General features: G+C 65.7%; 104 protein-coding genes (2 of these 104 running past the window's edge). 54 read left to right on the top strand and 50 right to left on the bottom strand.

The genetic code is table 11. The features are described from left to right. A protein-coding gene (locus tag AC1C2O_RS07685) for a lipopolysaccharide biosynthesis protein (RefSeq protein WP_495429839.1) crosses the window boundary here: on the bottom strand, nt 1-939 show its 5' portion. It extends 357 nt beyond the left edge of the window; 939 of the gene's 1,296 nt are visible here — the first part of the coding sequence; it begins with the start codon at nt 937-939; the stop codon falls past the left edge of the window. 342 nt (nt 940-1,281) lie between these two features. On the opposite strand from AC1C2O_RS07685, the gene AC1C2O_RS07680 reads away from it, so the two are divergent. Beyond that, nucleotides 1,282-2,757, top strand: coding sequence for a GmrSD restriction endonuclease domain-containing protein (locus AC1C2O_RS07680; RefSeq protein ID WP_495429838.1), 1,476 nt, complete (start codon nt 1,282-1,284; stop codon nt 2,755-2,757). A gap of 43 nt (nt 2,758-2,800) precedes the next feature. On the opposite strand, the gene AC1C2O_RS07675 is transcribed toward AC1C2O_RS07680, so the two are convergent. Next, nucleotides 2,801-3,742, bottom strand: coding sequence for a Ppx/GppA phosphatase family protein (locus tag AC1C2O_RS07675; protein ID WP_495429837.1), 942 nt, complete (start codon nt 3,740-3,742; stop codon nt 2,801-2,803). Nucleotides 3,743-3,859: 117 nt separating this feature from the next. Here AC1C2O_RS07675 and AC1C2O_RS07670 point away from each other — a divergent pair, with 117 nt between their 5' ends. The 6 genes from AC1C2O_RS07670 to coaA all read left to right on the top strand — a co-directional run bounded on the left by AC1C2O_RS07670 (nt 3,860) and on the right by coaA (nt 10,274). After that, nucleotides 3,860-4,690 (top strand): MurR/RpiR family transcriptional regulator, encoded by an 831-nt coding sequence (locus AC1C2O_RS07670; RefSeq protein WP_495429836.1) that lies wholly within the window; start codon nt 3,860-3,862, stop codon nt 4,688-4,690. Between the two features lie 46 nt (nt 4,691-4,736). After that, entirely contained in the window at nt 4,737-5,912 is a 1,176-nt protein-coding gene (locus tag AC1C2O_RS07665; RefSeq protein ID WP_495429835.1) for an ABC transporter substrate-binding protein, read from the top strand. After that, entirely contained in the window at nt 5,909-7,654 is a 1,746-nt protein-coding gene (locus AC1C2O_RS07660) for an ABC transporter permease (protein WP_495429834.1), read from the top strand. The genes AC1C2O_RS07665 and AC1C2O_RS07660 overlap by 4 nt, the downstream gene beginning before the upstream one ends. Further along, complete coding sequence (locus AC1C2O_RS07655; protein WP_495429833.1) at nt 7,651-8,688, top strand: ABC transporter ATP-binding protein; 1,038 nt, start codon at nt 7,651-7,653, stop codon at nt 8,686-8,688. Before AC1C2O_RS07660 ends, AC1C2O_RS07655 begins: the two co-directional genes overlap by 4 nt. Next, the gene (locus AC1C2O_RS07650; RefSeq protein ID WP_495429832.1) at nt 8,685-9,242 is read left to right on the top strand and encodes a histidine phosphatase family protein; all 558 of its coding nucleotides are present in this window, start codon (nt 8,685-8,687) and stop codon (nt 9,240-9,242) included. The genes AC1C2O_RS07655 and AC1C2O_RS07650 overlap by 4 nt, the downstream gene beginning before the upstream one ends. 78 nt (nt 9,243-9,320) lie before the next feature. Then, complete coding sequence (gene coaA, locus AC1C2O_RS07645) at nt 9,321-10,274, top strand: type I pantothenate kinase (RefSeq protein WP_495429831.1); 954 nt, start codon at nt 9,321-9,323, stop codon at nt 10,272-10,274. Between the two features lie 41 nt (nt 10,275-10,315). Here coaA and AC1C2O_RS07640 read toward each other — a convergent pair whose 3' ends face one another. The 3 genes from AC1C2O_RS07640 to AC1C2O_RS07630 form a co-directional block, all read right to left on the bottom strand. Then, a complete protein-coding gene (locus AC1C2O_RS07640; protein WP_495429830.1) occupies nt 10,316-10,903 on the bottom strand; it encodes a signal peptidase I in 588 nt (195 codons plus the stop codon). A 222-nt stretch (nt 10,904-11,125) separates the two neighbouring features. Next, a complete protein-coding gene (locus tag AC1C2O_RS07635; RefSeq protein ID WP_495429829.1) occupies nt 11,126-13,336 on the bottom strand; it encodes a sensor histidine kinase in 2,211 nt (736 codons plus the stop codon). 70 nt (nt 13,337-13,406) lie between these two features. After that, on the bottom strand, nt 13,407-14,051 hold the full coding sequence (locus tag AC1C2O_RS07630; protein WP_495429828.1) for a LuxR C-terminal-related transcriptional regulator: 645 nt from the start codon (nt 14,049-14,051) through the stop codon (nt 13,407-13,409). 342 nt (nt 14,052-14,393) lie between these two features. Between AC1C2O_RS07630 and glmS the strand changes: the two genes are divergently transcribed. The 5 genes from glmS (at nt 14,394) to AC1C2O_RS07605 (ending at nt 19,294) form a co-directional block, all read left to right on the top strand. Further along, nucleotides 14,394-16,238 (top strand): glutamine--fructose-6-phosphate transaminase (isomerizing), encoded by a 1,845-nt coding sequence (gene glmS, locus AC1C2O_RS07625; RefSeq protein WP_495429827.1) that lies wholly within the window; start codon nt 14,394-14,396, stop codon nt 16,236-16,238. 23 nt (nt 16,239-16,261) lie between these two features. Further along, on the top strand, nt 16,262-16,639 hold the full coding sequence (locus AC1C2O_RS07620) for a holo-ACP synthase (protein ID WP_495429826.1): 378 nt from the start codon (nt 16,262-16,264) through the stop codon (nt 16,637-16,639). After that, a complete protein-coding gene (alr, locus tag AC1C2O_RS07615; protein ID WP_495429825.1) occupies nt 16,636-17,742 on the top strand; it encodes an alanine racemase in 1,107 nt (368 codons plus the stop codon). The genes AC1C2O_RS07620 and alr overlap by 4 nt, the downstream gene beginning before the upstream one ends. Continuing rightward, a complete protein-coding gene (gene tsaE / locus AC1C2O_RS07610) occupies nt 17,739-18,224 on the top strand; it encodes a tRNA (adenosine(37)-N6)-threonylcarbamoyltransferase complex ATPase subunit type 1 TsaE (RefSeq protein WP_495429824.1) in 486 nt (161 codons plus the stop codon). Before alr ends, tsaE begins: the two co-directional genes overlap by 4 nt. Nucleotides 18,225-18,457: 233 nt before the next feature. Further along, nucleotides 18,458-19,294: a response regulator transcription factor gene (locus AC1C2O_RS07605; RefSeq protein ID WP_495429823.1), complete on the top strand. Its 837-nt coding sequence runs from the start codon at nt 18,458-18,460 to the stop codon at nt 19,292-19,294. Nucleotides 19,295-19,301: 7 nt separating this feature from the next. Here AC1C2O_RS07605 and AC1C2O_RS07600 read toward each other — a convergent pair whose 3' ends face one another. Together AC1C2O_RS07600 and AC1C2O_RS07595 are read right to left on the bottom strand one after the other, a co-directional pair. Continuing rightward, nucleotides 19,302-20,834 (bottom strand): chitinase, encoded by a 1,533-nt coding sequence (locus AC1C2O_RS07600; protein WP_495429822.1) that lies wholly within the window; start codon nt 20,832-20,834, stop codon nt 19,302-19,304. Continuing rightward, on the bottom strand, nt 20,831-23,239 hold the full coding sequence (locus tag AC1C2O_RS07595) for a glycosyltransferase family 2 protein (RefSeq protein WP_495429821.1): 2,409 nt from the start codon (nt 23,237-23,239) through the stop codon (nt 20,831-20,833). The genes AC1C2O_RS07600 and AC1C2O_RS07595 overlap by 4 nt, the downstream gene beginning before the upstream one ends. A gap of 234 nt (nt 23,240-23,473) precedes the next feature. Between AC1C2O_RS07595 and AC1C2O_RS07590 the strand changes: the two genes are divergently transcribed. Both AC1C2O_RS07590 and AC1C2O_RS07585 read left to right on the top strand, forming a co-directional pair. Next, on the top strand, nt 23,474-25,072 hold the full coding sequence (locus tag AC1C2O_RS07590) for a sensor histidine kinase (RefSeq protein WP_495429820.1): 1,599 nt from the start codon (nt 23,474-23,476) through the stop codon (nt 25,070-25,072). Further along, the gene (locus tag AC1C2O_RS07585) at nt 25,069-26,208 is read left to right on the top strand and encodes a hypothetical protein (RefSeq protein ID WP_495429819.1); all 1,140 of its coding nucleotides are present in this window, start codon (nt 25,069-25,071) and stop codon (nt 26,206-26,208) included. Before AC1C2O_RS07590 ends, AC1C2O_RS07585 begins: the two co-directional genes overlap by 4 nt. A gap of 66 nt (nt 26,209-26,274) precedes the next feature. On the opposite strand, the gene csrA is transcribed toward AC1C2O_RS07585, so the two are convergent. From csrA to AC1C2O_RS07445, 28 genes are all read right to left on the bottom strand, one after another. Next, a complete protein-coding gene (gene csrA, locus AC1C2O_RS07580) occupies nt 26,275-26,529 on the bottom strand; it encodes a carbon storage regulator CsrA (protein ID WP_495429818.1) in 255 nt (84 codons plus the stop codon). Between the two features lie 9 nt (nt 26,530-26,538). Beyond that, entirely contained in the window at nt 26,539-28,641 is a 2,103-nt protein-coding gene (locus AC1C2O_RS07575; protein ID WP_495429817.1) for a flagellar biosynthesis protein FlhA, read from the bottom strand. After that, entirely contained in the window at nt 28,638-29,735 is a 1,098-nt protein-coding gene (locus AC1C2O_RS07570; protein ID WP_495429816.1) for an EscU/YscU/HrcU family type III secretion system export apparatus switch protein, read from the bottom strand. Before AC1C2O_RS07570 ends, AC1C2O_RS07575 begins: the two co-directional genes overlap by 4 nt. After that, nucleotides 29,732-30,493, bottom strand: a complete 762-nt coding sequence (locus AC1C2O_RS07565) for a flagellar biosynthetic protein FliR (RefSeq protein WP_495429815.1) — start codon at nt 30,491-30,493, stop codon at nt 29,732-29,734. Before AC1C2O_RS07565 ends, AC1C2O_RS07570 begins: the two co-directional genes overlap by 4 nt. A gap of 1 nt (nt 30,494) precedes the next feature. Next, on the bottom strand, nt 30,495-30,770 hold the full coding sequence (gene fliQ / locus AC1C2O_RS07560) for a flagellar biosynthesis protein FliQ (protein ID WP_495429814.1): 276 nt from the start codon (nt 30,768-30,770) through the stop codon (nt 30,495-30,497). Further along, complete coding sequence (gene fliP / locus AC1C2O_RS07555) at nt 30,767-31,618, bottom strand: flagellar type III secretion system pore protein FliP (protein ID WP_495429813.1); 852 nt, start codon at nt 31,616-31,618, stop codon at nt 30,767-30,769. The genes fliQ and fliP overlap by 4 nt, the downstream gene beginning before the upstream one ends. Next, on the bottom strand, nt 31,615-32,091 hold the full coding sequence (locus AC1C2O_RS07550; protein ID WP_495429812.1) for a FliO/MopB family protein: 477 nt from the start codon (nt 32,089-32,091) through the stop codon (nt 31,615-31,617). Before AC1C2O_RS07550 ends, fliP begins: the two co-directional genes overlap by 4 nt. 29 nt (nt 32,092-32,120) lie before the next feature. After that, the gene (gene fliN / locus AC1C2O_RS07545; protein ID WP_495429811.1) at nt 32,121-32,780 is read right to left on the bottom strand and encodes a flagellar motor switch protein FliN; all 660 of its coding nucleotides are present in this window, start codon (nt 32,778-32,780) and stop codon (nt 32,121-32,123) included. After that, nucleotides 32,777-33,706, bottom strand: a complete 930-nt coding sequence (locus AC1C2O_RS07540) for a flagellar motor switch protein FliM (protein ID WP_495429810.1) — start codon at nt 33,704-33,706, stop codon at nt 32,777-32,779. Before AC1C2O_RS07540 ends, fliN begins: the two co-directional genes overlap by 4 nt. Before the next feature lie 45 nt (nt 33,707-33,751). Continuing rightward, entirely contained in the window at nt 33,752-34,561 is an 810-nt protein-coding gene (locus AC1C2O_RS07535; protein WP_495429809.1) for an OmpA/MotB family protein, read from the bottom strand. Next, a complete protein-coding gene (locus AC1C2O_RS07530; RefSeq protein WP_495429808.1) occupies nt 34,558-35,367 on the bottom strand; it encodes a motility protein A in 810 nt (269 codons plus the stop codon). Before AC1C2O_RS07530 ends, AC1C2O_RS07535 begins: the two co-directional genes overlap by 4 nt. Continuing rightward, entirely contained in the window at nt 35,367-35,609 is a 243-nt protein-coding gene (locus AC1C2O_RS07525; protein WP_495429807.1) for a flagellar FlbD family protein, read from the bottom strand. Before AC1C2O_RS07525 ends, AC1C2O_RS07530 begins: the two co-directional genes overlap by 1 nt. Before the next feature lie 132 nt (nt 35,610-35,741). Further along, nucleotides 35,742-36,908 (bottom strand): flagellar hook protein FlgE, encoded by a 1,167-nt coding sequence (locus AC1C2O_RS07520; protein ID WP_495429806.1) that lies wholly within the window; start codon nt 36,906-36,908, stop codon nt 35,742-35,744. Between the two features lie 21 nt (nt 36,909-36,929). Then, nucleotides 36,930-37,349: a flagellar hook assembly protein FlgD gene (locus AC1C2O_RS07515; protein WP_495429805.1), complete on the bottom strand. Its 420-nt coding sequence runs from the start codon at nt 37,347-37,349 to the stop codon at nt 36,930-36,932. Between the two features lie 17 nt (nt 37,350-37,366). Next, nucleotides 37,367-38,857 (bottom strand): flagellar hook-length control protein FliK, encoded by a 1,491-nt coding sequence (locus tag AC1C2O_RS07510; protein ID WP_495429804.1) that lies wholly within the window; start codon nt 38,855-38,857, stop codon nt 37,367-37,369. Next, nucleotides 38,854-39,276, bottom strand: coding sequence for a flagellar FliJ family protein (locus AC1C2O_RS07505; protein ID WP_495429803.1), 423 nt, complete (start codon nt 39,274-39,276; stop codon nt 38,854-38,856). Before AC1C2O_RS07505 ends, AC1C2O_RS07510 begins: the two co-directional genes overlap by 4 nt. Next, a complete protein-coding gene (locus tag AC1C2O_RS07500) occupies nt 39,273-40,568 on the bottom strand; it encodes a FliI/YscN family ATPase (protein WP_495429802.1) in 1,296 nt (431 codons plus the stop codon). Before AC1C2O_RS07500 ends, AC1C2O_RS07505 begins: the two co-directional genes overlap by 4 nt. Next, on the bottom strand, nt 40,565-41,170 hold the full coding sequence (locus AC1C2O_RS07495) for a FliH/SctL family protein (RefSeq protein ID WP_495429801.1): 606 nt from the start codon (nt 41,168-41,170) through the stop codon (nt 40,565-40,567). The genes AC1C2O_RS07500 and AC1C2O_RS07495 overlap by 4 nt, the downstream gene beginning before the upstream one ends. Continuing rightward, nucleotides 41,160-42,164: a flagellar motor switch protein FliG gene (gene fliG / locus AC1C2O_RS07490; RefSeq protein ID WP_495429800.1), complete on the bottom strand. Its 1,005-nt coding sequence runs from the start codon at nt 42,162-42,164 to the stop codon at nt 41,160-41,162. The genes AC1C2O_RS07495 and fliG overlap by 11 nt, the downstream gene beginning before the upstream one ends. Next, on the bottom strand, nt 42,161-43,798 hold the full coding sequence (fliF, locus tag AC1C2O_RS07485) for a flagellar basal-body MS-ring/collar protein FliF (protein WP_495429799.1): 1,638 nt from the start codon (nt 43,796-43,798) through the stop codon (nt 42,161-42,163). The genes fliG and fliF overlap by 4 nt, the downstream gene beginning before the upstream one ends. Beyond that, nucleotides 43,798-44,115 (bottom strand): flagellar hook-basal body complex protein FliE, encoded by a 318-nt coding sequence (gene fliE / locus AC1C2O_RS07480; protein ID WP_495429798.1) that lies wholly within the window; start codon nt 44,113-44,115, stop codon nt 43,798-43,800. The genes fliF and fliE overlap by 1 nt, the downstream gene beginning before the upstream one ends. After that, nucleotides 44,115-44,507: a flagellar basal body rod protein FlgC gene (locus AC1C2O_RS07475; RefSeq protein WP_495429797.1), complete on the bottom strand. Its 393-nt coding sequence runs from the start codon at nt 44,505-44,507 to the stop codon at nt 44,115-44,117. The genes fliE and AC1C2O_RS07475 overlap by 1 nt, the downstream gene beginning before the upstream one ends. Next, entirely contained in the window at nt 44,504-44,848 is a 345-nt protein-coding gene (locus AC1C2O_RS07470; RefSeq protein ID WP_495429796.1) for a flagellar basal body rod protein FlgB, read from the bottom strand. Before AC1C2O_RS07470 ends, AC1C2O_RS07475 begins: the two co-directional genes overlap by 4 nt. Before the next feature lie 111 nt (nt 44,849-44,959). Beyond that, nucleotides 44,960-45,259 carry a hypothetical protein gene (locus AC1C2O_RS07465; RefSeq protein ID WP_495429795.1) on the bottom strand — a complete coding sequence of 100 codons (300 nt, stop codon included), beginning with the start codon at nt 45,257-45,259 and terminating at the stop codon, nt 44,960-44,962. Then, the gene (gene fliS, locus AC1C2O_RS07460; RefSeq protein WP_495429794.1) at nt 45,256-45,642 is read right to left on the bottom strand and encodes a flagellar export chaperone FliS; all 387 of its coding nucleotides are present in this window, start codon (nt 45,640-45,642) and stop codon (nt 45,256-45,258) included. The genes AC1C2O_RS07465 and fliS overlap by 4 nt, the downstream gene beginning before the upstream one ends. Before the next feature lie 2 nt (nt 45,643-45,644). Beyond that, nucleotides 45,645-47,027 carry a flagellar filament capping protein FliD gene (gene fliD / locus AC1C2O_RS07455; protein ID WP_495429793.1) on the bottom strand — a complete coding sequence of 461 codons (1,383 nt, stop codon included), beginning with the start codon at nt 47,025-47,027 and terminating at the stop codon, nt 45,645-45,647. A gap of 68 nt (nt 47,028-47,095) precedes the next feature. Then, complete coding sequence (locus AC1C2O_RS07450; RefSeq protein ID WP_495429792.1) at nt 47,096-47,944, bottom strand: flagellin N-terminal helical domain-containing protein; 849 nt, start codon at nt 47,942-47,944, stop codon at nt 47,096-47,098. Nucleotides 47,945-48,057: 113 nt separating this feature from the next. Beyond that, nucleotides 48,058-48,885, bottom strand: a complete 828-nt coding sequence (locus AC1C2O_RS07445) for a sigma-70 family RNA polymerase sigma factor (protein ID WP_495431706.1) — start codon at nt 48,883-48,885, stop codon at nt 48,058-48,060. Nucleotides 48,886-49,092: 207 nt separating this feature from the next. On the opposite strand from AC1C2O_RS07445, the gene flgN reads away from it, so the two are divergent. The 10 genes from flgN to AC1C2O_RS07395 are packed head-to-tail and all read left to right on the top strand — an operon-like array spanning nt 49,093 to nt 56,849. Then, the gene (gene flgN, locus AC1C2O_RS07440; protein WP_495429791.1) at nt 49,093-49,575 is read left to right on the top strand and encodes a flagellar export chaperone FlgN; all 483 of its coding nucleotides are present in this window, start codon (nt 49,093-49,095) and stop codon (nt 49,573-49,575) included. A gap of 13 nt (nt 49,576-49,588) precedes the next feature. After that, nucleotides 49,589-50,995 (top strand): flagellar hook-associated protein FlgK, encoded by a 1,407-nt coding sequence (gene flgK, locus AC1C2O_RS07435; protein WP_495429790.1) that lies wholly within the window; start codon nt 49,589-49,591, stop codon nt 50,993-50,995. A 26-nt stretch (nt 50,996-51,021) separates the two neighbouring features. Then, entirely contained in the window at nt 51,022-51,891 is an 870-nt protein-coding gene (gene flgL, locus AC1C2O_RS07430) for a flagellar hook-associated protein FlgL (RefSeq protein WP_495429789.1), read from the top strand. Then, nucleotides 51,888-52,259, top strand: a complete 372-nt coding sequence (fliW, locus tag AC1C2O_RS07425) for a flagellar assembly protein FliW (RefSeq protein ID WP_495429788.1) — start codon at nt 51,888-51,890, stop codon at nt 52,257-52,259. Before flgL ends, fliW begins: the two co-directional genes overlap by 4 nt. A gap of 23 nt (nt 52,260-52,282) precedes the next feature. Then, on the top strand, nt 52,283-52,906 hold the full coding sequence (gene tsaB, locus AC1C2O_RS07420; protein WP_495429787.1) for a tRNA (adenosine(37)-N6)-threonylcarbamoyltransferase complex dimerization subunit type 1 TsaB: 624 nt from the start codon (nt 52,283-52,285) through the stop codon (nt 52,904-52,906). Then, nucleotides 52,903-53,496: a ribosomal protein S18-alanine N-acetyltransferase gene (gene rimI / locus AC1C2O_RS07415; RefSeq protein ID WP_495429786.1), complete on the top strand. Its 594-nt coding sequence runs from the start codon at nt 52,903-52,905 to the stop codon at nt 53,494-53,496. The genes tsaB and rimI overlap by 4 nt, the downstream gene beginning before the upstream one ends. Further along, complete coding sequence (tsaD, locus tag AC1C2O_RS07410; protein WP_495429785.1) at nt 53,493-54,563, top strand: tRNA (adenosine(37)-N6)-threonylcarbamoyltransferase complex transferase subunit TsaD; 1,071 nt, start codon at nt 53,493-53,495, stop codon at nt 54,561-54,563. The genes rimI and tsaD overlap by 4 nt, the downstream gene beginning before the upstream one ends. Next, the gene (locus AC1C2O_RS07405) at nt 54,560-55,045 is read left to right on the top strand and encodes a hypothetical protein (RefSeq protein WP_495429784.1); all 486 of its coding nucleotides are present in this window, start codon (nt 54,560-54,562) and stop codon (nt 55,043-55,045) included. The genes tsaD and AC1C2O_RS07405 overlap by 4 nt, the downstream gene beginning before the upstream one ends. 3 nt (nt 55,046-55,048) lie before the next feature. Then, nucleotides 55,049-55,729 carry a hypothetical protein gene (locus tag AC1C2O_RS07400; RefSeq protein ID WP_495429783.1) on the top strand — a complete coding sequence of 227 codons (681 nt, stop codon included), beginning with the start codon at nt 55,049-55,051 and terminating at the stop codon, nt 55,727-55,729. A gap of 1 nt (nt 55,730) precedes the next feature. Then, complete coding sequence (locus AC1C2O_RS07395) at nt 55,731-56,849, top strand: hypothetical protein (RefSeq protein ID WP_495429782.1); 1,119 nt, start codon at nt 55,731-55,733, stop codon at nt 56,847-56,849. A gap of 103 nt (nt 56,850-56,952) precedes the next feature. Here AC1C2O_RS07395 and AC1C2O_RS07390 read toward each other — a convergent pair whose 3' ends face one another. Beyond that, nucleotides 56,953-58,242, bottom strand: coding sequence for a THUMP-like domain-containing protein (locus AC1C2O_RS07390; protein ID WP_495429781.1), 1,290 nt, complete (start codon nt 58,240-58,242; stop codon nt 56,953-56,955). A 184-nt stretch (nt 58,243-58,426) separates the two neighbouring features. Here AC1C2O_RS07390 and groES point away from each other — a divergent pair, with 184 nt between their 5' ends. The 3 genes from groES (at nt 58,427) to AC1C2O_RS07375 (ending at nt 61,240) form a co-directional block, all read left to right on the top strand. Further along, complete coding sequence (groES, locus tag AC1C2O_RS07385) at nt 58,427-58,723, top strand: co-chaperone GroES (RefSeq protein WP_028502311.1); 297 nt, start codon at nt 58,427-58,429, stop codon at nt 58,721-58,723. Nucleotides 58,724-58,865: 142 nt separating this feature from the next. Continuing rightward, on the top strand, nt 58,866-59,789 hold the full coding sequence (rarD, locus tag AC1C2O_RS07380; protein WP_495429780.1) for an EamA family transporter RarD: 924 nt from the start codon (nt 58,866-58,868) through the stop codon (nt 59,787-59,789). Nucleotides 59,790-59,971: 182 nt separating this feature from the next. After that, nucleotides 59,972-61,240, top strand: a complete 1,269-nt coding sequence (locus AC1C2O_RS07375; RefSeq protein ID WP_495429779.1) for an ABC transporter substrate-binding protein — start codon at nt 59,972-59,974, stop codon at nt 61,238-61,240. A 304-nt stretch (nt 61,241-61,544) separates the two neighbouring features. Here AC1C2O_RS07375 and AC1C2O_RS07370 read toward each other — a convergent pair whose 3' ends face one another. From AC1C2O_RS07370 to AC1C2O_RS07355, 4 genes are all read right to left on the bottom strand, one after another. Continuing rightward, nucleotides 61,545-62,312 carry an ABC transporter ATP-binding protein gene (locus AC1C2O_RS07370; RefSeq protein WP_495429778.1) on the bottom strand — a complete coding sequence of 256 codons (768 nt, stop codon included), beginning with the start codon at nt 62,310-62,312 and terminating at the stop codon, nt 61,545-61,547. Further along, a complete protein-coding gene (locus AC1C2O_RS07365; protein WP_495431705.1) occupies nt 62,309-63,247 on the bottom strand; it encodes an ABC transporter ATP-binding protein in 939 nt (312 codons plus the stop codon). The genes AC1C2O_RS07370 and AC1C2O_RS07365 overlap by 4 nt, the downstream gene beginning before the upstream one ends. Nucleotides 63,248-63,314: 67 nt before the next feature. After that, entirely contained in the window at nt 63,315-64,292 is a 978-nt protein-coding gene (locus AC1C2O_RS07360) for a branched-chain amino acid ABC transporter permease (RefSeq protein ID WP_495429777.1), read from the bottom strand. A 2-nt stretch (nt 64,293-64,294) separates the two neighbouring features. Beyond that, nucleotides 64,295-65,653 (bottom strand): ABC transporter permease subunit, encoded by a 1,359-nt coding sequence (locus AC1C2O_RS07355; protein ID WP_495429776.1) that lies wholly within the window; start codon nt 65,651-65,653, stop codon nt 64,295-64,297. A gap of 206 nt (nt 65,654-65,859) precedes the next feature. Between AC1C2O_RS07355 and guaB the strand changes: the two genes are divergently transcribed. From guaB to AC1C2O_RS07340, 3 genes are all read left to right on the top strand, one after another. Next, complete coding sequence (gene guaB, locus AC1C2O_RS07350; protein ID WP_495429775.1) at nt 65,860-67,362, top strand: IMP dehydrogenase; 1,503 nt, start codon at nt 65,860-65,862, stop codon at nt 67,360-67,362. 252 nt (nt 67,363-67,614) lie between these two features. Next, a complete protein-coding gene (locus AC1C2O_RS07345) occupies nt 67,615-67,890 on the top strand; it encodes a DUF2277 domain-containing protein (protein WP_495429774.1) in 276 nt (91 codons plus the stop codon). 116 nt (nt 67,891-68,006) lie between these two features. Continuing rightward, nucleotides 68,007-69,695 (top strand): ABC-F family ATP-binding cassette domain-containing protein, encoded by a 1,689-nt coding sequence (locus tag AC1C2O_RS07340; RefSeq protein ID WP_495429773.1) that lies wholly within the window; start codon nt 68,007-68,009, stop codon nt 69,693-69,695. A 55-nt stretch (nt 69,696-69,750) separates the two neighbouring features. Here AC1C2O_RS07340 and AC1C2O_RS07335 read toward each other — a convergent pair whose 3' ends face one another. Continuing rightward, complete coding sequence (locus tag AC1C2O_RS07335; RefSeq protein WP_495429772.1) at nt 69,751-70,839, bottom strand: FAD-dependent oxidoreductase; 1,089 nt, start codon at nt 70,837-70,839, stop codon at nt 69,751-69,753. A 155-nt stretch (nt 70,840-70,994) separates the two neighbouring features. Between AC1C2O_RS07335 and AC1C2O_RS07330 the strand changes: the two genes are divergently transcribed. From AC1C2O_RS07330 to AC1C2O_RS07315, 4 genes are all read left to right on the top strand, one after another. Next, nucleotides 70,995-72,113: a GuaB3 family IMP dehydrogenase-related protein gene (locus tag AC1C2O_RS07330; RefSeq protein WP_495431704.1), complete on the top strand. Its 1,119-nt coding sequence runs from the start codon at nt 70,995-70,997 to the stop codon at nt 72,111-72,113. A gap of 58 nt (nt 72,114-72,171) precedes the next feature. Next, nucleotides 72,172-72,924 (top strand): SURF1 family protein, encoded by a 753-nt coding sequence (locus AC1C2O_RS07325; protein WP_495431703.1) that lies wholly within the window; start codon nt 72,172-72,174, stop codon nt 72,922-72,924. A gap of 153 nt (nt 72,925-73,077) precedes the next feature. After that, nucleotides 73,078-77,724, top strand: a complete 4,647-nt coding sequence (locus AC1C2O_RS07320) for an ExeM/NucH family extracellular endonuclease (RefSeq protein ID WP_495429771.1) — start codon at nt 73,078-73,080, stop codon at nt 77,722-77,724. Nucleotides 77,725-77,943: 219 nt separating this feature from the next. Further along, nucleotides 77,944-82,047 carry an ExeM/NucH family extracellular endonuclease gene (locus tag AC1C2O_RS07315; protein ID WP_495429770.1) on the top strand — a complete coding sequence of 1,368 codons (4,104 nt, stop codon included), beginning with the start codon at nt 77,944-77,946 and terminating at the stop codon, nt 82,045-82,047. A 194-nt stretch (nt 82,048-82,241) separates the two neighbouring features. Here the strand turns inward: AC1C2O_RS07315 and AC1C2O_RS07310 are convergent, their stop codons facing one another. From AC1C2O_RS07310 to AC1C2O_RS07300, 3 genes are read right to left on the bottom strand one after another with little or no spacing between them, the layout of a single operon-like run. Beyond that, on the bottom strand, nt 82,242-83,681 hold the full coding sequence (locus tag AC1C2O_RS07310) for a sulfatase family protein (RefSeq protein WP_495429769.1): 1,440 nt from the start codon (nt 83,679-83,681) through the stop codon (nt 82,242-82,244). Next, complete coding sequence (locus AC1C2O_RS07305; protein WP_495429768.1) at nt 83,678-84,898, bottom strand: family 20 glycosylhydrolase; 1,221 nt, start codon at nt 84,896-84,898, stop codon at nt 83,678-83,680. Before AC1C2O_RS07305 ends, AC1C2O_RS07310 begins: the two co-directional genes overlap by 4 nt. Then, nucleotides 84,895-86,097: an ROK family protein gene (locus AC1C2O_RS07300; protein ID WP_495429767.1), complete on the bottom strand. Its 1,203-nt coding sequence runs from the start codon at nt 86,095-86,097 to the stop codon at nt 84,895-84,897. The genes AC1C2O_RS07305 and AC1C2O_RS07300 overlap by 4 nt, the downstream gene beginning before the upstream one ends. A 159-nt stretch (nt 86,098-86,256) precedes the next feature. Between AC1C2O_RS07300 and AC1C2O_RS07295 the strand changes: the two genes are divergently transcribed. The 3 genes from AC1C2O_RS07295 to AC1C2O_RS07285 all read left to right on the top strand — a co-directional run bounded on the left by AC1C2O_RS07295 (nt 86,257) and on the right by AC1C2O_RS07285 (nt 89,817). Beyond that, on the top strand, nt 86,257-86,781 hold the full coding sequence (locus tag AC1C2O_RS07295) for a DUF3817 domain-containing protein (protein ID WP_495429766.1): 525 nt from the start codon (nt 86,257-86,259) through the stop codon (nt 86,779-86,781). Then, on the top strand, nt 86,778-88,355 hold the full coding sequence (gene guaA / locus AC1C2O_RS07290; protein ID WP_495429765.1) for a glutamine-hydrolyzing GMP synthase: 1,578 nt from the start codon (nt 86,778-86,780) through the stop codon (nt 88,353-88,355). The genes AC1C2O_RS07295 and guaA overlap by 4 nt, the downstream gene beginning before the upstream one ends. 73 nt (nt 88,356-88,428) lie before the next feature. Next, the gene (locus tag AC1C2O_RS07285) at nt 88,429-89,817 is read left to right on the top strand and encodes a glycosyltransferase (protein ID WP_495429764.1); all 1,389 of its coding nucleotides are present in this window, start codon (nt 88,429-88,431) and stop codon (nt 89,815-89,817) included. A gap of 6 nt (nt 89,818-89,823) precedes the next feature. On the opposite strand, the gene AC1C2O_RS07280 is transcribed toward AC1C2O_RS07285, so the two are convergent. Next, nucleotides 89,824-90,543 (bottom strand): HAD family hydrolase, encoded by a 720-nt coding sequence (locus AC1C2O_RS07280; protein ID WP_495429763.1) that lies wholly within the window; start codon nt 90,541-90,543, stop codon nt 89,824-89,826. 63 nt (nt 90,544-90,606) lie between these two features. Between AC1C2O_RS07280 and AC1C2O_RS07275 the strand changes: the two genes are divergently transcribed. The 6 genes from AC1C2O_RS07275 to AC1C2O_RS07250 all read left to right on the top strand — a co-directional run bounded on the left by AC1C2O_RS07275 (nt 90,607) and on the right by AC1C2O_RS07250 (nt 95,376). Next, the gene (locus tag AC1C2O_RS07275; RefSeq protein ID WP_495429762.1) at nt 90,607-90,858 is read left to right on the top strand and encodes a hypothetical protein; all 252 of its coding nucleotides are present in this window, start codon (nt 90,607-90,609) and stop codon (nt 90,856-90,858) included. An 83-nt stretch (nt 90,859-90,941) separates the two neighbouring features. After that, nucleotides 90,942-91,448, top strand: coding sequence for an RNA polymerase sigma factor (locus tag AC1C2O_RS07270; protein WP_495429761.1), 507 nt, complete (start codon nt 90,942-90,944; stop codon nt 91,446-91,448). A gap of 44 nt (nt 91,449-91,492) precedes the next feature. After that, complete coding sequence (locus AC1C2O_RS07265) at nt 91,493-92,827, top strand: hypothetical protein (RefSeq protein ID WP_495429760.1); 1,335 nt, start codon at nt 91,493-91,495, stop codon at nt 92,825-92,827. 5 nt (nt 92,828-92,832) lie between these two features. Beyond that, entirely contained in the window at nt 92,833-93,501 is a 669-nt protein-coding gene (locus AC1C2O_RS07260) for an HAD family hydrolase (RefSeq protein WP_495429759.1), read from the top strand. A gap of 163 nt (nt 93,502-93,664) precedes the next feature. Then, the gene (locus tag AC1C2O_RS07255) at nt 93,665-94,090 is read left to right on the top strand and encodes a YciI family protein (protein WP_495429758.1); all 426 of its coding nucleotides are present in this window, start codon (nt 93,665-93,667) and stop codon (nt 94,088-94,090) included. Next, a complete protein-coding gene (locus AC1C2O_RS07250) occupies nt 94,090-95,376 on the top strand; it encodes an RNA polymerase sigma factor (protein ID WP_495429757.1) in 1,287 nt (428 codons plus the stop codon). Before AC1C2O_RS07255 ends, AC1C2O_RS07250 begins: the two co-directional genes overlap by 1 nt. Here the strand turns inward: AC1C2O_RS07250 and AC1C2O_RS07245 are convergent. After that, nucleotides 95,373-95,645: a GlsB/YeaQ/YmgE family stress response membrane protein gene (locus AC1C2O_RS07245; RefSeq protein ID WP_495429756.1), complete on the bottom strand. Its 273-nt coding sequence runs from the start codon at nt 95,643-95,645 to the stop codon at nt 95,373-95,375. The genes AC1C2O_RS07250 and AC1C2O_RS07245 overlap by 4 nt on opposite strands. 143 nt (nt 95,646-95,788) lie before the next feature. Next, nucleotides 95,789-96,700, bottom strand: coding sequence for a Bax inhibitor-1/YccA family protein (locus AC1C2O_RS07240; RefSeq protein ID WP_495429755.1), 912 nt, complete (start codon nt 96,698-96,700; stop codon nt 95,789-95,791). 87 nt (nt 96,701-96,787) lie between these two features. On the opposite strand from AC1C2O_RS07240, the gene AC1C2O_RS07235 reads away from it, so the two are divergent. From AC1C2O_RS07235 to AC1C2O_RS07220, 4 genes are all read left to right on the top strand, one after another. Further along, the gene (locus AC1C2O_RS07235; RefSeq protein ID WP_495429754.1) at nt 96,788-97,774 is read left to right on the top strand and encodes a glycerophosphodiester phosphodiesterase family protein; all 987 of its coding nucleotides are present in this window, start codon (nt 96,788-96,790) and stop codon (nt 97,772-97,774) included. A 53-nt stretch (nt 97,775-97,827) separates the two neighbouring features. Next, nucleotides 97,828-98,760: an ABC transporter ATP-binding protein gene (locus AC1C2O_RS07230; protein ID WP_495429753.1), complete on the top strand. Its 933-nt coding sequence runs from the start codon at nt 97,828-97,830 to the stop codon at nt 98,758-98,760. Further along, on the top strand, nt 98,757-99,779 hold the full coding sequence (locus AC1C2O_RS07225; RefSeq protein WP_495429752.1) for an ABC transporter permease: 1,023 nt from the start codon (nt 98,757-98,759) through the stop codon (nt 99,777-99,779). Before AC1C2O_RS07230 ends, AC1C2O_RS07225 begins: the two co-directional genes overlap by 4 nt. Nucleotides 99,780-99,893: 114 nt before the next feature. Further along, nucleotides 99,894-102,890: a lamin tail domain-containing protein gene (locus AC1C2O_RS07220; RefSeq protein WP_495429751.1), complete on the top strand. Its 2,997-nt coding sequence runs from the start codon at nt 99,894-99,896 to the stop codon at nt 102,888-102,890. A gap of 141 nt (nt 102,891-103,031) precedes the next feature. Here AC1C2O_RS07220 and AC1C2O_RS07215 read toward each other — a convergent pair whose 3' ends face one another. Beyond that, nucleotides 103,032-103,916 carry a sigma-70 family RNA polymerase sigma factor gene (locus AC1C2O_RS07215; protein ID WP_495429750.1) on the bottom strand — a complete coding sequence of 295 codons (885 nt, stop codon included), beginning with the start codon at nt 103,914-103,916 and terminating at the stop codon, nt 103,032-103,034. Between the two features lie 82 nt (nt 103,917-103,998). Between AC1C2O_RS07215 and AC1C2O_RS07210 the strand changes: the two genes are divergently transcribed. Further along, complete coding sequence (locus AC1C2O_RS07210; RefSeq protein WP_495429749.1) at nt 103,999-104,379, top strand: DoxX family protein; 381 nt, start codon at nt 103,999-104,001, stop codon at nt 104,377-104,379. Nucleotides 104,380-104,404: 25 nt separating this feature from the next. Here AC1C2O_RS07210 and AC1C2O_RS07205 read toward each other — a convergent pair whose 3' ends face one another. Next, a complete protein-coding gene (locus tag AC1C2O_RS07205) occupies nt 104,405-104,800 on the bottom strand; it encodes a YccF domain-containing protein (protein WP_495429748.1) in 396 nt (131 codons plus the stop codon). Between the two features lie 78 nt (nt 104,801-104,878). Here AC1C2O_RS07205 and AC1C2O_RS07200 point away from each other — a divergent pair, with 78 nt between their 5' ends. Both AC1C2O_RS07200 and AC1C2O_RS07195 read left to right on the top strand, forming a co-directional pair. Next, a complete protein-coding gene (locus AC1C2O_RS07200; RefSeq protein ID WP_495429747.1) occupies nt 104,879-107,335 on the top strand; it encodes an ATP-dependent helicase in 2,457 nt (818 codons plus the stop codon). 51 nt (nt 107,336-107,386) lie between these two features. Next, on the top strand, nt 107,387-108,496 hold the full coding sequence (locus tag AC1C2O_RS07195) for an SseB family protein (protein WP_495429746.1): 1,110 nt from the start codon (nt 107,387-107,389) through the stop codon (nt 108,494-108,496). 46 nt (nt 108,497-108,542) lie between these two features. Here AC1C2O_RS07195 and AC1C2O_RS07190 read toward each other — a convergent pair whose 3' ends face one another. Further along, on the bottom strand, nt 108,543-109,196 hold the full coding sequence (locus AC1C2O_RS07190; protein WP_495429745.1) for a hypothetical protein: 654 nt from the start codon (nt 109,194-109,196) through the stop codon (nt 108,543-108,545). A gap of 134 nt (nt 109,197-109,330) precedes the next feature. Between AC1C2O_RS07190 and AC1C2O_RS07185 the strand changes: the two genes are divergently transcribed. The 4 genes from AC1C2O_RS07185 to ligD all read left to right on the top strand — a co-directional run. Further along, complete coding sequence (locus AC1C2O_RS07185) at nt 109,331-110,575, top strand: HupE/UreJ family protein (protein WP_495429744.1); 1,245 nt, start codon at nt 109,331-109,333, stop codon at nt 110,573-110,575. 220 nt (nt 110,576-110,795) lie between these two features. Then, nucleotides 110,796-112,664, top strand: a complete 1,869-nt coding sequence (locus AC1C2O_RS07180) for a purple acid phosphatase family protein (protein ID WP_495429743.1) — start codon at nt 110,796-110,798, stop codon at nt 112,662-112,664. Nucleotides 112,665-112,732: 68 nt separating this feature from the next. Then, entirely contained in the window at nt 112,733-113,842 is a 1,110-nt protein-coding gene (locus tag AC1C2O_RS07175) for a WxL protein peptidoglycan domain-containing protein (RefSeq protein WP_495429742.1), read from the top strand. Nucleotides 113,843-113,903: 61 nt separating this feature from the next. Further along, nucleotides 113,904-114,447 carry the 5' portion of a non-homologous end-joining DNA ligase gene (gene ligD / locus AC1C2O_RS07170; protein ID WP_495429741.1) on the top strand. 518 nt of this gene lie beyond the right edge of the window, so only the first 544 of its 1,062 coding nucleotides appear in the window; its start codon is at nt 113,904-113,906; the stop codon falls past the right edge of the window.

Genomic DNA, 114,447 nt, shown 5'->3' with positions numbered 1-114,447 from the left:
GATCAGGATGAGCACGCACATGGGGACGGCGACCGCTCCGATTCGCCAGGTGGCGCGGAGATACAACGAGCGTGAGGAACCGGATCCTTCGCGCAACCGCCGCGCGATCTCCGCGCCGAACACCTGGGCGAGGGCGGCGCCAATGAGGGCGGCGGGCAAGAACACCAGCCGCTGGGCCATACCGAGCTGGGCTGCTGCTCCTGCGCCGAACCAGGCCGAGAGTAGGATGAGCGGCAATTGACTCCCGAGCGAATTGAGCAGTGAGGAAGGTGCGAGGATCGCCGGGCTGCGCCAGTAGATGCGCGCGAGACGACGCATGGATGCCCCGCCGCGGGCCAACCGCAGCGGTCGCAGGGATCGAGCCAGAGCGCCGAAACCGAGCAAACGACCCAAGAGTGCGCCGCCGAGGAGCCCGGAGGGCGACGGACCCAAGAGTCCGAAAGTGACCTGTGCGATCGTGGTCGCGATGGACTGGATCGCGGAGCGCCATCCGACAAGGGCATAGCTCTTCGAGCGTAGCGCGGCTTGCACGAGGCTGGTGAAGAGCCCCGTGGTCAGGATGAGGGCGGTGATCCATAGTGCGGCGAACGGGATCGCATTCGTCATCGCCGGGAGCATCAATGGGCCGACGACCGCGACGACGATGCCGGAGATCGCGGCGACGATCACGGTCGAGAGGATGGCTAGGAGCAGGAGGTTGCGCGCGTCGGCATCCTTCTTGGGCAGCAGGATCGCGGAATCGAACTTCAACGCCGTCGCCGGACCGACGACAGCGGCGATGGCGAGGGCGGTCGAGAACGCTCCGAACGCCTCCGGCGGATAGATGCGCGAGAGGAAAGGGGTGGCGACTGCGACGATGATCTGCCCGACCAGGGTCCCCGATGTGATCGCCAGGACTCCTCGCGCCGCCGAACCCAATCGAAGCCGCCCTAAATGCATGTTCTCATTCTGGCGCACTGTGCGAGGAGGTGAGCGACCTCCGTGACGATAGGATCCTCGTGATGTTAACTAGCCCTGCTAGAATGGTGCGAGCGGGCGCCGTCTCCCGGCGCATTTCCCCGGACGGTCAGACGCCGCTGGTCGTCCGCCACGCCTCGGATCGTCCTCTCGCGATCCTCTGGAACGATGCATGTCACCCGGTCGGTGGCCTCGCCCTGCATGGGGAATGGCCGTTCGACAGGCTCAGCGAGCGAAGCGCCCGGCAGGAGGCGCCGGTGTGATGGGCTAGCGTGATGAGTGTCAGCCGACAACGGTGGCTGCAAGTCTCTGTAAGGAGATGGAATGTCATCGCTTCCCCCCGCGGGGTGGTATCAGGACCCCTCGGCTGACCGCACCGGTGGCATGCGCTGGTGGGATGGTGCGACGTGGACAGCGCACTTGCAACCCGCTGCGCCGCCAGTATCCGTGCTCCCGCCGCCCGCGGCATCCGTCCCTGCCCGCGCCACGAAACGGCGCCGGCTGCCGATCTGGGCGTGGATCCTGATCGGGATCGCCGTCCTTGGCCTCGGACTGATCCTCGCTCCGATCTTCGCGCCCCTGTGGTTGGTCGTGCTCATCACCGGCATTGTCGCGCTCGTGAAGAACACGCCGACCTGGCTACGTCTCCGTGATCGCAAAGTCGCCACGATCGTCACTGCGGTGTCTGCGGTCGCGTTCCTCATCACCGGGAATCTCAGCGCCATGGTGCTCGGCCCGACGCCCGACGAGCCGACGGCGGTGTCTTCGCCCACCGTGACGGCGGTTCCCAGCCCGACGCCGACGCCGACGCCCTCAGTCATACCCGTAGAGGATGACCCGGAACCGGTCGAGGACGACCCTAAACCTGTCGCGTTCGCCGGCGACGTGATGACCGTTGCCGACAGCTCAGCGACCGACGGGCGCACCGCGCTTGAGGTGCTCGAGACGCTGCCGGTGAAGGGCCGCGCCGCGAAGACGGGATATGACCGCGACGAGTTTGGCCAGCGTTGGCTCGACGTCGATCGCAACGGATGCGACACCCGCAACGACACGCTCGCGGCACAGCTGACCGAGCTCACCCGTTCCGGTCCATGCAGGGTCATATCCGGCATCCTCGACGACCCGTTCACAGGGACGAAGATTGACTTCGTACGCGGCCAGGGAACCTCTGAGCTGGTTCAGATAGATCACGTCGTCGCGCTGTCCGACGCGTGGCAAAAGGGCGCTCAGCAGCTGACGGTAGATCAGCGTGCATCCTTCGCGAATGACCCGCTGAACCTGCTCGCAGTCGACGGCAAGGCCAACGCCCAGAAGGGCGATGGGGATGCCGCCACATGGCTGCCGGCGAACAAGAGCTTCCGTTGCGAGTATGTCGCACGGCAGGTGTCGGTCAAGGCGACGTACGGGCTGTGGGTCACGCAGGCCGAGCATGACGCCATTGCGGGTCTGCTGGACGAATGCTCGGATGAGCCGGCGGTGACGTCGGCGTACGCGCTGGTGGCCCCTGTTGTGGAGGTCGTACCTGAGCGGGCTCCGGCACCGCCGGTGCCCGCACCCGTGCCTGCTGAACCCGTGCCATTTGCGCCTGCCCCGGAGGTTCCTGCGCCATTTGCGCCTGCCCCGGAGGTTCCTGCGCCTGCGGCGCCCGCCCCGGAGGTTCCTGCGCCTGCGCCGCCCGCATCCGTGTACTACGAGAACTGCACGGCCGTTAGGGCAGCCGGCGCGGCTCCGATCCACGTCGGGGATCCCGGCTACAGCCGCAAGCTCGACCGGGACGGCGACGGCGTCGGCTGCGAGTAAGTGCGTGGCAGGACATTGGCCCAGCCGCTGGGGGACCGCCCTGCTAAATCCCGACGCCGCCCCAGCTGAGCGACTCGGTGTAGCGCAGCAGCACGCCTTCGCGCAGCGCCCACGGCGACACCTCGAGCTCATCGAGATCGAGCATCTTCATCGCCGTGTGAAGTGACACCGCCGCTGCGACGATCTGAAAGGTGCGGTCGGGTGTGATTCCCGGCAGTTCCTGACGAGCGGATGCCGGAATGCGCGCGAGCCGCGGAATCCACGACTTCAATGCCGAACGCGACATCACGACCCGGTCGAAGCCGAGTCCGGACACCTCGCGTCCAGCGAGGTTCGCGAGCGAGCGGATCGCCTTCGACGAGCCCACGATGTGGTCAGGGTCAGGAAGAACTTTGAGCTTCGCGACCACCGGAGTGAGAACCTCGCGGGCATGCGCGCGCAGCAGCTCGACGGCATCCTCGCCAGGAGGGTCCTCCGGCAAGAACTGCACGGTCATGCGACCGGCGCCCAGCGGGACGGATTCGGCGACCTCCGGCGTCTCATCCTCGCCCGCCGCGAACTCAAACGAGCCGCCGCCGATATCGAGTAGCAGAATGCGTCCGGCATCCCACCCGAACCAGCGCCGCACGGCGAGGAACGTGAGCTCGGCCTCCTGCACGCCGGTCAGCACCTGCAGCGGCTGCCCAAGCGCCTTCTCGATACGTGCGATGACGTCGTCGCCGTTGAGAGCATCGCGAACCGCGCTGGTCGCCGTCGCGAGCAGAGTCTCTACGCGCTCGGTCTCAGCGATCCGGCGGGCATGAGTGACCGCGGCCTCGAGCGCCAGCACGCCTTCTTCGCTGATTGCACCCTCGGGAGTGAGAAAGCGCATCAGTCGCACCACCGTGCGATCGCTGGTCGTCGCGTGTGGACGACCTCCGGGGCGGGCATCCGCAGCCAACAGGTGGACAGTGTTCGAACCGATGTCGAGAATTCCCAAGCGCACGGGTTGAGACTACGCGGGTCGGGCGTCGGTGACCGCACGCGGACGGATCGATGAACGACACATGAACTCGCACGACTTGCGCCCACTGCAAGTGAAATTGCTCCTAGCGTCCATAGCGTGCTCATCACCGACCTCGCCAAGAACCGCGGTTCCGCGCTGACCGCGACCGACCGTCGGCTCGTCGCCGTTTTGCAGGCGCGACCCGCAGAGGCGGCCTTCTGGCAGGCTGCCGAGCTCACCGACCCACTCGGTCTGCACCAGTCCGCCGCCACCCGGTTCGCGCAACGCCTGGGATTCGACGGGTACCCGCGGCTGCGTGACGCTCTCCGGCAGGACTATCTCGCCGGCTCCGGCCCTTCCCAGCGGATCAGGGGGCGACTGGAGCGGCATCCGGACGACGTCATCGGCGGATTCGTAGACGACGAGATCGCAGCCCTTGCGGCCTTGCCGCTGCATGTCACTCAGGACGACCTCGACGACCTGACCGCGCGCGTCATCGCGGCCGGCCACGTGTACCTCTTCGGGCGGGGCAACGCCGCGGTGCTCGTCGAACTGCTCGAGCGGCGTCTGCGCCGCAGCGGCATCCGGGTCACAGCGCTCGACGGACCCGTCCGCGACGTCGCCGAGCAGCTCGCCACCCTCGCCGAGGGCGACCTCATCCTCGCCTGCGCCTTCCGCCGTGCGCCGCGCGACCTCGTACCTGTGCTCGAGATCGCGCGCGAGACCGGCGCGTACACCGCCCTGCTCACCGACACCCTGCTCTCGCTCTCACCCCAGCCGGACGCCGTGCTTGCCGCGCCGCGCGGAGGCGGGGACGAGTTCCTCACGCTGACCGTCCCCATGGCCATCGCGAACGCCCTCGTCCTCACCATCGCTCGTCAGGCGCCCGACCGCGCCATCCGCTCGCTCGACCGTCTCGAGTCCCTACTCGAGCGCTTCGACCGCTGACTCTCGCCCCCACCGCACCACCCCTACTTCCTCGAAAGGAACGACCATGACCCGGCAACCGCTCCGCAAACCGCTCTCCACCACCACCGCCGTCCTTGCCGCCTTCGGCTTGGCGATCACCCTCGCCGGATGCAGTACTCCCGCAGCATCCGCGCCCTCCGACGATGTCGACTGGGATGCTCTCACGCACGATGAGCTCGTCGAGCTGGCCGCAGAAGAAGGCGAGGTCGTCGTCTACGCGTTCACCAGCCGGATCGCCGCCATCGAGAAATCGTTCGAGGCCGAGTACCCCGGCATCGACGTCGTCGCCAGCGATATCTCCTCCAGCGAGCTCATCACCCGACTCGCGACTGAGCACACGGCCGGCAGCGCGACGGCCGACGTCGCCTACGTGTCCGACGCCCCGGTCGTCGTCACCGAGCTTCTCGCCGACGGCGTGCTGCTTCCATACCTGCCCGCACGCGTGGCCGAGGCACTGCCGACCGAGCATCAGGCGCCGCTCGTCGCGAATCGACTCTCGACGAAAGTGCTCATGTACAACGAGGAGGCGCACCCTGACGGGGCGCCGGTGTCGAACCTCTGGGAACTCACCGAGTCGGAATGGGCAGGAAAGGTCGTGCTCGTCGACCCCAATGTGCGTGGCGACTACCTGGATCTCGCCACCGAACTCTCGCTGCGCGGGGACGAAATGGCAGACGCCTACGCCGAACACTTCGGTGAGGAGATCACCCTCGAGGACGGTGTGCCGGATGCCGGACTGCAGTTCTTGAAGAACCTCTACGCCAACGACGCCGTGCTCGTCGATGACACCGACACGGTCAACGCTGCCGTCGGCGCAACAGGGCAAGACGCCCCGCCCGTCGGGTTCACTTCTTACTCCGACCGCCGCGACAACGAAGAGGAGGGCTGGGCGCTGCAGATCGCCTCCGGCGTCGCTCCCTCTCCAGGAATCGTCTTCCCCGCGTACCTCGGTGTCACCGCCGGGGCGGAGAACCCGGCCGCTGCCCGTCTGCTCATCGACTACATGATGGGCGACGACAGCTCTACCGGAGGGGCCGGATTCGAGCCGTTCTACGTCGCGGGCGACTACCCGACCCGTACCGACATCGACACGCCTTCCGATGCCCTGAGCCTCGACGAGCTGGGTGCATGGCAGATCGACCCCGAGGCTTCGGCAGCGCACCGCTCCGACGTCGCGGACTTCCTCCTCACCATCCAGTGAGAGCAATCACCCGCGTGAGCGCGGCGGTGCGTCAGCCCATCCTGTGGCTGGCCATCGCCGTGCTCACGATACTCGTCATCCTTGTTGCCCTTCCGTTGGCCGGGCTCACCGCGGCAACCATCGGTGAGGACGCCGACGGCGTGTGGGGCGATGTGCTCGCCAGCCCCATGTCGTCGGCACTGTTCTGGCAGCCGCTGGGCGGATCGCTGCTCGTAGGGCTCGGTACCGGAGTCATCGCCACCGTCATCGGCGCTTTCCTCGCCTGGATCGTCGTCATGAGTGATGTGCCTGGCCGTCGGGTCATCGGCGTCCTCGCAGCCATCCCGTTCGCGCTGCCAAGCTTTGCGATCGCACTCGCCTGGGAGAGTGTCTTCCGAAACGACCTCATCGGCGGCAGCACCGGGCTGCTGTTTTCCCTCGGGGTTCCGGTGCCGGACTGGCTCGCGTGGGGGCCGGTGCCTGTCATCCTCACCCTCGTCGCGCACTACTACTCGCTGAGCTTCGTCGTCATCGCCGCAGCCCTCGCGAACGTCGGGGGAGATCTCGTCGCCGCCGCCGAACTGACCGGCGCCTCTCGTACCCGCGTCGCCGCGCGCATCGTCATCCCCGCGGTCACACCGGCCGTGCTCTCCGGGTTCCTTCTCGCCTTCGCTGAAGGAGTGTCGAACTTCGCCGTCCCCGCACTGCTGGGGCTCCCGGTGCGATTCCAGACGCTGAGCACACGCCTGTACGGAGCGATCTCCACCGGTGAGACCGAACGCGGGTATGTGCTCTCGATCCTGCTGATCGTCGTCGCCGGCCTCATCCTCTTCGGCGGCAATCGGATCACCGGTGGCCGCTCGTTCTCCACGATCACGGGCAAGGCCACCCGCGCGCGCGTCACTCGTACCGGTGCCTGGCGTCTGCCGCTGGCGGCTACAGCGTGGATCATCGTCGCACTCACCGCGATCATCCCCGCCATCGTGCTCATCGTGAGCACCTTCCTACGGCGTACGAACAGCTTCGAAGGCGGATTCACGCTGCATTACTGGATCGGAGAGTCCGATTCGTCGATCTCGCACGGCATGCGCGGTGTGCTGCTCGATCCCACTGTGCTGCAGGCGCTCGGCGGCACGCTCGGACTCGGCGTTGCCGTCGCTGCCGGCGCCGTTCTCATCGGGTTGCTTGCCGCTTATGTCATCCGGCGGATGCCACGAGCGCGCACCCTCAACGGAGCGATCAACCTGCTGGCATATGTGCCGTTCCTCATTCCCGGCGTTGCGTTGGGGGCGGCGTTCATCGCGCAGTTCGGAGCGCCGATCGGACCCTTCGGATCGCTGTACGGCACGTTTGGGATCCTTGTGCTCGCGGGTATTGCCGCCAGCATCCCGTTCGCGTTCCAAACTGCCAAGTCGGCGCTGGGGCAGGTGGCACCGGAACTCGACGAAGCCGCGGTGCTCACCGGAGCGGGCGGTCCTCGACGCCTCGCGCGCATCACGATCCCGCTCGTGTCGCGCGGACTCGCAAACGGCGGCATTCTCGTCTTCGTCACCATGGTGCGCGACCTCTCGGTCGTCGTGCTGCTCGTGACTCCGGCGACCCCGCTGCTGTCGATGATGACCTTCCGCTATGCGTCGGAGGGCTTCGCACAGCAGGCCGGCGCCATCACCCTGATCATCGCGGCCATCTCGGTGGCAGCGACCCTGTGCGCTCGTTCGCTCGAGAAGAGCCGCGGCGACCGCTTTGAACGGAGCTCCTCATGACCGAACTCACCATCGACCGGCTCGGCAAGCGCTTCGGTGCGCAGGATGCTGTTACTGACCTGTCGCTGAAGATTCCCTCCGGTGCGTTCCTCGTGCTGCTCGGCCCGTCCGGTTGCGGCAAGAGCACGACACTGCGGATGATCGCCGGCCTCGAAGACCCGACCAGCGGCACCATCGCGTTTGATGACCGCGTGATCGCCGACGGCACACGCGGAACCAGCGTCGCGCCCTCCAAGCGAGGCATCGGCATGGTGTTCCAGAGCTACGCACTCTGGCCCCACATGACCGTGAAGGAGAACGTCGAGTGGCCGCTCACCGTCGCCGGATGGTCGCGGACGAATCGCGCGGTGCGCGTGAACGACGTGCTCGAATCTCTGGAGATCGCGCATCTCGCCGATCGCACACCGGCGCTGATCTCCGGGGGTCAGCAGCAGCGCGTGGCCATCGCCCGCACGATCGCACCACGCCCGCAGGTGGTGCTGTTCGACGAGCCTCTGTCCAACCTCGACGCGCGTCTGCGAGTCGAAACGCGGTCCGAGCTCGGACGGGTGCATCGCGCCAGCGGCGCGACGAGCGTCTACGTCACGCACGATCAGGTCGAGGCTCTCGCGCTGGCGACACATATCGCCGTGATGAACGGCGGACGGCTCGAGCAATTCGGTACCCCGACGGAGCTATTGGAGACTCCCGCGACGATGTTCGTCGCCTCCTTCCTCGGGAGCCCGGCCGCCGTTCTCCTCCCCAGGAGCGCTGCCATCGTTCTCGACACCGCGGTGTCGATCCCGGCGAATGCAGCGCACGTCATGTTCCGGCCGGACGAGGTCGCCATGCACGCGCAGGGCACGCTCGATTTCGAGGTCGTCGAATCCACGCCGCAGGCGGGACGTCACCTCGTCACCGGACGTGTTGCCCCTGAGGCCGGGCACCGGATCACTCTCGTCAGCGACCAGGCCGCGATGCCGGGGGAGACCACTCGGCTTCGGTTCCCGGAGAGACCGGCGGCGTACTTCGGCGCGGACGGACAGCGACTGTGACCACGCTGCTGCTCGTCCGGCACGGAGAGACCGAATGGAATCGTCAGCAGCGGATGCAGGGAAGGACCGACATCGATCTCTCAGAGCACGGTCGCGCAGAGGTCTCGGCGCTCGCGGACACCGTCGCCATGTGGCACCCGCAGACCGTGGTCGTCTCGCCGCTCACTCGTGCCATCACCACAGCTGCGCTGCTGAGCGACGTGCCCCCCATCATCGACCCCGCGTGGATCGAACACGGCCTCGGTGAATGGGAAGGGGCGACTCCGCAGATGATCGGACCCGCCTATCAGCAGTGGCGTGCTGGCACACTCATACCGCCGGGCGGTGAACCGACGGAGGCGATCCACGAACGGGTGACCGGCGCCGTGCGCAGCGCCGCGGCCTATCAAGGGCCGGTGCTCGTCGTCACCCATGGGGGCACGATCCGCGCAGTACTGGAGCGTTTCATCGGTCTCGGAGCCGGCAGCATCCACCCCGTTGAAGCACCGAGCCTGACCGTTCTGGACGTCGAAGGAGAGACGGCGCGGCTTCGGCAGTTCAACGTCGGAGCGTGAGGTGCAGTCGCTGAGGCGTCGGCGTTCGCCCTGTAGTGCGGCATCCATCGGCGCCGCGTACGTACGCGCGCCGTTACGATGGACATCGTGACCGCCGCTGACCCCACACTGCCCCTGTCGCCGTACCGCGAGATCGGACGTGCGGAGTGGGCCCGATTGGCTGCGGGCCTGGATCAGCCGTTGAGCGAGACCGAGGTCGTCGAACTTCGCGGGATCGGTGACCGCCTCGACCTGACCGAGGTGCGCGAGGTGTACATGCCGCTGAGCCGGCTGCTCAGCCTCTACGCGTCGTCGACCAAACGGCTCGGTGCGGCCACCAGCGCTTTTCTCGACGAGGACGACACCACCACGCCGTTCGTCGTCGGTGTCGCAGGATCGGTGGCCGTCGGCAAGTCGACGATCGCGCGTCTGCTGCGCGAGCTGATGAGCAGGTGGCCGGGCACTCCGCGGGTTGAGCTGGTTACCACAGACGGCTTTCTTTACCCGAACGCCGAACTCGAGCGACGCGGACTCATGGATCGCAAGGGCTTCCCCGAGTCGTACGACCGCCGTGCGCTGCTGGATTTCCTCACCGAGGTGAAGTCAGGGGCGCCCGAGGTGCGCGCTCCGTTCTACTCGCACATGCGCTACGACATCGTGCCCGACGCGCGCGTCGTCGTGAGACGCCCTGACGTCGTGATCGTCGAGGGCCTGAACGTGCTGCAGCCGCCGCCCGCGCCGAACGATGTCGCCGTCAGCGACCTGTTCGACTTCTCGATCTTCGTCGACGCGAACACCGCGCACATCGAGAAGTGGTACGTCGATCGGTTCCTGGCGCTGCGCAAGGGCGCGTTCAGCAATCCGTCGTCGTACTTCAACGTGTTTGCGCACCTCACCGATGAAGAGGCCGTCGCCACGGCCCTCGGCTACTGGAACGACATCAACATGCCGAACCTCGTCGAGAACGTGATGCCGACCAAGCACCGCGCGACTCTGGTGTTGAACAAGGGCATCGACCACAACGTCGAGAGCGTACTGCTGCGCAAGGTGTGAGACGCACCCCGCGCGCGCATTTCGGGCTCGCGTCCCGCGGCTCAGGCCGCACCGGCATCCCCAGGTTCTCGTCGTCGACGGCGCGCCCGTTTAGCCGAGCCGGCAAACACCCAGAACGCGTATCCGATCAGTGCGGCGGCGACCGCGGGAATCAGCCACGCGCGGATGCCGGAAGGCAGAGCCGCGTTGACCCAGCCGATCAGCGGGATCGAATACCACAGCACACCGCGCACCTGAGGCGTCGAAACAGGTTCGGTGTCGGCCTTCTCGTTCGCATCGCCCTGGGTGATGCACGCGCGCTCACCGGACTCGAAGGTCAATCCGACGATGCGGTGCGTGGCAACCTGCGGCTTTCCTGATTCGAGTTCGAAGGTGATGACGTCGCCGATCCGCAGGTCCTCCGGATCCGTCGGCCGCACCACGATCAACGATCCGACCGGAATCGCCGGTTCCATCGACGTCTCGGTGACCGTGTACGTCTCCGCCCCCGATACGAGAGGGATGATGAGCGCGAGTCCGACGAGGAGCACGGCAAGACCCAGCATGCCGATACGGATGCCCTGCCAGAGGCTGCGCAGAACTGAGACGTCGGCGGTCTCGGGCTCAGAATCGTCCCCCGCGCGCGTCACGGGGTCGGTGGACGTCGGGATTCGTCGCCGGTGATGCTGAACGCCGCTGGGGCCACTGCGGCGGCCGGAATGAGCGTCCCCACGAACATTCCGACCATCACATTCCCCCGAGCAACAGACGCGCGTCGACGCGCAACTGTGCGGGGATTCGCCCCCAGCTCATGTGATCAACCACAGCAGATTTCCTTCTAAGGCCCGGTAGTCGGTGCCTTTGCCTAGATGCTAGGGCGTAGTGGTGCTCTGGCGCCCAGGGGTACGGCCACCAAAATGGGTGGCTCGCGTTCCCTCATCCGTGACGGCGACGGCGGATGCGATCGAGTCGCGGTCGGCAGGCACCAGGCGGCCGACGAACGACCCATTCGAGACGGTATCAAGGGCAGCGGCCATCCATTCGCGGGATGCGTGAAGCGTGGGTTCGTCGAGAACGCGATCCGGGACGTCATCGACCAGCGTCACGTCGACACCCCTACGGCGCGCGGCCGCCGCTGCACCGGTGACCGGCTCGTGCGCCAGGCGGCCGCCGCGGTATTCATCGCGGAGCCCGCCCTCCAGGGCAAGGCAGTCCGCCGCTTCCGTTGCATCCAGCGGGGTGCCGAGAGAGATCCGCTGCAGCGCGGGTGCCACGTCGTGCAGCAGCCCGGTGGATCGCCGCTGTAGCTCGTCGTGATTCGCCTCGGCCCACGCCGCGTCAGCCGATGCCGTCAACTCGGCGGTGCGGCTGCGCTCGACCCGTCTGCGCATTGACGCGATCGTGGTCGACATCAGTAGACCCATCACGGTGATCGCGATCGTGCGACCGGCGATCGACCCGAGCTGAGGCGTGGCATGTCCGCCGAGGACGACGGCAGCGGCGAGCATCGCGAACGCCGACATCGCGATGGCAAGCGCGGCGACCGGTCGTCCGTTCAGCGCGAGCATCCCCAACGCGATCGTCAGGCTGACCACGAACCAGCCGTCGGCATAGCGGAACTCGTGCGGCGGGCCCGGCAGCCACGCCACGGCGCTGGTCGCGATCGCGAGCGCGGCGACGACAAGCACAATCGGCCACGACGGCACACGCGGGCCGCGGGCGACGAGAAAGAAGATGGCGCTCACGCCGACAACGGCCAGCAGCTGCGGCCAGGCCGGCTGCACCGTGGTCGCCATAAAGATGCCGACAGCGGCTTGCAGCGCAGCGAGCAGCCCGGCAACCACGCGCACGGCATTGGGGGAAAGTCTCAGGGCCGGATCGTGTGCGCGGCGAGGTGTGGACGGGAGCGTCGGAGCAGTCCCAGCATCCTGACGCCACGTCAGCGTCACGGTGGCACCCTCGCCCGGCGCAGACCTGATCGACACCGCCCCTCCGATGATCGCGTGCATGCGCGCAAGGATGCTGACGCTGATGCCCATGCGCTCTGCGCCGATCCGCTCCGGTTCGAACCCGGTGCCGGTATCGGCGATCTCGATGCGGATGCCGTCTGCTGATGCGTGCGCGCGAACCGTTCGTCTGGCATCCGCCCCGGCATGCTGTGCACTGTTGACGAGCGCCTGCTGACTGGCTCCGAGCAGCGCACCCGCGGCATCCGAAGGAATATCGGCAGCGTCGGCGGTGACCCGGATCTCGCACGCGGCGTCGAACCGGTCTGCAAGATCTCGCAGCTGCCCGGCCAGTGCTGCGGAGGCGACGGGCTCGTTGTGCGAACTGGGCATCGCCAGTGCCGTGACCAGTTCGAGCGCGCGAGCAGCCTGTGCAGCGAGGGGCGCGACCATCGCCGATGTCGCGCGCGCAGCGAACCCGAGCGTGGCGAGCACCTCATCGTGAACCAGCGCATGGGTGCGCACACGAGCGGTCTGGCGGGCGAGCTCTTGCGAGCGGCGCACGATCGCGCGACGAGCGGCGATTGCCGAACGGTCGGCGGCGCGTGCCTCTCTCAGCACCAAGCCGCTGAGCAGACACATCAGTGCGGCCATCGAGATGGAATGGATGTCGTTGACGACGGCATTCGGCGTCGTGTCGTTGAACGCCGCGCGCAGCACCGGGAGCGTCACGCTAAGCGCTCCCAGCACGATCCAGCCACTGCGCGGACCCCACGCGATCACCGCGCACAGCACGGGCAGCGACGTCACGGTGAGCAGCCAGACGAGCTGCCCCTGCTGCACATTCTCGCCGGTCAGGAGCATCAGCGGCCAGAGCAACCAGAGCATGCCCAGGTATGTGACCGCGAGCGTGCCGTTCAGCACCCGCAGCAGGGCGAGCGAGGCGAACGATCCGACGACACCGAATGCCACGGCGAGCACGAAGAGAGTGAACAGCAGCCCGCGGTACGGATCGGGAACGTCGAGCGCGGTCGGCTGCACGACGACGGTCGTGCCGAGCAGGGCGAGAGCGGCGACAGTGCCGATCCCGGCGGTGAGCAGGCGAGTCGCTGTCAGCTCTGCGTTCGTATCGGCCACGGGTAGTCGTGTCATTCTGCGGTGGGTCATTTGGTGGGCGGCATTCTGCGGGCGGTCATTCTGCGGGCGGTCATTCTGCGGGCGGCGGGAGGTAGCCGTCTTCGAGGCTCCGCCGGTAGAGGTCGACCTTGGTGTTCGCGGGGCGTCCGAGCCGCTGGTACAGCAGTTTGATGCGTTTGAGGTGGTCGTTCACGGTGTTCTCAGTGATGTGCAGAGCGTTGGCGACCTGTTTCGCGCCCACACCGGACGCATACAGCGACAGCACCTCTCGTTCGCGTGCGGTCAGAGGGGCGGTGGCGAATTCCGGATCCGAGTCCAGAGTGATCGCCCACTCGCCGGTGACCGCCGGTTCTCCTGATGCGGCGGTGCGGATCGCCTGCAGGATCTGCTCTGGTGGTGCGGACTTGCGCACCACCCCCAGGGTCGGGGCGCGCAGCGCCTCCCGCAGCAGGAACCGGTTGTCGCCGGAGGTCAGCACCAGCACCTCTGCGCCCGCCGCCCGCAGTCGCTGGATGTTCTCGGCCGGCTGCGATCCGTCACGAAGCAGAAGGTCGAGGACGACCAGGTCCAGCGGGATGCGGCGGGACAGCAGATCAGTGACAGTGGCGGCAGCACCGACGAAGGAAAGTTCCTCGGCACTCTCGATCAGCGGGCCGACAGCGAGCGCGACCAGGGCATGATCATCGACGATCGCCACATTCCAGGAAGTCGGCACGATCTCACCATAGAGGGAGGGCCGGTCACGTGGGGGAATGTCTCGCTGCGGCGGTCGAGGTGGCGCTGGTTGTCGCGTCGCGGCGGGTTGTGCGGCCATGTGCGGCCCCTCGGCGTCGCGGGGGTGCCGGGCGGGCGGGTGAGGTGGCGCTGGTTGTCGTGTCGTGGTGGGTTATGCGGCCATGTGCGACCCCTGGGCGTCGGCGGGGTTGCCGGTCGGGCGGGTGAGGTGGCGTTGGTTGTCGTGTCATGGTGGGGTGTGCGGCCATGTGCGACCCCTGGGCGTTGCGGGGACGCAGTTCGTTCAGAACCCTCGCAAATTTTCGGCCGTACCCTTGAGCGCATGTGTGGAATCGTCGGATACGTGGGCCCGCGCCCCAGCCAGGACATCCTAATCGCCGGCCTTGCCCGCCTCGAATATCGCGGTTATGACTCCGCTGGCGTCGCGATCATCGACGGCAACGGCGACCTCGGCATGCGCAAGAAAGCGGGCAAGCTCAGCATGCTGCGCGACTCGCTCGCTGAGTCCCCGCTCAATGACGGCAACACCGGTATCGGCCACACACGTTGGGCGACCCACGGTGGGCCCACCGACGTCAACGCGCACCCGCATCTTGCTGACGACGACAAGCTCGCCGTCATCCACAACGGCATCATCGAGAACTTCTCCGCGCTGCGCGAGGAACTGCTCGCCGCCGGCACCACCTTCCGCAGCGAGACCGACACCGAGGTCGCCGCGGCCCTGCTTGGCCGGGAGTACGCCAAGAGCGGCAACTTGCAGACCGCGTTCCAGGATGTCGTGAACCGTCTCGAGGGCGCTTTCACTCTTCTCGCGATGCACCAGGACCACCCCGGACTCGTCGTCGGCGCCCGCCGCAACTCGCCGCTGGTGATCGGCCTCGGCGAGGGGGAGAACTTCCTCGGCTCCGACGTCGCCGCCTTCGTCGAGCACACGCGCAAGGCGCTCGCCATCGGCCAGGATCAGATCGTCTCGATCACTCCTTCTGCGGTCACAGTCACCGACTTCGAAGGCAACCCGGTCGAGGCTGAGCCGTTCGAGGTCTCGTGGGATGCCGCCGCCGCCGAGAAGGGTGGCTGGTCTTCATTCATGGCGAAGGAAGTCTCCGAGCAGCCCGAGGCCGTCGCGAACACCATCCGCGGCCGCGTGCAGGACGGACAGGTCATCATTCCCGAGCTCGAGGGACTGGACGAGCTCTTCATCGGTATCAACCGTGTGATCATCACGGCGTGTGGCACGGCATCCTATGCAGCCCTCGTCGGCAAGTACGCGATCGAGCAGTGGGCCCGCATCGCGACCGACGTCGAGCTCGCGCACGAGTTCCGCTACCGCGACCCGGTAATCGGCGACGACACGCTCGTCATCTCGATCAGCCAGTCCGGCGAGACCATGGACACGCTGATGGCCGTCAAGTATGCCCGCGAGCGCGGCGCGCGCACCCTGTCGATCTGCAACACCCAGGGCGCGACGATTCCTCGCGAGTCGGACGCCGTGGTCTACACCCACGCCGGCCCCGAGGTTGCCGTCGCATCCACAAAGGCATTCTCCGCGCAGATCACCGCGCTGCTGCTGCTCGGCCTGCACATGGGTCGCGTGCGTTCGACGCTTCCTGCCGATTCAACGGATGTCGAGGAACTCACCACACTGCCCGAGAAGATCGCGCGCGTGCTGGCGGAAGAGCACGAGCACGTCTCGCAGCTGGCGAGCTGGATGGCCGACACCCGCTCGGTGCTGTTCCTCGGTCGTCACGTCGGCTACCCGATCGCGCTCGAGGGCGCGCTCAAGCTCAAGGAGATCTCGTACATCCACGCTGAGGGGTTCGCCGCTGGCGAGCTCAAGCACGGTCCGATCGCGCTGATCGAGCCGGGCCAGCCGGTGTTCGTGATCCTGCCGTCGCCGCGTCACTCGGCGCTGATCCACTCCAAGGTGGTCTCGAACATTCAGGAGATCCGGGCGCGTGGGGCTCGCGTGATCGCGATTGCCGAAGAGGGCGACGCCGCTGTGCTGCCGTTCGCCGACGAGGTCATCCGGATCCCGCTCGCGGGTGCGATGTTCGAGCCGCTTCTCACGGTCGTTCCGCTGCAGATCTTCGCCATGGCGCTGGCCACGGCAAAGGGCCTCGACGTGGACCAGCCACGCAACCTCGCGAAGTCCGTCACGGTCGAGTAGATCGGCCCGAGTAGGCTGGAACCGTGATTATCGGGACCGGCATCGACCTCGTCGACATTCCGCGGTTCGAGCGCACTGTGTCCCGAACCCCGCGGCTCTTGGAGCGACTTTTCGCACCGTCAGAGCGCACGCTCAGACTTCCTTCGCTCGCCGCACGCTATGCCGCGAAGGAAGCGTTGATCAAGGCGCTCGGCGGATCCGACGGGGTGCACTGGACTGAGATCGAGATCGCGTCAGAAGAGTCCGGCAGACCATATTTCAGGCTGTCGGGCACAACGGCCGACGTCGTGGAGCAGCGCGGCATCCTGCACCTGCACCTGACCATGTCGCACGATGCGGGTCTTGCCACGGCCTTCGTCGTCGCCGAAGGAGCACCGCGCGTCGCCGAGGGAGAATCATGACCGTTCCGTTCCGCGAGGCCACCATCGAGATGGATGCCATCGCCGACAACACCCGGCACATTCGCCGTCTCACCCGCGTCGAGGTCATCGCCGTCGTCAAGGCCAATGCTTACGGTCACGGCGCTGCGCCGGCTGCCGTGGCCGCGCTCTCGGGCGGTGCTACTCGGCTCGGTGTTGCCGAGATCGCCGAAGCACTCGATCTGCGGCGCCAGGGGATCAACGCTCCGATCATGGCGTGGTTGCACGAGCCGGGCCAGCGATTCGAGCTTGCCGCGGCCAACCGTATTGAGGTGGGTATCTCGTCCTTCGACCAGCTGGAAGCCGCCGGGGCTGCGGCCGGCGTCAATCAGCCCGTCAGCGTGCACCTCAAGCTCGAGACAGGTCTTTCTCGCAACGGAATCGCACCGAGCGACTGGAGTCGCATCTTCGCTGAGGCTGCGCGCCTGGAACGCATTGGTCGCCTGCGCATCGTCGGTCTCTTCAGCCATTTGTCGAACGCCTCGCCCGAGGACGACCGTGAAGCGCTCGCCCGGTTCAACGAGGGGGTGGATGCCGCAGCATCCGCTGGTATTCGCCCTGAGATCCGCCACATCGCCGCCACTGCCGCCGCGATCGACCTGCCCGAGACGCGCCTCGACGCCGTTCGTATCGGCATCGGGATCTACGGGCTGTCGCCGTTTGATGACCGCTCGTCGGCCGAGCTCGGGCTGCGACCGGCCATGACTCTGCGCGGTGCGGTTGCCGCCGTGCGACGCGTGCCCGCCGGTGCCGGCGTCTCGTATGGCTACGACCATCGCGCGAACCACGACACGACCCTCGCTCTGATTCCGCTGGGTTATGCCGACGGCGTCCCTCGTCAGGCATCCGGACGTGGTCCTGTCGTCATCAACGGCCATCGGTTTACGGTGGCGGGCCGCATCGCGATGGACCAGTTCGTTGTCGACGTTGGCGACACCCACGTCGCGGTGGGCGATGAGGTGGTGCTGTTCGGAGACCCGACTCTGGGCGCCCCGTCTGCCACCGAGTGGGCGAATGCGGCAGGCACCATCAACTACGAGATCGTCACGCGCATCGGAAACCGGGTGCCGCGGAGGAGCGCATGAGCGTCGATCCGGCTTTCCTCGGACGTCGCGAGATCGCGACCTCGGACGCCATGGAGCGGCTGGGCTTCGTTATCGGCGAACAGTTGGATGCCGGAGACCTGCTGGTGCTCACCGGACCCCTCGGGGCGGGCAAGACGACCTTCACGCGGGGGCTTGCCGAGGGACTCGGCGTGCGCGGACCCGTTCAGAGCCCGACCTTCGTCATCGCCCGGACGCATCCCTCACTCGTCGGACGCGCCCCGCTCGTGCACGTCGACGCTTATCGACTGGGATCGGCGGCGGAGCTCGACGATCTCGACGTCGATCTCGCGCGCTCGGTCGTCGTGGTCGAGTGGGGTCGCGAGATGGCGTCGTCGATCGCGGATTCCTGGTGGGATATCGAACTCGAGCGCCCGGTTGGCGTCGCCGATGACGGCGTCGCAGACGAAGACCTGGATGCTGATGCTCCGCGGGTCGTGACGATCGAGCACATCGAGCGCTGAGGGCGCGGCGCGAGGTGTCGCGGTTGGTCGCATTGCCGTGTGGGAGCGGCTATGTGCGACCCCTGCCGGTGGGTTGTGTGGGTGGTGTCGGCGCGAGGTGTCGCAGTTGGTCGGCGGAGCCGTGGGGGAGCGGCCATGCGCGACCCCTGCGGTAAGACACAGTTATACTTCCGGAAACGAGGAATGTGCGGCTTCGATGCGTGTCGCTTCCCGGAACGCCTGAGGGGGCTGCAATGAGCGTCACATCCGCGCGGCCAAAGGTGGCCGTGGTCATCGAAGACGATCCTGACGTTCGCAGTTTGCTCGATGCGGTGTTCCGCTCGGCCGGGTTCGAGGTGATTCTGACCGCCTCGGGGCTCGACGGCATCGCCGCGGTCGAGGAGCACGACCCTGCCATCACTACGGTCGACATCAACCTCCCCGGCATCGACGGGTTCGAGGTGGCCCGCCGAATCCGCAATGTCAGCTCGTCTTTCATCATGATGCTGTCCGCGCTCGCCGAGGAGTCCGATGTGGTCCTCGGGCTGAGCTCGGGTGCCGACGACTACGTGATCAAGCCGTTCCGCCCGCGTGAGCTGCGGGCGAGGATCGAAGCGCTGATGCGCCGCCCGCGAGTAGAGCACGCGCAGGCATTCGAAGCCTCCCAGATGGATGCCGGACCGGCGGTTCCCGCACGCAACCCGACGGCCACGTCGGCGATCCCGACGATCGACCCGAACAACCCTGCCGACCGCTGGGATTCGCATCGTGACATCGGCCTGAACCTTGCGACGCACACCGTGCTCGTTGCTCAGCAGGAGATCGAGCTCACCCCGACCGAGTTCGATCTGCTCGCGACTCTGCTCGAATCGAAGCGCCGGGTGCGCAGCAAGTCCGACCTCGCGCTTGTGCTGCGCGGCGAAGCCTTCGGCTCCTCTTCCCACTATGTCGGTGAGCCGGACAAACGCGTGATCGAGGCGCACATGGCGAACCTGCGACGCAAACTCGGCGACAACCCCGTCGATCCCCAATATATCGAGACCGTCCGCGGTGTCGGATACCGGCTCACGCCCGCAGATTCAGGGCTCTGACCGGCGATCACCCGACGACCTGCCAGGGCGACCGATCATGATCGGTGATCCCATCAGTGGGGTCTTCGCCCTGCGTCCACCATCCGGCCTCGAACGGCACACCGTCCACGACGACGCGGTCGCCCTCCTGATAGATCGTGTCGACGCTCCACTCCGGATAGGTCCCGCCCGGGACGGTCGGCAGCGTGAACGGTTCGTCATCCGGCATGACCGGACCCACAAGAACCCATGATGTCGAATCCGCGGTCTGGGTCGGGTCGTCAGGATCCGGGCCCCCACGAACCCACCATTTCGAGACGTACACGTAGCCGTTCCACACGACGCGCACCTCGCTCGAGTACGAGACGTCCTCGCTCCAGATCGGGTAAGGGCTGGTCTCCGGGTCGTCTGGAACCGGCTCGGATGCCGATGGTGCAGCAGCATCCGACGGCATCCCGTCGAAACCGGCGGCCAGGGCGCTCGTGAACGTCGTCGTGCCCTGGGCCACGCCGCTGCACGAGTCGGAGACCACTGACACATCGGGATAGTTCGGTCCGCACGTGCGGTCGCGATTGATCGACCACATCGACATGCGGGCAAGGTCGTGCTCCACGGCGAAAGTGTTCAGTTCTTCGGCATCGCCAAGAGTGAAGACCTCCGCGGCTACGTCGTTCTGGCCGATCATCGGAGTGGCGCCCATGACAGCCCACGCACCCGCTGACGGCAGCCCGATCCGCATCTCGCGGTAGAGCGAGGTCAGCTGATCGTGCACGGCGTTGAGCGCGCCGATCGAGACCTCGGCCATGCTCCGATCGTCCAGATCGGTACCGTAATCCATCGTCATCGCGTTGATGCCGGTCAGCTCGACGCCTGCCTCCAGCAGCACCCGGACGGCATCCCTGCCGGTATCCGTGAAACCATCGGGCGCCACCGGCAGAGTCACCCAGACATCCAGAGCGCCACCGTCGGCCTCACGCTGACGCTGCAGCTCAGCGATGGCCGTTGCGCGGCGCGCGCCGGCGACGGTATCGGTCAGGTTGGCGCCCTCTAGATCCAGGTCGATCGTCGTCACCGAGTAGCGATCGAGCACAGCCGCGTAGGCATCCACCAGGTCAGACGTCGACGTGCACGCCACAGCGAGCTCGGTGTTCAGCGCACCACCGAACGACACTGCGACATGCGCGCCGTCACGACGCATCCCATCGACGCGTCGGTCGAGGTCGAGATCCTCACCGGCATCCGCGAGGTTGTAGTATCCGCCCCAGGATGGAGTGCAGTCCGTGGCAGATGCCGCGACGATGAACGCCAGCACAACAGTGTTGTCGCTGCCGTTGCCGCTGGTGGCCCTGGCCGTGACGTCGGCAGCGGTGACGTCGAAGTACCCGCCGAACCACTGCGGGCCGGCCGTCTGAGTCACCGCCGGGGCGCTCTCGGCGAGGTAAGCAGGTACGCCGATCGCGCCGGCGAGCACCGCCACGGCTGCGCCGACCCCGATCAGCACCCGCCATGGTGACAGCCGCTTGTGGGGATGACGGCCACTGGTACTTGGGGTGCGCGTCATGAATGCACCCCTGCCAACTCAGGCTCGCGCGGCTCGGCTGGCTCTGCCATCTCTGCCATCCTCGGCGGCGATTCGACGGTCTCACGGGCGGCCTTGGCCCCAGGTGTGCCGGGTGCCGGATGGCCCTCATGCAGCATCGTGCGCCAATCCGGGGTGGTCTTGGTGGGCTCCTCATCGCGCTCCGGGCGCTCGATATCGACCCACATCCAGTCGGTCAGCCCGATCCACGTGTCGACGATCGCACCGCGGATGCCGACGTTCTCCAGGAACGCCCAGGTCGCGCAGACGGCGTTGAAGCTCGAGAATCCGAGCGTCCACCACGACCCGTCCAGGTAGCTGCGCCACGCGACGAACACCGAGTACGCGATGATCGCGACCGGCGCGACGATGTACAACAGCGGCGAGCTCGTGCGGTCCTTGACCTTTGGGGTACGGGCAAAGGGGATCTTCCGACCGGTCATGCCCTGCTGCAGAGACTTGAGCACGCCGGCCAGATTTACCGGCAGCAGGATCAGGTTGAAGCCGTAGATCCGAAAGATGTCGCTTCTCTTGTACCCGGAATAGTGCAGGTCGCTGGCCATTGCAATGAAGTATGGCAACGCTCCGATCAGGATCAATGGGCTCACGAGCCTGCTGTCATAGGGATACACCAGCAGGAAGATCAGACCGAAACTCGCCCAGGCGATGGATGCCATGTAGTTCATGCGGAGCGCGACCTCCGCGCTCGCGAGAGGTTTGTGCTGCCGTCGGGCCTCACGCATCTGACGCCACATCTTCGGCAGGATCAGCAGACCACCGTTCGCCCAGCGCCGACGCTGGACGATCAGAGAACCCCAGTCCGGGGGTGTGGCGCTGTAGCTCAGCCGCTCGGGGTAGTTCACGAGCTTCCAGCCATGCACGGTGAGGTCCACGCTGGATTCGGTGTCTTCGATGACCGTGCGATCCTGCACATACCGGCGCACTTCGAAGCCGTTGATGGTCTCGATCTCGAGGATGTCGTCGAGAGCCTCCATGCGGATCACCGCGTTCGCACCGACCCAGAACGTCGCGTTGTAGCGGGTCATGCCCTGGTGCAGGATGTGCTGCACGTCGGTCGTCGCGCCGGCGAGGCGCTCGATGCGCGTCGGGGAGCCGCGGAACGACGAGTACGGCGTCTGAGTCACCGCGACCCTTGCGTTCTCCGGTTGCTCGAGGAAGTGCACGAGACGCAGACAGTAATCGCGCAGCAGCACCGAATCGGCATCGAGCGTGAGCACGAAGTCCGAGTACGGGATGTCGAGATCTGCGTGCGCGCCGCTCGCTGCGGGGCGGATCAGGATGCCGTCGGGCGTGACATGCTCGACGAATCGTCCACCGAGCAGACCGATGTACGCGTTCAGGTTCATCGCCTTGTTCGCCTCATGAGACAGCGATGCGTAGCGCTTGCGTTCAAAGGTGGTCAGCTCTGCGGAGAAGATCCACACCAGTCGGCGATACAGCTCGTGTATGCGTTCGAGCGACGGTGCGGCATCCTCCTCGCAGGTGTCGGTGGCATCGTCACTGGCATCCTCATCGGCATCCTCATCGGCATCCTCGAGGGCGATCTCGGCGGCGGCCATCTCCAAGGCGATCGATGTCGATTCCAGGTCCTCTGCAAGGCCGAGCAGAATCTCGTCGGCGAAGAAGTCGTCGACGTGGTCTTCGCGCGGCTCTGCGGCAGCGAAGGTACGCAACCAGCCGACGGCGCCCTGGTACTGATCGATCAGGTCCCCGAGCGCATATGAGGCCTGTCCCGGCAGCGTCATGTCTTCCTCGAAGGAAGCCAGGGCCGCAACGAAACGCTCACGCGGTTCCTCGAGGGCAGCGGCGATATTGGCGGCAATGGCGCGCGTGGTGTTCAGCTTTTCGAGAGTGTCCGGATCGGCGGGGAAGGGGTTGTCATCGATAAGTAGCACGACCCGCATCTCCGGGTATTCCTGGAGGGCTGCCGACCACAGCGTCTTGTGGACCACGGCGGGTTCCTCGTCGTAGGACGGCACGAGCACGGTAAGCGGGCGGTGGTCATGCGCGAAGTGGCGGTCAAGTTCGGCGCGGGCAGCGCGGCTGTGCGAACGGAACCGCTGGAATGCGCCGCTCCTGGCAAGCAGGTACATCAGCGCCGAGAACATCAGGAAGGAAACGACTATGACATAGGAAACCCCCTCGATCATGCGCCAGGGCGTGCCGAACGCACCCGAGAAGAACAGCGTCAGGGAGATGCTCAAGACGTACAGCGCCCACATCGCGATCGTCAGCCAGATCGCGACGCGTGCGAGGATCAGCTTCCGCGTCGACGGTCGGTCGTGCACTGCGGGCAGCGGAAGTCGTGCCTTCTCGGTGCCCCACTGGCCGCGGCGCCGTGTTGGCGTGTCGCTTGTATCGCGCATTTTCCGCATTTTCCTTGGCTTCAGTGGCGCGCTTATGGTCCTGCTCATCCTGTCCCTCTCCATTGAGGCCGCGGCATCCCCATGCCGCGGCCTCAGTGCAGTATCCCCATACTGCGTCCTCAGTCCCCACTCAGGATGCTAGGACGTGTCGGATGCTTCTGGGACGGCTCGGGGCGCTTCTTTGTGTAATCTTGCGGCAGACTTGAGCATTGGCCACAGGGAGAGTGAAGACGCATGATCCGGACGCCGTCAATCTGGCGCTGGCAGCTGATCTTCACGGGCAGCATGGTCGCCATTGCAGTAATGATCGTGGCATTCAAGCCGACGACGTTTGCGAGTCCGCTCGTGATCGTTGGGTTCGCGCTGGTAGTGCTGGTCACTCTGGCGACGCTCATGATCCCGTGGGATCGGATGCCACACAACGCCGTCGTCGCCTTGCCGATGCTTGACGCGTTGGCGATCGGTTTCACGACGAATGCTCCAGACATCCGACTCGGGTTCCTGTGGGTGTTCCCGGTGACCTGGCTCGCAACATATTTCACGCTGCCATGGGTGTTCGTAGGGGTTGGTTTCATCTGCGTCTGCCTCGTCGCGTTCAGCAGCCACGCCGGACAGCCAGCGGAGACGATTCTGCGCGTGCTCGTCGTCATCGTGACGCTGAGCTTCCTTGGGACGACAGTCTCGGTCGGGATGCAGCGCTCGCGCGCCGCGCGGCGACTGCTGCAACGGCAGTCCGAACAGGTCAACCGCACGGCCCTGCGTGCCGAGACGCACGAGCAGCGGGTCACACAAATTATCGATGCGCTCGACACTGCACTGATTGCTGTGAGCGCCGACGGCACGATCCAGCGAATGAATGACGCCTACCGGGCGTTGTACGGTCGCGACAGGTTCGGCGCGGCATTGCCCGCACCCGCCGTCGAATACGACGATCGACGTGGTGAACCTCTGCCGCCGGATCGAACGCCGCTCGCCCGTGCTGCCCATGGCGAGAAGCTGAACGCTGAACGCGTGTGGCTGTACGACAGTGAGGGACAGTGGCGGGCGCTACATGTGAGCACCAGCCCTCTCGCGAGCAACGTGGACGGGCAGCGCACGGTGCTCGTGATCATCGACGACGTCACCGCTGCGCTGGAGGCCGTAGAGGAACGGCGCGCGGTCGCCGCCATCGTCTCGCATGAGCTGCGCAATCCGCTCACCGCCATCATCGGTCACGTCGACCTGCTGCGAGAGCGTGACGACCTGTCGCCGCAGGTGTACGAGCAGCTCGCTGTCATCGCGAACGCGGGCGAGCGCATGGAGAGGCTCGTGGCGACCGCGTTGGATGAGACACGTCCCGAACAGGCCGCGCTCTCGGAGCCGGTCGATCTTCGACAGATCGTCGATGCGTCTGCGGCGAGTTACCGCCCGATCGCGACGAACCAAGGCCAGAGTCTGACGGTGGGGGGAGCTGGCACCCTTCTGATCTACGGCGATGCGTTCCGTCTGCGGCAGGTGGTAGATAACCTCCTCAGCAACGCTGTGAAATACACTCCGGCAGGCGGGGCGATCACTGTAGATCTCGGCGTCGCTCAGGACGCTTGGGCGGAGATCACGATCGAGGACGACGGATTGGGGATGTCGCGGGACGATCTGGCTCGGCTGTTCGAACCGTATTTCCGATCGGACGAAGCCAAGCTCAGCGGTATCCCCGGCACCGGATTGGGAATGGGGATCGTGCACGGCATCGTCGCCGCCCACGAAGGTACCATCGACGTCACCAGCACACCGGGGGAAGGAACCCGCGTCGCGATGCGGTTCCCACGGCGACCGAGCAGGAGGGAGTCATCATGATCGCACGCGCAGCGGAGGCGACGATCAGCACCGACCTTTCGACGAGCATGGCCGCGGTCGTGACCCTGGTCACGGTCATCGTGATCGGGCTCACCACCCTCGCGAGACCCAGCCGCGCTTCGGTCGTGTGGGGCATGGCCTTCGGCCTCGGGATGCTTGGAACATACGTGTGGGTCGCTGCGCAACAGCTGGATTCCCGGTCCCTCCAGGCCGTGGCATCAGGGTTGATGCTCTGTTTCGAGCCGCTGGTATGGCTGGGGCTGCGCTTGCACTTCGGAAAGCGACCGATTTGGTGGCCGGTGATCGCCTTCGTGGTGATCGGACCGAGCATCCTCGGCGTCAGTACCGGGACGCCGTTCTTTCAGGTGAGCTTCCTCGTCGTGTTCCTGCTCGCCGGAGTCTTCGCCGCGCTGATCGCGGTCGAGCTGTTTCGAACCAGGGGCCCGCAGCGCGACATCACCCTTCCGCTCGCACTCGCTTCCTGCGCGTTCGCGGTCGTCGCTCTCGTAGGGGGCGTCTTTGCGCTGTTCGGGAGCGGGATGAGTGCAGACTCGCAGCTCGACGTGCTGCGTGAGGTGAACGGGATCGGAACGCTGGTTACGAGCATCTGCGGAGCCTTCACAATCGTGCTGCTGGTCCGCGCCGACGGGCCAGCCAACGCCGCGGGTTCCGGTGACGGCATCCGCGCCCGCCGCAGGCTCGCGAAGGCGCAGGCGCAGGGAGATCAGGCTTGGGCGATTCTGGACGTGCGTCTGGATGATCCGGACGATCTGCGGGAGGCATCCACCGGAGCGGGGTTCGCGCTACTCGTCGATCGGTTCCATGAGGACATCATGGATACCCTTCCGGCCTCGGCCGATGCCGACAGGGTCGCGAACAACCGCAGCATCGTCATCATCCATGGCAGCGAGGAGGCGGTGCAGCACCATATTCGAGCGGTTCTGAGGAGGATCTCCGCCATCGGGGACGACAAACCGCTCGCGACGATGAGGCTGTCCGCGAGCATCGGATGGGCGAGCGTCGGCGTTGTGGGATACGACTACGACGATCTCGTCGCGGCAGCGGGGACGGCCGCGCTGCGTGCGCGTGAAATGGGCGGTGACCGCTGGGAGCGTGTGAAGCCGGTCACGGCCTAGGTGACGTCACCGGCACACGGGTCGTGACGATCGAGCGCTGAGGGCGCTGAGGGCGCTGAGTGCGGGCTAAGGAGCGGTCGATCTGGCGCGCTCGAGCGCTTCGACGATCGCACTCTCAGCGACACCGGCAGCGCCGGAGTCGGCAGCCGCTGAGGCGTTCTCCTCGCCAACGGCCTTGACGATCTCGGAACGCTGTATGCGTGTCTCGCGCGGCGCCTGAACGCCGATCCGCACGCTGTCGCCTTTGACGTCGAGAACCGTTACCTCGATCTCACCGCCGATCAGCACGCTCTCGCCGATCCGCCTCGTCAACACCAGCATCAGATCAGCCTACTGTGTCGCGGCATGAGAGCCGGCACCCAAGGGGATCGTCACACCTGCCACTGCGCCGGCCGGCGCAGGCAGAGCTGCCGTGTCGCGGACCACCCCGATGGTCTCGATCGTGAGCGTCGAGGACGTCGCCTCGGTGTACGACAGCACCGGCAGCCCGTCCGTCTGCGCCGACACGAGTCGGCGAACGGCAGAACGCAGCGTCGGCGCGCACACCAGCACCGGCTCGCCACCGTCGCCGGCCCCGGCCACCGCCTGCTTCACGGATTTGATGACGGCCTCGAGCCGCTGCGGGTCGAACACGATCTGGGTGCCCTCCTCGCCTGTGCGAATGCTCTCCAGCATCGACTGCTCGAGCAGCGGGTTGATCATGATCACGCGCAGCGTGCCGGCTTCCGCGAAGCGCGCGGCGATCGCCGGCCCCAGCGCCGCACGTGCGACCTCGATCAGTCCGTCCGGTTCGGTCGATACCTTGGCGCGCAGCGCGAGAGCCTCGTAGATCCGGCTGAGGTCGTTGATCGGCACTCTCTCGGCCAGCAGTCCCTGCAGCACCCGCTGAATTTCGGCCAGCGACAACAGCGCGGGGGTGAGCTCCTCGACGGCCGCGGGCGAGACCTGCTTGAGCGCGTCGGTGAGTTGGCGAACGTCCTCCCGGCTCAGCAGACGTGCGGCCCCGGACTGGATGACGCTCGAAAGGTGGGTGATGATCACACTCGCCCGATCGATGACGGTGGCACCGGCGAGCTCCGCGCTGTGCCGCATCTCGGCGGGGATCCACTTGCCCTCCAGGCCGAAGACCGGGTCCACTCCTGCCACACCGGGCAGTGTGTCCAGCCCTTGACCGAGCGCGAGCACGGATCCGGACGGAGCTGTTCCTCGTCCGGCCTCCACGCCGGCGATCCGGATCGCATACGTCGACAGGGGCAGTTCGATGCTGTCGCGCGTTCGCACCGGAGGAACGACCAGGCCCAGATCGAGCGCGATCCGGCGTCGCAGGGTCTTCACCCGTGCGAGCAGATCGTCCGGGCCGCCGGTGACCAGATCGACGATGTTCGGGGCCAGCAGGATCTCGAGGGCGTGCACCCGCATCTTCTCGATGAGCTCCTCAGGGTTCTCGGATACTGGTGCAGTCTGCGTCTGTGCCTGCACCACCGCCTCCTCCCGCACCTGCGAGGCCTTGATCCGCTGCCCGGCGAACAGCAGCAGGGCTCCGATCGCGACGAACGGCAGCACCGGCATCCCCGGGATCAACGCCATCACGATGGCCGCGCAGCCCGCGATGTTCAGAGCCATGCGACTCTGGCCGAGCTGGGCAGTTGCTTCCTGCCCCATCTCGCTCTCCGCGTTAGAGCGGGTGACGATCATGCCGGTCGACACGGCCATCAGCAGTGCGGGGATCTGCGTGACGAGGCCATCGCCGATCGTGAGCAGGCTGTACGTGCTCACGGCCTCTTCGATCGACATCCCGTGCGAGACGATGCCGATCGCGATGCCGCCGATGATGTTGATGATGATGATCACCAGGCCGGCGATCGCGTCACCCTTGACGAACTTCGATGCGCCGTCCATCGCGCCATAGAAGTCCGCCTCTGCGGCGACCTCGGCGCGACGCTCGCGCGCCTGCACGTCGGTGATGAGCCCGGCGTTGAGATCGGCGTCGATCGCCATCTGCTTTCCGGGCATGGCATCCAGCGTGAATCGCGCACCGACCTCGGCGACGCGCTCTGCACCCTTGGTGACGACGACGAACTGGATCACGACGAGGATCAGGAACACCACGCCGCCGATGATCAGCGAGCCGCCGACCGCGATCGCGCCGAACGCCTCGATCACCTGTCCGGCGTAGGCCTCGCCGAGGACGAGCCGTGTCGAGGCGACGTTCAGGCCGAGTCGGAACAGCGTCCCCACCAGCAGCAGCGAGGGGAACACCGAGAAGTCCAGTGGCTTCTTCACGAACATCGTCGTCAGTAGGATCACGAGCGCGAACATGATGTTCAGGATGATGAGAACATCCAGCAGTGCCGGCGGGATCGGAACCACCAGCAGCATGATGATGCCGACGACGCCTACCGGCACCGCCAGCTTGCTCAGCACGGACTTCATACGGTCCTCCTCTGGGGAAGGGAATGGATGCCGCGCGCAGATCCGCGTCGGCGAAGCGTGTCGACGAACACCAGTACCCGGGCGACGGCGTTGTAAAGGTCTTCAGGAATCTCCTGGCCGAGCTCACACGCGGCGTGCAGCGCGCGAGCGAGTGGGATGTCGCGCACCATCGGGACGCCAGCCTCTGCGGCCTTCTCACGGATGCGATCGGCAATGATGCCGCTGCCCTTCGCGACGACCTTGGGGGCGGAGCGCCCCGGCTCGTAGCGGAGTGCGACGGCCACGTGCGTAGGGTTCACGAGGACGACATCGCTGCCGGCGACGGCGGAGATCATGCGGTTCCGGCTCATCGCGAGCTGACGGGAGCGTCGCTGCTGGCGGATCAGAGGATCGCCCTCGCTGCTCTTGCTCTCGTCGCGCACCTCGCGCTTGGTCATTCGGGTGTGCTTCTTATTACGGCGCATGACGACGAACACGTCGATCACCGCCAGAGCGATCCCCACGACGATCGCCGTCTGCAGCAGCGCACCGGTGCCGTCCGCGGCCGTCCCGAGAAGCCTGCTGATCGAGTGTGCTCCGCTGGCGGACAGCACCGGTATCAGGCCGGAGATCACGATCCACAGCGCGATTCCGATGGCCGCGGTCTTCAGCAGCGCTTTGACGCCTTCCCACAGGGCCTGCATCCCGAATACCCGGCGGATGCCGGAGACGATGTTGAACTGCTCGAATCGTCCGGAGAGTTTGCGCACGTGCACTCCGCCCTGCACCGCGGCGCCCAGCAGAGTGACGATGGCGACCGTGGCGAGCATGGCGCCGAGAGTGGGTAGCACCGAGGCCAGTCCTCGCCCGAGGGCATCGAGCGCTGAGGTGGTGCTGGGGGCCTTGGCGATTGCGGTCATCGTGATGAGCTGCTCGGTCCCGGCCGACGTCCCCAGCGCGATCGTCGCTGGCATTCCGATCGCCGCCGCGCCGATTCCGAGCCAGGCGGTCAGATCCTGGCTTCGGGAGATTCGTCCCTTCTGCCTGGCTTCCTTCAGGTGCCGGTCGGTGGCTTGCTCGCTGCGTTCACTGCTGTCGCTGTTGCTGTTGCTCATTCGCTCACCCCCCGCATCATCTTGAAGGCCGTTGAGGAGAGCGCGTCGACGATGCCGGGAAGGGCGACGTACACCAGTCCTGCGAGCATCAGAGTGAGCAGGATCTTCACCGGGAAGCCCATCGCGAACGCGTTCAGTGCGGGGGCGACGCGCGTGATGAGACCAAGGCCGACGTCGGCGAGAAATAGGACCAGCACAAGGGGGCCGGCGATCTGCACGGCAGCCAGCACCATCTGTGAGACGCCTTCGACGAGGATCCGCGCCGGATCGGCGATCTCGAATAGGCCATTGACCGGCACGGCCTCGAAACTGCGGGCGAGTCCAGCGATGATCAGCTGATAGCCGCCGGAGGCGAACAGCAGCGTGATCGCCGTGAGGTGGAACAGGCGGGTGAACTGGGCGCCGTTGACCTGTGATGCCGGATCGAACGCCTGCGCGAGCTGGAAACCGCCGAACACGTCGATCAGGCTGCCGGCAGCCTGAACGGCAGAGAAGCACAGCATCACGAGGAAGCCCAGCAGCGCCCCGGTGAGCACCTGCACAGTCAGTGCGCCGAAGAACGCCGCGGTCTCCAGATTCTGATATCCGGGCGCCACCGTTGACCCCATAGCCAGTGCCAGGCCCACTGCGAGCATCGCCTTGACTCTGGCCGGGATGGCGCCGTACGAGAAGGGCGGCGCGATCACGAGGAAAGCGGTGATCCGTACGGCTGCCAGCATCGTCGCCTCCAGCCAGGCGAAGTCAACGGGGATGTGCACGTCATCCCCCGCTCAGCAGCATCGGGATGCGGTCGAACATCTCGTGCGTGAACGCGATGATCTCGGCGATCATCCAGTTTCCACAGACGAGAAGCGCGATGCCGACGGCGACGATCTTCGGAACGAACGAGAGCGTCACCTCCTGCACCTGCGTGATCGACTGCAGCAGCGAGATCGCGAAGCCGACCACCAGTGCGGTGATCAGGATCGGGGCCGCGAGCTTCGCGGCGATCAGCAGCCCCTGCGCTCCGATGTCGAGCACGGCCTCCGGGCTCATCCGACACCCCCGTAGCTTTCCAGCAACGACCGGATTATGAGGCCCCAGCCATCGACGAGGATGAACAGCAGGATCTTGAACGGCAGCGAGATCATCACTGGCGGCAGCATCATCATGCCCATCGACATCAGTGCAGCGGCCACGACGATGTCGATCACAAGGAACGGCACGAAGATGACGAACCCGATGATGAACGCGGCCCGCAGCTCGGAGAGCATGAACGCGGGGATCAGCATGTACAGGGGCACGCTCGCCGCGTCCGCCGGGTTCGCGTCTCCTGCCGCACGGGCCATCAGGGCGAGATCCTCCTCGCGCGTGAAGGCCAGCATCCATTCCTTCAACGGCGCCTGGCCGATGTCTACGGCCTGAGCGAAGCTCAGCGAGCCGTCAATATACGGCTGCACCGCGATCGTGTTGATATCGGTGAGCACCGGCCACATGATGAAAATCGACAGGAACAGCGACAGCCCTGCGAGCACCTGGTTCGGCGGGATGGTCGGCAACGAGAGAGCATTGCGGGTCATCGCCAGCACCACGAAGATCTTCGTGAACGACGACATCATCAGCAGCAGTGCCGGCACGATCGACAGCAGCGTGATGCCCAGAAGAGTGAGGATGGATGTCGACGGCGAGCCGTCCACACCGTTGATGTCGATCGTGATGCCTTCGGAGTCCTCCGCCGGATCGGCCGGATCCGTCGGGGCCATCGGCACGTCGGCGGTGACCGGAGCGGCGTGCGCCGGCGACTGGATCAGCAGCGTGATCACCGCGACCACGAGCAGCACGGCGGCGATCAGTACGACCCAGCGCAGAGCGCGACCGCGGGCCACCGAGGACGAAGCGCTCATCGTGCGCGCCGGATGGCCTCGGCCGTCTGGCGCCAGGTGCTGGGGGAGAGGATAGAACCGTGCAGAGCATCGTTGCGGTGGCGCACGCGCAGGCGCTGCGGCGGTACGTCTTCGGCAGCGGATGCGGCGAGCGCCTGGTCGAAGTCGTGAACCGGAGACTGCTGCCCGTCCTGCCACGTCTGTGTGCTCTCCTGCGTGAGGAGGTTCTGCTCCGCTGCGCTTCCCACCGGGATGTTCGTCGAACGGCGGTCCGCCGCCGGCAGACGATCGACGACGTTTACACCGTGTTCGGTGACGCCGAGCACGTAGCGGGCATCCTCGGTCTGCACGATCACGAGCTGCGCTTTGGCGCCGAGGCCCTGACGGCCCAGCACTGTGATCGTCTCGGCGTCGCGCTTGCGTGCCGTGCTGCGCGACAGTCGCCGTTGCAGGTACCAGAGCAGACCGAGCACCGCCGCCAGGGAGACGGCCACGCGCAGCAGCAGGAGCAGGTCGTCCAGGATCAGACCTCGATGTTCTCGAGGATCCGAGTGATGCGCACCGCATAGTCCTGGTCGACCACGACGATCTCGCCGTGCGCGATGATCCGGCCGTTGAGCTTCACATCGGCTGGAGCGCCCGCTGAGCGATCCAGCTCGACGATGCGACCCGGCTCCAGATCGAGGACGTCGCGGACCGCCATGCGGGTGCGGCCGATCTCCACGGTCAGGTCCATCTCGACGCCAGCGATGCGGTGCAGGCGTCGAGACGCCGTGGACGTGGCGGCGGGGGCGCGCGTGATCCGAACGGCGAGACGGCCGATCGTGTGCCCAGTCTCGTCCTGCAGATCGAAGACCTGGGCGAGAGCGTCGGAGAAGATCGGTGAAGCATCCTGCACGGTCGCCTCGCCGAGAGTGCCAGGGCCGAGCGCGCCGGCCGCGGCATCCAGAGCGCCCTGCAGACGAATGGTGAGCGGAGCATCCGCGAGACCATCGATGAGCGCCTGCGGGTCGAGGATCTGCACGGCCAGCTGACCGCTCGATTCGCCGACGTACGACACGACGACGGCGTCGCCGGTGTCACCGGAAGGTTGCGAGGCGCGCGTGACAGTGACTCCCGCGGTGGGGAGCTTCGCCGCGAAGGCAGCGGCGACGGCGGATTCGTAGGCGGTGGTATTGGTCACGCGGACTCCTCGGCGGGGGCGGGATCGGGGACGGTGGCGGTCACGACGCACGCGAGGCGGGCGCCGCTGGTTCCGACGGCTGCGGTGGCGATGGTGTACCCGTCGACCACGAGATCGAGGGGGCGGTCGGCGGAGTGCGGCAGAGACACGAGGTCGCCGACGGACAGCCCAAGGACCTCGCTGGGACGGACGGTGCGTGTGGCGAGGCGCAGTGCGACCTCGACCGGAGCCAGCTCGACCTGTCGTCGCATGAGGCCGGTGCCTGCGACCTGGGCGGTGCCGGAATCGCGTGTCGAGAAGCCGTCGATGATCACGTCGGCCGGCAGCATGACGCTGGCCGGCACTGTGCGACCTCCCAGGCGCATCGAAAGCTGCGCGACGATCACCAGATCTGCATCTGCGGACACCTGCGCGAACTGCGAGCTGTGCTGGATGCCGGTGATGGTGATACCGCTCGGGAGCAGTCCGCCCAAAGCGCCGGTGAGCTGGGTGATGGCATCCGCCATGACCGCGCGGATCAGTGCCTGCTCGATCGCGGTGAGCGTGCGATCCTCGCCAGCCGCGACCGGACGGCCACCGACCATCTGCACGATCCACACGTTCGCGACCGAGAGCGGGAACTGCACGACGATGCGTCGATCCGTCTCGGGCAGAGCGCACACCACCATGGTCGTCGTCGACGGGAGGGAGTTCGTGTACTCCGCGTAGGTCTGCGTCGCGACGCGTTCGACCGTGACGTGCGCGCGACCGCGGGTATGAGCGGACAGCTCAGGTGCCCACTGGCGGGCGAACGTCTCGAACGCGACCTCGAGTGCCCGGGTGTGTTCGCGCGACAGCGAAGCAGACCGGCCGAAGTCGTACACCTCGACGTCGCCATGCACCTGTTCCGCGGGCACGCTCGTACGTACGCTGTCCTGAATCACCACGAACTCGACTATCGGGTGATGGGCGGCGTGCGTAAGCAGAGCGGATCAGAAGCTGGGTTTCGCCCCCTGAAGTCCAGGGAGGAGCTCGCGCACCCCCTCATCGGCATCCGAGAGGACCACCACGTCAACGCGTCGGTTCTGAGCCAGCGCGTCGTCGGCCGACCCCTCCGCCACGGGGCGCGCATCCCCGTAGCCAACGGATTTGATTTGCGTGGGGTCGACGCCGACGGCCTCGACGAAGCGCCGGAGCACCTGCGTGGAGCGACCGACCGAAAGCTCCCAGTTCGTGGCGAACGGCGCTGCAGCCGAACGCTGATCGGCGTGGCCCTCGACGGAGATCTCGTTTGTCACGTCTACCAGCACACCGCCGAGAGTGTCCAGCAGCGTGATCGCCTCTGCGTTGAGGTCAGTGCTGTTCGTGGCGAAGTAGGTCTCTGCGCTGACCAGCCCGATCGTGAGCCCGCGGTCGTCGATCGTGAACGTCGCGGCATCCTCGAGGTGTTGTTCGATCAGTGCCTGGCGCAGGCGCTCGCGCAGAGCCGTGAGCTCATCGAGTTCGACCTGTGCGGCGTTGAGCTCGGCTTCCATGAAGCCCTGCGCGTCTTCCTTGAGCAGTTCGGCGGGCACGACGACACCCTCCGAGACATCGGTGTCCTCCGATGTCTCCTGTCCGAACCCCGTCGCCAGGGAGGCGCTCAGCGCCTCGAACTTCTCCTTGTCGACCGTTGACATCGCGAAGAGCACGATGAACAGACACATCAGCACCGTGATCATGTCGAGGTACGACGCCATCCAGCGCTCATCGGGTCCACTGTGGTCATCGTGCGGGACCCGCCTGCGCGCCCGCACGCTCATGGCGTCAGCGCCGGATCCGCGGCCCCTCGGTCCGCACCCCTGCGGTTGGATTTCGTTTGCGAACGGTCGGAGACCAGCGCCCGCAGGCGCTCTCCCACGAACTGCGGAGGCGATCCGGCCTGCACGGCCAGCATGCCTTCCATCACCAGTGTCATCCGCTCAACCTCCAGCTCACCCATTCGTTGGAGCCGGCCGCCGATCGGCAGCCAAATGAAGTTCGCCGACAGCAGGCCCCACAGTGTGGCGACGAACGCGGCGGCGATCATGTGTCCGAGCTCTTCGGGCTGGTCGAGATTCTCGAGGGCGTGCGTCAGCGAGACGACCGTGCCGACGATGCCGACTGTCGGCGCGAACCCGCCGAGGGTCATGTAGAACTTGGATGCGGTGCGATTGCGCGCTGCGGCGGACGTAATCTCATCCTCCATCAGCGTGCGCAGCTCTTCAGCGTCGACACCGTCGGCGATGCTTTGCAGCGACTGGCGCAGGAACGGATCCTTCTCGTCGCCGAGCGAGTGCTCGAGGGCGAGGAGCCCCTCGGAACGCGCCTTCTCCGCGTAGCCGGTGATCTGGTCGATCATGCTGGAAGCGGTGCCGCGGTCGCCGCGGAATGCACGTGGCAGGGCTTTGATCGCGTAGATGAAGTCGCGGATGGTGCCGGTGGCGATGCCGATTGCGATGGTGCCGCCGAAGACGAGGATCATGGGGGCCGGCAGCAGCAGAGCCGTGATGGAGGCGCCCTCCATGGTGATCATGGCGAGCAGGGCACCGAAGGCGAGGACGAGGCCGATGATGAGCGACGGGTCCATCAGCGCACCGCCTCCGCATCGTCAGCGTGGGAGATGGCGGAGCCGGTCCAGTTCGCGGCGGTCGCGAGAACGCTTGCGCGATAGTCGCTGATCTTCGCGATCACCTCGTCCATCGTCTCGGTGACGACGAAGGTCGCGGCATCCACCAGGATGATGGTGGTATCGGGGGAGGCCTGGATCCGCTCGATCAGGTCAGGGTTCAGCGCGAACCGGGTGCGATTCAGGCGCGTGACGACGATCATGGGCTCCATCCTGGAATATCCGTCCTGACACCGTGGGGCGGCAGGACAACGCGGCCCGTCCTGGGCCGTCGGTGAACACTGTCGGCATCCGACTCGCTCGCGTTAGCCGAGCGGGCCGGATGCCGACGTTGATCAGCGCTTGAGGTTGGTCAGCTCCTGCAGTACCTCGTCGCTCGTGGTGATGATGCGCGCGTTCGCCTGGAACCCGCGCTGCGCGACGATGAGGTTCGTGAACTCCTGGGAGAGATCGACGTTCGACATCTCCAGTGCGCCGCTGATGATGCCGCCGAGACCGTCGGTCCCGGCCGCGCCGATCGTCGCCTCACCTGAGTTCGTGCTCGGCCGGTAGTGCGAAGAGCCCGCCTTCTCGAGCCCGCCGGGGTTCGTGAAGCCGGCCAGCGCGAGGCGGGCGAGGACCTCGGTGTCACCGTTGCTGAACGTACCGACGAGGCTGCCATCCTCGGTCAGGGCATAGGAGAGCAGGGTGCCTGCCGGAGAGCCGTTCTGCTCGCCGAGCGTGAGGGTGCTGAGATCCGCGTAGCCGGTGAGCGTCGACAGGTCGACGGTGATGCCGCCGGAGACGATTGATGAACCTGCAACGGTCTGCTCGCCGTCCACGAAGGGCAGCGAGACCGCCGGCGTCCCGGTGCCGTCGGTGACGTCCCACCCGGTGGCGGTGCGCGTGAACGTGAGCTGTAGCATGCTGGCGGCGCCTTCGGCGTCGTAGACCTGCAGGTCGCGGACGAGCGTTTCGCCGACAGCGGTGTCGGAGGGAAGGTTGCCGGCCGCGGATGCCGTCGTCGTGGACTTGCCGGGAGCGATCGCGCCGATGGGCAGCGTGATGGCCCCCACGCCCTGGCCGGGGGTGATCACGCCGTTGTCGGCGGTCCAGCCCTGCACGAGCGCGCCGTCGGCGGTGACCAGGCGACCGGCCGCATCGAAGTCGAACGAGCCGTTGCGGGTGTACAGCGTCTCTCCGCCGGAGCGGATCATGAAGAAGCCGTCGCCGGTGATCATCAGATCGGTGGGCACACCGGTGGCCTGTGGGGTACCGGAGGCGAAGTTAGTGCTGATAGCGGACAGCTGCACGCCGAGGCCGACCTGAGCGGGGTTGGATCCACCGGCATTCGCCTGGGGCAACGTCGAATTCTGCACAAGCTGGGCCAGGGATTCCTGGAACTGCACGGACGACCCCTTGAAGCCGATCGTGTTGACGTTGGCGATGTTGTTGCCCGTGACATCGAGCATCGTCTGGTGCGAACGCAGGCCCGAGATGCCGGCGTAGAGGGAGCGGAGCATGGTGATGCCTTTCTGAAGGGGTCAGGGACGAAGGGAGAGTCCGGAGATGGCGTCGAGTGACACCGAGGCTTCGCCGATGGTCACCATCGGCACCGGGCCGTTGAACGAGACAGCGCTGACGATGCCGGTCTGGGTGACACCGTCGGCGTCGACATACTGCGCCTCTTGGCCGATTAGCGCAGCGGCGGTCTGGCGCATACTGAGAGCGAAGTTCTCGTTTGTGGTCTGCGTCAGGGCGGTGAGCTGCTCCATCGACGCGAGCTGAGTGGTCTGTGCGATCATCTCGTTCGTGTCCATCGGAGAGCTCGGGTCCTGGTTTGACAGCTGGGTGACGAGAAGCTTCAGGAAGACTTCGGAGTCCAGGGTCTGCTTCGGCGCGGCGGTCGCGGTGGTGGTGCCGGTGTAGATGCTGGTGCCAGTGATCGGTTCGACTGTGGTCATTGGGGATTCCTCTCGGATCAGGCGTAGACGTCGATGCCGCCGTGCGGCGATTCGAGGAACGGCGGTGTCGGGACGGGATGCTGCGGCTCGTCGTCGGTGTCGGGGGTGGCGGCGCGACCCGCATGGGTCTGCGAACTGTTCGCGCTCTGTTGGCCAGGTGTCCCTGGCCCGGTCGATCCCGCACCGCCCGAGTGTGCACCCGACGAACTTGAACCCGTCGGGCTGTCCTGGCTGCCCAGGGAGAGCGAGGACATCGGCGCCGCGGCGGCGAGGTCTCGGCGCAGGTCGGCGAGGATCGTGCGCAGCGCTTCGCGCCCGGCATCCGTGGCGGAGACGAGCTCGACATGGATCGCACCGCCGGAGATGTGGGCGCGCACGGTCACAGGGCCGAGGTTCTCGGGAGAGATCGTCAGCGTCATCCGGTGCTCGCCTTCCGGCGCCTGCGCGAGCGCGATGACCGGCGCGGACAGCTGCGGCAGCAGGGCCGGACGCGCAGCGGCCGCCGCCGGTACGTTCGGGATCGCGGCGGGTGCCGAAGCAGGGGTGGCGCTGACGGCGGGCAGGGCAGGTGCAGCGTCAGCGGTCGCGTAGGCATCACTCGCCGCGTTCGGCAGCGCGGCCGACGCGATTCCAGTGGTCAGGGGCTGCTGGCCGCGAAGGTCGGCGCGGACCTCTGGCTGTATGCCGGCAGGGGTCGCAACCTGGGGCGACGATTCCGCGAGTGCTGAATCCGCGGATGACGGCATCGGGGCGGCGGTGGCGGATGCAGAAGTGGTCGTGGAGGGAGCCGTGGTCGGCAGGACGGCGGCGGATGACGACGCCGAGAGGGTCGCAGGCACGGAGCCCGGCGTCGCGGCCTTCGACCGGGCGTCTTGCAGCAGCACCTCGGGCGGCACCTCGGATGGCACAGTGGCGGGCAGTGCCACCTGTGGGCTCGATGTGGTGGGGAGAGCCGCGTCGGGCGCTGCCGCGGCGGGTACTGCCGCGGGCTCGGTCGGCGCGGCGTCGGTCGGCGCGGGCAAGGTTTGCGCGGCGTCGGTCGGCACAGCGTCGGTCGGCGCAGGCTCGGTCGGCACAACATCAATCGGCACAACATCAATCGGCGCAGCGTCGGTGGGTACGGCGTCGGTGGGTGCCGTCACGTCGGCATCGGCCGGCGGAGCCTCGGCGGGGTGCTCTTCGGCGCCCGCAGACGGCATCCCGCTTACGATCACGCCGAACGGGGCGGAGGGCAGCAGCGGCGGCGCCGAGGCCGTATCGGCGGCGGCATCCGCGCCGGCCATCCCCTCGCCGGTGGTGTCGGTGCTCTCTCCGTCGGCCGCGTCGGTCGGCGCATCGCCGCCCTGCGCGTCCGAGAGAGCGAGGGAGGGGGAGGCATGACCGGATGCCGCCTGCAGGATGGCCTCGGCGAAGGCCGTCGCCGCCGTGCTCGTCGAGGTCCCGCGCGCTGGGGAAACGCCGGCCGGAGCGGCGGTTGCGGTGCCGGTGAGGAATCCAAGCATGCTCATGAACCGTCCTCCGCCCTGGAGCGTGCGGCGATCTCGTCGATCTCGATCTGCTCGGTGCGCAGATCTTCGGAACGCTCACGCAGCGCGTGCGCCTGGGCGAGACGTTCGAGTCCTCGCACCTCGCGCCGCGCCTCGCGGTGCTGCACGCGGGCGTCCTGCACCGTCTGCTGCTGCATCGTCGACAGCGATTCGAGATCGGCCAGGAGGCTGCGGCCGGACACACGTGCGGCGGCGAGCGCTGCGAGGGAGCGCACGTCGACGGCATCCGAACCGGCGCCAGCCAGCGCGGCACGCAACTGGCGGTCGCGCGCTCTGGTCTGGTCCGCGTCGATGACCGCTCGTGAAAGCCGTTCGGCGGCGGCGCGCTCCTGGATGCCGCGCACCCGCATCAAGCCGGAGAGGGAGAACTTCTGTGTCATGAGATGTCTCCGAACGTCGCGACGAGCCCGGCAAGACGCCGCCAGGATTCGTCTGACTGACTCACTTCGTCGAGCGGCTGGGTAAGGAAGGCCGAGATCTCTCTCGCGCTGGCTAGTGCGGCATCTACTCGTGGGTTGGCACCGGCGTGGTACGCCCCGATGTCGATGAGGTCGTCGGCGCCCCGGCGAGCTGCCAGCACTGAGCGCAGTGCGGTCGCGAGAGCACGCTGCTCGGCGGAGGTGATCTTGCCCGCCACGCGGGATATCGAAGCGAGCGCATCGATCGCCGGATGGTGTCCAGACAAGGCGAGCTTGCGATCCAGCACCACATGACCGTCGAGGATCGAGCGCACCGCATCGGCGATGGGTTCGTTGTGATCATCGCCGTCCACGAGCACGGTGTAGATGCCGGTGATGGACCCACCCCGATCCGTGCCGGCCCGCTCCAGAAGCCCTGCCAGCATAGAAAACGTTGACGGCGGATACCCGCGCGTGGCTGGCGGCTCCCCGGCCGACAGGCCGATCTCGCGCTGCGCCATTGCCACGCGGGTCAGGGAATCCATCATGAGGACTGCGTGCGCTCCCTCGTCACGGAAGGCCTCGGCAATGCGGGTAGCAGTGAACGCCGCACGCATGCGCGCCATCGCCGGCTGGTCAGAGGTGGAGACGACCACCACCGAGCGGGCGAGACCTTCAGCGCCCAGATCGTCTTCGATGAACTCGCGCACCTCACGCCCGCGCTCGCCGACGAGGGCGATGACGGTGGCCTCAGCCTCGGTGCCCCGCGCGATCATCGACAGCAGCGATGATTTGCCGACGCCGGATCCTGCGAACAGGCCGACGCGCTGACCTTGCCCGACGGGGGCGAGCGTGTCGAGTGCACGCACGCCCAGCGCCATTGGGGCGGTGATCCGGTCGCGACCCATGACCGATGGCGTCGCGTGATCGAGGGTTACCCGAGGCGCGTCGATCGGCCCCTTTCCGTCGATCGGACGGCCGAGACCATCCAGCACTCTGCCCAGCAATGCCCTGCCGGTCGGTACGCGCAGTGCGCCGCTGCGGCGCCGTACCGGCGCGTCGATCGCAAGTCCAGCAACGGAATTCAGTGGCATGCAGCGCATGCCGTCACGACCGGTTGCGACCACCTCGGCTTCGATGTCGTCGCCGAGCAATACGACGTCGCCGACCGCGCACTCCACGCCGCGCACCTGGACGCTGAGTCCTCGCACCTGCGAGACCTGTCCGATGCGCTCCGGGCGTGCGGCCTCGAGAACGGCCGTCCAGACACTCATCGGCCATCCTCCTCGAGCGCACGTCTGGCGCGATCGAGAGCGGCGGCGACACGCGCATCGACGAGGCCGTCCTGCACGCTCACGAGTGCATCGCCGCGGGCGAGGGCATCATCTGCCACGACAGTGATGCCCTCAGGCATCGAGTCGATCTGCTCCAGAACAGCGATGTCGTCCGGGTGCAGGCGCACCTCGTGCACCCGGGCTGGTTCGGCGCCTGCCAGCGCACGGCGCACGGCCGCAGTGGCCGATCTCTCGTCGTCGCTCAGCTCGTCAGCGACGATGAGTTCTGCGAGTTCAACGGCATGACGCAAGACGCTCTGCTGAGCGACTACCGCGAGCGAATCCGCACGGCTCGCGAGCTGCGCAGTCGCTGAGTGCAGTGAGGCCACGGCCCGCTGGACGGATGCCACGGTCTCGGCCGCGCTGGACTGCCGCTCTGCATCGGCGCGCGCTGCAGCGGCTTCTGCGGTGGCTGTCGCCACGCGGAAGCCCTCGGCGTGCCCCTCGGCATAGCCCCGCAGCTGCGCCTGCTTTCGCTCGAGCACGGTCTCCGCGCCGAGCAGGCGCGGAAAGATCGAGGGTGCGAAAGCGTCAGTAGACATACTCGTCCTCGTCGGTGCGCTGCACCGTGATGTCTCCCGCGGCCTCGAGGGCACGGATCATCCGCACGATCTCCGCCCTGGCCTCTTCTACCTGCGACATCCGCACGGGGCCGAGGGCGAGTGTCTCCTCCGCGATGCTCTCGCGGTTGCGCTCCGAGACGTTGCGGTTGATGAGCTCGGCGATCGCGTTGTTCGTTCCCTTGAGCGCGAGCGCGAGCGAGCGGATGTCCAGGCTGCGCAGCACCCGCTGGGCGTCGCGATCTTCGAGCTTGACGATGTCGGCGAAGGTGAACATGCGAGAGCGGATGTCTTCGGCCAACGCGCTGTCGCGGTCTTCGATGCTCGCCAGCAGTGCCTTCTCGACGCTCGCGTCGGAGCGGTTGATCATCTCCACGAGTGGCTGCACGCCGCCCAGCGCTTCCGGAGCCTCCCGGCTCGAGAAGACGCCGGATCTCGCCTTGATAGCGTCGGCGACGATCGTGATCGCCTCCTGCGTCGCGGTGCCCATCGTGGCGATCGCATGCGCGACGTCCGCGCGGGCGACATCGGGGAGCGCAGTCAGTACGGCCGCCGCCTGGTCGACCTGCAGGTGGGCGAGGACGAGAGCGACGGTCTGTGGCATCTCGCCGTCGAGCAGCGTGGCCAGCTGCCCTGGCTCGGCAGCCCCGAGGAAGTCGAACGCGGAGTTCGACATCGCCGAGTTCACCCGCCCCAGTACCGCGGCCGCGCGCTCGGAGCCGAAGGATGCCTGCAGCAGGCCCTCGGCGACGTCACGCCCGCCGCGTGCAGGGGGTAGGTGTCCGGAGGCTACTTTCTGGAAGTCAGCGAGCGCGCGCGCGGTCGTCGCGGTGTCCAGATTCTGCAGGCCGATGATCTCGGCAGCGATCGTCTCGGCGTCATCCTCGGACAGGTGTTTCATGACCTCGATGGCGTGCGCCCGATCAAGGTTCATCAGCACAATGGCGGCCGTCTGCCGGCCGGTCAGACCACTCATACCGGCTGCCTATCGTCGAGGAAGGTGCGCAGCAGTTCGGCCGTGCGCTGGGGATCGCGTCCCGTAAGAGCATCCAGCTCGGCGCGGCGACGTTCCAGACTCACCTGCGCTGGTTCGGAGGCGAGTTCGAGCTCAAGATCCGGATCGGGCTCCGGGTCGCCGAACTGCATCGGCACCGTGGGGGACTGCTCGATCTGCGCGAATGGGTCCGTCGTCATCGAGGCAATCGACGACAGAGGCGCAGGTCGCTCGCCGAACAATGAGTCGAACTCATCCTGCTTCTCGGCGCGACGCCGGGTCCGGACGACGTAGATGATGACGCCCGCTAGCAGCGGCACCGCGATGGCGGCGGCGATGATCACCGTGCTCAGCAACGACGAGGCCCGCTCTGCGTCGGCAGCGTCCTTGGCGGCCTGAAGGGCGGCCTGCGCCGCTTCCGCGCCGGTCTGGCTGAAGGCCACGAACTCGACCGAGAGGCCATCCCCGCGTTCCGGGTCGATGCCGGCCGCGGCCGCAACGAGATCCTCGAGCTGTACGACGCCGATGTCGTTTGCCGCCGCGGCGTTCACCGCTACCGACACCGACTGACGGGTGAGCCCGCCCGACGGAGTCGTCGTGGACTCGACGCTCTTGTTCACGACGTTGGTGTTCGTCTCCTCAGTCGACTCGTAGGTGCCGTTCCCGTCGCCGTCCGGAACGGCGATGTTGTCCGGTCCGAGCACGCCGGCGTCGGTCTCGCCGCCATTGCTCGTCTCGGTGCGGACCTGCTCGGAGACCGGGGGCGTGCCTTCGGCCGGGGTGTAGGTCTCATCCAGCCGCTCGTTCACGGAGCGGTCGACCTCGGCGACGACCGAGACCTTCGAGTTGCCTGCGCCGACGACGGCATCCAGCATCTGCTGGACGGCGGCCGTGACGCGCAGCTCATAGTCGCTTGCCTGCTGGTCAACCCCACCGGTTGTTCCGATGCCTGCGGCGGACAGGGTCTTGCCTGACTGGTCGATGACGGCGACGTTCTCGGTCTTCAGCCCAGAGACGGCTGCCGAGGTGAGGTGCACGATCGCCTCGACCTGCTCGCTGCCCAACTCCGTGCGGTCACCCGTCTCGACGAACACGGAGGCGGTCGGATCGACCGTCTCCGAGACGAAGACGCTCTCCTCGGGGATGGCCAGCTGCACCGACGCCGCCGTGACACCGTCCAGGGCAGCGATCGTCGCGGCCAGCTCGCCTTCGATGGCGCGCTTGTAGGTCACGGACTGCTGGAACTCCGACGAGGTAACCCCCATGGAATCGAGCAGCGAATAGCCGTCCGAGCCCGTGCTCGGGAGCCCTGCCGCGGCGGCCGTGAGCCGCTGATCGTAGACGTCGGACTCCGGCACGAGCACCGTCGATCCGCCCGAGGTGAGCTCGTAGGAGACGCCGGAAGACCGAAGCTGTTCGACGACGGCGTTCGCGTCGCTGGCGCTCAGGCCCGAGAACAATGGGGTCATGTTCGGGCGGGTCAGCCAGCTGGACAGCGCGATCGCACCAAGCACCAGTGCGGCGATGCCGATGATCGCGATAGTGCGCTGCGCGAGACTGAAACTCGCGACGGCGCGGCCGAGCCGCTGGAAGATGTTCGTGACGGCCTGCGGCATCAGGCTTGCATCCGCATGATCTCGTTGAACGCGTCGACGCCCTTGTTGCGGACGGCCGCGACGAGCTCGAGCGTGACGGCGGCGCGTGTCGAGGCGATCATCGAGGCGTGGATGTCATTCAGGTCGCCGGTCACTGCTGCGACCTTGAGGACGTCCGAGTTGGCCTGCAGCCCGCTCAGCTCGTCGATCGCGCCGGTCAGGCTTGCCGCGAATCCCGAATCGTCCCCCGTGGTGGTGGTGTTCGGCGTGGCGCTCTGGCCGGTCACGGCGGAGGCCAGTGCGGCGGAGAGTCCCTCGACCCCGGAGACGGCGGCCATCAGTTGCGCCCAATCTGGAGTGCGGACTCGTACGTGTTCCTGGCGCGATCGACCACGGCCGCACTTGCCTCGTAGCCGCGCTGGGCCATGATGAGCTGGCTCATCTGGTCGCCGAGGTCGATGTCGGGGTAGCGGACGTATCCGTCGGCATCCGCCAGGGGATGCTCCGGGCTGTAAGCAAGGCGGCCTTCGGCGTCGCCGAGCGCCGTCCCTGCTACGTACACGCCAGGGGACTGATCGCTGTTCTGGACGACCACGTATCGCTCGCGGAAGGCGTCGCCGTCAGTCGCGGTTGCGGTGTTGATGTTGGCAATGTTGTCGCTGAGCGCGTCGAGCCACTTGCGGTGGACGGTCAACCCGGTGCTGGCGATGCCAATGGCGTCGAAAGTCATGATGTGGTCCTCAAAGCGGTGCGCACGGACGAGAACGACCCATTGATCGCCTGCGTCGCGAACTGGTAGCGCAGCATCGTGTCGATGCTGGAAAGCGTCTCGGTGTCCAGGTTGACGTTGTTACCGTCCAGGCGCGTCGGCTCGAGTGATTCCGCGGTCGTCGCGGTCGTGCGTCCGTCCCCGACGGCGATGGACTCCGCGAGAGCCTCCTCGAACTGCACCCGTTTGGCGTGATAGTTCGGGGTGTTGACGTTGGCGATGTTGTCGGCGATGGCGCGCTGTCGCAGCGCGAGGCCGTCGAGAGCGCTCGATAGCGCTGTCATGGTCACAGAATCGAACACGAACCCAGTTCCCGTCGGTGGGCGATGTGGCCGATCCATGGCCTAGTCAGTCGAGCGTTCCCTGCTCTGAGTGCTCTATCGGACGTAGCGTCCGATTCGTTAGGAGCGCTCTCAAGCGCTCGTGTCGAGATAGGCGGGGGTGTCGTGCGCGTGCGCCGACGGCACACGACGCAGGGCATCCAGGTGACCGCGCAGTTCGTCCATCTCGGCGCGGGTGAGCAGGATCTGCTGCTGCTGTCGGGCCAGCAGCGCCTGTACCCGGCCGGCGAGTTCGAACGGCAACATCGTGGAAGGTGCAGTCCAAGCCGCGACGGGTTCCTCTGGGAGCGCTGTGGCCGAGCGCGTCGACGATGCCGTGTCGAGGTCGCGCTCGAAGCGGTCCAGCAGCGTCACCCAGGCCGTGTCGGTCATGAGTCGACCGCCGCGAGGCTCATGGCGGCTTCATGCCAGGCGTCCCGCAGCGGCGCGACGAGCTCGCGACAGCTGTGCGTGCGTTCCGGATCGCGGCCGATGTTCGCGCCGATGAGGGTCTGGGTCAGAAACGTATACACGGAGCGCAGTCCCGTGCTGCCGTTCCAGGTGTCGGTGAGCGAGGACGACAGTTCGGCGACGATCGACTGCGCGTGCTGCAGCTGTGCGTTCGCGGTAACCCAGTCCTCGGCGCGTTGCGCGGCCTCACCCCGGTCGATGTCGAGCAGCAGACGGTCGTACAGCATCGTGACAAGACGCTCTGGCGTGGCCGAGAGAACAGCGTCCTCCTGATAGCGCAGCTGGGCGCGGGCGGCGGCGTTCATCGTCAGGAGCCCGACTTCGACGAAGAAAGACTGTCCAGCTGCGTGGTGAGATAGTCCGACTGGGACTGCAGCTGCGACAGCATGGTCTCCAGACGCGCGTACGTGCGCTCGAGGGTCGATCGTCGCTGCTCGAGGCGCAGGTCCCAGCGGTCGATCTGTTCGCCGAGCGTCTTCACCTCGCTCTCCTGTCCGGTGATCCGGGACGTCAGGAGCCCGTCGTACTTGTCGGAATACGTCTCCGATGTCTCCTGCACGCGGCCAGCGATCGCGCCGAACATGGCGCCGACGGCGTCAGGGTCGTCGGCCAAGGCCGCGGCGAACTTCTCCTCGTCGAAGCTGAGCACGCCGTAGCGGTCGATCGAGATCCCGATCGACGAGGGAGATGTCCCGTCGACCGGATATTGCACCGCGTTGGCGAGCGCCTGCCGCAGGGCACGCACCGTGCTGTCACCGGTGAACACGCCCAGCATGGTTGTGTCGTCGGCCCCGCCGCCGACCGTCGCCTTCGAGCCGTTGTCGATGCGAGTGAGGATGCCGCTGAGAGCGGTGATGAAGTCGCCGGCGGCCTTCGTGCGGGCCTCAGTGTCGGCGCTGACCGATATCGAGACCGGTTCGGTTGAAGCGCGGGCGACCGTGACGTCGACGCCGACGAACAGATCGGTGAATGTGTTCGATGCGCTGGTGACGACCTGCTCGGCCGCGGTACCGGCCCAAAGTCGCACCTGTGCATCGGTGCCGACAGTGACGACGGCGGCGCCCGGCCCCGCGGCGAGATCGGCGGCGGTGCCGGCATCAACCGCCGCGGCGTCGCCGCGATAGATGCGGAAGGCACCGTCGGCTCCGGATTCGGCGGCGGTGACCTGGAGGCGCTGCAGGGGGTTGCCGTCGGCATCGGTGCCGGCGGAAACCGCGGTGGCAGTGACCCCGAAGCCGGCTGCGTTGATGGCGCGCGCGATGTCGGCCATGCTTCCGGATGCTGCGGTGACCTCCAAGCGCTCGCCGGCGGCGTTCTCGAGCGTGACGACCGGCGGCACGTCGGGCCAGGCAGTGGATGCGGCAGTGACGATCGCGTGGTTCTGTGCGACGCGATCGACGATGATGTCGGCGGCAACGGGGGTGGCGCCAGTGCGGGTGGTGACCGCCACGGCGTCAGAGGAGCTCGTCGCACGGAACGCGGAGAGGGCGTCGCCAGCTGCGGCCGCCTTCGCACGGGTGGCGAGTTCCTGGAGCGAGTTGTTCAGGGCCTGCAGCTGCGAGATGATGACGCCCTTGTCATCGATCTTGTTCTTGAGGAGTGTGCGGGGGATCGCCTGCACATCCATGAGGGCATCGATGAGCGCCTTGGTGTCCAGGCCGGAGACGAGTCCGTCGAGCGAGAGTGCCATGTCGACCTTTCCGAGTCAGGTGGGGGGAGGGCCCGGTGATCTGCCGATCACCGGGCCCTCATAGCGGATTACTGCAGCAGCTGCAGCACGCCCTGGTTGACCTGGTTGGCCTGAGCCAGCATGGCCGTGCCTGCCTGCGACAGGATGTTCGCCGACGTGAACTTGACCATCTCGGACGCCATGTCGGTGTCGCGGATACGGCTCTCTGCAGCCGACAGGTTCTCTGCCGACACGTTGAGGCTGTTGATGGTCGACTCGAAGCGGTTCTGCGCGGCACCCAGCTCAGCGCGTGCGCTCGAGACGCTCGTGATCTGCGCGTCGAGTGTCGTGATCGACGCAGCCGCATTGACCGCGCTGTCGAACGTCAGTGCGCCAACAGCCGTGGCCACTGCTGCCACATCGGCACCCGTCAGGTCGACGGCGATCTGGTCGTTTGCCGCGACTCCGCCGGCGCCCACCTGGAAGGTGAGCTTGCCCGTGCCGTCACCGGCAGTCGCACCGGTGAGCAGGTCGATGCCGTTGAAGTTGGTCGAGGCGCTGATGCGGGTCAGCTCCGCGGACAGCTGGTCGACCTCGGTCTTGATCGCGGCGCGCGAGTCGGCGTTGTTCGAGTCGTTACCCGCCTGCACAGCCAGGTCGCGCACACGCTGAAGGATCGAGTGGACCTCGGTCAGGGCGCCTTCCGCGGTCTGGATGACCGAGATGCCGTCCTGGGCGTTGCGCGCCGCGACGTTCAGGCCGTTGACCTGCGAACGCAGGCCCTCGGAGATCGCCAGGCCTGCAGCGTCGTCCGCTGCGCGGTTGATGCGCAGACCGCTGGAAAGCTTCTCCAGCGACTTGGACAGGTCGTTCTGCGTGTTAGACAGGTTGCGGTAGGCGTTGAGCGCCGACACGTTGGTGTTGATCTGCATACCCATGGTGTTCTCCTCCGTGATTGGGTCGAGCTGAAGCCCATCCGTGGGCTTCGCTCTCACCTATCGGCATCCAGTTTCGTGGCGTTAGCCACGATGCGAGATCGCAGGGAGTCGAGTCATACGGCGCAGACCGCGATCGGCACTGCCGCTGGCGAGGCGGCAGCGAAGACGCGCGCCAGCCGGGCCCCGCCGGTCTCAGCGATGCGGGCGTAAAACCCATCGCGCACCGAGGCGGAGATGCGGGAGACCGGCTCTGGCATCGCTCCGTCTGAAAAGTAGCGCTCGAGCACGTCGCGCAGCATTCGCACGGCTTCGGATCTTTGCTGCGAGACGGCGGAGTGCGAGACGCCGAGCTCCTCGGCCACTTCCTTCACCGGACGCTCCTCGAAATAGACGGCATGCACGATGCTGCGCATGCGATCTGGCAGCGCGGCGATCGCGCAGGTCAGCACGTGTCGGCGCTCTGCGAGCGCGGCGGATTCCTCGGGCAGCGGAATCTCCGCCGCGAGGTCGTGGGCCGCGGGGTCCTCGAGGGTGGTCACTGTGCGCGAGGCATCCGCCAGAGCGCCGGACACGGCTTCCTCGCTGACACTCATCGCGACGGCGATCTCGGCGATCGTCGGGGTGCGCCCGAATGAGGCGGACAGCGTGCTCTGAACGGACACGGTCTCCTTGATTCGGGTGCGGGTTCCGCGAGAGGCCCAGTCCATCGAGCGCATCTCGTCGGCGAAGGCACCGAGAATGCGTCGGCGTGCGTATGCTCCGAAGGGGACTCCGAGGGTGGGATCGAAAGCATCAGCCGCTGTCACGAGCGCGAGTGCCCCGACCGCGGCGAGCTCCTCGCGAGGAATATGCGTCGCACGGGCGTGCGTCTCTGAGGCGAGGTATCCGACAAGGGGGAGATTGTCTTCTACCAGGCGATTGCGTTCATGGCGCGGCGGCATACGGGGGAGTTCCACCTCTCTGGAACCGTCCTGGGTTGGGACGGGCGTTCGATACCGGGTAGATGGAGATACCATGTGCTTCATGATCTGTCCATGGGGAGAACTACCCACCGTCCACATAGTAACCATAGGGTGACGACGACCGACAGTAATTCATGGGTTCTCAATCGAGAGTTCTCTAAGGGGTAATCGGGGACCAGGGGAAATATGGGTGCGAACGAGCTGTCCATGCAGCTGTGGCGGGAGCGAGAGCTCTTGGAGATGCTGCTGTTCAAGCTGGACGAGCAGCAGCTGCTGCTCGCCGCAGGAAGATCGCGATGGACTCATTTCGGGACTCGCGAGATCGAGCAGGTGCTTGACCGCCTGCGCACGACCGGCATGTCGCGCGTCGTGGAGGCGGATACCGTCGCGCAGGAGTGGGGGGCTCCTGAAGGTGCGACTATTCGTGAACTCATCGCGCACGCGCCGCTCGGCACTTGGCGGGAGATCTTCGAGGAGCATCTGCTCGCCATGACGCAGCTCACCACCGAGATCGGGCAGCTGCGCGATTCGAACGATCATCAGCTCCGCGCCGTCCTCCGGGCGACGCAGGAGACGATCGCCGGATTCGACGGCGACTCCGGCGAATACAACACCCGCGGCGACCGCGCCCGCGACGACTCTGCACGCATCATCGATACCGAGATGTGACCGGAAAGGAATCATGTCGACTTTCAGTGGACTTCACACTGCTGCCAGCGGTCTCGCTGCGGCTCGCCGCGGTATGGACATCGTCGGTCAGAACATTGCTAACGAGCTCACTGAGGGCTACACACGCCAGCGGGTGAGTACGGCATCCATCGCTGCGGTGGCGCAGTCCGGCCGATTCAGCCTCGGCGCCGTACCAGGCAACGGCGTCGCCGTCACCGGGATCGCCCGACTCGGCGACGCACTGCTGGACGCACGGGTGCGCGACACTCTCGCCGCGTCTGGCTTCTGGTCCACGCGAGCGGTCGCGGCGACGACGGCGGAGCTCGCACTCGCCGAGCCGACCGAGAACGGACTCGCCGCAGGGCTGTCGCAGTTCTGGTCTGGATGGCAAGATCTCGTCAAGACTCCCGACTCCGGTGCTGCCGCCTCGGCCGTGTTGCAGACGGCCGAGCGACTGTCCTCGCAGATCGCCGAGGGTTATCGCACGGTCGCTGCGCAGTGGAAGGATGGCAGAGCGTCGGCCGACCGAACGGTCACCCAGATCAACACCGCGGCCGACCAGATCGCCTCGCTGAACAGGGAGATCAGGGATGCGCAGGCCTCAGGACGCCCGGCCAATGAGCTCATGGATCAGCGGTCTGTGCTCGCCCAGAACGTCGCACGAATGGTCGGCGGAGTCGCAACCGTTGAGACCGACGGGACGATGACGGTGCGCGTCGACGGCAACCCCCTGGTGGCTGGCACCAACGCTCGCCACCTCGAGTTCAGCGGACCGAGTTCGATTGAAGCTGGTGCGCGGCTGTCGGTGACCTGGGCGGATAACGGCCAGCCTGCGGTAATCGCGAACGGCGAGCTGGGCGGAATGCTCTCGGTGCTTGCGCCCGCCGACGAGGGCGGCACACTCGCTCAGTTGGCGGCGACATACAACGCGGTCGCGACACGACTCGCCGACGCGGTGAACACGCAGCATCGGGCCGGCGTCACCTCCTCGGGCGTGGCCGGCGGCGACTTCTTCTCGATGTCGGCGACCGGCCCCGCGGCACTGGGACTCAGCGTCGCGGTGGACTCGGTGACCGATCTCGCGCTCGCCGCGCCCGGCGGGGGCGCGTGGGATTCGACCAACGCCGACGCAATCTCGCAGATCGGCAACCTGGCCACCTCGCCGGACGCGCTCTGGGTAGATCAGATCACGCGCCTCGGAGTCACGACCGCCGGCGATGTGCAGCGGGCGCAACTCTCCGAGAACTCCGCCATCACCGCCGTGACAGCGCAGCTTTCGGTCGCCGCGGTAGACGGCGACGAGGAGACCATCAACCTGCTCACATACCAGACCGCTTTCCAGGCGGCCGCTCGAGTCATGACGGCCGTTGACGAGGCGCTTGACGTGCTGATCAATCGCATGGGCGTCGTCGGACGCTGACCGGAAGGACGACCATGATCTCCCGCGTGACCTCATCGACTATGACGCAGGCCAGCCTGCGCCAGTTGCAGACGAACCTGTCCGAGCTGTCCAGACTGCAGGAACAGGCGACGTCCCAGCGTGCGTTCGCCACGATATCCGAGGACCCGGCCGCCGCTGCCACCGCACTGGGATTGCACGCCGCACAGCGGCGCAACGAGCAGTACGCACGCAACATCGACGACGCCCTGGCCTGGGTGACCACAGCGGACACAGCGATCAGCGCCAGCACGGCGCTGCTCAATCGGGTGCGCGACCTCACCGTGCGGGGCGCCAACGACGGCGCGATGGATGCCACGGCGAAGGAGGCGATCGCCGTGGAGCTGGAGGAGATCCGCGCCGAGCTGCTGACAACAGCCAACACGAAGCTGCTCGGCCGCTCGGTGTTCGCCGGCACATCAGATACCGCAGCGTTCGACGCCGGCTACGCGCACTCCGGCATCCCTGGATCCGAGGTTATGCGCCGGGTCTCCGACGGCGCGTCCATCCGCGTCGACGCGGACGGGGCCGAGGTGTTCGGCACCGGAGCGGGGTCGGCGTTCGCGCTCATCGACACGATCGTCGGCGAGCTGCGCTCCGGGACGAACGTGGGTCCCCGTCTCGGCGACATCGACGACCGGCTCAGCGCTATGCTCGGTGCTCAGGCGGCAGTGGGCAGCCGCCAGTCGCAGATAGAGCGCGCCAAGGAGGCGACAGTGCAGAACTCGGTGTCGCTGGAGACAAGGAGAGCCGCAGTGGAGGACGTCGATTCCGTGGAAGTGCTCGTGCAACTACAGGCGCAGGAACTCGTCTACCGCTCTGCGCTGTCGGTGACCGCACGAGTGCTGCAGCCGTCGCTGATGGACTTCCTGCAGTGAGCGCCGCACTGAACTTCGTCGCGCCGCCCCCAGGGCTCGCGCCGCACACGCACTTCGCGCTGGCTCCGATCGACGGCGCTGACGGCCTGTTCACACTGCGGTCCGTGGACGATGCCGACCTGCGGCTCTATCTGCTTGATCCGCAGATCGTGCTCACCGACTACGCACCGACTCTGACGGATGAGCACGTCGCCGAACTCGCGCTCACATCCGCAGAAGACGCGATGCTTCTCGTGGTCGCGCACCCCGGTGCCGAGGGCGTAAGCGTCAACCTGCTCGCCCCCGTCGTCATCAACAGAAAGACGGGCGCCGCAGCCCAGATCATCCTGGAGGCGCAGGACTACCCCGTGCGCGCTCCACTGGGCTGACCGAGAGCCACTACCCTGGAGAGGTGATCCTCGCTGTCGACACCTCGCTGGGCTCGGCCGTCGCTATCGTCGACGGTGAAGGCCGGCTGCTCGCTGACGCCTCAAACCTCGACCCGCTCGGGCACGCCGAAGTCATCGGCACGCTCCTCGAGCAGGCGCTGACGGAGGCCGGCACAGAAGCCATCACGCACGTCGTCGCAGGCATGGGCCCTGGCCCCTTCACAGGTCTACGTATCGGCATCGCGACAGCCCGCGCCTTCGCGCTCGGCCGCGGCATTCCGGTCATCCCGGTTCCGAGCCACTTCGCTGCGGCTCTCGCAGTGATCGAGGCGGAATCCCCAGACACCCCGTTCGCGATCGTCACGGATGCCCGCCGCCGCGAAGTCGCGATCAGTGTGTTCGATGGCCTCGACGCCGACGGCATCCCGAATCTCATATCTCCTACGGTGCTGGTTCCCCGGGCAGACTCGGAGGAGCGGCTCAGCGGCATCCATGCCATCGAGGTCGCCACTCTCGATGCCGCGGCACTCGCCAGGGTCGGCATCCGTGCGTTGAACGCCGAACGCGTGCTGACCGGCGCCGAACCGCTGTATCTCCGCCAGCCGGATGTCACCGTTCCCGGCGCCCCGAAACGCGTGGGCTCATGACCATCCGCATTGCGACCCCTGGCGATATCGACGCGATTATGGCGATCGAGAATGCCTCCTTTCCGACAGACGCGTGGAGCGCCGAGTCGATGGCAGCGGAACTCGCCACTGACTTCAGCCACTACCTCGTCGACGAGGATGCTGGCGACATCATCGGCTACGCCGGTCTCCGATCGATTCGCGGAAATGCGGATGCCGACATCCAGACCATCGCACTTCTCGAGGCGCGCAGGGGAGAGGGACGTGGCCGTGCGCTCCTGCGCACACTGCTTGCCGAAGCATCCACTCGCGGAGCCCGCGAGGTGTTTCTGGAGGTCCGTGCTGATAACTCTGGCGCAGAGAAGCTCTACCTCTCGGAGGGCTTCGAAGAGATCGCCCGCCGTCTGCGGTACTACCAGCCCGACAATGTGGACGCGATCGTGATGAAGCTCGATCTGCGGGCATGGGATGCCGCAGCATCCCGGTCGCACGCTCGGGAGGAGAACGCAGCCTTGGGCGGAGAGACAGAGCAGATTCCTCCGCCCAACAGTGCGAACTCCGCCCATGCGGGTGCGGGCGCGACAGCCGGATCGAGTGAGGAGACAGCATGAGCGAGCCACTGGTCCTCGGCATCGAGACGAGCTGCGACGAGACCGGCATCGGCATCGTCCGCGGGCGCACGCTGCTGTCGAACACGATTGCCTCGAGCATGGACGAGCACGCCCGTTACGGCGGCGTCGTGCCAGAGGTCGCCGCGCGCGCGCACCTCGAGGCCCTGAAGCCGTCGATTGAGGCCGCGCTCGCCGAAGCGCAGGTTCGCCTGGAAGACCTCGATGCCATTGCTGTCACGAGCGGACCGGGCCTCGCCGGCGCTCTCATGGTCGGGGTCGGTGCGGCCAAGGGCCTCGCCGTCTCGCTCGGCAAGCCGCTCTACGCGGTGAATCACCTCGTCGGACACATCGCGGCCGATATCGTCACACCCGATTCTGAGCCACTCGAGTATCCGACGATCGCGCTACTCGTCTCGGGGGGACACACCTCGCTGCTGCACGTGCGCGACCTCACCACCGACGTTGAGCTGCTCGGCGAGACGATGGATGACGCCGCAGGCGAAGCCTTCGACAAGGTCGCCAGGTTGCTGTCTCTGCCGTATCCCGGCGGGCCCGAGATTGATCGGGCCGCGGTCGGAGGAGACCCGAAGGCGATCCGCTTCCCACGCGGACTCTCCAAAGCGCCGGATATGGTGAAGCACCGCTACGACTTCTCGTTCTCCGGGCTTAAGACCGCTGTCGCTCGGTGGGTCGAGCGTTGCGAGGCAGAGGGCAAGCCGGTGCCGGTCGCCGATGTGGCGGCGAGCTTCCGTGAGGCTGTCGTCGACGTGCTCGTCACCAAGGCGCTCGCCGCCTGCGCCGACCTCGGGGTGCCGCGCCTGCTGCTCGGCGGCGGTGTGATCGCCAACAAGCGTCTGCGCGATGTGGCCGTCGAGCGTGCCGAAGCGGCAGGTGTCACCGTGCGCATCCCGCCGTTGTCGTTGTGCACCGACAATGGTGCCATGATCGCCGCGCTCGCCGCTGACCTCATCGCATCCGGACGTCGCCCGTCGACGCTCGCATTCGGGGCAGACTCGACGCTGCCGGTCACCGAGATTCAGGTCGCTGAACGAGCGGATGCCACATGAGCGACCCGAAGGATGTGCCAGGCAGTGATATGCCGGCCGGCGGGCCGACCTTCGAGGAGCCGAGCTCCGAGGTTGAGCGGCCGGCAGGCACAGCACGAATGCCTGGCGTGCCCCGAGAGGGATACACGAAGTTTCCCACCGGTCCGGTCGGCGTCGAACCCGTCGTCGCCAGCGGCCCGGCTGACACCGCCGGCATGCCCGCTGTGCAGTGGGCTCCTTATGACGCGACCCTCAGCGATGACAACACTCGCCTCGCACCGTGGGCGCTTGTCGCCGCGATCGTTGCCCTGGTCGCATCGTGGTTCGTCGGCTGGGGCATCCCTCTCGCGATCGTCGCGGTGGTGGCCGCGATCATGTCGCTTCGTCGCCCGGTCGAGAGCCGTGCGATCGCGCGCTGGGCGCTCGTACTCGGGATCGCCGCCACGATTTTCAGTCTGGGGTGGCTCATCTGGGCCGCGATGCAGTTCGAGAAGCTCGGATAGCGGATGCTGACCGCCGAAGAATCTGCAGAGTTGCAGATGCTGCAGGCTAGGGCGTATCGGCAGGATGATGATCTGTCGGCGGAGCAGTTCGCGAGGCTGCGAGACCTGGAACGGCGCCGCGTCGCGCGGGTTTCTGACGGTGACGCTGATGCTCAGGACGCAACGTCTTCGGGCGCCGGCCCTTCGACAGGAGCAGGGGTCAACGGCACAGGGGCTGATCTACCCGGCGGTGCGCCGCCGCTGCATCCGAGCATCCGGCCGTGGCTCGCCGTGCTCGCCGCTATCGTCGTCTTCGCTCTAGGGGTAGGCGTCGGCTGGATGCTGTTCGCACGCGCGGACAGTTCGTCGATCGGAGTGACTCAGGAGCAACGGCTGCGAGGCGAGGAGCTCATCGCCGGCGGTGACTACGACGCGAACTCGCTTCGCGCGATGATCGAACACGACGGTGTCCTCGTGTGGCTCTCGACGACGGACAACGGCGGAACACTGTGCCTGATCGTCGATGACGGAGTCGACGCCACCACGGCCTGCAGCGATGAGGATCGTGTGGCGTCCGACGGCCTCGCCGTGGTGCACCGGACCGACGGTGACGGTTATGTCGACGAGGCGTACGCAACGCTTCTGCTCACAGCTGGACGTGAACCCGCCGTGCACCTGGATGTGCATCGGAGCATCGAGGAATGACATGATCGAACGGATGCTTGACGAATCTGAGACCGCGGAGCTGCGGTCGCTTCAAGAACGTGCGTACGGACGCGATGGAGGTCTGACCGCTGAAGACGCGGCGCGACTGCACGAGTTGGAATCGAAGCTGCGGCCGGCGGTTCCATCGGTCGTTGCGCCTGTGGTGGTGTCCGACCGTGCGGCGGGCTCAGTGGGCGGACCGGTCTCGGTGGCTGAACCCGTCGAAGTGGTCGAGGTTTCACCGGCCACCAAGGTCGAGGCCGGGCCGGACTCCGCGTCCGAAGCATCCGCTCCACCACGCAGACGCCGTCGATGGCCTGCATTCGCCGCCGCAGGCGCCCTGCTTATCGGGCTGGGTGCCGGATGGATGCTCTGGGGCTGGAACACCGCCGAGTTCGCCCTGGCCACCACTCATTCCGAACAGCGTGCTGAGCTGGAAGCGAGCGGCGACTACGACCCGGGAACAGTGGTCGCGGTGGCCGAGAATCATGGCGTGGTCATCTGGCGTGCAGAACGCCAGGAGGGTGAGCAGCATTGCGTCATCGCGACTGCGGCATCCATGACGCAGAGTGGATGCGCGACGATGGACGACACCAACATGGGAGGCGCCAGCGCCACCATCGCCGTGCCAGAAGGCGACGCGTTGGCGGGGCAGACGCTTTCGGCATACCTGTTTCTCTCAGCGACCGGAGAGGTCGTGCCCACCGTCCAGATCTGGGACCAAAACGAGTCCACCTGGGAATCGCAGTTCACCGAGGAGGAGCTTGAGGCCATCGGCCGCCTCGAAGCAGAGGGCTTCGAAGCCACTTCGCTCAATATTCTCGGCTACGACGGCGATACGCCGATCTGGACCAGCTGGGGCAGCGAAATGTGCGTCATCGCAGAATCTGACGATGGGATCGTGTCGGACTGCCTACCGACCAGTGAGACGCCGCCGACGGAACTAGCTGTTACGGCATCCGTGGGTGGAGTCCTGACGCAGTACATCATGATCCAGACCGAACGGCGCGGCCAGCAGCTCACGGTCGTGAGGAGCCCGGACGTTCAGGAAGCCGAAGTCGAGGTTGAGCTCGATGTTGGCGACAAGGTCGAGATCGAGCTCGACGACAAAACCGGCTGAAATCGAGGTGGTGCACTAGCTCTCTGAACCCGCCCCCCTGGAGCCGGGAAAGTATTCTCCCATCGCCACGGATGCCGGGCGCCCGCCTCGCGCGGCCGCCCGCTCAGACTCGGTCGGCGAGGATCGCCATCCGCTTGTCGCCGGTGCGCGTGAGGATCAGCGTTGCCGACTGCGATCCCTTGAGGTTCAGCTTCTTGCGGAACGCGGCGGGGTCGATGTCCATCCCACGTTTCTTGATCTCCAGAGTGCCGATGTCGTTTGCACGAAGCACGGCGTTGATCGACTTGGGATTCGCGGCCATGACCTCGCGCACCCGGAACGACTGCACGAACGGGCTCGTGAGAGCGGCATCACCGGTGATGTAGGCGATCTTTTCGTCCAGCATCCCGGCCTCGAGGCTGCGTGCGACGTCGCCGATCAGGCGCGCACGGATGACCGCACCATCGGGTTCGTGCAAGAAGGCGCCGAGTTCACGGACGTCGGCGTCCTCGGCATCCGCCCCGCCGGTGAGTTCATGCGATTCCTCCCCGCGGTTCACCAGCGCCGCCCGGCGGACACCTTCGCGAGCCAGCACGCCTGACCACAGCACGAGTTCGACGACGCTGCCGTCGGCGCTGACCCACTGTGCTTCGGCATCCGCGGGAAGCGCATCGCGGTCGTGCCCTGGGCCGAGTTTGATGCCCGTCGGAACTCGGGATGCGAGGTCGAAGGCCCAGTCGAGTGAGGGGGAGTAGTCGGATGCAGCGACCCTCCGCGTCTCGCCATGACCTGCCGTCCGGCGAGCGGGGTCGAGCCAGACCGCAGTGCCGCTGCCTCGGAGATGTGCAGCTTCTTCGGGCGAATCGGCGGAATTGCTCCGAGGATGCTGCACATCTCCGAAGTTCGCGCCGGTGAAGTTCGCGCCGGTGAAGTTCGCGCTCACGAAGTCCTCGGCCGTGCCGTGCTGCACGGTCACTTCATCGCCGAACGGGGCCAGGTTGTAGGCGGCGATTGCGGCCGTCACTTCGTCGGCATCCACCGCGAGCACACTGAGGCCAGCGCCGGCGAATGCGAGTGCATCGCCGCCGATACCGCATCCGAGGTCGGCGACGTGTGAGATTCCGGCGCGGCGCATGCGTCCGGCGTGTCGTGCGGCGACTCCCAGACGCGTGGCCTGCTCGAAGCCGGCTCTCGTGAACAGCATCCGCTCGGCGAAGCCGCCGAACTTGGCTGCGCCCTTCGCGCGCAGATGAGCCTGGCCGACGACAGCCGATACGAGATCGGGGGAGTGGCCTGCAGCGCGCAGGCGGGAGACAGCCTGCGCGACCTCCGCCGTCGATTCGATCGTGCCGACCTCATCGAGCAGTCGGAGTCCCTCTGGGGTGAGCAGGGCGGTGAGCTCAGACAGTTCCACGTGCCCAGCCTACGAGGCGGCAGGTCACGGGCCTCATCGGCGGACGAAGATCTGGCTCAAGATGTCCAAAACTGGCACTCGCATTGCATGAGTGCCAGCCGACGGCATACACTTGAGTTAGCACTCTCGGGTTGAGAGTGCGAACAAGTCTTTCGTGTCAGCGTCAAGAAAGAAGAGGTAGACCGTGTCGGTTTCCATCAAGCCGCTCGAAGACCGCATCGTCATCCAGCAGGTCGAGGCCGAGCAGACCACCGCGAGTGGGCTGGTCATCCCTGACACTGCCAAGGAGAAGCCCCAGGAGGGCGAGGTTGTGGCCGTTGGCCCCGGCCGCATCGACGACAACGGCAACCGTGTTCCGATCGACGTCGCCGTCGGCGACCGCGTTCTGTACAGCAAGTACGGCGGCACCGAGGTGAAGTTCGGCGCCGATGAGTACCTCGTGCTCTCGGCTCGCGACGTCCTCGCCGTCGTCGTTCGCTAAGCGTTTCGACAAAGCGTAGAAGGCCCGGATGCATCACGCATCCGGGCCTTCTTGCATTCCACCCGGACAGCTGCCGCTCGTTTCCTGCCAACATCACGCGCGCGTGCGACTCAAGGTCCGTGGCCGGGCATAGTGTGATCCAGTGATCACAGACCGCAGCAGCCAGTCCGCCGGTGTGGCATACGCGGGCGGGGCATATCTGCTCTGGGGTATCCTGCCGCTGTACTTCCTGTTGCTCGTGCCAGCAGGCCCGTGGGAGATCGTCGCCGCGCGAGTGGTGTTCTCTTTCATCTTCTGTCTGCTGCTGCTGACCATCGCTCGCGGCTGGCGCAGGATCATCGCGATCATCCGACAGCCACGGCTGCTCGGCTGGACCGCGCTCGCCGGAGCGCTCATCTACTTCAACTGGCAGGTGTTCCTGATCGGAACCCTCACCGGGAATGTCGTCGAGACGTCCCTGGGCTACTTCATCAACCCGATCGCGACGGTGCTGCTCGGCGTCTTCGTGCTGCATGAGCGCATCCGTCGATTGCAATGGGTCGCGATAGGTATCGCGCTGATCGCCGTCGTGGTGATCATTGTGGCCTACGGCTCGTTCCCTTGGATCGCGCTGTCGCTGACAGCATCCTTCGGGATCTACGGTTTGATCAAGAAGAAGATCGGGCCTGCGGTGGATGCCGTGAGCGGCCTCACCCTCGAATCGTTCTGGCTTCTCCCCGTTGCTGTGGTTCAGCTCATCATCGTGGCGCAGACCACCGGCATCACCTTCGGTACCGAGGGGACGTGGCACACGTCTCTCATGCTGTTCGCCGGTATCGCCACCGCGGTGCCGCTGCTGCTGTTCGCCGCCGGCGCCCGCCGCATCAATCTCACGGTCATCGGGATGATCCAGTTCATTACGCCGATCATGCAATTCCTGACGGGTGTGCTCATCCTGCATGAGCCGATGCCCGCCGAACGCTGGATCGGGTTCATCATCGTCTGGATCGCGGTGTTCGTCTTCGTCGTCGACCTGCTGATCGCTGCCGGTCGGGGCCGTCGCATCCGTCTTGCGCCGATCGCGTGATCCCCCGCGGGATCCGTCCCAGGGAGATGTCGTGATCCGACGCACGAAGATGTCATGTTCGTGAAACATTCGGTATCACACCGTTAACGCATCGCAACACACGGATGACGAGTTCGCGTATACGTTTAGGTCACGGACGGCGCCCGAGTCGTCCGGGAACCATGAACCAGCAAGGGAGCAGCATGAGCGTCTTCACACACACGCGCGCGCGTAAGATCCTGGGCGGTCTCGCCTTGGTCAGCGCGAGCGCGATTGTCCTGGCAGGGTGTAGCAGCGGGGGAACCCCTGCAGACCCGTCCGAAGAGCCGGCGGCGCCCACTGATCGTGAAGCTCTCACGCTCAGCATCGGTACCGTCCTTCCTCAGACCGGCCAGCTCGCCTACCTCGGCCCGCCCGAGGAGGCCGGTGTCGGACTCGCCACCGCGGAGATCAACGCGGCAGATCTCGGCGTCACTGTCGAGGTCGAATACGGCGACTCGGGTGACCCCGACAACAAGGCGTTCGAGACCACGGTCCCGCGTCTGCTTGACTCTGGTGTCTCCGCGCTGATCGGCGCGGCGTCCTCCGGTGTCACAAAGCTATTCCTCGACCAGGCAGTCAGTGCTGGCGTCATCACCTTCTCGCCGGCCAACACGTCGCCGGACTTCACCGAGTGGCCCGACGAAGGCCTCTACTGGCGCACCGCTCCGAGCGACCTGCTCCAGGGCGAGGTGCTCGCCACCGAGATCGGCATCGACGGCTACGCGAACCTCGGCATCATCTACCTCAATGACGCCTATGGTTCGGGTCTTGAGGCATCGCTGACCGAGAACTTCGAGGCCGGCGGCGGCACGGTCGTGGCGTCCGAGGCGTACAACGCCAACGACACCTCGTTCGACGCGCAGATCTCGACGATCATGGCGCAGAGCCCAGATGCTGTTGCTGTGATCGGCTTCGAGGAGACCTCGACGATCGTTCCTGCATTCGTCTCTAGCGGGTTCGACGGCAGCAAGTTCTACTTCGTCGACGGCAACACACAGCAGTGGGGCGCCGACATGCCTGTCCCGATTGAAGGCAGCAAGGGAACTCAGCCTGGCCCCGTGCTTGCTGACGACTTCCAGCAGCGTCTGATCGATCAGTGGCAGGAGCAGTCGGGCAAGGAGCTCGTCGACTTCAACTACGCGGCTGAGTCCTATGACGCAGTCGTGCTGCTCGCCTTGGCTTCGCTCGCTGCGAACTCCACGGAGGCCACCGAGATCGCAGGCTTCCTGCAGGAAGTTTCTGGCGGCTCCGGCGATGGTGAGAAGTGCGAGTCGTTCGAGGCGTGCGCCACGATCATCATTGATGGTGGAACCGCTGACTACGACGGATACTCCGGCGCGATCACCTTCGACGACAACGGTGACCCGACCGAGGCGACCATCGGCGTCTTCCAGTACGGCGCAGACAACATGCACACGCGCATCAACTGATACGCAGTGACACGAGGGACCGGATGCTTCGGCATCCGGTCCCTTTCGTGTGCGGTGGGTGCGGGCATTGCGGTGCGGTGGCATCCGGAGGTTGCGTGCATCCGTCGCATCCGTCGTGGGAAGGAAAACCCGGCTTCGGATGCCGTTAGAACCCAAGGCATCCGAAGCCGGGTTTTTCTTCCCGCATGGGCGCGAAACGGGGCGGATGCGCGAGGCGGGCGCCACGCGCGCCCCCGTGCCAGCACCCCGCGCCGCGGGCGCGAGCACGGCGCGCCGCGAGGCCCCCCGCGCCGCGCCCCCGCGCCTAATCCTCGCCGAGCGTGCCCAGGTACAAACCGATGACCTTGGGGTCGTTCAGCAGCTCCCGACCGGTTCCGGTGTAGGCGTCGTGGCCCTGATCGAGCACGTAGCCGCGGTCGCAGATCTGTAGGCAGCGCCTGGCGTTCTGCTCGACCATGATCGTCGTGACGCCCGCCTTGTTGATGTCTGAGACGCGGATGAACGCGTCATCCTGGCGCACCGGCGAAAGGCCGGCAGACGGCTCGTCGAGCAGCAGCACTGACGGGTCCATCATCAGCGCGCGCGACATCGCGACCATCTGTCGCTCACCACCAGACAGGGATCCTGCCCGTTGCTTCAGGCGGGAGCCCAACTCGGCGAAGATCCCGGTGACGAATTCCAGTCGCTCCTTGTATGCCTTCGGGCGCTGGATGATGCCCATCTGCAGGTTCTCTTCGATGCTCAACGAGGGGAAGACGTTGTTCGTCTGAGGGACGAACCCGACCCCACGCTGCACGAGCTCGTTGGCTTTCAGGCCGACGATGCTCTCGCCATTTACGAGTATCTCGCCACCACGCACCTTCACCTGTCCGAAGATCGCCTTCAACAGTGTCGACTTGCCGGCACCGTTCGGGCCGATGATGCCGATCAACTCGCCCTTCGACGCGACGAGGTTGGTGTCGTTGAGGATGTCCACACCCGGCAAATAGCCTGCGGTGAGGCCCTTGACCTCAACCACGATCTCTGCCGTGCGGGGGGTGCCCTGTGGCTCGACGGTCACGGGAGTACTCATGTGTTGTTCTCCTCTGCGGCCTGTATCGCGGCCTCGTGCTCCTCGCGGATCTCTTCCAACATCTCTTCCGCTGACTCGTCGAGTTCGCCAGAGTAGCGCCCGGTGACGACTCCGAGGTCGACGTCCTGGTGGCTGCCGAGATAAGCATCGATCACGGCCTGATTCTGCATCACCTGGTCGGGCGGTCCCTCTGCGACGACGCGACCCTCGGCCATCACCACCACCCAGTCGGCGATGTGACGCACCATGTTCATGTCGTGCTCAACGAAAAGCACGGTCATGCCGAGTTCCTTGAGATCAAGGATGTGATCCAGCAGCGACTGAGTGAGGGCGGGGTTGACTCCTGCCATCGGCTCGTCGAGCATCACCAGGTTCGGGTCGCGCATGAGCGCGCGCGCCATCTCCAGCAGCTTGCGCTGGCCGCCGGAGAGGCTGGCCGCGTAGTCCTGCGCCTTTGAATCAAGCTTGAAGCGCGCGAGGAGGTCCATCGCCTTCGCCTCGAGTTCGGTGTCCTGCTTGCGCCAGATCGCGGGGATCAAGCTAGGAAAGAACCCCTCACCCTTCTGGTTCGGCGCCCCGAGCTTCATGTTCTCGAGCACGGTCAGAAGCGAAAGTGCCTTGGTGAGCTGGAAAGTGCGCACCTGCCCCATCCGCGCCACCTTGAACGAGGGGATGCCAGACAGCTGGTGCCCGTCGAAGCTCCACTTGCCCGAGTTCGGCTTATCGAACCCGCACAGGAGGTTGAACAGTGTGGTCTTGCCCGCACCGTTCGGCCCGATCAACGCGGTGATTGCGTGGCGCGGAATCTCCAGGTGGTCGACATCGACGGCGGTGAGGCCGCCGAAGCGACGGGTCACGTTGTCGGCGATGAGGATCGGGTCGACCTTCTCGCAGCCGACCTCGATCTCGCCCTTGTGAAGACCGGTCGTCTTGATGCGCCCGGTGTGCGGCGCCTTCTGTGCGGCCGGTGCCGAGTTTTCGGCAGATGCGTCATCTGCATTGTTATTTGACAAAGGTCAGCTCCCTCTTGTTTCCGAGGAGCCCCTGCGGCCGGAATATCACCAGCAGCATGAGCGCGACTCCGACGATCACGAAGCGGAGAGTAGCCGCCTGGATCGACGACATGGGCAGGATTCCCTGTGCAGCCATGCTCGGCAGCACTCCCTCAAGGAACGCCATGATGACCCAGAAGATCACCGCGCCGAGGGCTGGTCCGAACACCGTTGCAGCCCCTCCGAGCAACAGGATCGTCCACAGGAAGAACGTCAAGGACGTCGTGTAGCTCGCCGGCACCACCGCGGAGGGGAGAGCGAAGACCGCTCCACCGAGTCCGCCCATGATTCCACCGATCACCAGCGCCTGCATCTTGTAGGAGAAGACATTCTTGCCGAGCGAGCGCACGGCATCCTCGTCTTCGCGGATGCCCTTGAGCACGCGACCCCACGGGCTGCGCATCAGGGCCCACACCAGATAGATGCAGACGGCGAGAACGAGCAGACCGAACACGCGTACCCAGAGTTGGCTGGCGTTGTAGGTCCACGGACCGAAGCCGTAGGTGCCCTCCGGGAAGGGGTTCGCATCGCGGAAACCAGCGTGGTAGCCGCCGAGTCCGTCGGCTGCGTTGGTCTGCTCCTCGAACGCGGTCGAGGTGAACAGCAAGCGCACGATCTCGGCCGCCGCGATGGTCGCGATGGCCAGATAGTCCGCACGCAGTCTCAGAGTCGGGATGCCGAGGATGAAGGCGAAGACGGTCGACATCACCATGCCGACGATGATGCCCACCCACCACGGGAGGCCGAACGAAAGGATCGAGATCGCGTAGCTGTACGCGCCGATGGCCATGAACCCGGCCATGCCGAAGTTGAGCAGTCCGGCGTACCCGAAGTGCACTGCGAGTCCGGTGGCAGCGATCGCGTACGCGATCGTGGTCGGGCTCAGAATCCATGTTGCCGTGCTGCTGAAAATTGCTCCCCAGTCCATGGTCAACCAATCCTCTCTTTTCGACCGAGGATGCCCTGTGGTCGAAACAGCAGCACCAGAATAAGGATGGCCAGTGCCCCGACGTACTTCAGGTCGGAAGGCAGCCAGAGCGTTGACACCTCGACGAGGATGCCGACAACGAGCGCGCCGATCAGCGCGCCGAAGGCCGTGCCGAGTCCGCCGAGGCAGACCGCAGCGAAGATCAGCAGCAGGATGTGCACTCCCATGTCCCACCGCACGCCGGGACGGAAATACGCCCACAGGATGCCGCCGAGGGCAGCGAGAGCGGATGCCAGGATCCACACGATCCGGATCACCTGGTCGACGTTGATGCCGGATGCTGCGGCGAGGGACGGGTTGTCGGAGATCGCTCGCGTTGCCTTGCCAGTGCGGGTCTTCAGCAGCCAGAAGGCGACGGCGACGAGGACGACCACGCTGATGCCCATTGACATCATGTCGATGACGCTGAGCCTGATCGGACCCCAGATCTCGATCTTCGGTGCTCCGGCGTTCGGTAGCTGCACCGTGTTGCCGCCGAAGAAGAAGAGGAAGACGTAGCGCAGCGCGAACGAGAATCCGATGCTGACGATCATGAGAGGGATGATGCCCATCCCTCTCCGTCGCAGCGGCTTCCATAGGGCGACATCCATCAGATAGCCGAATATTCCACCGCAGATGACGACGAGCGGAATGGTCAGCCACATCGGCACCGCTAATGTGACGCCGAATACCACCGCCATCACCGCGCCGAACGTGACCATCTCGGCGTGAGCGAAGTTGGTCAGGTTCATGGTGCCGAAGATCAGCGAGACGCCGATCGCGGCGAGCGCAAGCAGAAGTCCGAAGTTGAGCCCGTTGATCAGTCGTTCGACGAACTGGTCGATGAAGCTCGTCGTCTCTCGCACACCTTCACCGAGGAAGAGGTTGATGACGACGCGGTTCGCGAGGCCGAATTCCACCTCCTGCGAGGCGGAGTCGCCTTCGACGATCACGCCCTCGGGCAGGGTCGATTCGTCGACGGTCAGCGTATAGGCATCCTTCTCAGGCACATACAGCGTCCATCGACCGTTCTCATCCGTTACGGTCTCGGCATCGAAGCCATTGCCCTCGATGGCGACGGTGACGTCGGGGAGAGGATTGTCGTCGAAGCGAATGACGCCGGCAAAGAAGTAGTCGGTCACCTCCTGCTCGTCAGCGCCCTCATCGCTGTCCGCACTTGATGTCTCACTAGTGCCGCTGTCATCACTCTCAGCGAATGCCGCTGGTGCAGTCATGAACAGCATCGTTGCGGCCAGCATCGCGCTCATTAGCGCGATGATCCAGGGCACCGTTCGACGCTTGTGGCTAGTCGTCAGTTCCACGAAACCTCCCTTGTCGTCCCATGGGTGCCGAGGCTTCGGGTCGCATCGGCGATGATGAACGACCTTATGAGCGTAATGTGTCGGCTTCATTTCTCACCAGTGTCCGGTGTGTTGTTATCAAACGGTGGCGCGTTCCATGGGGAATTTTTGGAGCCTCTGCACGCTTAGAATTGATACACCGCTACGCGCATGCACGAGGAGATTTCATGGACCAGCCCGATCCCTTCGGTTTCGTCGGACTCACCTACGACGATGTTCTGCTCCTGCCGGGGCATACCGATGTGATCCCCAGTGAGGCTGATACTTCGTCACGGATCAGTCGCCGCATCTCGGTCGCGACCCCGCTGCTCTCTAGCGCGATGGACACCGTCACCGAGAGTCGCATGGCGATCGCCATGGCGCGCGAGGGCGGTATCGGCATCCTGCATCGCAATCTTTCGATCGCCGATCAGGCCACTCACGTCGACCGCGTCAAACGCAGCGAGTCGGGCATGATCACCGATCCGATCACGACGACCATCGATGCGACTGTCGAAGAGGTCGACGAGCTCTGCGCGAAGTACCGGATCTCCGGACTGCCGGTAGTCGACCCCGATGGTCGCCTCGTCGGCATCATCACGAACCGCGACATGCGCTTCGTGTCTGGGCGCGAGCGGCAATCGACGTTCGTCAAGGACGTCATGACCAGCGAGAACCTTGTCACAGCGTCGGTGGGCGTCGCCGCGGGAGACGTTATCGCGCTGTTCGCGAAGCACCGCGTCGAGAAGCTGCCGCTGATCGATGACAACGGCAAGCTCGCCGGGCTCATCACCATCAAGGACTTCGACAAGAGCGAAAAGTATCCGCTGGCCACGAAGGACGAGCAGGGTCGCCTCCGCGTCGGCGCGGCGATCGGTTTCTTCGGCGACGCATGGGAGCGTGCCGAGGCGCTGCGCGATGCCGGCGTTGACGTACTCGTCGTCGATACCGCGAACGGCCAGTCGCAGGGCGTCATCGACCTCGTGAAGCGACTCAAAGCAGATGAATCCTTTGAGCACATCGACGTCATCGGTGGCAACGTCGCGACTCGTGAGGGCGCTCAGGCGCTGGTCGACGCGGGCGTGGATGCCGTGAAGGTCGGCGTCGGCCCCGGCTCCATCTGCACCACGCGTGTTGTTGCCGGCGTCGGTGTGCCACAGGTGACGGCCGTCTATGAGGCATCCCTCGCGGCGCGCCCCGCCGGTGTGCCGGTGATCGCCGACGGCGGTCTGCAGTACTCCGGAGACATCGCCAAGGCGCTCGTCGCCGGTGCGGATGCCGTCATGCTCGGTTCCCTCCTCGCCGGAACTGACGAGTCTCCTGGCGAGATCGTCTTCCAGGCAGGCAAGCAGTTCAAGCAGTACCGCGGCATGGGCTCACTCGGCGCGATGCAGACTCGCGGCAAGCAGACCTCGTACTCGAAGGACCGCTATTTCCAGGCGGATGTCCCGAGTGACGACAAGCTCATCCCGGAGGGCATCGAGGGTCAGGTTCCGTACCGCGGCCCGGTGTCGGCGGTTTCGTACCAGCTCGTCGGTGGCCTTCGCCAGTCGATGTTCTATGTCGGCGCTCGCACGATCGAAGAGCTCAAGATGCGCGGAAAGTTCGTGCGCATCACCGCGGCCGGGCTCAAGGAATCGCACCCGCACGACGTTCAGATCGTTGTAGAGGCGCCCAACTACAAGAAGTAGGGCCCGTCGGCCGGGGCAGCCGGGCGCGCGCCGGGCGGAGGTGTCGCGGGATGCCGCTTCCGTGGCCGGCAGGCGGCCATCTGCGACCCCTGCCGAGTTGGGCGCGGCGTCGCACGGGCGGGAGGTGTCGCGGGATGCCGCTTCCGCGGTCGGGAGGCGGCCATCTGCGACCCCTGCTGAGCGAAGGCACGGCTCAGGATGCCGCGGCATCCGCCCCTTTCGCGATTTCGGTTGTCGGCGTAGCGTGCCGGTATGTGCCGGAACATTCATACCCTCCACAATTTCGAGCCCGCCGCAACGTCGGACGAAGTACAGGCGGCGGCGCTGCAGTACGTGCGGAAGATCGCGGGGACGACGAAGCCCTCGAAGGCGAACCAGGAAGCCTTCGACCACGCCGTCGCTGAGATCGCGCACGTGACGCAGCATCTGCTGGCCGACCTCGTCGCCACGACTCCGCCCAAGAACCGCGAGGAGGAGACGGCGAAGAAGCGTGCCCGCGCGATCGTCTCCGGCCGATACGCGGCCTGAACGATACGCGGCCTGATCGATACGCCTCCGGCCGATACGCCGCTTGATCGAGACGCCGACCCTGTGAACTGATAGCCTGATCGGCTCGGCATACGGGCGGAAGGACGGCTTCACCCGTGGGCTACATCGATGTTTCAGCCATCTCCCTGACTCTGCCTGATGGCAGACCGCTCCTCGACGAGGCGACGTTCCGAGTCGGCGCAGGATCAACCAGTGCCCTGATCGGGCCGAACGGCGCCGGCAAGACGACGTTGCTGCGGATCATCCGCGGCGACCAGGCGCCGGACTCGGGCGCCGTCACGATCGACGGCGGTCTCGGTGTGATGGACCAGTTCGTCGGACACGGCGAAGCCGGGCAGACCGTGCAGGAGCTGCTGGTGCGCGTCGCTCCTCGCCGCATCCGGGCAGCGGCCGGGGCGCTGGAAGCCGCCGAGAACGCCCTCATCGAGCGCGACGAGCACGATACGCAGATGCGTTACGCCACGGCGCTCGCCGAGTACGCGGATGCCGGTGGCTACGAGCACGAGACGGTGTGGGATCAGTGCACGGTCGCCGCGCTCGGTGTGCCCTACGAACGTGCGCGCTACCGCGAGCTGGTCACACTCTCCGGCGGAGAGCAGAAGCGGCTCGCCTTGGAGGCACTGTTGCGGGGCCCTGACGACGTGCTGCTGCTTGACGAGCCGGATAACTACCTCGACGTCCCCGCGAAGCGCTGGCTGGAGGATCAGCTGCGGCAGACGCCGAAGACGGTCTTGCTCGTCTCGCACGACCGCGAGCTGCTCGCTCGCGCTGCCGACCGCATCATCACGCTCGAACCGGGAGGCGCCGGAGCATCCGCGTGGGTGCACGGCGGCGGCTTCGCCACCTACCATGCGGCTCGCATCGCGAGGATGGATCGGCTGGATGAGCTGCGTCGTCGCTGGGATGAGCAGCACGAGAAGCTGCGGAATCTGGTGGCGGCGCTGAAGGTGAAGGCCGAGGCGAACGACAGCTTCGCGTCTCGCTATCGTGCGGCGCAGACCAGGCTGCGGAAGTTCGAGGAGGCTGGGCCGCCCGAGGAGCGTCCGCCAGCGCAGGCGTTCGACATGCGCCTTCGTGGCGCGCGCACGGGCAAGCGTGCCGTCGTGTCTGAACGCCTTGAGCTCACCGGACTGATGAGGCCGTTCGATTCGGAGATCTGGTACGGCGATCGGATCGGTGTGCTCGGATCGAACGGATCCGGCAAGTCACACTTCCTGAGGCTGCTGGCCCGCGGAGGAACGGACCCCGACCCGACGCTCGGCCATGTGACATCGACGGGCGAGCAGGTGGATGCCGTCGCGCACACCGGGCGAGCGACGCTGGGCGCGCGCGTGGTGCCCGGGCTGTTCGCACAGACCCACGCGCATCCGGAGTTCGTCGGGCGCACGTTGTTGGAAGTGCTGCACCGAGGCGATGAACGCAGGGCGGGGATGCCGCGCGAAGCGGCGAGCGCGGCGCTTGATCGCTACGGGCTCGTGAAGCAGGCACAGCAGACATTCGATTCGCTCTCCGGTGGCCAGCAGGCACGGTTCCAGGTGCTGCTTCTGGAACTGTCCGGTGCGACGCTGTTGCTGCTCGATGAGCCGACGGACAATCTCGACCTGGAGTCGGCCGAGGCGCTGGAGGACGCGCTCACGCGGTTCGAGGGTACGGTGCTCGCGGTCACGCACGACCGGTGGTTCGCGCGCTCCTTTGACCGTTTCTTGGTGTTCGGCACCGATGGTGAGGTCTACGAGTCGGATGCCGCAGTCTGGGATGAACGGCGAGTGGTGCGCACGCGCTGAACCTCGAAGATGACGCGAACGACCCAGCGCAGACGAAAGGCGTGAGCGTCTCAGCTCACCGCAGCCGGAACGGCTCAGCGGCGCGCGCCCCTGCATCGAGCGCGAGATCCGCGAGGACGGCGCCGACTCCGGTGGCGAACTTGAAACCGTGTCCGGAGAAGCCCGCGCCGACGACGATCCGACCCTGACGATCGAGGATGAAAGTGTCGTCGTCGGTCGACGTGTAAGTGCAGCTGATCGGCACCGCCGACGATGCATCGAGTCCAGGCATCCACTCGCGCACGTATGCCGCGAGGGCATCTGCGTGCGTGGTGCGGTGCGGCCGAGCATCCGGATCGACCTCGTTGCCGACGCCGTGGAACCCGACCTTGATGCCTTCGCCCGGTGTCGGCATCCCGTACACCGTGGCGGGGAAGCGATCGGTGCCGACGTAGTGGTTGAACGACGGCCATACGTCGTCGGAGGCGGAGAGCGGCGAGAAGTGCGCTGGCGTCTCCTCGGTCACCCGCAGCCGGGGCAGCCGGATCCCGCCGAGCAGTCGGCTGGTCCAGGCGCCGGCCGTGACCACGACGGTGTCCGCATGCAGCGTCCCGCCGGGCAGCGCCAGCGTGACGCCGGAGGCATCCTCGACGATGTCGCGCACCGGCGACGCCCAACGCACCTCGCCGCCGGCCTCGACGATCCGTCGCTCCAATTCGAGAAGAGCGGCGGATGCGCGCACCACACCCGCATCGGATGACCAGAGCACAGCATCCTCGAAGCGCATACCTGGCCAGCGCCCTGCAGCCTCGGCAGCATCCAGGATCTCGGCAGGGATCCCGCGCTCGGCTAGCCGACCGCGTACCGAGGCAATGTCGACGCGGCCATAAGTGACCAGTCCGTGCATCCTCAGCAGCGGCTCGCCGCCGGGAGTGCCGAGGGCGTCCCAGCCCTCGCGGGCACGCACGAGCAGATCGAGATAGTGCTCGTCCTCGTAGGCATTGTTGAAATTGCGGGTCGCGCCGTGCGATGCGCCCTGCACGTGCCCTCGGGCGAACTGCTCGAGCAGCACCGGCCGGTGGCCGCGGCGGGCGAGCTCCCAAGCCGTCGCCAGTCCCATCACGCCGCCGCCGATGACGGCGACGTCCACAGCATCCGATCCCACGGCATCCTCCCGATAGCGACGAGTCCCAATAACGACGAGTCCCGAAAGCGAGTCCCAATATCGAGTCCCGAAAGTCTCAAGTCCCGAAAGTCACGAGTCCCGATCGTCACCAGTCTCGCAGTCGGATCGACCGCAGGTAGGCTGGTCTGGTGAGCATGGACATCGAACTCGGCCGAGGCAAGCGCGCGCGTCGCGCATACACGTTCGACGACATCGCGGTGGTGCCGTCACGGCGGACCCGCAACCCCGAGGATGTCTCGACTGCGTGGACGATTGACGCCTACCAGTTCGACACTCCGATCATCGGTGCACCGATGGACTCGGTCGTCAGCCCTCGGACCGCGATCATGCTCGGCAAGCTCGGCGGTATCGGTGTGCTCGACCTTGAGGGTCTGTGGACCCGCTACGAGAACCCGGAGCCGCTGCTCGCAGAGATCGCCGGGCTCTCCGCAGACAAGGCGACCGTGCGGATGCAGGAGCTGTACTCCGAGCCGATCAAGCCCGAACTCATCATGTCGCGCCTGGCGGAGATCCGCGAAGGCGGCGTCACTGTGGCAGGCTCGCTCACCCCGCAGCGCACCCAGGAGCTCTACGACACCGTGGCTGCCGCGGGCGTAGACCTGTTCGTCATTCGTGGCACGACCGTCTCGGCTGAGCACGTCTCCAGCGTCGCCGAGCCGCTGAACCTCAAGAAGTTCATCTACGACCTCGATGTTCCCGTCATCGTCGGCGGTGCAGCCACCTACACGACGGCCCTGCACCTGATGCGCACCGGGGCTGCCGGTGTGCTCGTCGGCTTCGGCGGGGGAGCGGCATCCACGACTCGTGCGACCCTCGGCATCCATGCACCGATGGCCACGGCAGTCTCTGACGTCGCCGCTGCGCGTCGCGATTACCTCGACGAGTCGGGCGGACGCTACGTGCACGTCATCGCCGATGGCGGAGTCGGAACCTCGGGCGACATCGTCAAGGCGCTGGCGATGGGTGCGGATGCCGTCATGCTCGGCGTCGCGCTCGCGCGCGCAACGGATGCTCCGGGCCGCGGCTTCCACTGGGGGCCAGAAGCACACCACCCGCAGCTTCCTCGCGGACGTCGCGTCAAGACCCCCGGGATCGCGACGCTCGAAGAGATCCTCTACGGGCCGGCTCCTGTCGCGGATGGCACGGCCAACCTGATCGGCGCGCTCCGCAAATCGATGGCCACCACTGGATACTCCGATCTCAAGGAGTTCCAGCGAGTAGAGGTCGTACTTGCTCCCTATCACCTCTCCTGACGGGCGCGCACTGCACGTGACGATTCCGCAGGAGTTCCCGCCGACCCTTCGCGAGGTCATGCTGCGCGGACGCTGGATCGGCGTCCTCCTGGCCTGCCTCGTGGTCGCCGGTGTCTTCGCCTTCCTCGGTCAATGGCAGCTCGAGCGTGCCATCAACACCGACCCAGCTCCGGTGGGGATCACGGAAGATGTGCGTCCGCTCTCTGAGGTCGTTGCCCCCGGCGAGTATCTCCCAGAGCCGTACGTCGGCCAGCGAGTGGAGACCACAGGCACCTGGGTTGCTGGCGACTTCCTGGTCGTCTCATCGCGTTTCAACGACGATGCAGAGGGATACTGGGTGACCGGTCAGCTGCGCGTCGCCGAGCGCACATCGATCGCCGTCGCTGTCGGGTGGGCCCCAGATCGCGAAACAGCGGATGCCGCGGCATCCGCCCTCGAAGAAGACGCTGCAGGAACCGAGTCGACGATCACCGGACGCGTGATCTCCGATGAGGGCACGTCGCCGCCCACCAGAGACGACCCGCACGCCATGAGTCGGATGTCGCCGGCGATGCTGCTGGGCCAATGGCACGACATCGAGCAGCTGTCGGTGTACCGCCCGTACCTCGCTTCGATCGATGCGCCCGAAGGGCTGGTCGACATCGTCTCGCCTGCACCGGCGGAGCTCGCGACCGTCAACTGGTTGAACATTTTCTACGCCATCGAATGGGCGGTCTTCGCCGGCTTCGCGTTCTACATCTGGTATCGCCTGGCGAAGGATCGCTGGCAGCTCGAAGTCGAGGAGTTCGAGGAGCGCGCAGCGGCATCCTGACGTCAAGGACGTGACGCTCGGGTAACCGATCGGCAAACACCATTGAGGACGTCGGAATCCCTCAGTATGCTCGCGAACATGTGTGTGCGCTGTGAGCGTCCACATCGACAGTTTCACGAGAGCTGCCGTTCGCGTCGACGAGGAGAATCACCGATGATGTCAGCCCCTGACGGCAGGAACCTCCGGGTTTCTGTTTCGCACAATAGAGGCAGGGGTCGCGTCGGCGTCCTTGCCGCAACGTGTGTTATTTCTCTTGGCGCTAGCGCCCTGATCGCAACGCCCGCCTTCGCCAATACGTCAGGCACGGGCGTGGTCATCAACGAGGCGTACCTCTCTGGCGGGAGCGCTGGAGCAGCATTCAAGAACAAGTTCATCGAGCTGTACAACCCGACGGCCGAGGCCATCACCCTCGATGGGCTGTCGCTGCAGTACCGCTCCGCGACGGGAGCCGCCAACTTCAACGGCGTCGCCGCACTCACCGGAGTCATTCCGGCGGGCGGGTATTTCCTCGTGCAGGGCAACAGCAACGGTGCGAATGGTGTCGAATTACCGGAACCGGACGCCGTCACCACTCTGACTCCGAGCGGCACCAACGGCACGCTCGCCCTCGTCGAGGGCACCGCCGCCGTCAATCTCACCCCAGGGTCGACCGCAGGCGTCGACGGCGTCGTCGATCTTCTCGGTTACGGCTCGTCGAACACATTCGAGACCACGGCGGCGATTTCGCCGTCCGGCAACACCGACGTGAAGTCACTGAATCGCACCGACGGCGTCGACACCGATGACAACCGTGCAGACTTCGCCCTTTCGGCCACGATCACCCCGCAGGGCTCCGGCGCTCCCGGTCCTGACCCGGACCCCGATCCCGAACCGGGCACTGACCCAGTTGCGGCGTCGATCGCCGAGGTGCAGGGAGCTTCCGATGTCTCGCCGCTGAACGGCCAGACGGTGATCGTCGAGGGTATCGTCACTGGCGACTACCGCCTCGGCGGCTACAAGGGAATCTCGATCCAGACCGCGGATAGCGGTGGCGACACGCATGCCGCGTCCGGAGCATCCGACGGCGTTTTCGTGTTCCTGAACAACCTCGCCCCGACGCTCGAGATCGGCGACCTTGTCTCGGTCACCGGCACAGTTTCGGAGTACTTCGGCCAGACGCAGATCGCCCCCGCAGTTGTCGGCGATGTGAGTGTCATCACGGCCGGTGTCGGCGTTCCTGCCGTCACGCCGTTGCCCGAATCGACCGTCGGTGTCGCCCGTGAAGCCTACGAGAACATGTTCGTCGCCCCCAGCGGCACCTACCGCCTGGCATCCAGTCACCAGCTGTACAACTTCGGCACCCTGTGGCTGAACCCTGGCGACCTGAATGTGAAGAGCACAGAAACGACCCGTCCTGGTCCGGAAGCCAATGCCATTGTCGCGGCCAACCGTGCTGACCGCATCCTCCTCGACGACGGCTGGAACTCGCAGGTCACTAGCGGAGCGCACACCGGTGAGCAGCCGTACTTCACCACCAACACCACGGTGCGAAACGGTGATGTCGTCGACTTCGCCGAGACCGGCTACGTGCTGCAGTACGGCTTCGATGACTGGCGTCTGCAGCCGGTCATTGCGATCGACGACGCGAGCGACGCGACGTACAAGGCGACGTTCACGACTGAGAACCCGCGCACGGACGCGGCCCCAGAGGTCGGTGGCGACGCGCAGATCGCAGCGTTCAACGTCTTCAACTACTTCACGACGCTGCAGAGTGAGGACTCCGACGCACGCGGGGCCAAGACAGCCGCGCTTTTCGAGATCCAGAAGTCGAAGATCGTCACCGCGATCAACGCTCTGGATTCCGAGATCGTGGCGCTCATGGAGATCGAGAACTCCATCCACTTCGACAAGCCCGTCGACACCGCTGTCGCGGATCTGGTCGCAGGGCTCAACGAAGATGCAGGTTCCGAGATCTGGGCATTCGTGCCGACTCCGGAAGCGCTGCTGACGACTGACACTGACGTGATCACGAACGCGATCATCTACAAGAAGGATGCCGCGTCGCCCGTCGGAGACAGCTCGACTGTCGTCGACGAGTCGGTGTGGGGCAACGCTCGCGAGCCCATCGCACAGACGTTCGACCTTGACGGCAAGACGGTTTCGGTCGTCGCCAACCACTTCAAGTCGAAATCTGGTGACGGCGCGGAGCCCGAGGATGGCCAGGGCCACTTCAATGCCGACCGCACTGCGCAGGCACAGTCGCTGCTGAGCTTCACCGAGACGCTGGCAGAGACCAGCGGCAGCGAGGACATCCTGCTGCTTGGCGACTTCAACGCGTACAGCAAGGAAGACCCGATCGACGTGTTCGCGCAGGCCGGCTGGACCGACCTGGTTCCGGCATCCGATGCGGGCTACACGTACACGTTCGACGGTGAGCTCGGATCGCTCGACCACGCGATCGCATCGCCCTCGTTGACCGAGTCGGTGACAGGAACTGGCGTCTGGGCGATCAACTCTCCGGAGTGGAGCGACCGCGGCTACGAGTTCGGCGCGGTTGAGGCGGGCACGCCGTTCCGTTCCAGTGACCACGATCCGGTGATCGTCGGCGTCTCCAGCGAGATCCCGCCGGTGAGTATCGACATCGTCACGATCAACGACTTCCACGGTCGCATCGAGGCCGACGGCGTCGCGGCGGGTGCTGCGGTTCTCGCGGGCGCCGTTCAGTCGGTGCGTGACGCGAACCCGAACACGGTGTTTGCTGCTGCGGGCGACCTCATCGGCGCATCCACGTTTACGTCTTTCATCAACGATGACAACCCGACGATCGACGCGTTGAATGCCGCGGGGCTCGATGTGAGCGCGGCCGGCAACCACGAGTTCGATCAGGGTTGGGAAGACCTGGAGGGCCGCATACAGGACCGCGCGGACTGGGAGTACATCTCGTCCAACGTGTTCGTCACCGAGACCGGTGAGACGGCGCTCGCTCCGGCCTGGGTCACCGAGATGGAAGGCGTTGACGTTGGCTTCATCGGCGCTGTGACCGAAGAGCTCGACTCGCTCGTCTCCCCGGATGGCATCGCCGATCTCGAGGTGCGCGGCATCGTCGATTCGGTGAACGCCGTCGCTGCCAACCTCACCGACGGTGATGACGCCAACGGCGAGGCCGATGTGCTGATTCTGCTCGTGCACGAGGGCGCGACGTCGACCGATGTCGCGAGCATCACGCCGGACTCGGCGCTTGGCGAGATCGTCGCTGGCGTCGATGACAGCGTGAATGCGATCGTCTCGGCGCACACCCACCTCGCGTACAACCACGTCATCGATGGCCGTCCGGTCATCTCGGCGGGCCAGTACGGTGAGAACTTCGGGCAGATGAACCTGCAGGTCGACCCGGAGACGAAGGAACTGCTCTCGATCACCAACGAGATCAAGCCCCTCACGAAGTCTGAGAAGGATCCGGTCACCGGCAAGGTCACCATCACGCCGCTCTACGACGCCGACGGCGACGTGCAGAAGATTGTCGACGCGGCCAAGGCCGAGGCCGACATCCTCGGCGCGGAGCCGGTCGGCGCGATCACCGGTGACTTCAACCGGGCGCGTCAGACCGACGGATCAGAGAACCGCGGTGGCGAGTCGACGATCGGAAACTTCGTCGCCGACGTGCACAAGTGGGCAACCGACGCTGACATCGCGCTGATGAACCCGGGCGGCATCCGTGCCAACCTGTCATACGCCTCGACCGGAGCATCCGACGCTGACGGCAACGTGACCTTCCGCGAAGCAGCGACGGTGCAGCCGTTCGCCAACACGCTCGTCACGCTCGACCTCACCGGTGCGCAGCTGAAGGGTGTGCTGGAGGAGCAGTGGCAGCCGGAGGGGTCGAGTCGTCCGTTCCTGAAGCTCGGCGTCTCGGAGGGCTTGCAGTACACCTACGACCCGAGTGCGGCGGCTGGGGAGCGAATCACCTCGATCACGCTGAACGGCGAGGCGATTGACGAAGCAGCGAGCTACAGCGTCGCCGCGAACTCGTTCCTCGCCGCGGGTGGAGATAACTTCTTCACCTTCGCCGAGGGCACGAACAAGGCAGACACCGGCAAGATCGATCTTGCGTCGATGGTCGACTGGTTCGACGCCAACGGCACGGCGACGACCGATCTCGCGCAGCGCGCGGTCGGTGTGACGCTGAGCGCACCGGATGCCGATGGCTACAGCGCCGGAGATCAGGTCACGATCGATCTCTCCTCGCTGGCATTCAGCGCGGGCGAGGCTGCGCCCGGTGAGGTGAGCGTCGCACTTGGCGACATCGCACTCGCCACAGGTGTGGTCGATGCAGCCATCGTCGACACCACCGACGAGGTCGGACGCGCGAGCCTGACCTTCGCCGTTCCGGAAGGCGTGATCGGGGAGCAGCAGCTCGCCGTGACTACTGGCGAGACGAGCGTGCAGGTGCCGTTCACGGTCACCGGCGTCGAGACTCCCGTTGAGTTCACCGGCACCATCGAGGTGGGATCGAAGACCGTCAGTGCGGGCAAGAAGCTCACCGTCACCGGCGCCGACTTCGAACCCGGCGAGACCGTGACGATCACGCTCGAGTCGAAGAAGGGCAAGATCGTCGAGTTGGGCACCGCCTCGGTCTCCGCGGACGGCACCTTCACCAGCGCGGTCACCGTTCCCAAGAAGACGGATGCCGGTAAGTACGCCGTCATCGTCGCTCAGGAAGACGGAGACCACGCCACCGGCTCGGTCACCGTCAACAAGGGCAAGAGCCCGATCCGCGACATCCTTGACTGGTTGTGGGATCTCCTCAACGGCTGGTTCTGATTCGCCAATGACGAAGGCCGCCGGGAGCGATCCCGGCGGCCTTCGTCGTGCACTCGCAGCGTCACTTCGAAGAACGCCATTGAGGATGTCGGCGGGTAGTCATATGCTCACAACCGGGCGCCTCTTTCGCATGCTGACGTGTGACTGCGGTGATTCCTCTTCGTGTGCCTCACGATGGCGTGCGAAGTCCCTCCCGTCGACGTCGAGGAGAACTACCGCATGATGTCCGTCCCTGCTGGTGCAGTACAGTCCATCGGATCGTCCCACTCACCCCGCAGGCGACGCCTTGCGACACTCGCCGCCACCGCGGCTGCCGCACTCGCCTTCGGTGGGCTCGCTGCCGCCCCGGCGTATGCGGATGCGCAGAGCATCGCCGCAGTGCAGGGCACCGGCGAGTCATCGCCGTTTGTAGGTGTGGCCGTCACTGTCGAAGGCATCGTCACCGGCGACTACCGCGTCGGCGGTTACAAGGGAATCTCGATCCAGACCGCGGGCAGCGGTGGCGAGACGGATGCCACGCCCGGAGCATCCGACGGCATCTTCATCAATCTGAACGACTTCGTTCCGTCGCTTGCGGTCGGCGACATCGTCTCCGTCACCGGCATCGTTGCCGAGAGCTATGGACAGACGCAGATCTCGCTTGAGGCGGAGCAGAACGTCGCCGTCGTTACCGCCGGATTCGGTGCCCCGGCTCTCACCCCGCTGCCGGACTCGGTCATCGGTGCCGACCGCGAGGCCTACGAGAACATGCTGGTCGCGCCCACCGGCACCTACCGGCTGGCATCCAGCCACCAGCTCTACAACTTCGGCACCCTTTGGCTGAATCCCGGCGAGCTCAACGTCAAGAGCACCGAGACCACGCGCCCAGGCGCCGATGCCAACGCGATCGCAAGCGCGAATCGTGCCGAGCGCATCCTGCTCGATGACGGCTGGAATTCGCAGGTCGTCAGCAACGCGCACCCCGGCGAGCAGCCATATTTCACCAAGGACACGACCGTGCGCAACGGCGACCTCGTCGCTTTCGCCGAGACCGGCTACGTGCTGCAGTACGGCTTCGACGACTGGCGGCTGCAGCCGATCATCGCGATCGACGACGAGAGCGACGCGGTGTACAAGGCGACGTTCACGACCGAGAACTCGCGCAGCGATACGGCCCCAGAGGTCGGCGGCGATGCGCAGATCGCAGCGTTCAACGTCTTCAACTACTTCACAACGCTGGGTAGCGAGAACCCTGATGCTCGTGGCGCGGCGAACTCCGAAAAGTTCGCAATCCAGAAGTCCAAGATTGTCACCGCGATCAACGGGTTGGACGCCGACATCGTCGCGCTCATGGAGATCGAGAATTCGATCCACTTCGGCAAGCCGGCCGACACGGCCGTCGCCGACCTGGTGACCGGACTCAACGCGGCTGCGGGTACAGACGTGTGGGCATACGTCCCGACTCCGGCTGAACTCCTCAACACCGCCACGACGGATGTCATCACCAACGCGATCATCTACAAGACGGATGCCGTCACCCCGGTCGGAGACAGCGCCACTGTGATCGACGAGGCCGCGTGGGGTAACGCGCGTGAGCCCATCGCGCAGACCTTCGACATCGACGGGAAGATCGTCTCTGTCGTCGCCAATCACTTCAAGTCGAAGTCCCCGCCGGAAGACGGTGGAGACGAGCCGACCGACGGCCAAGGCTTCTTCAACGACGATCGCGTCGCGCAGGCACAGTCGCTGCTCGGTTTCACCCAGACACTGGCGGAGACCAGCGGCAGCGATAACATCCTGCTGCTCGGCGACTTCAACGCTTACGCGCAGGAAGACCCGATCAATGTCTTCTCACAGGCCGGATGGACCGACCTCGTGCCTGCGGCAGAAGCCGGATACACCTACACCTTCGACGGTGAGCTCGGATCGCTCGACCACGCGATCGCTTCGCCGTCTCTGGCAGAGTCGGTGACAGGCACTGGGGTCTGGACCATCAACTCTCCGGAGTGGAGTGACCGCGGCTACGAGTTCGGTGCTACCGAGTCCGGTACGCCGTTCCGCTCGAGTGACCACGATCCGGTGATCGTCGGTGTCTCCAGCGAGCTTCCGCCGGTGAGTATCGACATCGTCACGATCAACGACTTCCACGGTCGCATCGAAGCCGATGGTGCCTCGGCCGGTGCTGCTGTGCTCGCCGGTGCCGTGCAGTCGGTACGTGACGCGAACCCAAACACGGTGTTCGCCGCGGCCGGTGACCTCATCGGCGCATCCACCTTCACCTCGTTCATCAACGACGACAATCCGACGATCGATGCGTTGAATGCCGCGGGGCTCGATGTGAGCGCGGCCGGCAACCACGAGTTCGATCAGGGCTGGGAAGACCTTCGTGATCGTGTGCAGGACCGCGCGGACTGGGAGTACATCTCATCCAACGTGTTCCTCACCGAGACCGGCGAGGCCGCCCTCGCTCCGGCCTGGGTGAGCGAGACCGACGGTGTGAAGGTTGGATTCATCGGCGCCGTGACCGAAGAGCTTGACTCGCTTGTCGCGCCGGAAGGAATCTCCGAGCTCGAGGTTCGTGACATCGCTGAATCGGTGAACGCCGTCGCTGCCAACCTCACCGACGGTGATGACGCCAACGGTGAAGCAGATGTGCTGATTCTGCTCGTGCACGAGGGCGCCACGTCTACGGATATTGCCAGCATCACGCCGGAGTCGGCGCTCGGCAGAATCGTCGCCGGTGTCGATGACAGCGTGAGCGCGATCGTCTCGGCGCACACCCACCTCGCGTACAACCACATCATTGACGGACGACCCGTCGTCTCAGCAGGGCAGTATGGAGAGAACTTCGGGCTCATGAACCTGCAGGTCGATGCCAAGTCGAAGGAGCTGATCTCGATCACCAACGAGATCAAGCCCCTCACGGCCGATGGCGTTGCGCTGTACCCCGCGGTTCAAGGCGTGCAAGACATCGTCGATGCGGCAACAGCTGAGGCCGACGTGCTCGGAGCCGAGCCGGTGGGTGAGATCACCGCCGACTTCAACAGGGCGCGTCAGACCGACGGTTCAGAGAACCGTGGCGGCGAATCCACCGTCGGCAACTTCGTCGCCGACGTGCACAAGTGGTCGACCGGGGCAGACATCGCGTTGATGAATCCCGGTGGCATCCGTGCAGACCTGACGTACGCCTCGTCTGGAGGAAACGACGCCGACGGCAACGTGACGTTCCGCGAAGCGGCGACGGTGCAGCCGTTCGCCAACACTCTTGTCACGCTCGACCTCACGGGTGCGCAGCTGAAGGGCGTGCTGGAGGAACAGTGGCAGCCGGACGGTTCGAGCCGTCCATTCCTGAAGCTTGGACTCTCAGAAGGTCTGCTGTACACCTATGACCCCACGGCGGCTGCAGGGGCGCGGATCACTTCGATCACGCTGAACGGCGAGGCGATTGACGAATCGGCAAGCTACAGCGTCGCCGCGAACTCGTTCCTCGCCACGGGCGGAGACAACTTCTTCACCCTGGCTGAAGGCACGAACAGAGCGGATACCGGCAAGATCGACCTCTCCTCGATGGTGGAGTGGTTCGACGCCAACACCGCGGCAACACCTGATCTCGCCCAGCGCGCGGTCGGTGTGACGGTGAGCGCGACGGATGCCGACGGATTCAGCGCCGGTGAAGAGGTCACGATCGACCTCTCATCGCTGGCGTTCAGCGGCGGAGAAGCAGAGCCGGGCGACGCCACAGTTTCGCTGGGCGATGTCGTGCTCGCCACTAGCACCGTCGACTCCACGATCGTCGACACCACCGACGAAGCGGGCCGTGCCAGCCTGACGTTCACGGTTCCCGAGGACGTGTTCGGTGCGCAGATGCTCACAGTGGCGACCGCCGCTTCTGGCACGAGCGTGCAGGTGCCGATCGTGTTCGCTGATGCTCCTGCAGCTCCGGGCACGATCACGCTCGGCTCGACGTCGGCCCAGGCCGGTGGAACAGTCGAGATCAGCGGCGAAGGCTTCGATGCCGGCCTCGAGCTGGTGCTGGAGCTGCGCTCTACTCCAGTGCAGGTCGGCACAGTGACCGTCGCAGACGACGGAACCTTCCGCACCACCATCACCGTGCCGAGGAACACCGCGGCAGGCGAACACACTCTCGCAGCGATTCAGCCGAACGGCGCTGAAGCCACCGCGACGCTCACCGTCACTGCGGCGCCCGGCGGCGGGGGAATGCTGCCGACGACAGGTGCAGATTCCACTCCGTACATCGTCGTGGCGGCGATCCTGCTGCTGCTCGGCGTCGGATTTCTGGTGTTCCGTCGCCGGCGTCCGGTCGACAAGGACGCGGAGGAGTAAGCGCAGCTGAGCTCGCGCGACGTGTGCGCACCCGCGCCCGTCGGGAGGTGTCGCAGATTGCCGCAATCGTGCTCGCGAGGCGACCATCTGCGCCACCTCGGCTCGCGTGGCCGATCGGGAGGTGTCGCAGATTGCCGCAATCGTGCTCGCGAGGCGACCATCTGCGCCACCTCAGCCCGCGTGGCCGAGCGAGCTCAACCGGCGAGCAGGCTCGGTTTCGGCTGCGAGGGGTGTGGGTGGTCGCCCAGCTCGGCCTGCAGCATCCACAGCTTCGCCTTCAGTTCCTCCCGCAACTCGGCGTAGCGAGGGTCGAGGTAGACGTTGTTGAGCTCCTCCGGGTCTGCCTGCAGGTCGTACATCTCCCATTCCGGGGGATACGCGTGCGGTGAGGACCCTGGAATACCCATGCCGTCGTTGTAGAAGTAGATCAGCTTGTGATGATCACTGCGGATGCCGTAGTGCGCGAACGCGTGGTGATTGATGTCGTCGTTCTCGAAGTAGCGGTAGTACATGGCCTCGCGAGTGGGGCGATCCGGCTCTGCGGTCAGCTGCGGAACGATGCTCATACCCTGCATCCGCTCGTGCGGTTCGACGCCGGCGAACTCGAGGATCGTCTGGGCGAAGTCCACGTTCGTGACGATTTGGGTGAGCGGTTCGCTGCGCGCCGGCACGCGGGACGGGCAACTGAGTACGAGAGGCATCCGCAGCGACTCGTCGTACATGAACCGCTTGTCGAACCAGCCGTGGTCGCCGAGGAAGAAGCCCTGATCTGACGTGTACATCAGCAGGGTGTCGTCGAACTGATCCTTCTCGCGCAGCCAGTCGATCACGCGACCCACGTTGTCGTCGACAGAGGCGACGCAGGCGAGGTAGTCCTCCATGTAGCGCTGGTACTTCCACAGCGCGGCCTCTTCGTAGGTCAGTCCCTCCGGGGGAGCGATCTTGAGGTCGGTGAGTGTGAGGTGATCGGCGATGCGCATGGCGGCCCGGTGCGCGGCCGAGGACCGCGTGCTGTAGTCATCGTTGAAGGTCGCAGGTACGGCGAGCTGGACGTCGGCGTACATTCCGGCGTGCGCCTCATCGGGAATCCAAGGTCGGTGCGGGGCCTTGTGGTGGATGAGCAAGCACCATGGCTCGTCGCCATCGAGGGAATCCAGCCACTTCAGCGCGAGGTCGGTGATCACGTCGGTGGCGTAGCCCTCGGCGATCTCGACGCCGTTCTCGGTGAGGATCTGCGGGTCGAAGTACTCGCCCTGATCGCGCAGCACGGCCCAGTGATCGAAGCCCTGCGGGTCGTGGCCTTCGCCCTCGCCCATGTGCCACTTGCCGATGATCGCGGTGCGATAGCCGGCCTCGCGCAACTGCGACACGAACGTGGGCTGTGCGGCATCGATGGGCGTCTCCAGCGTGGTCACGCCGTTGATGTGGCTGTACGTCCCGGTGAGGATCGATGCGCGGCTCGGCGTGCAGAGAGCGTTCGTGCAGAAGCAGTTGTCCAACCGCACGCCCGCATCGGCGATCTCATCGATGCGGGGGGTGGTGTTCACTGCGGAGCCATATGCGCTGATCGCGTGCGAGGCGTGATCGTCGGTGAGGATCAGGGCGATGTTGGGACGTTTCGGGCCCGTGGTCATGCGGTTCCTTCCAGGAGGGTCAGTGTGTCGGCGGTCCGCAGCATTTCGTATTCGCGAGAGATGCGCGCGCGGGCGTCAGCAGGATCGACGGCGGGATTCCATATGCGCTCGGCGACCGCGAGCAGCCGCGGAAACAACATCGACAACAAATCGTCGCCGTCGAGGACGAACTCCGACCAGACGCACGCCTGGATGCCGACGCAGCGCTCGTGCTGCGCCTCGATCCAGGGTGCGGTGAGGATGTCGTCGACCGAGATGCCCGGCGTCATCCCTTTCTGCGGGGCCGCGGCGTCGGGGTCGATGCGGTTCAAATAGAGGGTGCGCGCGTCGGCGAAGACGTACTGCTGCCGCGCGCGGCTCACACGTTCCATGCCGGGCTGCTCTGCCCATCCGATGACGAGCAGATCTTCGTCATCGGAGACCTCGCAGGCCTCATCCCAGCCAGCGACTGACTTGCCGCTCTCCTTGAGCACGCGCGACGCGGCATCCATGAACCAGGTCTGCAGATCCTTGACTTCTGTCACGCCGCGGAGCGCCAGCCAGTCATCGATCTGCGGATCGGATGCCCACTGCTGATACGCGCACTCGTCGCCGCCGGTATGCACGTACGGTCCGGGAAATAGCTCTGCGATCCGGCGCATGACCGCGGCGACGAAATCGGCTGCGGCATCCGTCGGCCAGAGCAGATCGTTGCGGGCCGGCCAGTACATGTGCTCACGCATCGATCCCGCGGGGAGCGGAAGACCAGCGGGGCGACCGAGCTCAGGGTACGCCGCAATCGCAGCCGCCATATGGCCAGGCACATCGACCTCGGGGACGACGACGATTCCGTGCTGCGTGGCATGGGCGACGACCTCCGCGATGTCCGCGTCGGAGTAGTAGCCGTTCGTCCACTTCTGCGCGGCCTCGGCCATCGCACGCTCGCGAGTGTCGCCGAGGAGGGACTTGTATTCGTCGAACTGACCGCGCGGGAGCAGGGCGGCGACCTCGGTGAGACGCGGGTAGCCTGGCACCTCGAAGCGCCAGCCCTGATCATCGGTGAGATGCCAGTGCAGGCGGTTGAAGCCGTAGCGCGCGGCGAGATCGATGACCTTTTTGATCGTCGGCACAGACAACCGAGTTCGGGCGGAGTCGATCATGAGTCCACGCCACGCGTAGCGCGACTCGCGCCCGGCGACCGGGCCGACGATAGGAGCGGGTAGCGTGCGCGATATCATCCCTGCACCGCTCTCGTCGTCACAGATGTCGGGTAGTCGGCCAGCAGGGGAGAGTGACGGAGCACAGCAACGAGTGCGCCGAGGGCTCCAGCCTCTTCGCCGAGCTGTGACGCGCGGATCGCCGGAGGCTCGTCGAGCATCGGCAGCAGCTGATAGCCGATGACGCGACTGATATGGCGGAGCAGTTCGGGGGCGGCGTCGATGAGGTCTCCGGCGATGACGATTTCCGCGGGGTTCAGCGTCACAGCGACGGTGCCGAGTACCTCACCGATCGCGGTGGCCGCTTCGCGCAGTGCATCCGCGACGATCGGATCGGATGCCGCCACCGCCGCGCGCAGATCGTCGACGGTGTGCACTCCGGCATCCCTGCATCGCTCCAACACGGCGGGGATGGATGCGACGGTCTCGAGGCATCCGCGCTTGCCACAGTGGCAGAGTGCGCTGCGGCCGACCACCGGGATGTGCCCGAGTTCGCCGGCGAAGCCGGAGGAGCCGGTGACCAGGTGACCGCCGACCACGAGGCCACCGCCGACGCCGCCTGCCAAGCGCAGGTACAGCAGGTGTTCGGTGTGCTCGGCGCGATCCCAGCTCGCCTCCGCGAGGGCGGCGAAGCGGGTGTTGTTGTCTATCACGACGGTGCTGCCGAAGCGCGCGACGAAGGCGTCGCGCACTGCGGCGGCTCCGTCATCAGCACCTGCGGCCGCGCCTGCGTGGCCGCGGCGCGGAGTGGCAGGACTCAGTGGTCCCGGGAACCCGATTCCGATGCCCCGCAGTGCGTTGAAATGAATTCCGCGACTCGCTGCCATGCGATCGATCAGCGCCATGGACGCCGCGACTCGATCCGGCCAGGAGGTCTGCAGCGAGTATTCGACTCCGTCAGAGGCGATGATCTCGTGCGAGGCATCCGCGACGACGATCTGGACACGGGTTCGACCGAAGTCGATACCCATGAACTGCCCGGCGGCTGGATCGAGCGCAAGCATCTCGGCGGGCCGGCCACGGCCAGTGCGTCGGGATGCGTCGGTTTCGGCCACGACGATTGCACCCCGCTCAAGCAGCGCGGAGGTGAGCTCGGAGAGCGTTGTGCGGGAGATGCCGACGCGCTTCGCGATCTCGGCGCGGCTCATCGCGCCGGACGCACCGAGCACCTGCAGGATGCGGGCGAAATGCGTCTGCTGCCCGGAGGGCGTCGTGGTCATGCAGGCAAATCTAGACGGGAAGATTTATTCCAACAAGTAGGCGACAGAATTAACCGTGAAAAAGATTCGAGCGCTTTACATAATGGGGAGGGCGCCGTGACCAGACCTTCGCCATCCGCGTGACCGAGGCCACTGCAGGCCCCGGGTAGAATGGACATCATGCCTGAACCGAAAGCTGCCTCCTTCCCGAAGATCCGCGGGGCGCTGAAGTTCTACCAGGTCGCGTCGATCATCACCGGTGTCATGCTGCTTCTGCTGCTGGCCGAGATGATCCTGAAGTACAGCCCCATCCACGTCGAGCTCTTCGCCGGCGGATCGGGTGGCTTGCTCTGGTTCGCTGACGTCATCGTGGCGGACGGATGCCAGTGGTATTCGCTCTTCGTCCCCGGCGGCATGGGCTGCGAGCTCATCTCTGTGGGCGACGGCACGAACCTGTCGCTGCTGATCCTCGTCGCGCACGGTTGGTTCTATGTCCTCTACCTGTTCGCCGTCTTCCGCCTGTGGAGCCTGATGCGCTGGCCGTTCAGCCGCTTCATCACTCTCGCGCTCGGTGGCGTCATCCCGGCACTCTCCTTCATCATGGAGATCAAGGTCTCTCGCGAGGTCAAGACCTACCTCGTATCCCGCGAAGCAGCGATCGCTGCAGAAGCCGCATCTGCAGAAAACCAGGAGGCAGCGCGATGAGCGCCGACACCGCACAGCGTCCCGTCCTTGTCGTCGACTTCGGCGCCCAGTACGCGCAACTCATCGCGCGCCGCGTGCGCGAAGCCGGCGTGTACAGCGAGGTCGTGCCGCACACGGTCAGCGCCGCAGAGATCAGCGAGAAGAACCCGGTCGCACTCATCCTGTCCGGTGGACCGTCATCGGTCTACGAAGAGGGCGCGCCCTCGCTCGACAACGCGATCTTCGATCTCGGCATCCCGACTCTCGGCATTTGCTACGGCTTCCAGGTCATGGCGCGCGCACTGGGCGGTGAGGTCGCGAACACTGGCCTCCGCGAGTACGGCGCGACGGATGCTGCGCTCACCGGCGACGGCGGCGTGCTGCTCGGCGGGCTGCCGAACACCCAGAACGTGTGGATGAGCCACGGCGACCAGGTCGCCAAGGCACCCGAGGGCTTCGAGGTTCTCGCATCCACTGCCGACACACCTGTTGCTGCGTTCGGCAGTGCGGAGAAGTGCTTCTACGGTGTCCAGTGGCACCCCGAGGTTAAGCACTCCGACCACGGTCAAGCCGTCATCGAGAACTTCCTGCACAAGGCTGCAGGCCTCGCCGCAGACTGGAACAGCGGCAACGTCATCGAAGAGCAGATCGCCCGCATTCGCGAGCAGGTCGGCTCGGCTCGCGTGATCTCGGCGCTGTCCGGCGGTGTCGATTCGGCTGTTTCGACGGCTCTTGTGCACAAAGCGATCGGTGACCAGCTCACCGCCGTGTTCGTCGACCACGGGCTCCTCCGCAAGGGCGAGCGCGAGCAGGTCGAGAACGACTACGTGGCTTCCACGGGTGTGCGCCTGATTACGGTGGATGCCGCGGACACGTTCCTCGGCCACCTCAAGGGCGTCAGCGATCCAGAGCAGAAGCGCAAGATCATCGGCCGCGAGTTCATCCGCGCGTTCGAGAAGGTGCAGCTGGATCTCGTCGCTGAGGCGAAGGCTTCCGGCGAGCCGGTCAAGTTCCTCGTGCAGGGCACTCTTTACCCCGACGTCGTCGAGTCCGGTGGGGGCACAGGGACGGCGAACATCAAGTCGCACCACAACGTCGGCGGTCTTCCCGAAGACCTCGACTTCGAGCTCATCGAGCCGTTGCGCACCCTCTTCAAGGATGAGGTGCGTCAGATCGGTCGTGACTTGGGTCTTCCCGAAGCGATCGTCGGACGGCAGCCGTTTCCGGGGCCAGGCCTCGGCATCCGCATCGTGGGTGAGGTCACCGCTGACCGTCTCGAGATTCTGCGTGAGGCCGACGCCATCGCCCGCGAAGAGCTGACCAAGGCGGGGCTCGACAACGAGATCTGGCAGTGCCCCGTAGTGCTGCTCGCCGATGTGCGCTCCGTGGGCGTGCAGGGCGACGGTCGTACCTACGGCCACCCGATCGTGCTGCGCCCGGTATCCAGCGAGGATGCCATGACGGCCGACTGGACTCGTCTGCCTTACGACGTGCTGTCGAAGATCTCCAACCGCATCACCAACTCAGTGCGCGACGTGAACCGAGTGGTGCTGGATGTCACGTCCAAGCCGCCGGGGACTATCGAGTGGGAGTGACGAAGTCGCGACCACTCGACCATGGGCACAGCGTGGCGCTCGACCGCGCCAGCGGGCGAGTGGGAGTAGCGGAGTGAGCGGAACCAGCGTGGGTTCCGTGCTGCCGGATGCTGAGTACCTCGTGCTCGCCAGCCGGCTCATCCCCGATCTGGACGGCGGTTTCACGATTGCCGTGCTTCGTCGCGCACGGGATATGGCTGCGGCCGGTGCACGAGTTCGCGTGCTCACGGTAGACCCAGGAACTGCCGAGGATCACGACGAACACCGTGCCGAATGGCGCCGCCGTGGGCTGCTGCCGGATGGCGTGGAACTGCGCAATCTCTTCGACGATGCCAGAGCGGATGCTGCGGGGCTGCGTGCCGCCGCGGTTCCGTTCGGGGGTGCGGGCGACGCGACAGACACCGGCGAAAGACGCGTCATTTCAGACGCGGCGGGCCGCACGGTGCTGGAGCTCCCGGTCATTGCAGGCGACCCGAACTGGCATTTGAGTGAAGCGCCGGTCATCGTGTGGGGCGTCGACGGTCCCATCGGCTGGTTGGCCGGTTTCGGGGCGCTCTACCGGGCTTGGGTGAACGCGATCGGCGCGTCGTCAGACGATGCTCCAGTCGTGATCTGCGAAGCGCGCCAGGTCGGTGAGCTGCTCGTCGCCGACGCAGCCCCGTTGCTGGACCCCGCCGTGCTTCTGCTGCATGCCACGCACGCCTGCCACGTGCAGGCGCCGTATTACTGGGATTCACCGATGGATGCCGCATGGACGCGGTGGCTTGATATCGCCGATCGATTCGACGGCGTGCTCTGGCTGACTCCCTCTCAGCAGGCGGATGTGGAGCGCCGGGTCGGTCCTGGCATCCGCTCTGCGGTGGTGCCGCATCCGGTGCCGGCCACCGGTCCGAACGATCCGGTGCCTGGCCGCCTGGCGATGATGTGCTCGCTCATTCCTCGTAAGCGGGTCGATCATGCGATCCGCGCATTTGCGCGCGTCCGTCAGGTCGTTCCTTTTGCGCAGCTGCATGTGTATGGCGGGGGAGGCCTGCGCGATGAGCTGGAACAGCTGAGCGCTGAGCTCGGAGTCTCCGAGGACGTCGTCCTCCACGGGCACGTACCTGATCTTGAGGATGCGTGGCGGGAAGCGGATGCATTCGTGCTCACGAGCGCCAATGAGGGGCAGGGGCTCGTTGTGCTCGAGGCGCTCGGACACGGCGTTCCTGTGATCTCCTACGACATGCCGTACGGGCCGGGGGACACGCTTGTCCACGGCGGAGGCATTCTCGTGTCCGACGGTGATGTCGATGCCCTGGCCTCTGCGATGCTCGAGGTGATTGGCGACCGGGACCGCCGTGCTCTGCTGGCGGCCGAGGCTCGTTCCGCAGCCGCGAACATGGATCCGGCAGCATCCATGGCGGCGCTCGGCGCTGTGGTTCGGGATGCCATTCGCAGCCCTGTATCGCGGCCAGGGCGCTGAACTGTTCTAGGGCAGCAATCCAGAGAGCATCACGATCAGCCGCGCTGCTTCACGCACGGTGACGCCCCGCGAATCCGGGTAGGCGCCGTCTGCGAGGATTGCGCGAATCCCGACCTGCTCGGCCCCCTGAACATCGGCGATCGGGTTGTCGCCGACCATCCACACGTCGGCACCGGCATGGGAGGCCTCGAGCGCGTGCGCGAACATCGCCGGGTTCGGTTTCTCTATACCTACTGCCGCGCTGGTGATCGTGCGGGTCACCAGCGGCTCCAGCCCGAGCTGCTCCACGAGTAGCGGGAGCTCCGGGCCGTGGTTGCTGAGAATCACGTTCTCATACCCGGCGTCACTCACTGTCGTGAGCGCCTGGCATGCACCGTCGACCAGCGTCCAGGCATCCGCTCGGTAGAACTCTCTTCCGACGAGGTCGGTTGCGTCGTTCGCGACATCGAGTTCCACGCCTGCGCCGACATACGCGTCGATGAAGACCGGATGCAGCCGGGCCCACCATTGCGATGCGGACAACGGTTCGGTAATGACGTCGGGGGAGTGCCAGGGGAAGCGAGACCTCAAGCCCGGCCGAAACGCTTCCTGGGCGATGCCGTGTGCGGGCGCGACGACGTCCAGGGCGTCCCGTAACGCGCCGGCGAACAAGCCATTCCGTTGCGCGAGTGTGCCGTCGAAGTCCCAGAACACCACGCGGCCGCCGCGTCTCGGATGTTCGCTCATGCTCCCGACAATACTGATTGACAGGTCTCGCCCGCGCGAGGGTGGACGGAATATCCTCGCAGTATGAGCACGGGCGGTCGAGAGATGCGAGCTGGCGGGACCGGACCGATCTGTTTCCGCGCTCTGTCCAGCGAGGATGCCGCTTCGGTGCACGAATTGCACGGCGATCCGATGACAAACGAGCACAATCCGTTTGACGTTTCGCCGGATCTCGTCGCGAGTGCGGAGATGCTCGACATCCGGCGCAGCGATGTGGACGGTGAGGCTTACGGCGCGCTCTGGATTCTGTACGCGGATGGCGACCCGGTCCCATAGTTCGGTTGGCCTTCTGCAAGAATCGGCTCACACCCGACATATCCCTTGTGAGCGGAGCCGTCGGCCCCGCCGTGAGGAGTGTCATGGGCCATCGACCTGATGACGTTGAGGCATGGTTCACGTCGGAGGTCGCGTCTCACCTTGATTCGGTCTATCGCTACTTTCTGAGGCGTGCAGTCAGGCAGGATGCCGACGATCTGACCGCCGAGGTGTTCGAGATCGCGTGGCGTCGACGCGATGATGTTCCCGCTGAGTGGATCTTGCCCTGGCTGTATCGCACGGCGGCTTTTGTGCTCGCTAACCATCGGCGCCGGGCACACGTTGTTCCGCTTCACCTCACGGATGCCCCGATCGATGGCGACCATGCGCAGCGGATCGCTGAGCGTGACGAGCTCGTGCGTGCTCTTACCGGGTTGTCGGAGCGTGACCGTGACATCCTGCTCCTGCACGCGTGGGAGGGTCTGACGGGCGCCGAGCTTGCCGAGGCGCTCGGGATCTCTCGCTCCGGCGCACAGGCTGCTCTTTCGCGGGCTCGTGGCCGGTTGCGAGAGCTGTGGACGCCGTTGATGCAAGATCGCGGCTCGCTCTGACATTGACCAAGTGAGACGGATGCTGCGAGGAGACGAGGCGGACCATGAACGAACCACATGCCGACGATGACATTCGTGCGGTACAGGCCGCGGATCCGGCCGTGGACGCCGTAGCCCCGGCTGGGCTGCGTGCTCGGGTCGCTGGCATACCTGCTGCCGACCGCACAGTCCCGGTCCGGCACCGACGCCGATGGCTCATGCCCATCGCTGCTGTGGGGGTGGCCGTCGCTGCGATCGGTGGCGGTTACGTCTGGGGTACGGGAGGGATCCACCTCGGTCCGGCGCCGGTACTGCTGGCGGTGGAGACCGGGACGCCGGATGATCCGGCAGCAGCTATCGAACTCGGTGACGACTCAGGCAACTCGTCGGGAATGGGCGGCGCTGAAATGGAGGGCGGAGCGCAAGGCTACTCGGTGAACGAAGATACTTTCGCCTGGTGGGGCAATCTCAACCGTCACCGCTTCATCGTGCCTGCCTTTGACTCGTCTCCGTCGCAGGCGAGGGCTTTTGCCGTTGACGCAGGTGCGCAGTACTCGGCGGAGGATACTGCGCGAATGGCGAGTGTGCTCGGCGTCGCGGGCGATGTGCGCGAAAGCGAGTTCGACCAGGGGTGGATCGTCGGGGATTACTCCGGCGCCTACTTTGAGCTGTCGCTGTGGGGGACAGTGAGCTTCGGCGACGGCAGTCCCTATCCCGCGGACGTCTGCCAAAAGGCGGCGATCGCAGTGTATGGCGCCGGACAGCTCAGCGAGGAGGACACTCGGGCCTTCGACCAAGAGATGAGCCGGTGCATGGCCGACACGCCTCTGCCATCCGATGAGTTGGTGGACGAATCCGTCTCTCTTTTCCTCGCCGCGATCGGCCTGGATGAGGATGCCGTTCAGATCACCGTGACGCCGGATGAGTCAGGACGAACCGTCATGGCGACGGCAGCCATGGTCGTGGAGAGCAATGTGACCGAGCTCGCGGCGTACGTCGAGGTCTCTGCGCAAGGACTCAGGTACGCATCCGGTCCGATTGGTGAGGTGGTCTCGCTCGGTGAATACCCGATTGTGAGCCCCGCCGAAGCGGCGGCGCGCCTCAATGACTCTGCATTCTCGCCGCGACTCGTCTCGTGGCCAGACCAGAGCGCACCCGCTGAATACTCGCCGCCCACCGCTCCGGCCAAGGTTCCCAACGCTGGCTCCGCCATTCCCTGGCAGATCGCCGAACACGAGGTCGTCTCGGCCCGGCTTGGCCTTGCGCTGCTCCACGGCGCGAACGGTGGGCAGTACCTTGCGCCCACTTACGAGTTCACAGCCGACGATGACACCGTGTGGAGCATGATCGCCCTTGCAGAAGACGAACTCGACACGACAACGACCATGCCGGGCTGGTGACGGCGATGCTCCCTGACTCAATCGAATTGGTGATCTTCGACTGTGACGGTGTTCTCGTCGACAGCGAGATTCTGTCTGTGGAGGTCGACCGCCGGCTGCTGGCGGAGTTCGGATGGCACCTCACCCACGAGCAAATCGTGCACCGATTCGTCGGCAGATCGTCCGCCCACTTCCGTGCCGAGCTGGAATTGCACCTGGGACGCGCGCTACCCGACGACTGGGAAGAGCCGTATCTTCCCTGGTACGAGGACGCCTTCGAACGTGAACTCGTCGCTGTACCCGGCGTAGAGGAAGCGATCGAACGAATCCCGTGGTCGATGTGCGTCGCGTCCAGCGGACCACATGAAAAGATCCGTCGAACTCTCGGGATCACGGGGCTTCACGCACGCTTCGAAGGACGGATCTTCAGTGCGACAGAAGTCACTGAAGGGAAGCCTGCCCCCGACCTGTTCCTGCACGCAGCCTCGCGCATGGGCGTGCCGCCTTCGCGGTGCGTCGTCATCGAAGACAGCCGGTTCGGTGTCGCCGCCGCACGCGCAGCCGGAATGCACGCATTTGGCTTTGCCGGTGGACTCACTCCCGCTGAATGGCTGCGAGGGGAGGACACGACGGTGTTCGACGACATGTCCGACCTGCCACGGCTGCTGGGGCTTCCCGAGCATCGACGACGCTGATCACAACGCTGCACGCAAGCCGATCCAACTGAGAATGCGTCGCGACGGAACTGGAATTTCGCAGATCGAAAAACTTTCTGCCCTCGTGTCGATCTGGACTCTTCCCGTTCGACGTCTTCAATGAGAGGGTCGAAAACGACCCGGCGATTGAAGGAGAACAATCATGAAGTTCATGCTGATCATGCGAGCGACCGACGCGGCCGTAGAGGCGTACAAGAACGTCCCCTTCGAGCAGGTCATTGAGGCCATGGGCAAGTACAACGAGTCGATGATGAAGGCGGGCGTGCTGCTCGCCGGTGAGGGGCTGACCGACGCCGCAGAAGGCTTCGTCGTCGACTTCTCGGCAGAGGCGCCCCTCATCACAGACGGCCCCTACGGTGAGACGAAGGAGCTGTTCAACGGCTTCTGGATCATTGAGGTCTCCACTCGCGAAGAGGCTGCGGAGTGGGCAGGACGCGCCCCTCTGGGCCCCGGCTCGTTCCTTGAGGTGCGCCGTGTGACCGGGGCGGAGGACTTCCCGGCCGACAACGAGTGGATCGAGAAGGAAGAAGGCTGGCGCGAAGAACAGGCCGAACGCGCTCAGCAGTAATGACCGATCAGACTGGCGCGGCGATGGCGCGCTCCACCGAAAAGGTGGAGCGCACCATCGCCGCGGTCTGGCGCATTGAATCGGCCAAGATCGTCGCTACGCTGACCCGCATGGTCGGCGACTTCGGTCTCGCCGAAGACCTCGCCCAGGAATCGCTCATCGATGCGCTGAAGCAGTGGCCGAGCGAGGGAGTGCCGCGAAACCCGGCGGCATGGCTCACGGCCGTCGCCAAGCGCAAGGCGATCGATGGATGGCGCCGCCAGGAACGCTTCGACGACCGCATAGCCGGAATCGCTCACGATCTAGAACGTGAACAGGCGGATGCCGCGGATGCCGATCCCTGGGGCCCCGACGTCATCGACGACGACGTGCTGCGGCTCGTCTTCGTATCGTGCCATCCGGTGCTCGCTCGCGAAGCCCGCGTGGCTCTGACGCTGCGTGTCGTCGCTGGCCTCAGCAGCGAGCAGATCGCCCGTGCGTTCCTGGTGCCGGTCGCGACAGTGCAGCAGCGCATCGTTCGGGCGAAGAAGACGTTGACCGCGGCGAACGTGCCCTTCGAGGTGCCGCCCCGCGAGGAGTACGCCGAACGACTGAGCGCGATTTTCGGCGTGCTGTACTTGATCTTCAACGAGGGGCATGCGGCGAGCAGCGGCTCGGACTGGATGCGCCCCGAACTCAGCGCAGAGGCCATCCGCCTTGCTCGCGTGCTCACCTCGCTCGTGCCGAAAGAGCGCGATGCCCACAGCCTGCTCGCTTTGATGGAACTCACGGCCGCGCGTTTTCCTGCCAGATTGGATGCGAAGGGCGAGCCGGTGCTCCTGGCAGACCAGGACCGATCTCGCTGGGACCACGGCGGCATCTCGCGCGGCCGCGTGGCGCTGGCCAAAGCCGACGCGTTAGGTGGCGGACGCACGGCCTATGCGCTGCAGGCCGCGATTGCCGAGTGCCATGCGGTCGCAGCATCCATCGATGACACCGACTGGGAACAGATCGTCGTGCTCTACGAGGCGCTCGGGCGCATTGCGCCCTCACCTGTCGTTGAGCTCAACAGGGCAGCCGCTGTCGCAATGGCCACTGGCCCGGCGTCTGCCCTCCGCATTATTGACAAGCTCGTGGCATCCGATGCTCTCAAGGGGTACCACCTGCTGCCGGCAACCCGCGGGGAGATGCTGCTGCGCCTCGGGCGCAAAGAAGAGGCGCGCTCCGAGTTCGCCACCGCCGCGAGACTCGCGGGGAACGAAAGGGAGCGCGCCCTTCTGGAGGCGAAAGCCTCCGGGTCGGTCTAGTCGCGGACCTTGTTGCCGCGGCCGACGATCAGACCGTAGATCAGCAGCACGATGATCGCGCCACCGATTGCGAGAGCCCAGGTGCCGAGATCGAAGAACTCCTCAAGGCCTCGACCGAACAGCATTCCGCCGATCCATCCACCGAGAAAAGCGCCCACGACGCCGAGTAGCAGAGTTACGATCCATCCGCCGCCCTGTTTGCCGGGCAGAATCAGCTTGGCGATCGCACCGGCGATCAGCCCGAGAAGAAGAAATCCAAGAAACCCCATGATGTGTGCTCCTTTTCTGTAGCGGTGAGATCACTATGCTCCTCCCATCGATGCAGCACTAGACCCTTGCGCGCGTGTCGTGGATATGACAAAGGACCCCGTCTCCGAAGAGACGAGGTCCTTTGGTGGTTAGTGCGACGAGATCAGTTACTGCCGCGGACGATCGCGATCATGCGCAGGATCTCGACGTAGAGCCAGACGACCGTGACCATGATGCCGAAGCCGCCGAGCCAGCCGTACTTGCGAGGTGCGCCGTTGCGCACGCCCTGCTGAATCTGGTCGAAGTCCATGACCAGCGAGTACGCGGCCATGAAGACGACGAGGATGCCGATGATGAGGCCGAGCGGGATGCCCATGATCGTGGCGCTGTACAGACCGAAGGCCTGGCCGGCGGGGAGGATGCCCGTCCACATAAGAACGAGGTTCAGCACCGAGAAGACGAGGTAGCCGACCATTGCGATCATGACGATCTTGGTCATCTTCTTGGAGGCGCGAATCTTGCCGCTGGCGAAGAGGGCGAGTGTGACCGCGACGACGGCGACCGTTGCGAGCGTCGCCTGCAAGACGATACCGGGCCACATGGTCTCGAAGAATGCCGAGATGCCACCGACGAAGAGCCCCTCAAGCGCGGCGTAGGCGAAGATCAGCGCGGGGCGCACCTTCTTGCGCGAAGTGAAGGTGATGACCATGGCGAGCACGAAGCCACCGAGAGCACCGATCATCCACGGAGCCATTGATGCATCGACGTAAGGGTTGGCGCGCAGTCCGCCGAGCGTCCACACCCAGCCGATGGCTGCGGTGACGAGGAGGATGCCGAAGAGACCCGCGGTCTTCCAGACGGTGTCCTCGACGCTCATCCGGTCGGTCTCGATGGCGCCAGCCGGGGGAGCGGCGTACATGCCCTCCAAGCGCGCGTTGGCGGCAGCATCCACACCAGCGTGCTGGAATGAGGCGGCCTGAGCGCCCTGGGCAGCCTGCGAGCTGCCCGGATAGGTCGCGACGTTGCGCGGATCCTGCTTCTGGAACGCTGGATTATTGAATGCGAAATTACTCATTGGTGGGCCTCACTCCGAGGGGATATAGGTCGCTTTCCTCCACGATACCGGGCGATCTCTCGGCATGGCGTGTTCTACGCTGAGAGCATGCCCAGGAAGTTCCCCCTCGTGATCGGTCATCGGGGCGCCCCTGGTTACCGTCCGGAGCACAGCCGGTCGTCGTATGAGCTCGCGCTGGCCATGGGCGTGGACGCTGTGGAGCCTGACGTCGTCGCGACGAAGGACGGAGTGCTGGTCGTTCGACATGAGAATGAGATCTCCGGCACCACCGATGTCGCGGATCACCCCGAGTTCGCCGATCGAAAGACGACCAAGCGCATCGACGGGCAGCCGTTGACCGGTTGGTTCACCGAGGATTTCACCTGGGACGAGCTCGCGCTGTTGCTCGTTACCGAGCGGTTGCCGGCTGTTCGTGCCTCGAGTGCTTCCTTCGACAGAGCGCAAGGCATCCTTCGCCTGATCGATGTGCTGGATCTCGTGCGGGCCGGCTCCGCCGAGCATGGGCGAGAGATCGGCGTCGTGCTCGAGATCAAGCACGCCACGTACTTCGCGAGCATCGGACTCGACCTGGTGCCGCTGATCGTGCGTGATCTGAAGGATGCCGGATGGGCTGAGGGCGAGCTGCCCCTCGTCATCGAGGCGTTCGAGTCCACGGTGCTCGCGCAGTTGCGGACACACGGCATCCCCGCGTCGTACATCTACCTGATTGAGGCATCCGGTCGTCCATACGACCAGCTGGTCGCCCACGGTCGCCAGGCCGCCACATACAAGGCGACGGTCACGCCGGCCGGTTTGGACGCGTTGGTCGGCAAGGTTGACGGCATCAGCGTCAACAAGCGGATGCTGCTCGCCAAGGGGAACACGATCGTCGACGATGCGCACAAGCGGGGGCTCAAGGTCTTCACCTGGACTGCCCGCCCTGAGAATGCGTTCCTCTCGGCGGAGTTCCGCAGCGACGGCGGCAAGCCCGCGTTCGGCGACTATGAGTCGGAATGGGCAGTGATCGCGCGCACCGGGGTGGACGGGGTCTTCGTCGATCATCCCGATCTCGGGGTGGCGTTCTTCCGCGGCTGAGCGTCTGCCGCGAGTCGCGTGGTGCGGCGTCCCGGTGATGCCAGACTGACGGCATGAGCGGAATCGTCGCTGACGGTGTCAGCAGATCCTTCGGCCAGGTGCAGGCTGTCCGAGACGCGAGTTTCCATGCCGCGCCGGGACGGGTGACGGGCCTGATCGGGCCGAACGGAGCAGGAAAGACCACGCTGCTGCTGATGCTGGCGTCTCTGCTCGCGCCTGACAGCGGCACGATCCGGATCGGGGAAATCGATCCGCTTGTCGATCCGCTGGGTGCGCGTCGCCTGCTTGGCTGGATGCCGGATGCCCTCGGCGCCTGGCCGTCTCTCACTGCCAGGGAGACAATCGTGACCACCGCACGGCTCTACGACATCGAACGGTCAGCGGCGCAGGGACGCGCCGCTGAACTGCTGACGCTGGTCGGCCTCGCAGATCTCGCGGATGCTCCGGCGAAAGTGCTCTCGCGTGGACAGAAGCAGAAGTTGGGCTTGGCTCGCGCGCTCGTGCACGACCCTCAGGTGCTGCTGCTGGATGAGCCGGCATCCGGTCTCGATCCGGAAGCACGCGTGCAACTGCGGGTGCTGCTGCGCCGGCTCGCGGGCGAAGGCCGCACGGTGCTGATCTCGAGCCACATCCTCTCCGAACTCGAAGAAGTCATCGATGATGCGGTGTTCCTCGTTGCAGGATCCGTCGTGGATGCCGCGCCGTCGCAGTCGGCGATCCGCGCCTGGCGCATTCGTCTTGCAGGATCCGGAGAGCAGCAGTTGCGTGTTGACGCCGATCGGGTGGCCACGGCGCTGTCCATGGCGCCAGAGTCGCTCGGCATCGATCGAACGGCCCTGCTCGTCGGATTCGCGTCCGAGCTGGCGGCGGCCGATGGCCTGCGCAGGATCGTGGAGGCAGGTCTTGCGGTGAGTGAGTTCGTGCCCGCGCAAAGTGCGCTGGAGCATACGTTCCTCAACCTGCCACGGACGGAGGCCGGGTCATGACCATGGCACACATCGGCACCGTTGCCCGCCTTGAACTCACGCAGCGCCTTCGCAGCGTCGGTTGGTACATCCTGCTCGGGATCTTCGCCGTGATCCTGCTCGCCGTCACCGGCCTTGCCTTCGCGGTGTATTCGTATAGCGGAGCGACTGGCGCGGGTGTCTACTCGATCGTCGTCAACGTGGTGTTGTTGCTCGTGGTCCTGGTCTCCCCGACGCTCAGCGGAGCCGCCATCAACGGCGATCGTGAGGCGGCGACGCTCGCCGCGGTGCAGGTGACCGCGGCATCCACCGGCGATATCATGCTCGGCAAGCTTCTGGCGGCAATCGCGACCGGCGCTGTCTTCCTCGTCGTCGCACTGCCATTCCTGGCGGTCTCGCTGATTGGCGGCGGAGTGCACCCGGTGACTCTGGCCGTGTCGCTGCTCGTGCTCGCCGTCGAGATCATCGTCGTCGCGGCGATCGGGGTAGGACTCAGCGGACTCATCGCGCGCCCGCTGTTCTCTGTCGCCGCAACATATCTCGTCGTGGCGGCGCTGACGATCGGCACTCTCATCGCGTTCGGGCTGGGTGGCACGGCGTTGCGCAGCGAAGTCACCAGCTACAACCGCCCTTACGACAACTTCGGAAACGTGGACTGCGAGCGGTGGGACAGTTACACCTACGAGACACCGCGATTCGATCGGGTCTGGTGGGCGCTCGCAGCCAATCCTTTCGTGGTGCTGGCCGATGCCACGCCCACAGTATTCGATTCGAACGGATGGCCCGTCGACCTGTTCGGCCAGATCAAGTACGGCCTGCGCAGCGCACAGCAGCCGCCTTCGGAGTACCGCTGGGATGAGTGCGCGGGAATGGAGAGCGACATGATGCCCACGGCAGAGGAAGTCATCGACAACAGTGTGCCGAGCTGGTTCGTCGGCCTCGGTATCCAGATCGTGATCGCCGGTGGGCTGTTCGCCGGTGCCTGGGCACGCACGCGCACGCCAGCGCGGATGCTACCGCCGGGCACACGTATCGCTTGAGTTGTCAGGGCTGGTCATCTGGCGTTCACTCGGCGTACACTCTGCCGACGCGGAGACGTAAGCGCGACTCGATGTTCTGGAGGCACCCTGCCCGCCTCTTGACTATGGAGTCATATGTCCCGCCTGCAACGCGGACTCGCGACGACAGCCGTGTGCGCACTCAGCGCCGCTCTGCTGCTCGCTGTTCCCACCTCCGCCCTCGGCGCCGATGCGCCCCTCGGCCTCCGCATCAACGAAGTAGTGTCCAACGGCGGCAGCCCCGACGACTGGATCGAGTTCTTCAACTACTCGGACAGCGACGTCGACCTGAGCGGATACGTCGTCCAGGACAGCAGCGATAAGAATCCGTACACCTTCCCGGCAGACACCGTCGTGGCGTCCGGGAAGTACCTGGTCATCGACACTGTGGACGATGCAGGAGTCGGTGACTTCGACTTCGGGCTCGGAAAGGGCGACGGTGTGCGTCTCTTTGCGCCGGGCGATGCGAGCGGCGTTCAACCACTGCTCGAGACGACGTGGCCTGCAGATACGCATGCCGTGCCGAGCTGGGGCGCGCAGAACATCGACGGCGAGCTGGTCTGGAGCATCACCGCATCCTCGACCAAGGGTGCCGCGAATGTGTTCGCCGATGAAGAGCCGACCGAGCCGGAGCCGACGGTCCCCGGATCGGTCGTGCTCAATGAGGTCGACTCCGGGCCTGCGGACTGGGTGGAGCTGTACAACCCGGGAACCGAGCCTTTCGACATCTCCGGCTACGAGATTCGCGACAACTCCGACGACCACCGCTGGGCATTCCAGGATGGCACGTCAATCGCGGGCGGGCAGTTCCTCGTGGTTGAGGCGACCTCGCTCGGAATGGTCGGTGGAAAGCTGATGCGCTTCGACGCGCCGATCGGCATCGGCAGCGCCGACGAGATCCGCCTCTTCGACAGAGCCGGTAAAGAGATCGATGGGACCGGCGCATGGGAGGGTCATGCCAACATCGACGGTGACGAGATCGCGGCCACACTCGCGCGCTGCGTCGATGGCGTCGGCGCGTTCGTTCTCGCGTATGCGACACCGGGTGCGGCAAACAACTGCGTCGTCCCGCCGACGATCGCCATCAACGAGGTCGAGTCCGACGGCGAGCCGGACTGGGTGGAGCTCGTCAACCCGACCGACGCTGCACTCGATGTCTCCGGCATCATCGTGAAGGATAACGACGACTCGCACGAGTACCTCATCTCTGAGGGCACCAGCATCCCCGCGGGCGGCTACCTCGTGCTCGACGCCCTCGGCTTCGGAATTGGCAAGAACGACACGGTCCGTGTCTTCGATGGCGACCAGCTGCTCGACTCGACCTCGTGGGGCGAGAGTCATGCGGCCACGACCTGGGGCCGCTGCCCCGACATCAACGGACCCTTCGCGGTGACCGCAGAGCCCACCCCGGGCGCTATGAACGTGTGCGCCGGCGAGATTGCAGATTCACCGTGGCCCGGCTCCGCAGACGTGCGCGTGCTCGACACTGCGCCGACCTTCTTGGAGGACAGCTCAGGGCTCGATACTCAGGAGAACGCCGACGGCACGTTCCTCTGGGCCGTCGACAACGGCGAGGGGCGCATTTGGAAGTTGAACGCCTCGGCTGACGGCTCGGTCGCGCTTGTCGAGGGTTGGGAAGATGGCAAGCGGGTGCGTTTCCAGAAGGATGCTGATGCACCGGATGCCGCCGGCCCCGACACCGAAGGCATCACCGTCGACGGTGAGGGCCTCGTCTATGTGGCATCCGAGCGCGACAACAGCGTGAAGGGTGTCAACCAGAACAAGGTGCTGCAGGTCGATCCGGATGAAGCGGGCCCCGACCTCATCGCACTGAACGAATGGGACCTCACCGAACTGCTTCCGGCAGTCGGAGCGAACCTTGGTATCGAAGCGGTCGAGTGGGTGTCGGATGAGGTGCTCGCAGGGAAGCTCTTCGACGACAACACCCAGGCACCATACGACGCGTCGGCGTACGAGAGCGATGGGCTGTTCTTCGTCGCGGTCGAGGACGGCGGTGGCGTGTACGCCTTCGCGCTCGCCGCAGACGGTTCGGCGCGGCTCGTCTCAACGATCGATCCTGGACTCGCCGGGGTCATGGGCCTGGACTACGACTCCGTGCTCGGAGTGATGTGGGCCGTGTGCGATGACGGATGCCAGGGGCGCTCTGCGCAGATCACGCTCAACGGCACGGCTCAGCCTGGCATTGCTCACTTCGCACCTCCGGCGGGCCTGCCCGACATCAACAACGAGGGCTTCACCACGGCGCCGGCTTCGCTCGCGGTAGACGGTCAGCGTCCAGTGTGGTGGTTCGCCGACGGCTACGCCTCTGAAGCGCTGCGCACCGGCACGCTGCCGGGTGGAGCCGAGCCGACGGAGCCTGGTCAGCCGACGGAGCCTGGTCAGCCGGCCGAGCCGGCCGAGCCGGCCGAGCCGGCCGAGCCGGCCGAGCCGGGTCAGCCGGGTCAGCCGACGGAGCCGACGGAGCCGACGGAGCCTGGTCAGCCGACGGAGCCTGGTCAGCCGACGGAGCCGGGTCAGCCGACGGAGCCGGGTCAGCCGACCGCGCCGACCGAGCCTGGTCAGCCGGCCGAGCCGACCGAGCCCGGTCAGCCGACGCAACCGACGCAACCGACGCAACCGACGCAACCGACCGAGCCTGGCACCCCGGGAACTCAGACCCCGCCCCTGCCCGGTGCCGATCTCGTCAACGGAAATCGGGGTGGTGCGACGGTGAGCTCTGCTGTCGCAGCGCCCGGCGACCGCGTGACGATCACGGTCGCCGCGAAGTACGCCGGCGTGGACGTCGCTGTCTGGATGTACTCCGACCCGGTTTTGCTCACCAACGGAACCTTGAGCGATTCGGCCTCGATCGCCGTCAGCATCCCGAAAGACATTCCTGTCGGGGCGCACCGGATCGCGGTCTATTCTGTGGCTGGTGACCTGCTCGGCTGGGTGGACATCCAGGTTGAGTCAGACGGGTCACTGGCGGCCACAGGCTCCGAACTCCCGGTCGGCAGCGCGGTGCTGGCGCTCGGGTTGCTACTTGCGGGCGCGTTTGCCGTGACCCTGCGACGCCGCACGCAGCGGGCCTAACAACAACAACAGAGGCGCGAGGAGCAACCAGCTCCTCGCGCCTTTGGCGTTTCACCCAGAGTTTTCCATCCGCGACTTTGCCCCGCTTCCCCGGGCAGCGATCGGAAGTTCCGTCGGCCTAACCCCTAACGGCCGGTGACTTCAGGCCCGCTGGCGCGCCGGCGGCAACTGCATCGCCGCGAGAAGTTGCGGATCGACGATGGACACGATCTCGACGATGCGGTCGTCGATCACCGTGCATGCCATCACGGCCAGCGGGGCGTCGTCGACGGCCCAAGCCATGACGCCCGGCCGGTCGTTGACGGCGACGCGCCGAACGGTAGCGTTCGCGCGACCGGCGTGTTGAAGTCTGCCGGCAACGTCCGTCGCTCCGAGGTGGACCACGATGCCCCGTGAAGTGTGACCCTGCCACACCACGTCAGGGTCGAGCACCCGCAGCAGTGCCTCGAAGTCACCTCCCCGCGCCGCAGCCAGGAACGCATCGACGACCCGCCGCTGCCGCTTGCGGTTCGACGGGTGGCGCTCTTCCCGCACTTTATGGCGAGCGCGGCTGGCGAGCATCTTCGCCGCGTCGGTCGACCGGCCGAGTATCTGGGCGATCTCGTCGAAAGGCACGGCGAACACATCGTGCAAAACGAAGGCGACTCGTTCCGCAGGGTTCAACGTGTCAAGCACGATCAGCAATGCGCGCCCCACCGATTCGGCGAGCACCGCGTCGTCTTCGGGGCCCAGATCGTCTTCGGTCACGATCCAGTCGGTTGCCCGCTCGTCGTACGTCGATTCGGCGCGCGTTTTTCGCGCCCGCAGCATGTCGATGCAGACTCGTCCGACGACGGTCGTCAGCCATCCTCCGAGATTCGTAATTTCACGGCGCTCCTGACTTCGGAACCGCAGCCAAGCTTCTTGCACGGCGTCCTCGGCATCCGCCGACGACCCCAATACCCGCTGTGCGATCGCGATGAGCCGTGACCGGTGGTCTTCAAACTCGTCGCCGGATGATGCGTCGGCGACGCCGTCTGCGGTCATCTCGTTACCATTCCCTGGCCTGATCCGTCATACCTGTATGACGAGCCGCGACCCCGAGGGGTAACGGATAAAAGGAGACAACATGAATATCGCACTCTGGATCGCAGCAGGTATGCTTGCGGCCGCATTCCTTGTGGCGGGACTGACCAAACTCTTCATCCCCTACGAGAACCTCAAGAAGACCCCGGGCGCGGGGTGGGTCAACGACTATCCGTGGCTGTTCGTCAAGTCCCTCGGCGCACTCGAGATCCTCGGATCGATCGGCCTGATCCTACCGGCGCTCTCCGGCGTTGCACCAGTGCTTACGCCAGCGGCCGCTATCGGACTCGGGATGATCATGATCGGTGCAGCCGCGGTGTCGCTCGGACGGCATGAACCGCGGCACGCGATGGTGAATCTGGCATACCTGCTGCTTGCGGCGTTCGTGGCGTGGGGGCGGTTGGGCCCCGCGCCATTCGGATGATCGGCGGTTCAACCCGCGGCCACCATCACTTCGCGTCGAAGGGTCCCCGACGTGTCGAAACGATGTCTTTGCCCAGCGGCATGAGCGAGATCGGCACCATCTTGAAGTCGGCGATGCCCATCGGGATGCCGATGATCGTCACGCACAGCGCGATGCCAGAGATGATGTGTGCGATGGCTAGCCACCAGCCTGCGAGGATCACCCACACAACGTTGCCGAGGAACGCACCGACGCCGCTATTGGGCTTGTCGATGATCTGACGACCGAACGGCCAGAGGGCGTAACCGGCAACGCGGAAGGAAGCGATCCCCCAGGGGATAGTCACGATCAGCACGCACAGAATGATGCCGGCGAACATGTATCCCAGAAACAGCCAGAAGCCGGACAGGACCAGCCAGATGATGTTGAGGATCGTACGCATGTGAATGATTGTGGCATCCGCTCATGGGAATGCGCCAGGGCCAGCAACGTCGGTGCCGCCGCTTAGACTCGAAGAGCCATGACCGATGCCCCTCTCATTGTCCCCGAAACGTCCGGCCCTCGATCTTCACAGCCGGGAGACCAGGACGACCTCCTCGCAGGTCTGAACCCGCAGCAGCTCGATGCGGTGACCCATCGCGGCCCCGCGCTGCTCATCGTCGCCGGTGCCGGCTCTGGCAAGACCAGCGTGCTCACCCGACGCATCGCCTCTCTGCTGCGAGGTCGTGAGGCATGGCCGAGCCAGATCCTCGCGATCACCTTCACGAACAAGGCCGCCGGTGAGATGCGCGAGCGCGTCTCAGAAATCGTAGGCGAGGCTGCGCGCGGCATGTGGATCTTGACGTTCCACGCCGCCTGCGTGCGCATCCTCCGCCGAGAAGCCGAGCACTTCGGCTTCACCAAGGCGTTCACAATCTACGATTCTGGCGACTCGCGCGCACTGATCAAACGTTTGGTCAAGGAACATCAGGCCGACGCATACGGGTTGACCCCGGCATCCGTGCAGTCGCGTATTTCGAAATTGAAGAACGAGCTGGCGGATGCCGAGTCCTATGCGCGCGACGCGAACATGAGCGACCCTGCCGAGCGACTGTTCGTCGAGATCTTCGCGGATTATCAGCGCAACCTGCGTAAGGCCAATGCATTCGACTTCGATGATTTGATCGGGCAGACGGTCTATCTGTTCCGCGCGTTCCCGAAGGTCGCTGACACCTATCGTCGCCGCTTCCGGCATATCCTGGTCGACGAATATCAGGACACCAACCACGCGCAGTACTCGCTCATTCACGAGCTGACGCGCCCGGTGTCGGCCGCGGCGCCAGATCCGTATGCCTCTGACGGCATGATGATCTTCGAGCCAGAAACAACACCCGAGATGGAGGGCGCATCGCTCACCGTCGTCGGTGACTCCGACCAGTCGATCTACGCGTTCCGCGGTGCTGACATCCGCAACATCAGCGAGTTCGAACGAGACTTCCCCGGAGCCAAGGTGATTCTGCTCGAGCAGAACTACCGCTCGACGCAGAACATCCTCTCTGCTGCGAACGCCGTGATCGGCAACAACTTCGACCGCAAAGACAAGAAGCTCTGGAGCGACAAGGGTGCAGGCGACAAGATCGTCGGCTTCACCGGGTACTCGCAGCACGATGAGGCTCAGTTCGTCGCCGACGAGATCGATGCGATGCACCGTGCAGGCATGCCGTACTCCGAGATGGCGGTGTTCTATCGCACCAACTCGCAGTCACGTGCGCTGGAGGAGATCTTCATCCGTTCTGCGGTGCCCTACAAGATCATGGGTGGTACGAAGTTCTACGAGCGCGCCGAGATCAAGGACGCACTCGCCTACCTCGTGTCGGTCGCGAACCCGGCAGACGAGATGGCAGTGCGGCGCGTCCTGAACAAACCGCGCCGCGGCATCGGTGACGTCACCGAGACCGCGATCGCGCGCTTCGCCGAAGACAACGCCATCAGCTTCCGTGAAGCGCTGTCGGTGCCGGGCCAGCTCGGGGTCGGCCCGAAGATTCAGGCCGGGATCGGTCAGCTGGATGCGGTGCTGAAGGAAGCGACCGCACTCATGCTCCCCGCCTCCGGCGAGGTGCCAGCGCCCACGGTCGTCGCCGACGGCCTGATCCTACTGTTGGCAAAGAGCGGTTATCTCGATTCGCTGCGAGCCAGCCGTGATCCACAAGACGAAGCTCGCGTCGAGAACCTCGACGAGTTCGTGGCAGTCGCCAAGGACTTCGCGCGCAACAACCCTGACGGCACGCTCATCGACTTCCTCACCGAAGTGACGCTGGTCTCTGCCGCAGATGATCTGGACGACGAGTCCGGCTCCGTGTCGATGATGACGATGCACACGGCAAAGGGCCTCGAGTACGACGCGGTGTTCGTCACGGGCGTCGAAGAAGATCTCATCCCACACCGCATCTCGGCGGGGGAGCCGGGTGGCCCGCAGGAAGAACGGCGACTGTTCTACGTCGGAATCACTCGTGCCCGCAAGCGTCTGCACCTGTCGCTTGCGATGACCCGCGCGCAGTTCGGTGAGGTGACCGTCGCCATGCCGAGCCGGTTCCTGCAGGAGATTCCGGCAGATCTCGTCGACTGGCGTCAGTCACCAGGAGACGTGAACTCTCGGGGCGGCATGCAGTCGCGTGCGCTGAACGCACGGCGTAGCGGTGGATTCGGTGGCGGCTCAGGCGGAAACGACCGATTCGCCGTCAAGCCGCTGGCTGCGCGTGAAGGGCTCAAGCCGCTGTCGACATCGATGGACAAGTTCCCCAACGTTGTCACCGGCAAGGTTCGCGACAATGGCGATCTCGAACTCGCAGCGGGCGATCGCATCCGTCATTCTGACTTCGGTGAGGGTCGAGTGGATGCCGTGACCGGCGAGGGCGCGAAGCGCATCGCCCATGTGCGATTCGACTCCGCGGGATTGAAGAAGCTCCTCATCAAGATCGCTCCGATCGAGAAGCTGTAGACGGCACGCGAGATACCTCGACGCTGCCGGGCCCACGTTAGGCTGACAGATATGGCTTTGTTCTCCCGCCGCAAGAAGACCGACGACGCTGCCCCCGAGTCGCAGGCACCCCTCGAGGCTGATGGCCCCGACGCGGAAATCGCCGCGGTGGAAGCACCCAGCGAACCGGTACCGCAGATCGGCATCTCTGTGCAGGCATTCCGTGGCGTCGGTGCTGACGCTGGCCCTGAGGTGAAGCTTCCCGACCCGAACGCTCCCGCACCTGCCCGCAAGCCCACTGCACCGCAGCCCCCGCCATCCACTCCGACAATTCCTGAGAAGCGCACTCTTCCGCTCGCACCAGCGCTGCCGCCAGAGCAGACCGAATCAGTTCCGGGCATGAAAGACAACGTGCTGCTACGCACCGCCCTTGCCGAGCTCAAGGAAGGCCCGAGCAACGAACAGCTGATCGGCGTGCTGCGCCAGATGTTGCAGGGGCACCTCTTCCTGCGCGTGCACGGCGATGCTCGCACGCAGATCGCCGAGGGAAAGCCCCTTTCGGTTGCCGTTGTTCGTGACGGCGAGCGTGCGTTCATGCTTGCGTTCAGCTCGGCAGTCGCGGTACGCGATTCGGTGCAGCGCGAGACTGACCCGACGGCAACATCCGCGGTGGCTCAGCCTGTGACGGCGGTGCTCGAGCAGGTGGTCTCCGGTAAGTTCAGCGGCCTCATCATCGACAACGCCTCTGGTGTGCACCGCGCGGTGTACCCGACTGAAGTGCTGGCGAAGGCGCTCGAGCAGGGCGATGCGGGCATGACGATCAAGACCCTTCTCGCTGCGCCCCGCGAGCAGGACACCGTGCGCAAAGTTGGCGCTGCGCTCGCCAAGACCAAGGTCTGGGTCGCGGTCAACGATGGCACCGGCGGCGGAGCGGTCGGTATCGCCGAGGCGCACACTGCTGATGGCAGGCGCTTCCTGCAGGTGTTCTCGCACCCGCTCGAGGTCGTGGCGCTCGGTCGTGCAGAAAAGCCGCTGCCGTTCACGCCGGAGCAGCTTTCGAAGGTGCTCTCCACACACAGTGAACTGGCCGGAGTGCTCGTCGATCCCGCCGGACCATCGATCATGGTGGAGCGCGACGCGTTGGCCGAGGTTCTCGTGCTGGCCGTCGACCTCGGCGACTGATCCGTTTCGCGCACAGCGAGGCGTGAGCGGTCGCTGCGCGCAGGCGTCAATCGATCCAGAGCACGACGCCGGTCATGCCACTAAGCACAGCCGCGACTCCTGCGCGAACGGCATCAGCGCAGCGCTCAGGCGTGAATGTGCTCTCGTCGAATTCTGAGGATGCTGTCACCCCGTGTCCACGAAACGACGCCCCGGTCCAATCGACGGCAGTGACATTCTCGGTAGGCTCCGGAACCTCGGCGCCCACGACGAGGAACTGCTCGTCGAGGTGATGCGCAGATACCGTGGCAAGAGGGTCGATCAGGTCGTTGCCGGCGCTGATGATGAGCTCGGGGTGCATTTCCATCGCGTCGGTGATGCTGCCGATCAGATCATCATCTGACGAGATCTCGCGGAGATCTACGTCCTCCTGCTCTGCCCAGGAGCGCACCGCATCGGCCACGGCCACGGCTGCTGCGTCTTCACCCGCTGTCAGCAGTACCACGCGGTATCCGGCGGGTGCGTGTGCGCTCTGCCATGAGCCGTTGGTGGGCATCACCGTGGCTTCCGGGCTGGGCTCGGCCGTCGGGATGAACCCCGGTCCTGGGGTGCCTTCAGCTGTCGGCGCGGGCCGCAGATCAGCCCAATCGGTAGACGCGCATCCGCTGAGCAGTACTGCGCAGATCATGAATGGGGCCACGACGCGGAAGCCTCGGCGCACAGATAATTCCTTCGGTAGAGCTAGTCGGGGATCGGTCAACTCTTCCACCCGCACCAACCGAGACCGGGGCGGTTTGCCCGCTGTTCTCCCCGCTACACCCAACCGTTCACCTTCACACGCGAGTCTCCCCAGCGATGAAAACTTCCCCCCACTCCTCGCATCCCATTTCGCGTCGGTCACGACGATTTCGCGCATTCGTCACCGGTGGTCTTGCGATCGCCGCGCTCGCCGTCGGGGCAGCATCCGCCTCCGCGCACGGGTTCACCTCCGTCGTCCACGCCGACCTGAGCGCAGGGGAGGAGCAGGGGCACGTCGCCGTCGAGCTGCAGCTGGAGTATGACCTGCTCGTCGTCTCCGCTGCCGACGCTGAACAAGACGATTTGCTCTTCGAAGACGGCATGTATGCCTTCGAGATGGGGGATGCAGAGACCAGAGCGCAGGTGCTCGAGGAGCATTCGCCACAGGTGCTGTCATACATCGCTGACCGATTCACGATCGCCTCGGCAGGTGAGCCATGCACCGTCTCGATCGATGATTCGATCACCATGACTGTGCAGGACGACGCCCCGTATGCCGTCATCCTGCTCGACTATGCCTGCGCGCCTCAGCACGACGATATCGACGTCACGAGCACGCTGTTCCCCGACGACGAGGACTACGTCACCGACACGAAGACCATCCTCACCTACGACATCGGTGGGAGGTCCGGCAGTGCCGCTCTCGACACCGAGCGCACGTCATTCTCGACCGCGCAGAGCGTCAGTGAGCGGTTCTGGGAGTTCTTCGTCCTGGGCGCGGAACATCTGCTCTTCGGAATCGATCATGTGCTGTTCCTGCTCGCGCTCATCGCCGGCTCTCGCCGCTTGCGCGAGGTTGTGCTTGCCGCGACTGGATTTACCGTGGCGCATTCGATCACGTTCATTCTTGCCGCGACGGGAACTGTCAGCGTGCCAGCAGCCATCATCGAGCCGATCATCGCGATTTCAATATCGATCGTCGCCGGTTGGTATCTGTTCAGGTTGTTCCGCGACGGCAAGGATGTTGATCGGCTCGAACGTGACAGCGGGCCACTCGGCCTTGATCGTGCGGGCTGGATCCGACTCGCCGTGGTGTTCGCGTTCGGCCTTGTGCACGGGCTCGGCTTCGCCTCGGCGCTGGGCATCGATGAACCGTGGTCTTGGATGTTGCTGTGGTCGCTGTTGGTGTTCAACGTCGGTATCGAGGCGGTGCAGATAGCGATCATCGCGGTCGTCTTCCCGTTGCTCGTACTACTGCGCCGACGCCTGCCGAAGGTGGGGCGCTGGGTCACTGCGGTGATCACGGGCGTCGTCGCCGTGATCGGTCTGATCTGGTTCGTAGAGCGGATGATAGGGCTCTGAGCCGCATCGACTGACCGTCGCGTGGCGGACATCTTCCTCACCCACATCGTTCACTTGGATTTCACCGCACGGGTCGAGCCTGGACGCTGGTCCCGAGTAACTCCCCCTTGTCGGGATTCATGTTGCTTCCATGCCGGGAGCCAAGAGAAACGGAACACATATGCCTTCGCCTCGTGCAAGGAATGACATCCGACGGCATCCACGCCGAAACGTGACGTGGATGTTCGCCGCCGCTTTGAGCGCCTCACTCGCGTTCACAGGCGCAATTGCCGTCGGCCCGGCTTCGGCCGCGGACACCGACGAACTCACCGGCATCATCCTTGGTGTCGGTGCAGACGAATCGCAGCGGATCGTCAGTTGGTACTCATCCGCCGACACCGCTCAGACCGTTCAGATCGCGCCGACGGACGAGATCACGAACGGTGAATTCCCGGCGTCAGCCGAGACCTTCACCGCGACCGGCACAGCGAACATCGCTTCCAGTGGTGGGTTCAACCGTCACGCGAGTATCACCGGTCTGGACGCGAGCACTGCGTACTCCTACCGCGTAGGCGGCGACGGCACCTGGTCGGATGCTTACACCTTCAAGACGCAGTCGTTCGAGGGAGACTTCGACTTCCTGTTCTTCGGCGACCCGCAGATCGGGTCGTCCGGCAACGTCGTGAACGATGGCGCTGGATGGGCTGCGACGCTGGATGTCGCGCTCACGGCGAACCCGAACGTCGAACTTCTCGTCTCGGGCGGCGACCAGGTAGAGAACGCCAACGCCGAAGATCAGTGGGATGCGTTCCTCGGCTCCGATCACCTCCGCCAGTACCCGTGGGCGGCGACGATCGGAAACCACGACGTCGGCGGCAAGGCGTACGAGCAGCACCTGTTCACGCCTAACACGGACCGTTCGGGTGCGTACTACTCCAACGGTGACCCGGCATCCAACACCTCCGGTGGTAACTACTGGTTCATCCACAAGGATGTGCTGTTCATCGATCTCAACAGCAACAGCTACTCCACCTCGCAGGGTGGCGGTGGTGACGAGGCGCACGTCGAGTACGTGACCAACATCATCAACGAGCATGGCGCCGAAGCGAAGCACACTGTTCTCGTCTATCACCACTCCATCTATTCTGCGGCGGCGCATGCCAAGGACGGAGACGCCAAGATTCGTCGGGTCGACTTCCCGGAGACCTTCTCGGCACTGGGCGTCGACCTTGTTCTGCAAGGACACGACCACGTCTACACGCGCAGCTACGAGATCAACAGCGGCCAGAAGGCGAACGCAGACGAACAGCCAGGCCAAGACGAGATCTTCACCGGCCCCGGCGGCGTCGTCTACGTGACGGCGAACTCGGCATCCGGTTCGAAGTACTACAACATCACCGCGCCGGATAGCTCGGGCGTCGGCGGTGCCGGTAACGGTGCTGATCCGCTCAACCCAGACAGCTACTGGTACAACTCGGTGCAGAGCCAGGAGCGGAAGCGCTCCTACGTTCAGGTATCGGTCGCGAGCGATCAGCTCGTGGTCCAGGACATCCGCAGTGAGGTCGGCGCCGGTGGGGAAGCTGTCGGAACGGTCATCGACAAGGTGATCATCCACCCGAACCACGGCGACGGTCAGGAGATCCAGATCGATGTCCCGGAGTCCGCTCCTGGTGAGTTCGGCTGGACCATCGACGGTCACAACGGTCTGGTCGACCTCGGCACCGCAGTCGAGACGAGCAACCAGTATTTCGAGGCATCGGGTGAGATCAACCCGATCGTCGTCTCCGACACGCGCGCATCGCTCGCACCGTGGTCGCTGTCGGCGTCGGTCGGCGACTTCCAGGACGGTACGAAGACCTTCTCCGGCAAGTACCTCGGCTGGACGCCGAAGCTCGTGAAGGAAGGTGCAGGCACCGTCACTGGTACCGCGATCGCATCGGGTTATGACAGTGGAACCGGTCTTTCCGTCTCTCGCGGGCTGGCTGGCGCAGCGCAGGATCACGATCGCGGAGAGAGCACGCTCGGTGCCGACCTCGCTCTGAAGCTGCCGAACACGATCGAGCAGGGAAGCTATCGCACGACGCTGACGATCACGGCTCTCGCCGGCTGATCATCCATCACACCCGTTGCGGGGCGGACATCCGTGTCCGCCCCGCAACCGCATTTCAAGGACTTCTCATGGCCTTCCGCATCACACACATCTTCGCCGCCGTCGCTCTCGTGGCGGCATCTGTTCTCTCACCGACGCTGGACGCGACCGCATCCGTACCGGCTGCAGCCGACACCGGCGACGTCACATGGACGGTGCGCACGGCATCCAATGAATTGGGGGACGACCGCACAAGCTACGTGTACACGGCCGATCCCGGCGCTGCAGTGTCGGATGCGCTGATCATCGCGAACCGTGGTGCCGAGGATCTCACCCTCGCGGTGTACGCCGCCGATGGGTACACGACCGAGGGCGGCCAGTTCGACGTCGACACGTTCGGTGAGGACGCCACGGGGATCGGCGCGTGGCTGGTTGCGGGATCAGACACCATCACCGTCAAGGCGGGGGAGACGGCGACAGTGCCGTTCACGCTCACGGTTCCCGCCGATGCCACGCCGGGCGACTACGCCGGCGGTATCGTCACCTCGCTCGCGCAGGACGGTTCCGCGGTCGGGGTGAGCGTGGACCGGCGCCTCGGCATCCGCGTGGCTACCCGAGTGAATGGCGACCTTGCGCCGGCCATGGTCGTCGACGATGTGCAGGTGAACTGGGGAGGCGGGCTCAACCCCTTCGCGGGTGGTGACGCGACGGTGACGTATTCGATCCACAACGCGGGCAACACGGTCGTCTCCGGAACGCAGAGTGCGACGATCAGCGGTCCGTTCGGTTGGTTCCCCGTGGATGCCGTCGATGTCGAAGCGCCGCCGCAGCTGTTGCCGGGCGAGAGCTGGCAGCAGACGGTGACTGTTCCCGACATCGCCTCGCTGGTGCTGCTGACCGCCACCGTGACGGTCGTGCCGACCTCCACCGATGCATCCGGTTCGACCTCGGCGTTGTCGTTCGTCAGCGCGTCGGCACAGGGATGGGCGGTGCCTTGGACGCTTCTGGCCATCATCGTGTTGCTCGTTCTTGCGATCATCTTCGTGCCGCGCCTGCTGCGGGCACGGGCCGCGAAGCGTCAGTCAGAAGAGGATGCACGAGTGCAGGAAGCCGTCAGTCGGGCACTTCAGGATGCCGCTGTTGAGGATGCCGCAGTTGAGGACGCCGCAGCGCAGGACTCTGCCGAACTCGCGCGCTGAGCGCCCGCCGAACCACATGTTGGCACTGTCGGCCACGTGCGGTTCGGCCTAGGGTCAGAGCATGGCTTCCGAGCGTATTACGTTGACGGTCTCCGATCCCGAGGGGGAGCGCGACGTCGAGCTGTCCAGTCCGAATCGCGTCGTGTGGCCGGATGCGCCCGGTGGTGGCATCACCAAGGCTGAGCTCGCGGAATACTTCCAGGTCGTCGCGGAACCGTTCCTGAGCGCGAACGGTGATCGGCCGGTCTCACTGGAGCGATTCCGCGCTGGTATCGGCAGCGAGGGATTCTTCTCGAAGAATCCGCCCAAGGGCACGCCCGACTACGTGGATGCCGTAACGGTGACGTACAACAGCGGGCGCCAGCATCCGCAGATCGTCTTGAACAGGCCGAGCGCGATCGTTTGGGCCGTGCAGATGAACACGATTGTGTTCCACCCGTGGGCCTCGCTCGCCTCGGACACCGACAACCCGGTTGAGTTGCGCATCGACCTTGATCCGCAGCCGGGAACGGACTTCGCGGATGCCATCACCGCCGCCCATGCACTGCGTGAGGTGCTGCGTGAGGCCGAGCTGGAGGCATTCATCAAGACCAGCGGCAATCGCG

The organism is Microbacterium sp. Y355, from assembly GCF_059445345.1.
Note: the sequence above shows the minus strand (reverse complement) of the source record. Positions and strands in the feature narration are given on the sequence as shown.

Bases quoted from the DNA above. Each gene is read 5' to 3' on its own strand.
- AC1C2O_RS07205 (WP_495429748.1), bottom strand. From the start codon at position 104,800: ATGCGTACGATCCTCAACATCATCTGGCTGGTCCTGTCCGGCTTCTGG.
- AC1C2O_RS07320 (WP_495429771.1), top strand. From the start codon at position 73,078: ATGATGTCAGCCCCTGACGGCAGGAACCTCCGGGTTTCTGTTTCGCAC.
- AC1C2O_RS07270 (WP_495429761.1), top strand. From the start codon at position 90,942: ATGGGCCATCGACCTGATGACGTTGAGGCATGGTTCACGTCGGAGGTC.
- AC1C2O_RS07250 (WP_495429757.1), top strand. From the start codon at position 94,090: ATGACCGATCAGACTGGCGCGGCGATGGCGCGCTCCACCGAAAAGGTG.
- AC1C2O_RS07195 (WP_495429746.1), top strand. From the start codon at position 107,387: ATGGCTTTGTTCTCCCGCCGCAAGAAGACCGACGACGCTGCCCCCGAG.
- AC1C2O_RS07345 (WP_495429774.1), top strand. From the start codon at position 67,615: ATGTGCCGGAACATTCATACCCTCCACAATTTCGAGCCCGCCGCAACG.
- AC1C2O_RS07665 (WP_495429835.1), top strand. From the start codon at position 4,737: ATGACCCGGCAACCGCTCCGCAAACCGCTCTCCACCACCACCGCCGTC.
- AC1C2O_RS07680 (WP_495429838.1), top strand. From the start codon at position 1,282: ATGTCATCGCTTCCCCCCGCGGGGTGGTATCAGGACCCCTCGGCTGAC.
- tsaE (WP_495429824.1), top strand. From the start codon at position 17,739: ATGAGCGTCGATCCGGCTTTCCTCGGACGTCGCGAGATCGCGACCTCG.
- AC1C2O_RS07395 (WP_495429782.1), top strand. From the start codon at position 55,731: ATGATCGAACGGATGCTTGACGAATCTGAGACCGCGGAGCTGCGGTCG.
- fliP (WP_495429813.1), bottom strand. From the start codon at position 31,618: ATGAGCGCTTCGTCCTCGGTGGCCCGCGGTCGCGCTCTGCGCTGGGTC.
- AC1C2O_RS07590 (WP_495429820.1), top strand. From the start codon at position 23,474: ATGATCCGGACGCCGTCAATCTGGCGCTGGCAGCTGATCTTCACGGGC.
- AC1C2O_RS07215 (WP_495429750.1), bottom strand. From the start codon at position 103,916: ATGACCGCAGACGGCGTCGCCGACGCATCATCCGGCGACGAGTTTGAA.
- AC1C2O_RS07220 (WP_495429751.1), top strand. From the start codon at position 99,894: ATGTCCCGCCTGCAACGCGGACTCGCGACGACAGCCGTGTGCGCACTC.
- AC1C2O_RS07185 (WP_495429744.1), top strand. From the start codon at position 109,331: ATGAAAACTTCCCCCCACTCCTCGCATCCCATTTCGCGTCGGTCACGA.
- AC1C2O_RS07575 (WP_495429817.1), bottom strand. From the start codon at position 28,641: ATGAAGTCCGTGCTGAGCAAGCTGGCGGTGCCGGTAGGCGTCGTCGGC.
- AC1C2O_RS07525 (WP_495429807.1), bottom strand. From the start codon at position 35,609: ATGATCGTCGTCACGCGCCTGAATCGCACCCGGTTCGCGCTGAACCCT.
- AC1C2O_RS07240 (WP_495429755.1), bottom strand. From the start codon at position 96,700: ATGAGTAATTTCGCATTCAATAATCCAGCGTTCCAGAAGCAGGATCCG.
- fliG (WP_495429800.1), bottom strand. From the start codon at position 42,164: ATGAGTGGTCTGACCGGCCGGCAGACGGCCGCCATTGTGCTGATGAAC.
- AC1C2O_RS07210 (WP_495429749.1), top strand. From the start codon at position 103,999: ATGAATATCGCACTCTGGATCGCAGCAGGTATGCTTGCGGCCGCATTC.
- fliE (WP_495429798.1), bottom strand. From the start codon at position 44,115: ATGGCCGCCGTCTCCGGGGTCGAGGGACTCTCCGCCGCACTGGCCTCC.
- AC1C2O_RS07585 (WP_495429819.1), top strand. From the start codon at position 25,069: ATGATCGCACGCGCAGCGGAGGCGACGATCAGCACCGACCTTTCGACG.
- AC1C2O_RS07595 (WP_495429821.1), bottom strand. From the start codon at position 23,239: ATGCGCGATACAAGCGACACGCCAACACGGCGCCGCGGCCAGTGGGGC.
- AC1C2O_RS07500 (WP_495429802.1), bottom strand. From the start codon at position 40,568: ATGAGTGTCTGGACGGCCGTTCTCGAGGCCGCACGCCCGGAGCGCATC.
- fliD (WP_495429793.1), bottom strand. From the start codon at position 47,027: ATGGCACTCTCGCTCGACGGACTCGTCTCCGGCCTGGACACCAAGGCG.
- AC1C2O_RS07360 (WP_495429777.1), bottom strand. From the start codon at position 64,292: ATGGACTGGGGAGCAATTTTCAGCAGCACGGCAACATGGATTCTGAGC.
- AC1C2O_RS07450 (WP_495429792.1), bottom strand. From the start codon at position 47,944: ATGGGTATGCAGATCAACACCAACGTGTCGGCGCTCAACGCCTACCGC.
- AC1C2O_RS07265 (WP_495429760.1), top strand. From the start codon at position 91,493: ATGAACGAACCACATGCCGACGATGACATTCGTGCGGTACAGGCCGCG.
- AC1C2O_RS07370 (WP_495429778.1), bottom strand. From the start codon at position 62,312: ATGAGTACTCCCGTGACCGTCGAGCCACAGGGCACCCCCCGCACGGCA.
- AC1C2O_RS07520 (WP_495429806.1), bottom strand. From the start codon at position 36,908: ATGCTCCGCTCCCTCTACGCCGGCATCTCGGGCCTGCGTTCGCACCAG.
- guaB (WP_495429775.1), top strand. From the start codon at position 65,860: ATGGACCAGCCCGATCCCTTCGGTTTCGTCGGACTCACCTACGACGAT.
- AC1C2O_RS07300 (WP_495429767.1), bottom strand. From the start codon at position 86,097: ATGACCACGACGCCCTCCGGGCAGCAGACGCATTTCGCCCGCATCCTG.
- AC1C2O_RS07235 (WP_495429754.1), top strand. From the start codon at position 96,788: ATGCCCAGGAAGTTCCCCCTCGTGATCGGTCATCGGGGCGCCCCTGGT.
- AC1C2O_RS07655 (WP_495429833.1), top strand. From the start codon at position 7,651: ATGACCGAACTCACCATCGACCGGCTCGGCAAGCGCTTCGGTGCGCAG.
- AC1C2O_RS07375 (WP_495429779.1), top strand. From the start codon at position 59,972: ATGAGCGTCTTCACACACACGCGCGCGCGTAAGATCCTGGGCGGTCTC.
- AC1C2O_RS07230 (WP_495429753.1), top strand. From the start codon at position 97,828: ATGAGCGGAATCGTCGCTGACGGTGTCAGCAGATCCTTCGGCCAGGTG.
- AC1C2O_RS07330 (WP_495431704.1), top strand. From the start codon at position 70,995: ATGGACATCGAACTCGGCCGAGGCAAGCGCGCGCGTCGCGCATACACG.
- AC1C2O_RS07180 (WP_495429743.1), top strand. From the start codon at position 110,796: ATGTTCGCCGCCGCTTTGAGCGCCTCACTCGCGTTCACAGGCGCAATT.
- AC1C2O_RS07260 (WP_495429759.1), top strand. From the start codon at position 92,833: ATGCTCCCTGACTCAATCGAATTGGTGATCTTCGACTGTGACGGTGTT.
- tsaD (WP_495429785.1), top strand. From the start codon at position 53,493: ATGAGCGAGCCACTGGTCCTCGGCATCGAGACGAGCTGCGACGAGACC.
- AC1C2O_RS07405 (WP_495429784.1), top strand. From the start codon at position 54,560: ATGAGCGACCCGAAGGATGTGCCAGGCAGTGATATGCCGGCCGGCGGG.
- AC1C2O_RS07225 (WP_495429752.1), top strand. From the start codon at position 98,757: ATGACCATGGCACACATCGGCACCGTTGCCCGCCTTGAACTCACGCAG.
- glmS (WP_495429827.1), top strand. From the start codon at position 14,394: ATGTGTGGAATCGTCGGATACGTGGGCCCGCGCCCCAGCCAGGACATC.
- guaA (WP_495429765.1), top strand. From the start codon at position 86,778: ATGAGCGCCGACACCGCACAGCGTCCCGTCCTTGTCGTCGACTTCGGC.
- fliS (WP_495429794.1), bottom strand. From the start codon at position 45,642: ATGAACGCCGCCGCCCGCGCCCAGCTGCGCTATCAGGAGGACGCTGTT.
- AC1C2O_RS07295 (WP_495429766.1), top strand. From the start codon at position 86,257: ATGCCTGAACCGAAAGCTGCCTCCTTCCCGAAGATCCGCGGGGCGCTG.
- AC1C2O_RS07445 (WP_495431706.1), bottom strand. From the start codon at position 48,885: ATGCCGCCGCGCCATGAACGCAATCGCCTGGTAGAAGACAATCTCCCC.
- rimI (WP_495429786.1), top strand. From the start codon at position 52,903: ATGACCATCCGCATTGCGACCCCTGGCGATATCGACGCGATTATGGCG.
- csrA (WP_495429818.1), bottom strand. From the start codon at position 26,529: ATGCTGGTGTTGACGAGGCGGATCGGCGAGAGCGTGCTGATCGGCGGT.
- AC1C2O_RS07600 (WP_495429822.1), bottom strand. From the start codon at position 20,834: ATGACGCGCACCCCAAGTACCAGTGGCCGTCATCCCCACAAGCGGCTG.
- AC1C2O_RS07530 (WP_495429808.1), bottom strand. From the start codon at position 35,367: ATGGACCCGTCGCTCATCATCGGCCTCGTCCTCGCCTTCGGTGCCCTG.
- AC1C2O_RS07310 (WP_495429769.1), bottom strand. From the start codon at position 83,681: ATGACCACGGGCCCGAAACGTCCCAACATCGCCCTGATCCTCACCGAC.
- alr (WP_495429825.1), top strand. From the start codon at position 16,636: ATGACCGTTCCGTTCCGCGAGGCCACCATCGAGATGGATGCCATCGCC.
- AC1C2O_RS07510 (WP_495429804.1), bottom strand. From the start codon at position 38,857: ATGAGCATGCTTGGATTCCTCACCGGCACCGCAACCGCCGCTCCGGCC.
- AC1C2O_RS07280 (WP_495429763.1), bottom strand. From the start codon at position 90,543: ATGAGCGAACATCCGAGACGCGGCGGCCGCGTGGTGTTCTGGGACTTC.
- AC1C2O_RS07315 (WP_495429770.1), top strand. From the start codon at position 77,944: ATGATGTCCGTCCCTGCTGGTGCAGTACAGTCCATCGGATCGTCCCAC.
- fliQ (WP_495429814.1), bottom strand. From the start codon at position 30,770: ATGAGCCCGGAGGCCGTGCTCGACATCGGAGCGCAGGGGCTGCTGATC.
- AC1C2O_RS07325 (WP_495431703.1), top strand. From the start codon at position 72,172: ATGCTGCGCGGACGCTGGATCGGCGTCCTCCTGGCCTGCCTCGTGGTC.
- AC1C2O_RS07495 (WP_495429801.1), bottom strand. From the start codon at position 41,170: ATGTCTACTGACGCTTTCGCACCCTCGATCTTTCCGCGCCTGCTCGGC.
- AC1C2O_RS07255 (WP_495429758.1), top strand. From the start codon at position 93,665: ATGAAGTTCATGCTGATCATGCGAGCGACCGACGCGGCCGTAGAGGCG.
- AC1C2O_RS07275 (WP_495429762.1), top strand. From the start codon at position 90,607: ATGAGCACGGGCGGTCGAGAGATGCGAGCTGGCGGGACCGGACCGATC.
- AC1C2O_RS07465 (WP_495429795.1), bottom strand. From the start codon at position 45,259: ATGACCGACACGGCCTGGGTGACGCTGCTGGACCGCTTCGAGCGCGAC.
- flgN (WP_495429791.1), top strand. From the start codon at position 49,093: ATGGGTGCGAACGAGCTGTCCATGCAGCTGTGGCGGGAGCGAGAGCTC.
- AC1C2O_RS07200 (WP_495429747.1), top strand. From the start codon at position 104,879: ATGACCGATGCCCCTCTCATTGTCCCCGAAACGTCCGGCCCTCGATCT.
- AC1C2O_RS07570 (WP_495429816.1), bottom strand. From the start codon at position 29,735: ATGAGCAACAGCAACAGCGACAGCAGTGAACGCAGCGAGCAAGCCACC.
- AC1C2O_RS07400 (WP_495429783.1), top strand. From the start codon at position 55,049: ATGCTGACCGCCGAAGAATCTGCAGAGTTGCAGATGCTGCAGGCTAGG.
- AC1C2O_RS07475 (WP_495429797.1), bottom strand. From the start codon at position 44,507: ATGACTTTCGACGCCATTGGCATCGCCAGCACCGGGTTGACCGTCCAC.
- AC1C2O_RS07305 (WP_495429768.1), bottom strand. From the start codon at position 84,898: ATGATATCGCGCACGCTACCCGCTCCTATCGTCGGCCCGGTCGCCGGG.
- AC1C2O_RS07175 (WP_495429742.1), top strand. From the start codon at position 112,733: ATGGCCTTCCGCATCACACACATCTTCGCCGCCGTCGCTCTCGTGGCG.
- AC1C2O_RS07515 (WP_495429805.1), bottom strand. From the start codon at position 37,349: ATGACCACAGTCGAACCGATCACTGGCACCAGCATCTACACCGGCACC.
- coaA (WP_495429831.1), top strand. From the start codon at position 9,321: ATGGACATCGTGACCGCCGCTGACCCCACACTGCCCCTGTCGCCGTAC.
- flgK (WP_495429790.1), top strand. From the start codon at position 49,589: ATGTCGACTTTCAGTGGACTTCACACTGCTGCCAGCGGTCTCGCTGCG.
- AC1C2O_RS07605 (WP_495429823.1), top strand. From the start codon at position 18,458: ATGAGCGTCACATCCGCGCGGCCAAAGGTGGCCGTGGTCATCGAAGAC.
- AC1C2O_RS07245 (WP_495429756.1), bottom strand. From the start codon at position 95,645: ATGGGGTTTCTTGGATTTCTTCTTCTCGGGCTGATCGCCGGTGCGATC.
- AC1C2O_RS07505 (WP_495429803.1), bottom strand. From the start codon at position 39,276: ATGACACAGAAGTTCTCCCTCTCCGGCTTGATGCGGGTGCGCGGCATC.
- fliF (WP_495429799.1), bottom strand. From the start codon at position 43,798: ATGCCGCAGGCCGTCACGAACATCTTCCAGCGGCTCGGCCGCGCCGTC.
- AC1C2O_RS07535 (WP_495429809.1), bottom strand. From the start codon at position 34,561: ATGAGCGTGCGGGCGCGCAGGCGGGTCCCGCACGATGACCACAGTGGA.